The 107,835-nt window shown below is 46.2% G+C and carries 114 protein-coding genes and 3 pseudogenes; 90 read left to right on the top strand and 27 right to left on the bottom strand.

Features of this window, described 5'->3' with window-relative positions; all coding sequences use genetic code 11:
* Nucleotides 1-120 precede the first annotated feature (120 nt).
* From fdhF to VQ00_RS05385, 4 genes are all read left to right on the top strand, one after another.
* The gene (gene fdhF / locus VQ00_RS05400) at nt 121-3,078 is read left to right on the top strand and encodes a formate dehydrogenase subunit alpha (RefSeq protein ID WP_082091475.1); all 2,958 of its coding nucleotides are present in this window, start codon (nt 121-123) and stop codon (nt 3,076-3,078) included.
* Complete coding sequence (locus VQ00_RS05395) at nt 3,071-3,553, top strand: DUF1641 domain-containing protein (RefSeq protein WP_052728359.1); 483 nt, start codon at nt 3,071-3,073, stop codon at nt 3,551-3,553. The genes fdhF and VQ00_RS05395 overlap by 8 nt, the downstream gene beginning before the upstream one ends.
* A gap of 89 nt (nt 3,554-3,642) precedes the next feature.
* Nucleotides 3,643-4,908, top strand: a complete 1,266-nt coding sequence (locus VQ00_RS05390) for an L-lactate MFS transporter (RefSeq protein ID WP_046179119.1) — start codon at nt 3,643-3,645, stop codon at nt 4,906-4,908.
* A 213-nt stretch (nt 4,909-5,121) separates the two neighbouring features.
* Nucleotides 5,122-6,303 (top strand): YeeE/YedE family protein, encoded by a 1,182-nt coding sequence (locus tag VQ00_RS05385; protein ID WP_082091478.1) that lies wholly within the window; start codon nt 5,122-5,124, stop codon nt 6,301-6,303.
* Nucleotides 6,304-6,352: 49 nt separating this feature from the next.
* Here VQ00_RS05385 and VQ00_RS05380 read toward each other — a convergent pair whose 3' ends face one another.
* Nucleotides 6,353-7,132 (bottom strand): Cof-type HAD-IIB family hydrolase, encoded by a 780-nt coding sequence (locus VQ00_RS05380; RefSeq protein WP_046179117.1) that lies wholly within the window; start codon nt 7,130-7,132, stop codon nt 6,353-6,355.
* A gap of 279 nt (nt 7,133-7,411) precedes the next feature.
* On the opposite strand from VQ00_RS05380, the gene VQ00_RS17990 reads away from it, so the two are divergent.
* Nucleotides 7,412-7,669 carry a bh protein gene (locus VQ00_RS17990; RefSeq protein WP_245618037.1) on the top strand — a complete coding sequence of 86 codons (258 nt, stop codon included), beginning with the start codon at nt 7,412-7,414 and terminating at the stop codon, nt 7,667-7,669.
* 62 nt (nt 7,670-7,731) lie between these two features.
* Here VQ00_RS17990 and VQ00_RS05370 read toward each other — a convergent pair whose 3' ends face one another.
* On the bottom strand, nt 7,732-8,604 hold the full coding sequence (locus VQ00_RS05370; protein WP_046179116.1) for a cation diffusion facilitator family transporter: 873 nt from the start codon (nt 8,602-8,604) through the stop codon (nt 7,732-7,734).
* Nucleotides 8,605-8,778: 174 nt separating this feature from the next.
* Here VQ00_RS05370 and VQ00_RS05365 point away from each other — a divergent pair, with 174 nt between their 5' ends.
* Nucleotides 8,779-9,585, top strand: coding sequence for a ZIP family metal transporter (locus VQ00_RS05365; RefSeq protein ID WP_216595825.1), 807 nt, complete (start codon nt 8,779-8,781; stop codon nt 9,583-9,585).
* A 345-nt stretch (nt 9,586-9,930) separates the two neighbouring features.
* On the opposite strand, the gene VQ00_RS05360 is transcribed toward VQ00_RS05365, so the two are convergent.
* A complete protein-coding gene (locus VQ00_RS05360) occupies nt 9,931-10,398 on the bottom strand; it encodes a GyrI-like domain-containing protein (RefSeq protein ID WP_046179115.1) in 468 nt (155 codons plus the stop codon).
* Nucleotides 10,399-10,510: 112 nt separating this feature from the next.
* Between VQ00_RS05360 and VQ00_RS05355 the strand changes: the two genes are divergently transcribed.
* The 6 genes from VQ00_RS05355 to VQ00_RS05330 all read left to right on the top strand — a co-directional run bounded on the left by VQ00_RS05355 (nt 10,511) and on the right by VQ00_RS05330 (nt 15,934).
* Complete coding sequence (locus VQ00_RS05355; protein WP_046179114.1) at nt 10,511-11,806, top strand: FAD-dependent oxidoreductase; 1,296 nt, start codon at nt 10,511-10,513, stop codon at nt 11,804-11,806.
* 20 nt (nt 11,807-11,826) lie between these two features.
* Complete coding sequence (locus VQ00_RS05350; RefSeq protein ID WP_046179113.1) at nt 11,827-12,825, top strand: class I SAM-dependent methyltransferase; 999 nt, start codon at nt 11,827-11,829, stop codon at nt 12,823-12,825.
* 38 nt (nt 12,826-12,863) lie between these two features.
* On the top strand, nt 12,864-13,694 hold the full coding sequence (dat, locus tag VQ00_RS05345; protein ID WP_046179112.1) for a D-amino-acid transaminase: 831 nt from the start codon (nt 12,864-12,866) through the stop codon (nt 13,692-13,694).
* A gap of 71 nt (nt 13,695-13,765) precedes the next feature.
* Nucleotides 13,766-13,999: a hypothetical protein gene (locus VQ00_RS05340; RefSeq protein ID WP_046179111.1), complete on the top strand. Its 234-nt coding sequence runs from the start codon at nt 13,766-13,768 to the stop codon at nt 13,997-13,999.
* Nucleotides 13,986-14,552 (top strand): nucleotidyltransferase family protein, encoded by a 567-nt coding sequence (locus VQ00_RS05335; RefSeq protein ID WP_046179110.1) that lies wholly within the window; start codon nt 13,986-13,988, stop codon nt 14,550-14,552. Before VQ00_RS05340 ends, VQ00_RS05335 begins: the two co-directional genes overlap by 14 nt.
* A gap of 155 nt (nt 14,553-14,707) precedes the next feature.
* On the top strand, nt 14,708-15,934 hold the full coding sequence (locus VQ00_RS05330) for a Zn-dependent hydrolase (RefSeq protein WP_046179109.1): 1,227 nt from the start codon (nt 14,708-14,710) through the stop codon (nt 15,932-15,934).
* Between the two features lie 121 nt (nt 15,935-16,055).
* Here VQ00_RS05330 and VQ00_RS05325 read toward each other — a convergent pair whose 3' ends face one another.
* Both VQ00_RS05325 and VQ00_RS05320 read right to left on the bottom strand, forming a co-directional pair.
* A complete protein-coding gene (locus VQ00_RS05325) occupies nt 16,056-16,433 on the bottom strand; it encodes a hypothetical protein (protein ID WP_046179108.1) in 378 nt (125 codons plus the stop codon).
* Complete coding sequence (locus tag VQ00_RS05320; protein WP_052728354.1) at nt 16,417-16,926, bottom strand: hypothetical protein; 510 nt, start codon at nt 16,924-16,926, stop codon at nt 16,417-16,419. The genes VQ00_RS05325 and VQ00_RS05320 overlap by 17 nt, the downstream gene beginning before the upstream one ends.
* 174 nt (nt 16,927-17,100) lie before the next feature.
* Here VQ00_RS05320 and VQ00_RS05315 point away from each other — a divergent pair, with 174 nt between their 5' ends.
* From VQ00_RS05315 to VQ00_RS05275, 9 genes are all read left to right on the top strand, one after another.
* Nucleotides 17,101-18,477 (top strand): NAD(P)-dependent oxidoreductase, encoded by a 1,377-nt coding sequence (locus tag VQ00_RS05315; protein ID WP_046179133.1) that lies wholly within the window; start codon nt 17,101-17,103, stop codon nt 18,475-18,477.
* Nucleotides 18,478-18,492: 15 nt separating this feature from the next.
* Nucleotides 18,493-19,755, top strand: a complete 1,263-nt coding sequence (gene preA / locus VQ00_RS05310; RefSeq protein ID WP_046179107.1) for an NAD-dependent dihydropyrimidine dehydrogenase subunit PreA — start codon at nt 18,493-18,495, stop codon at nt 19,753-19,755.
* A gap of 19 nt (nt 19,756-19,774) precedes the next feature.
* Complete coding sequence (gene hydA / locus VQ00_RS05305; RefSeq protein WP_046179106.1) at nt 19,775-21,187, top strand: dihydropyrimidinase; 1,413 nt, start codon at nt 19,775-19,777, stop codon at nt 21,185-21,187.
* A 26-nt stretch (nt 21,188-21,213) separates the two neighbouring features.
* On the top strand, nt 21,214-22,692 hold the full coding sequence (locus VQ00_RS05300) for an NCS1 family transporter (RefSeq protein WP_046179105.1): 1,479 nt from the start codon (nt 21,214-21,216) through the stop codon (nt 22,690-22,692).
* A 16-nt stretch (nt 22,693-22,708) separates the two neighbouring features.
* Entirely contained in the window at nt 22,709-22,969 is a 261-nt protein-coding gene (locus VQ00_RS05295; protein WP_046179104.1) for a hypothetical protein, read from the top strand.
* Nucleotides 22,923-24,266: an aminotransferase gene (locus VQ00_RS05290; RefSeq protein WP_425388351.1), complete on the top strand. Its 1,344-nt coding sequence runs from the start codon at nt 22,923-22,925 to the stop codon at nt 24,264-24,266. The genes VQ00_RS05295 and VQ00_RS05290 overlap by 47 nt, the downstream gene beginning before the upstream one ends.
* A 278-nt stretch (nt 24,267-24,544) precedes the next feature.
* Nucleotides 24,545-25,504, top strand: a complete 960-nt coding sequence (locus tag VQ00_RS05285; RefSeq protein ID WP_046179103.1) for an aldolase catalytic domain-containing protein — start codon at nt 24,545-24,547, stop codon at nt 25,502-25,504.
* A gap of 264 nt (nt 25,505-25,768) precedes the next feature.
* Complete coding sequence (locus VQ00_RS05280) at nt 25,769-26,281, top strand: hypothetical protein (protein WP_046179102.1); 513 nt, start codon at nt 25,769-25,771, stop codon at nt 26,279-26,281.
* 74 nt (nt 26,282-26,355) lie between these two features.
* Nucleotides 26,356-27,219 carry an SGNH/GDSL hydrolase family protein gene (locus tag VQ00_RS05275; protein ID WP_052728352.1) on the top strand — a complete coding sequence of 288 codons (864 nt, stop codon included), beginning with the start codon at nt 26,356-26,358 and terminating at the stop codon, nt 27,217-27,219.
* Nucleotides 27,220-27,303: 84 nt separating this feature from the next.
* Here the strand turns inward: VQ00_RS05275 and gdhA are convergent, their stop codons facing one another.
* The gene (gdhA, locus tag VQ00_RS05270) at nt 27,304-28,683 is read right to left on the bottom strand and encodes an NADP-specific glutamate dehydrogenase (protein ID WP_046179101.1); all 1,380 of its coding nucleotides are present in this window, start codon (nt 28,681-28,683) and stop codon (nt 27,304-27,306) included.
* Nucleotides 28,684-28,964: 281 nt separating this feature from the next.
* Nucleotides 28,965-30,302 (bottom strand): sodium-dependent transporter, encoded by a 1,338-nt coding sequence (locus tag VQ00_RS05265; protein ID WP_046179100.1) that lies wholly within the window; start codon nt 30,300-30,302, stop codon nt 28,965-28,967.
* A gap of 137 nt (nt 30,303-30,439) precedes the next feature.
* Between VQ00_RS05265 and purU the strand changes: the two genes are divergently transcribed.
* Nucleotides 30,440-31,348, top strand: coding sequence for a formyltetrahydrofolate deformylase (purU, locus tag VQ00_RS05260; protein WP_046179099.1), 909 nt, complete (start codon nt 30,440-30,442; stop codon nt 31,346-31,348).
* Between the two features lie 129 nt (nt 31,349-31,477).
* On the opposite strand, the gene VQ00_RS05255 is transcribed toward purU, so the two are convergent.
* Nucleotides 31,478-33,103, bottom strand: coding sequence for an ABC1 kinase family protein (locus VQ00_RS05255; RefSeq protein ID WP_082091477.1), 1,626 nt, complete (start codon nt 33,101-33,103; stop codon nt 31,478-31,480).
* Nucleotides 33,104-33,413: 310 nt separating this feature from the next.
* Between VQ00_RS05255 and VQ00_RS05250 the strand changes: the two genes are divergently transcribed.
* A complete protein-coding gene (locus VQ00_RS05250) occupies nt 33,414-35,252 on the top strand; it encodes a cation:proton antiporter (RefSeq protein ID WP_046179098.1) in 1,839 nt (612 codons plus the stop codon).
* A gap of 404 nt (nt 35,253-35,656) precedes the next feature.
* On the opposite strand, the gene scpC is transcribed toward VQ00_RS05250, so the two are convergent.
* Both scpC and VQ00_RS05240 read right to left on the bottom strand, forming a co-directional pair.
* Nucleotides 35,657-37,165 (bottom strand): succinyl-CoA:acetate CoA-transferase ScpC, encoded by a 1,509-nt coding sequence (gene scpC, locus VQ00_RS05245; protein ID WP_046179097.1) that lies wholly within the window; start codon nt 37,163-37,165, stop codon nt 35,657-35,659.
* A gap of 126 nt (nt 37,166-37,291) precedes the next feature.
* The gene (locus VQ00_RS05240; RefSeq protein WP_046179096.1) at nt 37,292-37,942 is read right to left on the bottom strand and encodes a LytTR family DNA-binding domain-containing protein; all 651 of its coding nucleotides are present in this window, start codon (nt 37,940-37,942) and stop codon (nt 37,292-37,294) included.
* A 64-nt stretch (nt 37,943-38,006) separates the two neighbouring features.
* Here VQ00_RS05240 and ybaK point away from each other — a divergent pair, with 64 nt between their 5' ends.
* Nucleotides 38,007-38,486 carry a Cys-tRNA(Pro) deacylase gene (ybaK, locus tag VQ00_RS05235; RefSeq protein ID WP_046179095.1) on the top strand — a complete coding sequence of 160 codons (480 nt, stop codon included), beginning with the start codon at nt 38,007-38,009 and terminating at the stop codon, nt 38,484-38,486.
* A 114-nt stretch (nt 38,487-38,600) separates the two neighbouring features.
* Nucleotides 38,601-38,888, top strand: a complete 288-nt coding sequence (locus VQ00_RS05230) for a macro domain-containing protein (protein ID WP_046179094.1) — start codon at nt 38,601-38,603, stop codon at nt 38,886-38,888.
* 196 nt (nt 38,889-39,084) lie between these two features.
* Here VQ00_RS05230 and VQ00_RS05225 read toward each other — a convergent pair whose 3' ends face one another.
* The gene (locus VQ00_RS05225) at nt 39,085-39,888 is read right to left on the bottom strand and encodes an alpha/beta hydrolase (RefSeq protein WP_046179093.1); all 804 of its coding nucleotides are present in this window, start codon (nt 39,886-39,888) and stop codon (nt 39,085-39,087) included.
* Nucleotides 39,889-39,991: 103 nt separating this feature from the next.
* On the opposite strand from VQ00_RS05225, the gene VQ00_RS19330 reads away from it, so the two are divergent.
* Entirely contained in the window at nt 39,992-40,117 is a 126-nt protein-coding gene (locus VQ00_RS19330; protein ID WP_256519584.1) for a hypothetical protein, read from the top strand.
* Between the two features lie 35 nt (nt 40,118-40,152).
* On the opposite strand, the gene VQ00_RS05220 is transcribed toward VQ00_RS19330, so the two are convergent.
* The 5 genes from VQ00_RS05220 to VQ00_RS05205 all read right to left on the bottom strand — a co-directional run bounded on the left by VQ00_RS05220 (nt 40,153) and on the right by VQ00_RS05205 (nt 42,753).
* Entirely contained in the window at nt 40,153-40,617 is a 465-nt protein-coding gene (locus VQ00_RS05220) for a helix-turn-helix transcriptional regulator (protein WP_172645544.1), read from the bottom strand.
* Between the two features lie 45 nt (nt 40,618-40,662).
* Complete coding sequence (locus tag VQ00_RS05215; protein ID WP_046179091.1) at nt 40,663-40,887, bottom strand: hypothetical protein; 225 nt, start codon at nt 40,885-40,887, stop codon at nt 40,663-40,665.
* Nucleotides 40,888-40,905: 18 nt separating this feature from the next.
* On the bottom strand, nt 40,906-41,394 hold the full coding sequence (gene yknW / locus VQ00_RS05210; protein WP_245618041.1) for a YknW family membrane protein: 489 nt from the start codon (nt 41,392-41,394) through the stop codon (nt 40,906-40,908).
* Nucleotides 41,395-41,409: 15 nt separating this feature from the next.
* Nucleotides 41,410-41,553 (bottom strand): hypothetical protein, encoded by a 144-nt coding sequence (locus VQ00_RS18445; protein ID WP_156153974.1) that lies wholly within the window; start codon nt 41,551-41,553, stop codon nt 41,410-41,412.
* A gap of 105 nt (nt 41,554-41,658) precedes the next feature.
* Nucleotides 41,659-42,753, bottom strand: coding sequence for an AI-2E family transporter (locus VQ00_RS05205; RefSeq protein ID WP_046179090.1), 1,095 nt, complete (start codon nt 42,751-42,753; stop codon nt 41,659-41,661).
* A 360-nt stretch (nt 42,754-43,113) separates the two neighbouring features.
* Between VQ00_RS05205 and VQ00_RS05200 the strand changes: the two genes are divergently transcribed.
* Nucleotides 43,114-43,986: a Cof-type HAD-IIB family hydrolase gene (locus tag VQ00_RS05200; protein WP_046179089.1), complete on the top strand. Its 873-nt coding sequence runs from the start codon at nt 43,114-43,116 to the stop codon at nt 43,984-43,986.
* A 42-nt stretch (nt 43,987-44,028) separates the two neighbouring features.
* A complete protein-coding gene (ilvA, locus tag VQ00_RS05195) occupies nt 44,029-45,276 on the top strand; it encodes a threonine ammonia-lyase IlvA (protein WP_046179088.1) in 1,248 nt (415 codons plus the stop codon).
* A gap of 248 nt (nt 45,277-45,524) precedes the next feature.
* Here the strand turns inward: ilvA and bshB2 are convergent, their stop codons facing one another.
* Both bshB2 and VQ00_RS05185 read right to left on the bottom strand, forming a co-directional pair.
* Nucleotides 45,525-46,241 (bottom strand): bacillithiol biosynthesis deacetylase BshB2, encoded by a 717-nt coding sequence (gene bshB2, locus VQ00_RS05190; protein ID WP_245618035.1) that lies wholly within the window; start codon nt 46,239-46,241, stop codon nt 45,525-45,527.
* An 18-nt stretch (nt 46,242-46,259) separates the two neighbouring features.
* Nucleotides 46,260-46,607 carry a YojF family protein gene (locus VQ00_RS05185; protein WP_046179087.1) on the bottom strand — a complete coding sequence of 116 codons (348 nt, stop codon included), beginning with the start codon at nt 46,605-46,607 and terminating at the stop codon, nt 46,260-46,262.
* Between the two features lie 123 nt (nt 46,608-46,730).
* Between VQ00_RS05185 and VQ00_RS05180 the strand changes: the two genes are divergently transcribed.
* Nucleotides 46,731-47,282, top strand: a complete 552-nt coding sequence (locus VQ00_RS05180) for a nitroreductase family protein (protein ID WP_046179086.1) — start codon at nt 46,731-46,733, stop codon at nt 47,280-47,282.
* A 116-nt stretch (nt 47,283-47,398) separates the two neighbouring features.
* Here VQ00_RS05180 and pdxK read toward each other — a convergent pair whose 3' ends face one another.
* Nucleotides 47,399-48,196 (bottom strand): pyridoxine/pyridoxal/pyridoxamine kinase, encoded by a 798-nt coding sequence (pdxK, locus tag VQ00_RS05175; RefSeq protein ID WP_046179085.1) that lies wholly within the window; start codon nt 48,194-48,196, stop codon nt 47,399-47,401.
* A gap of 308 nt (nt 48,197-48,504) precedes the next feature.
* Between pdxK and VQ00_RS05170 the strand changes: the two genes are divergently transcribed.
* Genes VQ00_RS05170 through VQ00_RS05155 form a run of 4 tightly spaced genes read left to right on the top strand, consistent with a single transcriptional unit; the run spans nt 48,505 to nt 50,044 of the window.
* Nucleotides 48,505-49,200, top strand: coding sequence for a uracil-DNA glycosylase (locus tag VQ00_RS05170; protein WP_046179084.1), 696 nt, complete (start codon nt 48,505-48,507; stop codon nt 49,198-49,200).
* 35 nt (nt 49,201-49,235) lie between these two features.
* On the top strand, nt 49,236-49,394 hold the full coding sequence (locus tag VQ00_RS05165) for a hypothetical protein (RefSeq protein WP_046179083.1): 159 nt from the start codon (nt 49,236-49,238) through the stop codon (nt 49,392-49,394).
* Nucleotides 49,391-49,660 (top strand): YwdI family protein, encoded by a 270-nt coding sequence (locus VQ00_RS05160; RefSeq protein WP_046179082.1) that lies wholly within the window; start codon nt 49,391-49,393, stop codon nt 49,658-49,660. Before VQ00_RS05165 ends, VQ00_RS05160 begins: the two co-directional genes overlap by 4 nt.
* A gap of 12 nt (nt 49,661-49,672) precedes the next feature.
* Nucleotides 49,673-50,044: a DUF423 domain-containing protein gene (locus VQ00_RS05155; RefSeq protein WP_046179081.1), complete on the top strand. Its 372-nt coding sequence runs from the start codon at nt 49,673-49,675 to the stop codon at nt 50,042-50,044.
* A gap of 41 nt (nt 50,045-50,085) precedes the next feature.
* On the opposite strand, the gene gerQ is transcribed toward VQ00_RS05155, so the two are convergent.
* From gerQ to hemQ, 3 genes and pseudogenes are all read right to left on the bottom strand, one after another.
* The gene (gene gerQ, locus VQ00_RS05150; RefSeq protein ID WP_046179080.1) at nt 50,086-50,469 is read right to left on the bottom strand and encodes a spore coat protein GerQ; all 384 of its coding nucleotides are present in this window, start codon (nt 50,467-50,469) and stop codon (nt 50,086-50,088) included.
* 19 nt (nt 50,470-50,488) lie between these two features.
* A pseudogene (locus tag VQ00_RS05145) lies at nt 50,489-50,906 on the bottom strand (cell wall hydrolase).
* Nucleotides 50,907-51,016: 110 nt separating this feature from the next.
* The gene (hemQ, locus tag VQ00_RS05140) at nt 51,017-51,763 is read right to left on the bottom strand and encodes a hydrogen peroxide-dependent heme synthase (RefSeq protein WP_046179079.1); all 747 of its coding nucleotides are present in this window, start codon (nt 51,761-51,763) and stop codon (nt 51,017-51,019) included.
* Between the two features lie 240 nt (nt 51,764-52,003).
* On the opposite strand from hemQ, the gene lipL reads away from it, so the two are divergent.
* Entirely contained in the window at nt 52,004-52,834 is an 831-nt protein-coding gene (lipL, locus tag VQ00_RS05135) for an octanoyl-[GcvH]:protein N-octanoyltransferase (RefSeq protein ID WP_046179078.1), read from the top strand.
* Nucleotides 52,835-52,836: 2 nt separating this feature from the next.
* On the opposite strand, the gene VQ00_RS05130 is transcribed toward lipL, so the two are convergent.
* Nucleotides 52,837-53,382 (bottom strand): RsfA family transcriptional regulator, encoded by a 546-nt coding sequence (locus tag VQ00_RS05130; protein WP_046179077.1) that lies wholly within the window; start codon nt 53,380-53,382, stop codon nt 52,837-52,839.
* Between the two features lie 137 nt (nt 53,383-53,519).
* Between VQ00_RS05130 and VQ00_RS05125 the strand changes: the two genes are divergently transcribed.
* From VQ00_RS05125 to VQ00_RS05110, 4 genes are all read left to right on the top strand, one after another.
* Nucleotides 53,520-53,744, top strand: a complete 225-nt coding sequence (locus VQ00_RS05125) for a YuzB family protein (protein ID WP_046179076.1) — start codon at nt 53,520-53,522, stop codon at nt 53,742-53,744.
* Between the two features lie 138 nt (nt 53,745-53,882).
* On the top strand, nt 53,883-55,193 hold the full coding sequence (locus VQ00_RS05120) for an HD domain-containing protein (RefSeq protein ID WP_046179075.1): 1,311 nt from the start codon (nt 53,883-53,885) through the stop codon (nt 55,191-55,193).
* Nucleotides 55,194-55,206: 13 nt separating this feature from the next.
* Nucleotides 55,207-55,845, top strand: a complete 639-nt coding sequence (locus tag VQ00_RS05115) for a site-2 protease family protein (RefSeq protein ID WP_046179074.1) — start codon at nt 55,207-55,209, stop codon at nt 55,843-55,845.
* A 16-nt stretch (nt 55,846-55,861) separates the two neighbouring features.
* Entirely contained in the window at nt 55,862-56,374 is a 513-nt protein-coding gene (locus VQ00_RS05110) for a YwhD family protein (protein ID WP_046179073.1), read from the top strand.
* 129 nt (nt 56,375-56,503) lie between these two features.
* On the opposite strand, the gene VQ00_RS05105 is transcribed toward VQ00_RS05110, so the two are convergent.
* On the bottom strand, nt 56,504-58,426 hold the full coding sequence (locus VQ00_RS05105) for a transglycosylase domain-containing protein (RefSeq protein WP_052728345.1): 1,923 nt from the start codon (nt 58,424-58,426) through the stop codon (nt 56,504-56,506).
* Between the two features lie 688 nt (nt 58,427-59,114).
* Between VQ00_RS05105 and speE the strand changes: the two genes are divergently transcribed.
* The 9 genes from speE to VQ00_RS05060 all read left to right on the top strand — a co-directional run bounded on the left by speE (nt 59,115) and on the right by VQ00_RS05060 (nt 69,175).
* Nucleotides 59,115-59,942, top strand: coding sequence for a polyamine aminopropyltransferase (gene speE, locus VQ00_RS05100; RefSeq protein ID WP_046179072.1), 828 nt, complete (start codon nt 59,115-59,117; stop codon nt 59,940-59,942).
* 1 nt (nt 59,943) lies between these two features.
* A complete protein-coding gene (speB, locus tag VQ00_RS05095) occupies nt 59,944-60,813 on the top strand; it encodes an agmatinase (RefSeq protein WP_046179071.1) in 870 nt (289 codons plus the stop codon).
* 213 nt (nt 60,814-61,026) lie between these two features.
* Complete coding sequence (locus VQ00_RS05090; protein WP_245618033.1) at nt 61,027-61,461, top strand: YwiB family protein; 435 nt, start codon at nt 61,027-61,029, stop codon at nt 61,459-61,461.
* A complete protein-coding gene (gene argS, locus VQ00_RS05085; protein ID WP_046179070.1) occupies nt 61,458-63,128 on the top strand; it encodes an arginine--tRNA ligase in 1,671 nt (556 codons plus the stop codon). The genes VQ00_RS05090 and argS overlap by 4 nt, the downstream gene beginning before the upstream one ends.
* Before the next feature lie 176 nt (nt 63,129-63,304).
* On the top strand, nt 63,305-65,392 hold the full coding sequence (locus tag VQ00_RS05080; protein WP_046179126.1) for a (Fe-S)-binding protein: 2,088 nt from the start codon (nt 63,305-63,307) through the stop codon (nt 65,390-65,392).
* Nucleotides 65,393-65,453: 61 nt separating this feature from the next.
* A complete protein-coding gene (locus VQ00_RS05075; protein ID WP_046179069.1) occupies nt 65,454-66,305 on the top strand; it encodes a 3-hydroxybutyryl-CoA dehydrogenase in 852 nt (283 codons plus the stop codon).
* Between the two features lie 14 nt (nt 66,306-66,319).
* The gene (locus tag VQ00_RS05070) at nt 66,320-67,393 is read left to right on the top strand and encodes an acyl-CoA dehydrogenase family protein (RefSeq protein WP_046179068.1); all 1,074 of its coding nucleotides are present in this window, start codon (nt 66,320-66,322) and stop codon (nt 67,391-67,393) included.
* Nucleotides 67,390-68,514, top strand: a complete 1,125-nt coding sequence (locus VQ00_RS05065) for an acyl-CoA dehydrogenase (RefSeq protein ID WP_046179067.1) — start codon at nt 67,390-67,392, stop codon at nt 68,512-68,514. The genes VQ00_RS05070 and VQ00_RS05065 overlap by 4 nt, the downstream gene beginning before the upstream one ends.
* Nucleotides 68,515-68,527: 13 nt before the next feature.
* Nucleotides 68,528-69,175 (top strand): TetR/AcrR family transcriptional regulator, encoded by a 648-nt coding sequence (locus VQ00_RS05060; RefSeq protein ID WP_046179066.1) that lies wholly within the window; start codon nt 68,528-68,530, stop codon nt 69,173-69,175.
* Nucleotides 69,176-69,259: 84 nt separating this feature from the next.
* Here VQ00_RS05060 and VQ00_RS05055 read toward each other — a convergent pair whose 3' ends face one another.
* The gene (locus VQ00_RS05055) at nt 69,260-70,237 is read right to left on the bottom strand and encodes a YsnF/AvaK domain-containing protein (protein WP_046179065.1); all 978 of its coding nucleotides are present in this window, start codon (nt 70,235-70,237) and stop codon (nt 69,260-69,262) included.
* 293 nt (nt 70,238-70,530) lie between these two features.
* On the opposite strand from VQ00_RS05055, the gene VQ00_RS05050 reads away from it, so the two are divergent.
* From VQ00_RS05050 to VQ00_RS05040, 3 genes are all read left to right on the top strand, one after another.
* Complete coding sequence (locus VQ00_RS05050) at nt 70,531-70,752, top strand: hypothetical protein (RefSeq protein ID WP_156153973.1); 222 nt, start codon at nt 70,531-70,533, stop codon at nt 70,750-70,752.
* Between the two features lie 97 nt (nt 70,753-70,849).
* Nucleotides 70,850-71,407, top strand: coding sequence for a DNA-directed RNA polymerase subunit delta (gene rpoE / locus VQ00_RS05045; RefSeq protein ID WP_046179063.1), 558 nt, complete (start codon nt 70,850-70,852; stop codon nt 71,405-71,407).
* Nucleotides 71,408-71,570: 163 nt separating this feature from the next.
* Nucleotides 71,571-73,169, top strand: a complete 1,599-nt coding sequence (locus tag VQ00_RS05040; RefSeq protein ID WP_046179062.1) for a CTP synthase — start codon at nt 71,571-71,573, stop codon at nt 73,167-73,169.
* A 149-nt stretch (nt 73,170-73,318) separates the two neighbouring features.
* Here VQ00_RS05040 and VQ00_RS05035 read toward each other — a convergent pair whose 3' ends face one another.
* Complete coding sequence (locus tag VQ00_RS05035; protein WP_172645546.1) at nt 73,319-73,828, bottom strand: DUF2529 family protein; 510 nt, start codon at nt 73,826-73,828, stop codon at nt 73,319-73,321.
* Nucleotides 73,829-74,275: 447 nt separating this feature from the next.
* Here VQ00_RS05035 and VQ00_RS05030 point away from each other — a divergent pair, with 447 nt between their 5' ends.
* The 33 genes and pseudogenes from VQ00_RS05030 (at nt 74,276) to spoIID (ending at nt 102,029) form a co-directional block, all read left to right on the top strand.
* Nucleotides 74,276-74,638, top strand: a complete 363-nt coding sequence (locus tag VQ00_RS05030) for a response regulator (RefSeq protein WP_046179060.1) — start codon at nt 74,276-74,278, stop codon at nt 74,636-74,638.
* Nucleotides 74,639-74,740: 102 nt separating this feature from the next.
* Entirely contained in the window at nt 74,741-75,598 is an 858-nt protein-coding gene (locus tag VQ00_RS05025) for a class II fructose-bisphosphate aldolase (RefSeq protein ID WP_046179059.1), read from the top strand.
* Nucleotides 75,599-75,727: 129 nt separating this feature from the next.
* Nucleotides 75,728-76,375, top strand: a complete 648-nt coding sequence (fsa, locus tag VQ00_RS05020; RefSeq protein ID WP_046179058.1) for a fructose-6-phosphate aldolase — start codon at nt 75,728-75,730, stop codon at nt 76,373-76,375.
* 95 nt (nt 76,376-76,470) lie between these two features.
* A complete protein-coding gene (locus tag VQ00_RS05015) occupies nt 76,471-77,754 on the top strand; it encodes a UDP-N-acetylglucosamine 1-carboxyvinyltransferase (protein WP_046179125.1) in 1,284 nt (427 codons plus the stop codon).
* Nucleotides 77,755-77,849: 95 nt separating this feature from the next.
* A pseudogene (locus VQ00_RS05010) lies at nt 77,850-78,162 on the top strand (fructose-bisphosphatase class II); the annotation flags it as partial.
* A 226-nt stretch (nt 78,163-78,388) separates the two neighbouring features.
* The gene (gene rho, locus VQ00_RS05005) at nt 78,389-79,672 is read left to right on the top strand and encodes a transcription termination factor Rho (protein WP_046179056.1); all 1,284 of its coding nucleotides are present in this window, start codon (nt 78,389-78,391) and stop codon (nt 79,670-79,672) included.
* Between the two features lie 128 nt (nt 79,673-79,800).
* Nucleotides 79,801-80,013, top strand: coding sequence for a 50S ribosomal protein L31 (gene rpmE, locus VQ00_RS05000; protein ID WP_046179055.1), 213 nt, complete (start codon nt 79,801-79,803; stop codon nt 80,011-80,013).
* A 75-nt stretch (nt 80,014-80,088) separates the two neighbouring features.
* Entirely contained in the window at nt 80,089-80,661 is a 573-nt protein-coding gene (locus VQ00_RS04995; RefSeq protein ID WP_046179054.1) for a thymidine kinase, read from the top strand.
* Nucleotides 80,662-80,678: 17 nt separating this feature from the next.
* Nucleotides 80,679-81,749, top strand: coding sequence for a peptide chain release factor 1 (gene prfA, locus VQ00_RS04990; protein WP_046179053.1), 1,071 nt, complete (start codon nt 80,679-80,681; stop codon nt 81,747-81,749).
* A 3-nt stretch (nt 81,750-81,752) separates the two neighbouring features.
* Nucleotides 81,753-82,598 carry a peptide chain release factor N(5)-glutamine methyltransferase gene (prmC, locus tag VQ00_RS04985; protein WP_082091472.1) on the top strand — a complete coding sequence of 282 codons (846 nt, stop codon included), beginning with the start codon at nt 81,753-81,755 and terminating at the stop codon, nt 82,596-82,598.
* 45 nt (nt 82,599-82,643) lie between these two features.
* Nucleotides 82,644-83,306 carry a stage II sporulation protein R gene (locus tag VQ00_RS04980; protein WP_052728343.1) on the top strand — a complete coding sequence of 221 codons (663 nt, stop codon included), beginning with the start codon at nt 82,644-82,646 and terminating at the stop codon, nt 83,304-83,306.
* A gap of 91 nt (nt 83,307-83,397) precedes the next feature.
* Nucleotides 83,398-84,444: an L-threonylcarbamoyladenylate synthase gene (locus VQ00_RS04975; protein WP_046179052.1), complete on the top strand. Its 1,047-nt coding sequence runs from the start codon at nt 83,398-83,400 to the stop codon at nt 84,442-84,444.
* 126 nt (nt 84,445-84,570) lie between these two features.
* Nucleotides 84,571-85,092 carry a manganese efflux pump MntP gene (locus VQ00_RS04970; RefSeq protein WP_046179051.1) on the top strand — a complete coding sequence of 174 codons (522 nt, stop codon included), beginning with the start codon at nt 84,571-84,573 and terminating at the stop codon, nt 85,090-85,092.
* An 86-nt stretch (nt 85,093-85,178) separates the two neighbouring features.
* Nucleotides 85,179-85,601, top strand: coding sequence for a low molecular weight protein arginine phosphatase (locus VQ00_RS04965; RefSeq protein ID WP_046179050.1), 423 nt, complete (start codon nt 85,179-85,181; stop codon nt 85,599-85,601).
* Nucleotides 85,598-86,877: pseudogene (locus VQ00_RS04960) on the top strand (methyl-accepting chemotaxis protein). Before VQ00_RS04965 ends, VQ00_RS04960 begins: the two are co-directional and overlap by 4 nt.
* Before the next feature lie 57 nt (nt 86,878-86,934).
* Nucleotides 86,935-87,384, top strand: coding sequence for a ribose 5-phosphate isomerase B (rpiB, locus tag VQ00_RS04955; RefSeq protein ID WP_046179049.1), 450 nt, complete (start codon nt 86,935-86,937; stop codon nt 87,382-87,384).
* Complete coding sequence (locus tag VQ00_RS04950; RefSeq protein WP_046179048.1) at nt 87,384-87,962, top strand: TIGR01440 family protein; 579 nt, start codon at nt 87,384-87,386, stop codon at nt 87,960-87,962. The genes rpiB and VQ00_RS04950 overlap by 1 nt, the downstream gene beginning before the upstream one ends.
* Nucleotides 87,963-88,124: 162 nt before the next feature.
* Nucleotides 88,125-89,366 (top strand): serine hydroxymethyltransferase, encoded by a 1,242-nt coding sequence (gene glyA, locus VQ00_RS04945; RefSeq protein WP_046179047.1) that lies wholly within the window; start codon nt 88,125-88,127, stop codon nt 89,364-89,366.
* A 142-nt stretch (nt 89,367-89,508) separates the two neighbouring features.
* Complete coding sequence (upp, locus tag VQ00_RS04940; protein WP_046179046.1) at nt 89,509-90,138, top strand: uracil phosphoribosyltransferase; 630 nt, start codon at nt 89,509-89,511, stop codon at nt 90,136-90,138.
* A gap of 19 nt (nt 90,139-90,157) precedes the next feature.
* The gene (wecB, locus tag VQ00_RS04935) at nt 90,158-91,306 is read left to right on the top strand and encodes a non-hydrolyzing UDP-N-acetylglucosamine 2-epimerase (protein WP_046179045.1); all 1,149 of its coding nucleotides are present in this window, start codon (nt 90,158-90,160) and stop codon (nt 91,304-91,306) included.
* Nucleotides 91,307-91,561: 255 nt separating this feature from the next.
* A complete protein-coding gene (locus VQ00_RS04930; RefSeq protein WP_046179044.1) occupies nt 91,562-91,786 on the top strand; it encodes an AtpZ/AtpI family protein in 225 nt (74 codons plus the stop codon).
* A gap of 6 nt (nt 91,787-91,792) precedes the next feature.
* Entirely contained in the window at nt 91,793-92,185 is a 393-nt protein-coding gene (locus tag VQ00_RS04925; RefSeq protein WP_046179043.1) for an ATP synthase subunit I, read from the top strand.
* A gap of 1 nt (nt 92,186) precedes the next feature.
* Nucleotides 92,187-92,909: a F0F1 ATP synthase subunit A gene (gene atpB / locus VQ00_RS04920; protein ID WP_046179042.1), complete on the top strand. Its 723-nt coding sequence runs from the start codon at nt 92,187-92,189 to the stop codon at nt 92,907-92,909.
* 76 nt (nt 92,910-92,985) lie between these two features.
* The gene (atpE, locus tag VQ00_RS04915) at nt 92,986-93,198 is read left to right on the top strand and encodes a F0F1 ATP synthase subunit C (protein WP_045852010.1); all 213 of its coding nucleotides are present in this window, start codon (nt 92,986-92,988) and stop codon (nt 93,196-93,198) included.
* 261 nt (nt 93,199-93,459) lie between these two features.
* Complete coding sequence (gene atpF / locus VQ00_RS04910; RefSeq protein ID WP_046179122.1) at nt 93,460-93,978, top strand: F0F1 ATP synthase subunit B; 519 nt, start codon at nt 93,460-93,462, stop codon at nt 93,976-93,978.
* Nucleotides 93,975-94,517: a F0F1 ATP synthase subunit delta gene (locus tag VQ00_RS04905; protein ID WP_046179041.1), complete on the top strand. Its 543-nt coding sequence runs from the start codon at nt 93,975-93,977 to the stop codon at nt 94,515-94,517. The genes atpF and VQ00_RS04905 overlap by 4 nt, the downstream gene beginning before the upstream one ends.
* Before the next feature lie 49 nt (nt 94,518-94,566).
* A complete protein-coding gene (gene atpA / locus VQ00_RS04900; RefSeq protein ID WP_046179040.1) occupies nt 94,567-96,075 on the top strand; it encodes a F0F1 ATP synthase subunit alpha in 1,509 nt (502 codons plus the stop codon).
* Nucleotides 96,076-96,154: 79 nt separating this feature from the next.
* Entirely contained in the window at nt 96,155-97,015 is an 861-nt protein-coding gene (locus tag VQ00_RS04895; protein WP_046179039.1) for a F0F1 ATP synthase subunit gamma, read from the top strand.
* Nucleotides 97,016-97,148: 133 nt separating this feature from the next.
* A complete protein-coding gene (atpD, locus tag VQ00_RS04890) occupies nt 97,149-98,567 on the top strand; it encodes a F0F1 ATP synthase subunit beta (RefSeq protein ID WP_046179121.1) in 1,419 nt (472 codons plus the stop codon).
* A gap of 23 nt (nt 98,568-98,590) precedes the next feature.
* Nucleotides 98,591-99,001, top strand: a complete 411-nt coding sequence (locus tag VQ00_RS04885) for a F0F1 ATP synthase subunit epsilon (RefSeq protein WP_046179038.1) — start codon at nt 98,591-98,593, stop codon at nt 98,999-99,001.
* A gap of 144 nt (nt 99,002-99,145) precedes the next feature.
* Nucleotides 99,146-99,379 carry a DUF1146 family protein gene (locus VQ00_RS04880; RefSeq protein WP_046179037.1) on the top strand — a complete coding sequence of 78 codons (234 nt, stop codon included), beginning with the start codon at nt 99,146-99,148 and terminating at the stop codon, nt 99,377-99,379.
* A gap of 308 nt (nt 99,380-99,687) precedes the next feature.
* Complete coding sequence (murA, locus tag VQ00_RS04875; protein WP_046179036.1) at nt 99,688-100,977, top strand: UDP-N-acetylglucosamine 1-carboxyvinyltransferase; 1,290 nt, start codon at nt 99,688-99,690, stop codon at nt 100,975-100,977.
* Nucleotides 100,978-101,099: 122 nt separating this feature from the next.
* A complete protein-coding gene (gene spoIID / locus VQ00_RS04870) occupies nt 101,100-102,029 on the top strand; it encodes a stage II sporulation protein D (protein ID WP_245618039.1) in 930 nt (309 codons plus the stop codon).
* 26 nt (nt 102,030-102,055) lie between these two features.
* Here spoIID and VQ00_RS04865 read toward each other — a convergent pair whose 3' ends face one another.
* Nucleotides 102,056-102,490 (bottom strand): VanZ family protein, encoded by a 435-nt coding sequence (locus VQ00_RS04865; protein ID WP_052728339.1) that lies wholly within the window; start codon nt 102,488-102,490, stop codon nt 102,056-102,058.
* A 145-nt stretch (nt 102,491-102,635) separates the two neighbouring features.
* Here VQ00_RS04865 and VQ00_RS04860 point away from each other — a divergent pair, with 145 nt between their 5' ends.
* The 7 genes from VQ00_RS04860 to fabZ all read left to right on the top strand — a co-directional run bounded on the left by VQ00_RS04860 (nt 102,636) and on the right by fabZ (nt 107,807).
* The gene (locus VQ00_RS04860; RefSeq protein WP_172645543.1) at nt 102,636-103,298 is read left to right on the top strand and encodes a M23 family metallopeptidase; all 663 of its coding nucleotides are present in this window, start codon (nt 102,636-102,638) and stop codon (nt 103,296-103,298) included.
* A 121-nt stretch (nt 103,299-103,419) separates the two neighbouring features.
* On the top strand, nt 103,420-103,671 hold the full coding sequence (spoIIID, locus tag VQ00_RS04855; RefSeq protein ID WP_046179033.1) for a sporulation transcriptional regulator SpoIIID: 252 nt from the start codon (nt 103,420-103,422) through the stop codon (nt 103,669-103,671).
* Nucleotides 103,672-104,406: 735 nt separating this feature from the next.
* Entirely contained in the window at nt 104,407-105,411 is a 1,005-nt protein-coding gene (mreB, locus tag VQ00_RS04850; protein ID WP_046179032.1) for a rod shape-determining protein, read from the top strand.
* A 140-nt stretch (nt 105,412-105,551) separates the two neighbouring features.
* Nucleotides 105,552-106,352 (top strand): flagellar hook-basal body protein, encoded by an 801-nt coding sequence (locus VQ00_RS04845; RefSeq protein WP_046179031.1) that lies wholly within the window; start codon nt 105,552-105,554, stop codon nt 106,350-106,352.
* 13 nt (nt 106,353-106,365) lie between these two features.
* Nucleotides 106,366-107,154, top strand: coding sequence for a flagellar hook-basal body protein (locus VQ00_RS04840; RefSeq protein WP_046179030.1), 789 nt, complete (start codon nt 106,366-106,368; stop codon nt 107,152-107,154).
* Between the two features lie 15 nt (nt 107,155-107,169).
* The gene (locus VQ00_RS04835; protein WP_046179029.1) at nt 107,170-107,373 is read left to right on the top strand and encodes a DNA-directed RNA polymerase subunit beta; all 204 of its coding nucleotides are present in this window, start codon (nt 107,170-107,172) and stop codon (nt 107,371-107,373) included.
* Nucleotides 107,374-107,387: 14 nt separating this feature from the next.
* Nucleotides 107,388-107,807 carry a 3-hydroxyacyl-ACP dehydratase FabZ gene (gene fabZ, locus VQ00_RS04830; protein WP_046179028.1) on the top strand — a complete coding sequence of 140 codons (420 nt, stop codon included), beginning with the start codon at nt 107,388-107,390 and terminating at the stop codon, nt 107,805-107,807.
* Nucleotides 107,808-107,835: the final 28 nt, after the last annotated feature.

Below are 107,835 nucleotides of genomic sequence, written 5' to 3'. Positions count from 1 at the left end.
TAAGCTTTTTAAATGCTGTCCTTTTTTGTTTCCTAAAAGAAGGAAAAGGGTAATGTGAAAAGATATTTGCTAAAGTGTGAATATTCGACTTTTTATCCGAACAAGAAAGGGGTTTTTGCGTTGACGGAATACGTGGGGATTAAAGTGAATGGGCACAGCATGAGCATTCCTGGCGGCGTGTCAGTTATGCAGGCGTTGAAGGAGCAGGCGATTGATATTCCAAGCGTGTGCTATCATCCGGCGCTTGGAGCAATTGAAACGTGCGACACATGTATCGTACAGGTAAACGGGGAATTTGTCCGGTCGTGCTCAACGACGATTCAAGATGGGGATGTCATTGATGCTGCGTCACCGGATGTAAAGCAGGCGCAGGACATTGCGATGGACCGGATTTTATACAATCATGAGCTGTATTGTACGGTGTGTGATTACAATAATGGCCGCTGTGAAGTACATAACACGGTCAAACAAATGAAAATTGAGCATCAGAGCGAGCCGTTTACACCGAAGCCTCATGAAATTGACAATTCGAATCCGTTTTACCGGTATGATCCGGACCAGTGTATTTTATGCGGACGCTGCGTCGAAGCGTGCCAGGACGTGCAAGTAACAGAAACACTGTCGATTGACTGGAGCTTAAAACGTCCTCGCGTCATTTGGGACAAGCATTCACCAATTAATGAATCTTCATGCGTATCATGCGGCCATTGCTCAACAGTCTGCCCATGTAACGCGATGATGGAAAAAGGCATGGAAGGCGAAGCAGGCTTTTTAACAGGAATTAAGAAACCGACGCTTCGGCCAATGATTGAACTGACCAAAAATATTGAAACCGGTTACAGTTCGATTTTAGCCATTTCAGATGTGGAAGCAGCCATGCGGGAATCGCGCATTAAGAAAACAAAAACAGTCTGCACATATTGCGGCGTCGGCTGCAGCTTTGACGTTTGGACGAAAGACCGGAAAATTTTAAAAGTCGAACCGCAAATGGAAGCACCGGCAAACGGCATTTCCACGTGCATAAAAGGCAAGTTCGGCTGGGATTTCGTCAACAGCGAAGAGCGCCTGACGAAGCCGCTTATCCGGGAAGGCGATTCTTTCCGTGAAGCGGAATGGGAAGAAGCGCTCGCGTTGATTGAGGGGAAATTCAAAGAGGCGAAAGACACATATGGACCGGATTCAATGGCCTTTATTTCTTCGTCAAAATGTACAAATGAAGAATCCTATTTAATGCAAAAACTCGCCCGCGGCGTGATCGGCACGAATAATGTCGATAACTGCTCGCGTTATTGCCAGACACCGGCGACGGTAGGCTTATTCCGCACAGTCGGCTATGGCGGTGATTCCGGCTCGATTACGGATATTGAACAGGCAGGACTGATTATTGTAGTCGGATCAAATACATCGGAGTCCCATCCGGTACTAGCGACAAGAGTAAAACGGTCGCATAAATTAAATGGCCAAAAACTGATCGTGTCTGATTTGCGAAAGCATGAAATGGCGGACCGCGCTGATTTGTTTATTCAGCCAAAATCTGGAACCGACCTTGTCTGGCTGTCAGCAGTCACAAAATACATCATCGACCAAGGGTGGGCAGACGAGCAATTTTTAGCGAGCCGCGTGAATGGCGTCGATGATTACGCGAAAAGTCTCCAAAAGTACACGCTGGATTATGCTGAGCAAGTCACCGGGCTGCCGAAAGCAACGATGATTCGCGTGGCAGAAGCGGTACACGAATCACCGACTACGTGTGTTCTCTGGGCAATGGGTGTCACACAGCATTTAGGCGGCAGTGATACGAGTACAGCCATCTCCAACCTGCTGCTGGTTACCGGCAACTACGGGAAACCGGGGGCGGGCAGTTATCCGCTTCGTGGCCATAACAACGTACAGGGTGCGAGTGATTTTGGCAGCATGCCGGATCGGTTCCCAGGCTATGAAAAAGTGGCGGATGATGCGGTACGGGCTAAATATGAAAAGAGCTGGGGTGGGAAAATTCCGGCGGAACCAGGCTTAAACAACCACGAAATGGTATCCGGCATTCATGCGGGAGACGTGAAAGTGATGTACTTAAAAGGCGAAGATATGGGCTTAGTTGATTCGAACTTAAACTATGTTCAGGCTGCTTTTGAAAAACTTGATTTCTTTGTGGTTCAGGATATTTTCTTATCAAAAACAGCTCAATTTGCCGATGTGGTACTGCCGGCTTCCCCGTCGTTTGAAAAAGAAGGAACATTTACAAATACAGAGCGCCGCATTCAACGTTTGTATCAAGTGTTTGAGCCGCTTGGTGATTCAAAACCCGATTGGCAGATTATTATGGAAGTCGCCAACCGTCTTGGTGCCGGCTGGACATACAGTCATCCCGGCGAGATTATGGCAGAAGCGGCCAGCTTGATGCCATTGTACGCCGGTGTTACGTACGACCGTTTAGAAGGCTATAATAGCTTGCAATGGCCGGTTGCTCCGGATGGTACGGATTCACCGCTTCTGTTCTTGGATGAATTCCCGTTCCCGGACGGCAAAGCGCGCCTATTCCCGGTCGAATGGACAAAGCCGCTAGAATACGAGGAAGAATATGATCTTCACGTAAACAACGGACGTTTGCTCGAGCATTTCCATGAAGGCAACATGACATACAAATCAAAAGGTATTACTTCCAAAACACCAAGTGTCTTTTTGGAAGTCTCGCCGGAGCTTGCGGCAGAGCGCGGCTTAGAGGACGGCACTGTTGTACGGCTGACGTCACCATATGGAAGTGTCAAAGTGCCATGCCTTGTCACGGACCGGGTGAAAGGAAAAGAAGTATACTTGCCGATGAATGACTCGGATGAGGGTGCGATCAATTATTTGACGAGCAGCCATGCCGATAAAGATACGGATACACCGGCATACAAAGAAATCAGCGCCAAAATGGAAATTTTAAAAGCAAAAGGCGAAAGTCCACTGCCGCGTATTAACTCTCGTAACGGTGATCCGCAGCCGCAGATCGGCGTACAGGTCGAGAAAAAATGGGCGCGTCCTGACTACATTTTCCCTGGCGATCTTGTAAAGAAAGGGGCGGGTCAGCGTGGCTAAAGCGATAACAACGATCGATCGGCTGCAGTTGAGTGAAGAGGAACAGCATCTTCGTGATTTAGAAGAAATTAAAACACTTCTTGTCGAACATAAAGATACACTGAAAGAGTTTCTTCATATGTTAGGAGAAATAAACAAGCGGGGCGGCTTAGAAATGGCCGCCAGCTTGTTCAGTGAAGGCGATCGTGTGCTAGATGTACTTGTTAAAGCGGTGGACAAGCCGGAAGCAGCCTCGATTTTGAAAAATGGGCTGCTGATGCTTGGTACACTTGGAAAATTGAATGTTTCCGGGCTGGGTCCACTAATGCACAAATTAAACGGCGTCATTTCGATCGCAGCGAAAATCAGCCGGGCGGAATCATCTGCCGTTCAATTGATAAAAGGGAATGCAATGTCATCTAAAGGCTGGTTAATCGCCGCAGCGGGGGCGTCGCTGGCAGGTATGGCATATATGGCGAAGAAACCTGACCAGTAAAGCGGGGGATCTGACCGATAAAAGAATTTTATCGGTCAGATCCCCACAATGATCAGTTAGATCGTTTAAAAATGAAAGGGGTATAGCTGATGGGAAAAGTCAAAAATCGGTGGCTCATCGCGGCATCAGCCGTAGGTATTCACTTATCGATCGGGTCTGTTTATTCATGGAGCGTATTTACAAATCCACTCAATGAAGACCATGGATGGGGATTAACAGAAATTTCATTAACATTTAGTATCGCTATTTTTTTTCTCGGCTTATCCGCCGCATTTATGGGGCATTTTGTGGAAAAGCATGGTCCAAGAAAAGCGGGCATCATTGCCTCGATCTTTTTCGGAATCGGCTTAATTGGTGCAGGTTTTGCGAACAGCATTGGTTCCCTGTATTTGCTTTATTTCTTCTACGGGGCAATGGGCGGCATCGGTCTTGGGATCGGCTATATTACACCGGTATCATCACTTGTCAAATGGTTTCCGGACCGGCGCGGGCTCGCCACAGGTCTTGCGATCATGGGCTTTGGCTTCGCTTCATTGATTGCGAGTCCGATCATTGCCCGCTTAATTAACAGCATTGGCATCAGTAATACGTTTTATTTGCTTGGCACCGTTTACTTTTTTGTCATGATTCTGTCTTCTTTATACCTTGCACCGCCGCCAAAAGGCTGGCTGCCGGCCGGGATGAAGGAAGGTCACGGTGGGAAAGAAACGAAGAAAGCCGATTTGTCTGAACTGACAGCGAATGAAGCGGTCAAAACAGTCCGGTTTTGGGCGCTTTGGTCTATGTTATTTATTAACGTGACATGCGGCATTGCCATTATTTCCGTTGCCTCACCAATGGCACAGGATATTGCCGGATTATCAGCTGCCGCCGCTGCGACAATGGTTGGGATTATGGGCTTATTTAACGGCTTTGGCCGAATCGGCTGGGCATCGATTTCTGACTATATCGGACGCCCGAATGTATACACGGCTTTCTTTATTATTCAAATCGTTGCGTTTATGCTTTTGCCGAATTTAACAAATGCCATTTTATTTCAAATTACGGTTTTTATCATTTTATCCTGCTACGGAGGCGGATTTGCGTCAATTCCCGCGTACATTGGCGACTTGTTCGGAACGAAGCAGCTCGGTGCGATCCACGGCTATATTTTAACGGCCTGGGCCGCAGCCGGTCTTGTAGGTCCGATCGTTGCCTCTAATATTCGAGAAGCGACGAACAGCTACTCGCTTACGCTGTATATCTTTACCGCCGCCTTCGTTGTGGCGCTTGTCATCTCAATGCTTGTCCGTGTGAACATCCGTAAAGTACGGGAGGCGAATGAACTGACCGCCGGGAAGATGAGGAAAGCATAACTCCCAAAGACTCGCTGATACATGTCAGCGGGTTTTTTTGTGGACAGACAAAAGCCAAGCAAAATACTTTACTTTCAACTTGAAAATGACTATCATTTTTAAAGTTGATTAATTCAATCAGAAAGGAAGGTTTTTTTGTTGGCACAACATGTTATCACGTCATCCGACAACGTTCCGTATAAGCGGACAACGGTTGTTGCAGAACTAAGTCCAATGCAAAAACCATTGGTCGCAGCAGGTATTATAGCTGCTTTGGTGCTGTTTATTGCGATTGTCAGTACAACAAACTGGACACAGGGTGTTTTATATATCATTGGTCTTGCGCTCGGCATGACGCTTTTGTACGCGCGTTTTGGTTTTACATCCGCATTCCGCCGGCTTATGTCTGTCGGAAATGTACAGGGACTGCAGGCGCATATGCTTATGCTCGCGGTAGCGACGACGCTTTTTGCGATTATTTTAAGTACAGGATTTAGTTTTACGGGCGTCACGCCTGTTGGATATGTTTCGCCGGTGGGGGTCAGCGTCATTTTTGGAGCGTTTATTTTTGGGATTGGCATGCAGCTTGGAAATGGCTGTGCATCCGGTACACTTTATTCAATAGGCGGCGGTTCATCGTCTATGATTTTGACGCTGATTGCGTTCATTGCCGGCTCTTTGCTCGGAGCGTATCATTTTACGTTTTGGATGGAAGACACACCGTCCCTTCCGCCAATTTCATTGGCTGAATCAACGGGGCTTGGTTATTTTGGGGCATGGGTGCTGCAGCTTGCTCTCTTTGCTCTCATCTATTGGATCACGATTCAAATTGCGAAAAAGAAAAATCCTCCAATGATGAAGCCGCTTCCGACCACAGTTGGCTGGAGAAAAGTCATTCGCGGTTCTTGGCCGCTTTTTGCAGCAGCGATTGTTCTTGCATTGCTGAATGCCCTCACATTGACAGTGCGCGGGAACCCTTGGGGCATTACGTCCGCATTTGCGCTATGGGGCGGTAAAGCATTGACCGCTGTTGGGATTGATGTGTCTACTTGGGGTTATTTTTCAGGACCTGCCGGCGAAGCACTGACACAATCGGTGCTGGCCGATTCTACAAGTGTGATGAATTTCGGCATCATTCTCGGCGCCTTTATTTCCGCGGCGTTTCAAGGCACATTTAAGCCGGGCAAAATTAAGCCTGGCGTCGCTGGTGCAGCCATTGTCGGCGGATTAATGATGGGTTACGGCGCCCGCTTGGCTTTTGGGTGCAACATCGGTGCTTATTTTGGCGGTATTGCCTCTTTCAGCCTGCACGGCTGGGTATGGATGATCATGGCGATGCTCGGAACGTTCTTGGCGTTATGGATCCGGCCGCTGTTCGGCTTGAAAAACCCGAAATCGACCGATTCCGTCTGCTAAAAAACAAAAAAGGGAGTCTCAATATCGATTGAGGCTCCCTTTTTTCGTTTTAATCGAGCAAGCCGACCATTTTTAAGCCATTTAAAATGCCGTCTTCATGTACATTCGTTGTCACATGCTTGGCGGCATTTTTAGCATCTTCATGCCCGTCGCCCATTGCCACGCTGTTGGCCACAGTCTTCAGCATTTCCACATCATTTAAGCCGTCTCCAAACGCGTAAATATTTTCAGGTGAAATGCCAAGCTGATCGATAATTTTCTGAATTCCTTTTGCTTTAGAGCCGCCCGCTGGGACAATATCGACAGAAAAAGGGTGCCAGCGGACAAAATCAAATTCCGGAAACTGCTTTTCGTATTCTTTGTCTTCCGGGTCCTGGCAAAACAATAAGGATTGATATAAATCGCGCCCTTCATGGTACGTCGGGTCATGTTCCGGGAAGTAATTAATTTTTAATGAATTAATCCCGGCCGTTACATGCTCGTGGTCCGGTGTATTTGCTTTCATGTCCTCATGATCCATAAAAACGACCGGATGATTGTGCTCAACCGCAATATCGGTTAAGCGGAGCAGCGCTTCTTTATTAAGTGGATTTTGATACAGAGGTTCGCCTTTAAATACGACATATTGCCCGTTATAGCTGACAAATGTTTCAATGCCAAGCTCCGCGCGTAAGTCCTTAAACATAAACGGTGCGCGGCCTGTTGCGATCGCCACTTCATGTCCTCGTTCCTGAAGGTCACGAATGGCCTGACGAGTTGAATCAGGCAGCTGTTTATCATGATCGTACAATGTGCCGTCAATATCGAAAAAAATGATTTTTTGACTCATAAAAATCTCCTTCACGTTTTATTTCCCTTTATATACTAGCAAATGCCAGCTTATTGAACAAATGAATCAATGATTTGGAAGATGCGCACTCTTCGGGCGAAAAGCTTTTAAGAAAGCCGATAAGCAGGCGGGGGATGTCTGTAGACCAGCTGATTGGCATATAATAAAGAGGAAGCACGGAAATAGGTATGAGGGAGTGGGCTGAATGAAAATTTCCGAAATGGAAGCCGGCCTTTATTGCACGCGTTGTCACGATGAAGCCATTCACCGGGTGTGTACGTGAACAATAAAATTCAAAGTATTGAATGCGAAGAATGCCACCGATTGACCGGTGTGAAAATTAATGCTAAAAAAGAATTGTATGAAGAAGTATATGACCGAATTTCAACAAAACCGTCACGAATAACTCAGGAATACAAGCAGGATTTAAGCAAGTTTATTTCCGGTATGCCGCTGCGGGTCATCAGCAAGCCGTACAGACTTATAAAATACGTTAATGAAACAAGAAAAGTATTAAAACAATCAAAACTTTCCTAGTGTAAGCGGTATGCTTTTTTAAAAGGCAGCCACTTTTTTTTGTGAAAAAAACGGCGCACTTTTCAGTGGCCGTTTGGTTCGATATGAATGTGGGTAATATGGATGTCGTGTTCCTGCAGCAATGCTTCTTCTACATATTCGGTAATGTCGTGGCTTTCGATGACATTTAAATCAGGGTCCACCAGCAGAACGACATCTACAAAGGTGACGTTGCCGTGTGAGCGGGCTTTAATACTTGGCACGCCGCGGACACCCGGCACTTTTTCCACCGTTATTTGCATGCCTTTCAGCTTGCCGAGGTCAAACGCATCCGTTAAGGTGAGTGACGCTTCGGCGAAAATAGACCAGGCCGTTTTTAAAATAATGAGACCGACAACAAACGCCGTCAGCGTATCAAGCCAGTCCAGGCCAAACCGTGCTCCGATAATCCCGATAAACGCTCCGATACTGACTAAGGCGTCGGAACGGTTGTCTTGAGCCGCCGCCATAATGGATGGGCTTTTAATTTTTTTCGCGAGACGCGCATTGTACATATACACACCGTACATGATGAACGCAGCAGCTAGTGCGGTCCAGGCTGTGAACATGTCAGGGACTTCATGGTCTGCCTGAAAGAGAGAAGTTCCAGCTGAGATGAGTACCTGAATCCCGACAGATGCCATAATAAAAGCCGCTAGAAGAGAGGCGACCGTCTCCGCGCGAAAATGCCCGTAGCGATGGTTTTCGTCCGGCGGCTTGCGGGCAATCTTTAAGCCGATGAGAATCGCGATCGACGCGATAATGTCGGTTGAATTATTTAATCCGTCAGCTTTTAGTGCTTGTGACGCGCCGATCCAGCCAACGGTCAGTTTTAATGTGGAAAGGAACAGGTAGGCGATAATGCTGATCCATGCGCCGCGTTCTCCCTTTTTTAAATCTTCGTATGCTGTTTCCACCTATATTTCCTCCAAAAAGTTAATGTTTTTACTATACCAGTCCGCATTCGGGTGGGTCTATGGCAACATGATTGCCGTTGCCTTAACAAGTTGCCTGGGCGCTACAATTGTTCTTTTTGACAAAAAAGCCAGACAGGCGCAAAATAACCGAGTAGAGAAAGGGAGATGTTAGACATGATGAGTACATTTAGCAGTCTGCACCCTGCACTGCAAGCCCTGATTGGTGGCCTGATCAGCTGGGGAATGACAGCACTTGGTGCAGCAGTGGTATTTTTCTTTCGCGACATAAAAGAATCGGTCATGAAAATGGTGATGGGATTTGCGGCAGGTGTCATGATTGCTGCTTCGTTTTGGTCACTGTTGGCACCGGCGATTGAATTTAGTGAAGAAAATGGGCAGATTGCCTGGCTGCCGCCGGTCATCGGCTTTTTGCTTGGCGGCGTCTTTTTGCGCCTGCTTGACGTCGTTGTACCACACGTGCACGTCGGACGGACAAAAGGAGAAGGTCCTTCCACGCAGCTTAAAAAAACAACGCTCTTATTTTTAGCGATTACGCTTCATAATATTCCGGAAGGGCTGGCGATTGGAGTCGCATTTGGTGCGGCGGCGCTGGATATGAATGGGGCAACAGTAGCGGCGGCCCTGGCGCTTGCATTTGGAATTGGTATTCAAAATATGCCGGAAGGTGCAGCGGTGTCAGTACCGCTTCGTGGAGAAGGAATGTCGCGGACAAAAGCATTCAACTACGGGCAAATGTCTGCAATTGTCGAACCGATCGCTGCTGTAATCGGAGCGGCTGCCGTGCTGTTTATTCAGCCAATTTTGCCATATGCTCTCGCGTTTGCGGCAGGTGCGATGATTTTCGTTGTGGTCGAAGAACTCATTCCCGAATCACAGTCATCCCGTAATACGGACCTTGCCACGATGGGAGTCATGGTCGGTTTTGCACTTATGATGGTACTTGATGTTGCGCTCGGGTAAAGGATTAAAGGCTAAGAGCGCAGCGTCCTGCTGCAACGCCTTTGTGACCCACATCATGTGGGCCCAAGAGCGCAGCGTCCTGCTGCCGCGCTGACAGTATAGAAAAACAAAAAACAGCCTCAATGCACAATTGAGGCTGTTTTTTGTGCCATATAAACGGTTTGCAGCTGATAAAAGAAAATAAGGCTCAAGCCAGGTAAATAAATAGAAGGTTTTCGTTCCACGTGCTCATCCATCACTGGTTGTTCCTCCCTTATCCGTTCAAGTTCATACCTGTAGGTTCTTTTATTATGAAAGAATGAATTTGGCTTGTCATTTTTTATGATAGAAATTCTCACATATTTTTCACACTGCTTCTTCTATTGCTTCGCTGCGCTTATCGGCCAGACGCCAATACAAATCATGATGTCTGTCACTTACTGTTACATGAATCCGAAATTCGTTTGCATCGAGCCTTACTTTATGATCGCGAGCCCACGTCAAAATCGACCGAAAACCATATTTCACTTCTTCCGCTTCGCCGTGAAATTCAAGCAGTGCATATGAGCCTGCCGGAATCGTCAAGCTTGACATGCCAGCGGGAATAATATCGATATGGTTTACTTCCATGGCAATACAGTGCGTATAAAGCTGGCCGGCCCGCTTGAGGCAAATATCCATAAGATTGCCGTCGGTCTGTTCCGAAATCTGGCTGGCTGCCTCTAAAAAACGCTCTTTCCATTCAGGGCGCAGTGCTGCAATTTCTTCTTCTGTTCCGCTCATTTCATACCCAACAACTGTAACGGCACGAACGTCTACGAGTTTCGGATTCATGCTCTCAGCTCCTTTTCTCTTCTTTTCCCGCTTTTACGTGTTTTCACACCGGTTGAACAGGGAATAGTGATTGTAAAAAGCATAAACAAAAGTTATACAGGGAGGACTCCTTGTGAAAACAAATGTGTTTATCTCAGGCGGCGGTATTTCCGGTCTCATGCTTGGGCTGATGCTGGCACGCAATGGCATTGATGTAGTCGTGGCTGAAAAAGATGCAAAGCCGTCCATTAAATATAAAGGAGAATTACTTCAGCCAAAAAGCTTAGACATGATGAACCGTCTTGGCATTTATGAAGCCGTTCGGACAGCCGGTTTTCCGATTCATACAACGTCGATTACCGAGTATGACGGCAGCCGCGTGATGAAAAAAATTCAATATCATTACAACGTGATCGATCACCCATTTAATGAAGCGCTCATGGTGCCTCATGAAAAGCTGAAAGAAATCATCCGAAACCATGCGGAGCAGCATCCGTCTTTTCACTTTTTAAATCCGGCGAAATTTACTGAATTTCGTGAGCCGGGTGATATAAAAAAAACGGCGGTTGTTATGCATAAAGAGCGGGGTGAAATCGAGATTGCGGCCGACTTTCATATCGGAGCGGAAGGACGGGTGTCACCAATCCGTAAAAGCATCGGCATTGAATTAACAGAAACAGAGTACAATCATTATTTTTTAACGGTTACGTTTCCCCGTCCCTCGAATTTGACAGAAGGAGAAATGATTGTGCGCGGGCATTATTTTCTTGGCTTGTTTCCATTGCCAGATTTACAGGTGCGTACTGTCCTGCTTATTAAAAAAGAGGAATACAAGGAAATGAAGAATGAGGGACTTGGATCGTTTTACAGATGCTATACTCGTTTGAAGCCGGAGCTTGACGGGTACGTGCAAAACATCACAACATGGAAAGATATTCAACTGATGGTGCCCACGCGTCATAATGCGGACCGTTACATAAGCGGCAACTGCGCGCTCATGGGTGATGCGGTGCATACCGTTCATCCGATGGCGGGGGAAGGCATGAATTTAGCCATTCAAGATGCGTATACACTTGGAGAGCTGCTGAGCTCTATGTATGAAACCGGCAATCTTGATGTCGCACAATTAAAGCGATATGAGCGGGTGCGTAAGCCACGGGCAGAATTTTTGTCTTCGCTCTCGAATTTATCGGCCCTGGCGTATTCGTATTGGCAGGGGCCATGGCCGAATGTGAGGTCACACATACTGAAGCGAATTGAATGCGTTCCGGCACTTCACTATAAACATATGCTGAATATTTCGGGGCTTGGCATGTGGAAAGATACACTGCTTGACAGATTTGTGCAAATCGGGCTTTTGCCCGGCGGTATTTTGCCGAAAGTGAAAGGCACGGAGCATCAATATACGGAATATGATGATCATCCGTAGACAATGAAGGAGGAAAAGGAATGATTGCAGAATACCGGAAAATGTGGGAAGCCCGTAATTGGATGAAAAAAAATGAGCCGTTTTTGCCAACGTGGCAGGCGTATGTCGGCTACCGGCTTGATTTATTTGAAAAAATTTCCCGAGGGGCGACAATTGAGTCACTCGTTGATGAATATGGATACGAAGAAAACCTGCTTCGCTCTTGGGCGGACACAGGTGTTGTCCTTGGCCATTTAAAAAAAGAGGGGGACAAGCTCGTTCCATCGAAAAAAATGCTTAGATTTTTCTCGCAAAAAAGCGATGATACGGTTGGCGAGCTAGTAAAGGAATTATTTGAAATGCATATGCCGGCGCTTATGAATTATCCGGAGATGATCGAATCAAATCGAAAAGAGAGCTTTAACGGAGATGATTTCGGTAAAACGGTTGCAGCGACATCCGCCTTAATTGAAAAAAGAGCATTCGGGCACGTGGCAGCGGAGATTGATGCACAAAAGGCGAACTGGGTACTCGACATCGGCTGTGGAACAGGCGGTTATTTAATGAAGCTGGCGAAAAAAATGCATCAGGGCACTTTTGTCGGTGTAGACATCAGTAAGGATTGCATCGATGAAGCACGTGAAAACACAGTAAGACAAAGTTTAGATGAAAAAGTGAAATTTTATTATGCAGACATAAATACATGGGATGTACCGAATGGATTGTTTGACGTTGTCATGATGAACAATCTTCTTCATTATTATTCACCGGATGCACGGGAAGATTTATTCATGCGCGTTGCGGAACTAGTCAGTAAAAAAGGGACGGTCATTGTCATTACGCCTCTTTACTTGGAAAAAGGCGGCCGGCGCTTTTCGGCAGCCTTTAATTCTTTTATGGAGGCGCATGAGAATTTATATCCGTTGCCGCGCAAAGAGGAACTCATTCACGATGCGGCGGCGGCAGGCTTCAAGCTAAAGTCCGTTAAAACGGTTGTCCGCGAAGGAAGCTGGTACTGTATGAGTTTTGCAAAAAAATGAGTATAATGGAGGTAAACAACTGAAGCGAGGCGGATAAGATGGCAATTGGCTATTTAAATGGAAAAGTGATCAGTTCAAGCGATCCGGTGCTGCCGATTGACGAGCGCGGGCACCAGTTCGGGGATGGCGTCTATGAGTACATTCGCATTTATAACGGGCGTGCGTTTATGATGGATGAGCACATGGACCGCTTTTTTAAGAGTGCGGAAGCGATCAAGCTGAATCTCGGCCAGACGCGTGAAGAAATTATCGCGGTTGTGGATAATTTAATCGGGCGCAGCGGCTTATCCGATTGTGATGTGTATATGCAGGCGACCCGAGGTATTGCTCCGCGCAATCATTTGTTTCCGAACGTCCCGGCATCTATTTCCATGACTGTGAAGCCTTTTCGGGCGATGGATGAAACGCTGCGCGAAAATGGAGCGAAAGTGAAGCTGCTGCCGGATGAACGGTGGCAAAATTGCTGGATTAAAACGTTGAATCTTTTGCCGAATTTGCTTGCAAAGCAAGAAGCTTTCGAAGCTGGCGCGTTTGAAGCGGTGCTCGTCCGCGATGGCATCGTCACGGAAGGATCAAGCTCAAATATTTTCCTTGTGAAAGACGGAAAGCTGATCACGCCGCCGGCAACGAAACACATTTTGCATGGGATCACCCGCATCGCCGTGCTCTCCATTGCGGCGGAACTTGACATTCCCGTTGAAGAAAAAGAATTCGCACCTGACTTTATTTTCGAAGCGGATGAAGCCTTTTTAACAAGCACTGGAATCGAAATCGTACCAGTTACATCAGCCGATGATCGTGCAATCGGCGACAGCAAGCCGGGAGCCGTGACCACTAAAATTTACGAAGCCTTTATGAAACGTGTATGAGGAAGCACCTGTCCTGTGAAGGGGATGGGTGTTCTTGTGTATAATGAAAGAAAAAGCGCGGAGGTGCCTGCATGCGTGAAATGAATTTGACAGACGTAACGAAACGTATTGCTGATCGGCGTCCGGCGGTGGACCAACAGATTTTGAAAGACCGCGGCCAGGAGCGTTTAATTAAGCGGCGCCCAAGAGATCCGAATGAAGCGGCTGTGCTCGATCAGTTATGCATAGAGCGCTGGAAAAAGGCTGAGGCAGCTGGGAAAATCAAATATTTAAGCAAGCGGGAATGGTACTATGAGCTCGATTGAAAAAGCACGCCAGCGACTCGATTCTCTTGAAGATTGTTCTTCCTTTGAAAAAATGATTGAAACGACTGCTCTTTTAACAGAACTTCTAGAGCCTTACCGCATTCAGCCAACGGTAGTAGGCGGGCTTGCTGTAGAAATTTACACACGGAGTGATTATACGACTGTTGATATTGATGTAATCATTAGCGACAGGAAAACAGCTGGGAATATTCTTGAGCAGCTGGGTTTTTTAGTGAACGGAAAACATTGGTACCATCCTCGGTTATTGATTAGTATTGAAATTCCGAATGACATTTTAGAAGATGCGGATCTTGAGCGTGTCATCAAGATGAATATTGGAGAAGGAAAAAATATTTATGTAATAGGGATAGAGGATATTATTTTAGATCGTATGCGTGCCTGTGTACACTGGAAATCGACCTCCGATTGTGAGTGGGGAAGAAGGATGTTTTTGCTTCACTTTGACCACCTTGATTTGAAATATATGCAAGAAACAGCCACGACGGATGGAACTCTTTCTTTGTTAGAAAATTGGCTGAACACTTTTACGTGAGTACACTTGTCCGTGAATTGGGCGGGTGTTTTTTTGTTGTTTAAAAATTGAATTTTCAGAAAATAGACTGGTCAATTTTTAAAGTGTGTGCAATAATACTAAATATATTTTATTAATTGCTTTTATTTGAAAAATATTAAAAGGGGATTAGCAATATGAATGATCAAAAATTAAAAATTAATAGAGCGCGTTTGCAGGAATCACTGGAGGCCTTTGCCGACTTTGGGAGAACGGAGCGAAATGGTGTAACGCGCCTGGCTCTTTCGGAAGAAGACCGGCTGGCGCGTGATTATTTCCGTTCGTGCTGCGAAGACATTGGTCTGGATGTAAACGTGGATGACATGGGCAACATGTACGCGATGCTTGCCGGACGTGAAAAAAGGCCTCCGGTTGTCATGGGTTCGCATTTAGATTCGGTGAAAAAAGGCGGGCGTTTTGATGGAGTGCTTGGTGTAGCCGCAGGACTTGAAGTGATACGTACACTCGTTGAAAACAATGTCACACCTCCCATACCAGTTGTTGTCATGAACGTGACGAATGAAGAAGGGGCGCGGTTTGAACCGTCGATGATGGCATCCGGGGTCTTGTCTGGGAAATTCGACAAAGAAACGATGCTTGCGAAAAAAGATGTGGAGGGCGTGACGTTTCATGAAGCGCTGCGATCAATCGGTTATGCGGGATCGATTGAAAATAGGCTAAAAGAAGCATCGGCGTTTTTAGAGTTACATATTGAGCAAGGCCCCATTTTAGAAAAAGAACAGCTGGCAATTGGTGTCGTAGAATGTGTGCTTGGTATGGTGTGCTATGAGATCGAGGTAACCGGTGAATCCGATCACGCCGGCACGACGCCAATGTCAATGCGAAACGACGCGCTGTTTGCGGCGATGGATTTAATGAAAGAAGCACGAGAGAAGCTTTCGGTGATCGATGATGATCTTGTGTATACGATTGGCCGAGTCAATGTGCTGCCGAATATTCATACCGTGATTCCGAATAAAGTGATTTTTTCGCTGGAAGCGCGCCATACGTCGGCTGATGTGATCAGCGAAGTGGAAAAAGTCATTCATGGCATGACGGCTTCATCGCAAAAAGCTGAATGTGACGTATCGGCGAAAAAGCTATGGGAACGCGACACGGTCTGGTTTGAGCCGGCGCTTTGTGACGCGTTTGAACGGGCAGCGGTTTCACTTGGCTATTCCCAGAAGCGAATGGTAAGCGGAGCAGGGCATGATGCACAGTTTATTGCCTCCTACGTTCCGTCCGCTATGATTTTTGTGCCGAGTGTGAATGGAAAAAGCCATGATGAAGACGAATTGACGTTATGGGAAGACTGTGAAAAAGGCGTAAACTTGCTGCTTGAAACAGTGCTTTCGCTCACATAATCGCACCAGAAGCCAAGGTTTTCGCACCAATCGGGCAGGTGTCGCACGAGAAGCCGCGAAAATCGCACGAAACGAACAAAGTCGCACGCAAATAAATGAGATCGCACCAAAAAAGGCCCGATTATTTAAAGTGATCGAGCCCTTTTTTAAAGATTTCCAAAATAATATCGTGCTGTGTTTTACTCATGACGTGCTGGCGAATGTCGTTCAGTTCGGCAACGAGGCCGGCGTCCAGGTGAAGATTGACCGTTTTTCCTTTGTCAGCCGGCTGAATGTCATAACCGCCATCACGCATTTTGCTTTGGCCGTCTACTACGGCAATAATGTCAAATGGAACGCTGTCCGGAATCCGGATCAAGTCGCCTTCGAAACAGATTTCCGCTGCATCTTCAGAAAAAGAAATCGTAACTGGATAGCCGCTGCTGCGGTTTTCATTTCGGATGAGACGGGCTTTTTCCTGGTTATCCAACGTATTTTGAATGTTAATTTTCGCTTTCATTTCCCGCGTCTCCTTTCACCAATTGCGATTCTTTTACTCCTTTTTTCACCTTGAATGACGTTTCCATCTGTATTGTATAGTGAAACTCGCCTTTTTGGAGCGCCGCATCCATTACCATTGCACGCTCCGTTTCAAGCCAAACTTGATCGAGCACATCAAAAGCCGGTACCAAGTAGCCTTTTTCATATAAAAAGCTGTATACCTCTTTTTTCGGGTATAAAAACCGTTTTTTCCCCTGTTTTGTGCGAAGGGCCGGGAATGCCTGCTTTTCATCGATCACCTCACCAAGATATCCTTCATCCGCCCATCGTTTAATCGTTGACATATTTAGTTCACGGCCGGTGTGATGCCGGATAAGCTCAATGATTTCTTTGGACGACAAAAACTGTTTACGCGTTTCTTCCTGTTCAGCGACAACGGCCAGCTGGCCGCGCAGCTGCTCCAGTTCCATCTCATATTCGGTTATTCTCTGTTCCAATTCATTTTTTTTCACGCCTGTCACTTCTCCCGTTGTTAGTCTCTTCATCGTACAACAAATGAATATCGTTTGTCAGAAAATATACCAAAAATGATGTTAAGTATTTTTGTTTGCTGTATAAATATTTTAAGATGCAATCAATAAATAATCAATAGATATAAAAAATGCAAGGGGGAATGAACGATGCATATGAATCGAATGAAAGACCGTTCTGTTTCATTAACAGACCTGACAAAAAACTTTCTGGAAATGGAGCCGGATTTAACCGCCAAGGAAGCGATGGATGAAGCAAACCGCTGCTTGTATTGCTATGACGCACCGTGCATTACAGCGTGTCCGACTTCGATCAATATTCCATCGTTTATTAAAAAAATCGCGTCCGGAAATTTAAAAGGATCTGCCAAAGTAATCATGGACGCCAACCCAGTCGGTGCAAGCTGCGCGCGTGTATGTCCGACAGAAGAGTTGTGTGAAGGGGCGTGCGTCCTTAATGACGCATCCCAGCCGATCATGATTGGCAATCTACAGCGGCATGCAGCCAATTGGGCGATACATAACAATGCACAGCTGTTTAAAGCGGGAGCGAGAAATGGCAAATCGGTCGCCATTATCGGCGGCGGACCAGCGGGATTGTCATCGGCGCGTGAGCTGGCACGGCTTGGCTTTGATGTGACGATTTTTGAAGCGAAAGATAAAGCAGGCGGCCTTGATACACATGGCATCGTTTCATTTCGGCTTCCGCAGCGTGTTTCGATGTGGGAAGTGGAGCAGGTGGAAAGCCTGGGCGTCATGATCCGGACGAATACAATAGTTGGCCGCGACATTGGGCCGGAGGAAATTTTAACAGCGTACGATGCTGTTGTACTGGCGATTGGGATGGCGAGTGTTCCGCCGCTTGGCATTGAAGGAGAAACAGCCAGAGGTGTTTATGATGCGATTGAATTTGTGGAATCGACGAAAACGCCGCCGATGGATACACATTTGACCGGCAAAAAGGTGGTTGTGATTGGTGCCGGCAACACGGCGATTGACGCGGCGACGTGCTCAGTAAGACTGGGCGCCGCCGATGTGAAAATGCTGTATCGCCGGACGGAAGCGGAAATGACCGCCTACGAATTTGAATATGAATTTGCGAAGCAGGAAGGCGTGGAATTCCGCTGGCTGACACAGCCGATTGGTATTATCCAAGACGAAGAAGGGGCGGTAAAAGGCGTAAAGTGTCTTCAAATGGAGCTTGGAGCTGCGGACGAATCCGGCCGCCGCCGGCCGATTCCAGTCGAAGGATCGGAATTTACCATTGAAGCAGACGCTGTCATTCGGGCAATTGGCCAGGCACGTTATGTGAAATTGATTGAAGCATTTGGCTTAACGCATAAATGGGGGACGGTCAAAGTCGACTTAAACACGTATCAAACATCAAACGCAAAAGTGTATGCGGCGGGAGATGTCATTTTTGGAGACGGACAAGGCGATGCCATGGTTGTGACAGCGGCTGAGCAAGGAAAACAGACCGCGTATTCTATCTACAAGCAGCTTGTCGGTCTCGGCATGGTGCAAACATCTTAAAGGAGGAGATTGGCGATGGCAGATTTACGTGTGAATTTTGCGGGAATTAAAGCGCCGAATCCATTTTGGCTCGCATCCGCACCGCCAACCAATTCCGGCTATCAAGTGCAGCGGGCATTTGAAGCGGGATGGGGCGGAGCGGTTTGGAAAACGCTTGGCGATCCCGTTATTAATACCTCTTCCCGGTTTGCGGCCATGCATTTTAACGGCCAGCGGGTAGCAGGATTTAACAACATTGAATTAATTACGGATCGTCCGCTTGAAGTGAATTTAAAAGAAATTTATGAAACGAAAAAACGATTTCCGAATCACGCGGTGATCGCGTCACTTATGGTGGAGCCAAAGCAGGAAAAGTGGCATGAAATCGTGAAAAAAGTGGAGGCAGCCGGGGTAGATGGGCTTGAATTAAACTTTGGCTGCCCGCACGGCATGGCAGAACGCGGCATGGGTGCAGCATCCGGACAGGTGCCGGAACTTGTGGAAAAACAGACAAGATGGGCAAAAGAAGCAGCCAATACACCGGTGATTGTGAAACTGACGCCGAACATTACCGATATTACTGCAACGGCCTGGGCAGCGGTGCAGGGCGGCGCGGATGCGATCAGTATGATTAATACAATTAACAGTCTTGCCGGCGTGGATCTTGATTCGTGGAATACGGTGCCGCATGTGGCCGGAAAAGGAGCGCACGGCGGCTACTGCGGTCCAGCCGTCAAGCCGATTGCGTTAAACATGGTCGCGGAATGCGCGCGCAACCCGGAAATTAATATCCCAATTTCAGGTATTGGCGGTATTTCCAATTGGAAAGATGCTGCTGAGTTTATCTTAATGGGGGCCGGAAGCGTGCAGGTTTGTACAGCGGCGATGCACCATGGATTCAGCATCGTGGAAGACATGATCGACGGCTTAAACAACTATTTGGATGACAAGCAGCTGGCGTCCGTTAAAGAGTTAATTGGCCGTACCGTGCCGCGCTACTCAGACTGGGGCAATCTTGACTTAAATTATAAAATTGTCGCCGATATTAACACAGATACGTGCATTAACTGCAACAAATGCCATATCGCCTGTGAAGACACGGCGCATCAGTGCATCGATATGCTGACGTCGCCGGATGGCAATAAATACTTGCAGGTACGCACGGAAGACTGCGTTGGCTGCAACCTTTGCTCGATCGTCTGTCCGGTGGATGGTGCGATCGACATGATTGAAATTCCAAACGGCCCGCCGATGACATGGAACGAACGCCAGGCAGCTATTAAACAGCCAATCGCTTAATGAAAAGGAGCGGATCAACATGAAAAAGATGATTAAAAACGGTGTGATTGTGACAGCGGCGGATCAATATGAAGCGGACCTTTTAATTGAAAATGGAAAAATTACTAAAATCGGTGTTCATCTTGATGATGCGGCGGATGAAGTGATTGATGTGAAAGGCGCATATCTTTTCCCTGGCGGCATTGACCCGCACACGCACCTTGATATGCCATTTGGCGGCACAGTGACCGCAGACGATTTTGAAACGGGCACCATTGCAGCAGCGTTTGGCGGCACGACAACGGTCATCGACTTTTGCTTGACGAATAAAGGAGAGCCGCTTCAAAACGCGATAAATGCGTGGCACGACAAGTCAAAGAACAAAGCAGTCATTGACTATGGCTTTCATTTAATGATTGGGGAAGTGAACGACGCGGTGCTGGAGGAGATTCCAAATGTGATTGAAAAAGAGGGGATCACCTCGTTTAAAGTGTTTATGGCATATAAAAATGTGTTCCAGGCAGACGATGCGACGCTGTTTCGTACACTGTTAACGGCAAAAGAGCACGGCGCCCTCGTGATGGTTCATGCGGAAAACGGCGACGTCATTGATTACCTCGTCACCGATGCGCTCCAAAAAGGCCACACCGATCCAATTTATCACGCACTGACCCGGCCGCCGGAAGTGGAAGGAGAAGCAACCGGACGCGCTGCCGCCCTTACAGGTCTCGCTAATTCACAGCTGTACGTCGTTCACGTATCCTGTGCGGAAGCGGCTCATAAAATTGCCGAAGCGCGCCAGAAGGGTTTTCAAGTATGGGGTGAAACGTGCCCGCAATATTTGCTTTTGGATCAAAACGATTTAGAAAAACCGGATTTTGAAGGCGCAAAATACGTCTGGTCCCCGCCGCTGCGCGAAAAATGGAACCAGGACGTTTTATGGGATGCATTGAAAAACGGACAGCTGCAAACGATCGGCTCCGATCAATGCTCGTTTAATTTCAACGGCCAAAAAGACCTCGGAAAAGACGACTTTACGAAAATTCCAAACGGCGGGCCAATCATTGAAGACCGGTTCAGCCTGTTATTTTCCGAAGGTGTGAAAAAAGGGCGTATATCCATTCACCAGTTTGTAGATCTCGTGTCAACGCGTTCAGCCAAGTTATTCGGCTTGTTTCCGCAAAAAGGAACGATCGCCGTCGGCAGTGATGCAGACATCGTCATTTTTGATCCGGACAAAGAACGGACCATTTCCGCCGAAACGCATCATATGAATGTTGATTACAGCGCATTTGAAGGGGTGAGAGTGACAGGCGAACCGGTCTCCGTACTTTCACGCGGTGAATTTGTTATCCGGGACCGGAGATTTACCGGCAAGCCGGGCAGTGGACAGTATATAAAACGAAGCCGCTACAACAGCACGCAGACCCGCCAGGCGATCAGTGTTCAATAACAACTAAATACGAGGAGGAATGACAAGTGAAAAAGTCCAGCCGTTATTTAAAGTCTCCGGATTTATTGCCGATTGCTCATGGCGACCGTAAAATTGGCACCTTTGGTTTTGCGTTAATGTGGATCGGGATGGCGGTTGTTTTAGCTGCTTTTGCAATTGGGGGAGCAGCCGTCGAACAGATGCCGCTTTCCTGGGTGCTCGCCGCGTCCTTTATCGGCTGTGTGTTGATCGGCCTTTTCATCTCGGTTATTGCTGATATCGGCATCGAACATGGATTGTCATTCCCCGTATATATGCGGGCACCGTTTGGGACAGTTGGGACACATATCCCATCCGCTATCCGCGGCATTGCAGCGTCAATGTGGTTTGGTATCAACACGTATTTCGGCGCGATGGCCATTAACGGTATTTTAAATATTTTATTCGGCTTTGATAACTGGTTTGTCTGCTTCCTTGCCTTTGTCGCCGTGCAGGTCGCAAATACGATTATCGGAATTAAGTCGATTGAAAAATTCGCGGATTTAGCTGCGCCAGTCATTATTTTAATTTCGCTTTGGATGTACGTGACATTGGCCGATCAAGCGGCCGCAGCCGATAAAAACGTCTGGTCGTGGGTGGAAAATCCACTGACTGGCGGGTTGTTGTTTAACGCATTCATGGTCGTCATTCTTGGAAACATGGGTTATTGGTCCACTCTTGCAGCGGATATTGCCTCTATCTCACGCTTTATTAAAGCGCCGCAGTTTGAACGGAGCTGGGTGAAGCGTAATAAAAGTGTGCTTGTCGGCAGCTTGATTGCTATGCCGCTTACACAGACGTTTGTGGTCGCTATTGGCGGCGTTTCTTTTATTGCAGTTGGCAATTATGATCCGGTGGCGGCGCTCCAGGAAACATCGAGCGGCATTGTCCTCGCTGTGTTGCTTCTTATGATCGTGTTTGCCCAGTGGTCGACAAATACAGCAGCTAACCTTGTTCCGGCAGCAACGGTATTTTCAAACATTGGCGGGCCGAAAGTGCCGTTTTATGTGGGTGTGCTGGCAGCAGGTGTTATCGGTATGGTGACGCAGCCGTGGAATTTGTTCAACGTGCTCATGCCGTTTTTGCTCGTTGTTGGCGGTATACTTGCCTCCATTGTCGGCATTTTATTTGCTGATTACTATTTAATCCGCAAACGCCGTGTGAATGTACCAGATTTATACGAAATGGATGGACAGTACCGTTACCATTACGGCGTCAACTGGGCTGGCATTATTTCCTGGGTAATCGGCGGTGCGCTCGCCGTCACATTTTCAACATATTCCTTTTTTATCGGCTTTGCGGTCGGAGCCGCAGCATATTATGTACTGGCGAAGTTTTGGTGGTTTAACAAATACCCACAGGCTGAGCTTGAAGACCCAAGCGATGACAAATTCCTCGGTGTGACCATTGGGCGCGACTGGACCATTCCGTTAGAAGGCGAACCGGCTGCCGAAGAGCTTCCGGCTGCCGCAGGCGAAAAACTGTAAAAAGGGGGTTGTTTTCATGTCAGATTACAAAGGGTTTATGAAAGAAAAAACAGCTATTGATGCACTTATTCAAGATGGTTACCGCATCATTGCGGTGAAAGAAACGCTTGAAGGGGATTTCATCGAATTTGAACGTCATCTCGAACGAAAAGAGCTGCATTTGCTGACGGCGGATGCGCGCAAATACATCGGGACGATTCTTATTGAGGCGAAAAGAGGCGGACATATTGATTCATACGGCGGAGCATTTGAGCAAGCTGGCGCAGCAGGATCGTGATCATCTGTGGCATGCGATGGTCAAGTTTAATGAGCAGGCATCGCCTTTAATGGCGGTCAGCGGCGATGGTGCATGGTTTACCGCCGCAGATGGAAATCGGTATATGGACGGTGTTTCCGGCCTTTGGTGCTTAAATCTAGGCCATGGCCGAAAAGAAATTGCGCAGGCCGTGTACGATCAGCTGATGAATGTCTCCTATTTCCCGCTGACAATGAGTCATGAGCCAGCAATTGAACTATCGGCTAAATTAAGTGAGCTGCTAGGGGCGCCGTATACAACCTTTTTTACGTGCAGCGGCTCGGAAGCGAATGAAGCGGCATTTAAAATTGCTCGCCAGTATCATGCACAAACCGGCAAGCCGGAAAAAACAAAGATCATTTCCCGCTATCGTGCGTATCACGGCTCAACGCTTGGCGCATTAAGCGCCACGGCACAAGCGAACCGGAAGCTGAAATACGGAGCGGGTGCGCCGGGTTTTCTTCACGTGCCGCCTCCCTATCCCTACCGGTCTTCGTTTGAAGATGATCTTGCTGCCGCTAATCACATTGAAAACGTGATCGAATGGGAAGGAGCCGACACAATCGCCGCTGTTATTATCGAGCCGTTTATTTCCGGAGGCGGTGTGCTAATCCCATTTTCCTCTTATTTGCAGCGGGTATCAGAAATTTGCCAAAAACATGATGTACTGTTGATCACGGATGAAGTTGTGTCCGGCTTTGGCCGTACCGGAAAAATGTTTGGCTTTATGCATTCGGAAGGGGTGCAGCCGGACATTGTGACGATGGCGAAAGGCTTGACCGCCGGCTGTATGCCGCTCGGTGCGACAGCCGTTCAGACGTATATTTATGACGCATTTAAGCAAGCAGAAACGGGCTCCCATTTCCGTCACGTCTCTACATTCGGCGGCCATCCCGCTTCCTGCGCTGCTGCTTTAAAAACGATTGATATTTTGGAAGAAGAACAAATTTCGGATCGGGTGGCGCGGCTCAGCGAGAATATGATGAAAGAATTGCACGAACTCGAATCGTGCCCCATTGTTGGTGAAGTGCGCGGTGTCGGTTTCTTGTATGGTATTGAAGTAGTGACAGATAAAGAAACGAAAGAACCGGCCTCTGAAGACACGATGCTTGCAATTGTCGGCGCGTGTAAAGAAAAAGGATTGATTATCGGGCGCAACGGCGATACAGTCCCAGGCTATCAAAACATTCTGATCATCGCCCCGCCGCTTTCTTCCGCAGATGAGGATTTACGCTTTTTAATCGACACGTTGAAACAAGCTGTTACAGATATTTGTTAAAAAGGTTTGCTCCCTGCAAGCCTTTTTTTTGTGCGTTTTCATCCGGCTGTAAAGGGAGTATGGTAAAATACAACTATTAATCAGGAAGCGAAATAAGATTTTTCATTTTTTTCTGAAAATAGATTGACGATGCTTAGGGAATCATGATATAAACGTAATAAGATACTTTATTGCATAAAAGCATAAAAGCATAAAAGCATAAAAGCATAAAAGCATAAAAGCGCGAAAGTGAAAATAAATTGGCTGACAAGCAAAAGAAATGGGAGGAAGTGATTGTTATGGGAAATCGCAGCAAAATTATAGACTGTACGATCCGTGACGGGGGCTTAGTAAACAATTGGGATTTCAGCGTTGAATTTGTTCAGGACTTATACAACGGCTTAAGTGAAGCTGGTGTTGAATATATGGAAATTGGCTACAAAAATTCGGCGAAACTTTTAAACGCGACGGAGCCTAATCCGTGGAGATTTCTTGACGATAATTTCCTAAAAGAAATCATCCCGGAGAAAAAGTTCACAAAGCTGTCTGCGCTCGTCGATATCGGCCGTGTAGACCCGAATGACATTCTGCCGCGTGAGGAAAGTGTCCTTGATATGATCCGTGTGGCGTGTTACATCCGAGAAGTGGATAAGGGCCTGGAGCTTGTACAGATGTTCCATGACTTAGGCTACGAAACGTCTCTTAATATCATGGCTTTATCCAGCGTGCCGGAGCACCAGCTGATTGAAGCGTTTGAACTGGTGAAGGAAAGCCCTGTCGATGTTGTTTATATCGTGGACTCATTTGGAAGCTTAGACCCTGCGGATATCGAGCACCAGGTGAAGAAGTTCCAATCGATGATCCCAAACAAACAGCTTGGCATCCACACCCATAATAACATGCAGCTGGCATTTGCCAATACGCTAGCAGCGATGAAAAGCGGTGTCACATTCCTTGATTCCTCCGTTTACGGAATGGGCCGGGCAGCCGGCAACTGCAACACGGAGCTGCTCGTCAGCTACATTCAAAAACCAAGCTACGAAATGAAGCCGGTCCTTGGCATCATTGAAAAGCACATGATTGACATGCGCCAGAAGTGGGAGTGGGGCTATATCATTCCCTACATGATCTCTGGTGTACTGAATGAACATCCGCGTGTGGCGATGGCGTACCGCAACAGCGACGATCGTGACAAGTTTGTCAATTTCTACGACAAAGTTACATCACCCGAAGCTAATTTGGCCCCAGCGTCCAAGTAATATAAAAAGTTAACTCTTCATAAATGAAATGCCTGGAAGTAGTTTTCTTCCGGGCATTTTTATTTTTATCGCTGGCATTTGTTATGTGATTGATTTTTTCTTTTTAAATTACCGGGCGAGGAAAAGAGCAACAAACTATTTCAACGTGAGATTTTCTTCCAATATGATCAAAAGGCAAAAAGAAATGTGGTAAGCTGAAATCAATTTTCACAATATGGACGTTTGCCTGCCGGAGGAATCAATCGTGAAATGGAGGCTGGAACAATGAAAAGGACGGGGTATCGCGGTATTAGTTTTCAAGAAGCGGAACGGGTGGTCGCCAATCAGCGTTATGAGCGGATGGAACGGCGCCGGTTTCAGGATGGCGTTCAGGCGCGGTCTATTTTCGGGTCCGGCCTTTATTTAATTAGTGATGCGGTGCTCGCGGCTCAATACGCGTTTTGTCATGCGGAAGCAGAAGGAGGCGGACAGGCAGCGGTATTAAAGCAGGAAATTAAACTGGAGCGGCCGCTCGTCATCAATTGCCGGTATTCCGAAACACAGCTTCGTCAAGACGCACTCGATTGGAAATATAAAGGAAATACAATGCCGAATGTGCGGCCGGAGCATATTCACGCCTGGATTGGCCGGACAACGAAAGAATACGTTCTTGCCCATTCGTTTGACGGGCTTGTGTATCATCTGGATGATTCGGTTATTTATTATGTTGCATACTTCCAGGAAAAACAGGTCAGCGGGATCGATCTTAAATTTGTTTTTACAATGAATGGTGCATAAGGCAGTTCGTTCAAGCGTAAACGCCCCTTCTTTTGATACAATAAGAAGAAGACTCACTAAAGGAAGTGGCGTACATGATCAAACGAAGCCTATTGTTATGCTTTTTTCTTATAAGCAGTATTGTGCTGCCTGTGCAGGCATCTGCGATGAATTATGTGGCGATCGGGGATTCGCTTGCAGCGGGCCAAACACCGAATCGGGAAATTGGGGCGGGGTACGCGGATATGATCGCGCTGGCGCTGCAGCCGGAAGTCTTTTCAAAACAGCTTTCAGTGCCTGGGTACACAGTGGGGCAGGTGATCGGGCAGGTGGACAGCGAAGCTGGGAAAAAAGCGATTAAATCAGCGGATTTGATTACGGTTTCAGCTGGGGCGAACGATTTACTGCCGCTTATTCAAAACGATCCGAACCGTGGCATGTTGACATTTAATGCGGTGACAGCCGCGTTTGCGCTGAACGGTGTGCGAGAGGACTACGCACTTTTACTGGAGAAAATAAAGTCGCTGCAGCCGGGTGCGGACGTGTACGTGATGGGGTATTACTTCCCCTATCCTCATGCTTTTGACCAGCATAAGCCGGCTGTCAGTGAACAACTGGACGTACTGAATCAAATCATCAAACAAGAAGCGGACAAAGCAGGGGTTGTTTTTATACCGGTGGCGGACCGGTTCGGACTTGATGCAGTTGAGTATTTGCCGAATCCCGGTGATGTCCATCCAAATGAAGCCGGCTATTTAGAAATGGCTAACGCCTTTTTGGATGTCTCTGCGCCTGGCATGCAAATTCCGGCATCTATTCTGGAACAGCTGCCGGAACCGGTGTCGCTCTCTGAATTGATCAAGCAGCGGAAAGCGGCGGAAGATGAGCCGCAGGAAACCAAAGAAATAGAAGAAACAGCCGCGATTCAAGGCTGCACAAGAGAAGAAGTATACGCATAACCACGTGAGAGGACGCGTTTGAACCGAATTCAAGTCAACAGAAAAAGGTGTTCCCGAATTTCGGGAACACCTTTTTTGTTTTAATTAAACGACACCTTGTGAAATCATCGCATCCGCGACTTTTACGAAGCCGGCAATGTTCGCGCCAACAACAAGGTTGTCCTCGTAGCCAAATTCAGCGGCTGCTTCTTTCGACTGCTTGAAAATGTTTTTCATAATGCCATGAAGCTTGGCATCTACTTCTTCAAACGTCCAAGGCACACGCGCGCTGTTTTGCGCCATTTCAAGAGCGGAAACCGCTACGCCGCCTGCGTTGGCTGCTTTTGCCGGTGCAAAAAGAACGCCGTTTTTCAAGAAAATATCGATTGCTTCAAGCGTTGAAGGCATATTCGCACCTTCGCCGATAGCTTTTACGCCATTGTTCACAAGAAGCTGTGCTGATTCTGCATCGATTTCATTTTGTGTTGCACAAGGAAGAGCGATTTCACATGGAATGCTCCAAATGCCTGCGCAGCCTTCTGTGTAGGTTGCGTTCGGGTGGAAATTCACATATTCGCTGATACGCTTGCGTTCTACTTCTTTTAATTGCTTAACTGTGGCGATATCAATGCCGTTTTCATCGTAAATGTAGCCGCCTGAATCCGAGCATGCGACAACAGTTGCACCAAGTTCTGTAGCTTTTTCCATCGCATAAATGGATACATTTCCAGAACCAGATACAACTACAGTGTGTCCTTTAAATGTTTTCCCTTTGTCACGAAGCATTTCATCAACGAAATAAACCGTTCCAAATCCTGTCGCTTCTGTGCGTGCAAGGCTGCCGCCGTATGCGAGGCCTTTCCCTGTTAAGACGCCAGCTTCATAGCTGCCGCGAAGACGTTTGTACTGACCGAACAAGTAGCCGATTTCGCGTCCGCCGACACCGATGTCGCCAGCTGGTACGTCCACATCTGGACCGATATGGCGGTACAATTCTGTCATGAAGCTTTGTGTAAAACGCATCACTTCATTGTCGGATTTTCCTTTCGGATCAAAGTCAGATCCACCCTTACCGCCGCCGATCGGCTGGCCAGTCAATGAGTTTTTAAAGATTTGCTCGAATCCAAGGAATTTAATGATGCTTGCATTAACAGACGGGTGGAAGCGAAGACCGCCTTTATATGGTCCGATCGCGCTGCTGAACTGAACACGGAAGCCGCGGTTTACCTGCACGCTGCCGTTATCATCTGTCCAAGGCACACGGAAAGAAATCACGCGCTCCGGCTCAACCATGCGCTCTAAAATGTTATGCTGAATGTATTTTGGGTATTTTGCGAATACCGGTGTCAAAGATTCAAAGATTTCTTGAACCGCCTGATGAAATTCGTTTTCGCCGGGATTGCGTTTTTTAACAATTTCAAATACATGGTCTACATATTGTTTAGCAGCCTGCATTTCTTGTGTTAATTCATTTGTGGTTGTCATTTTTATAATCTCCTTTGTGCATAATAAACAATTTTCTGATAACATCATCATATTCTGAAAAAACGATGCCATCAATGCTTTAAAAAGATCAAAATCATCTCTTTTTGATATAGATTTTTTGATTTAAATAGATAACCCGCTTTTTTCACTAAAATCAGTCTTTTTTATACCTAATAGTTACCAAAAATAAAAAATATAAATATTTAATATCATTTTGAGATTAAATTAATAAAACATTCACGAAATAGTCATCATTCGTGAATGCTTTTCTGTTACTTTGCTTATAATTGAATCATTGTATACACAAATACGACAGCAATTGTCACGGGCACAATCCAGCGCATAAGGGGCAGCCAAATGGCATAAGCCGGACTAAGTCTCCCGGCGCTTAACTCAAATTGCTCTTTAACAAGCGCTTGGTCCATCCGCCATACAATAAACAGGGCGATCAGCAAGCTGCCGAGCGGAAGCAGGATGTTGCTGACAAGGTAGTCGGTTAAGTTAAAAATGGTACGGTCAAAGTATGAAATATCAGCCAAAACGCTGAATGACAGCGCAGCAGGAATACCAGCTAAGAAAACAATAATACCCGAGATAAGTGCCATTTTTTTACGTGATGATTCCTCGCCTTTTGTAAAAGCGGCCGTAATGATTTCAAGCAGGCTGAACGACGACGTAAGAGTCGCAAACAGAAACAGCAGCAAAAACATAAACAAAAATAGTTCCCCAAACGGCATTTGCGCAAAAACAGACGGCAGAACGATAAAAAGAAGACCGGGTCCTTCAGTCGGCTCCAGACCGAATGCGAAAACGGCCGGGAAGATGGCAAGTCCCGCTAATACCGAAACGAAAATGTTCATGATCGAAACCCAGCCTGCAGATGCCGGGATGCTGACATCTTTGCCCAAATAGGAGCTGTATGTGACCATACAGGAAAACCCGACAGCCAGTGAAAAAAACGAATGGCCGAGTGCATAAAGAACCGCTTCTCCGGTAATTTCTGAAAAGTCCGGCTGTAAAAAAAACGCAACACCTTCCATTGCGCCATCCAGGGTCAATGAGCGAATGACTAAAATAATAAAGAAAATAAACAAAATGGGCATCATATATTTGCTGGAACGCTCAATTCCATTTTGAATGCCTGCCGCAATAACAAGAATATTCAGCAGCATAAAAACAGCATGGCCGCCGATCGTTAATCCGGCATTAGCTGTGACGGCGTCAAAAAGCGCGACGGGGTCACCGCTATTAATGACGCCTCCGTATAAAGAGCGGACCGTGTAAATAAGCACCCAGCCGCCGACAACGCTGTAAAACGACAGCAGCAAGAAGCAGCCGGCAACACCGATTTTGCCGGTTACCGTCCAAAAGGAATCTGGTGCTAGTTTTTTATAAGCGCTCACTGCTTCACGCCCAGAGCCGCGTCCAATTATAAATTCCGAAATGAGCATTGGCAGCCCGATAAGCAGTGTAAAAAGGATAAATAAAAGCAAAAAAGCCCCGCCGCCGCTTTGCCCGGTCACATAAGGAAATTTCCAAATGGCTCCGAGTCCAATTGCTGCTCCGGCCGATGACAAAATAAAGCCAATTTTAGACGACCATTGTGGCTGTTTTTCCAAAAGATTTTCCTCCAATTGCAAGTGATTTTTTGTTATTTTACTATAACATAAATTGAAATGCATGGCTGAATATATGTTCAAAGCGGATCGAATCGTTTATAATGAGGAAATTAAATTGATAACTGGAGTGTACCCAAATGACTGTAAATATAAATGCGCTTGAAAACTTTCTGAATGGGCAAAGCCGCTATGTAAATCGCGGAAGGCTGCTTGTCAAGTGTCCAGATGGACCCGGTATCGTATCCGCGCTGTCGAAGTTTTTATTCGAACACGGCGCCAACATTATCGAATCGAGCCAATACACGAGCGATCCTGAAGGCGGCACGTTTTTTATCCGCCTTGAATTTGACTGCGACGACCTCATGGCAAAGCGCAGCGTAATGGAAGGGGATTTCACGCCGCTTGCAAAAGAGTTTGACATGGATTTCCGCTTTGCATACAGCAGCGACCGGAAAAAAACGGCGATTTTCGTATCAAAAGAGCCACATTGCTTATTAGAGCTTTTATGGGAATGGCAAAGCGGGGATTTACAGACGGATATCGCCTTTGTGGCCGGGAATCATGAAGATGCCCGTGGCATGGTTGAATCGCTCGGTATTCCATTCCATTACATTCCGGCAAACAAAGACATCCGCAATCAGGTCGAGGAAGAACAATCCCGCCTTATTGAACAATACAATATCGATGTCATTGTCCTGGCTCGTTACATGCAAATTTTAACGCCTGAATTTGTAGAGAAATATCCGAACAAAATTATTAACATCCATCACTCATTCTTGCCGGCGTTTATCGGCGCGCGTCCGTATGAGCGTGCGTATAACCGCGGTGTAAAGCTGATCGGTGCAACGTCTCACTACGTGACAAACGATTTGGATGAAGGTCCGATCATCGAGCAGGATATTGAACGCGTGGATCATCGTGATCATGTAGCGGATTTGAAAAAAATCGGCCGCTCGATTGAACGGCGCGTTTTAGCTCGAGCGGTGAAGTGGCATTTAGAAGACCGTGTCATCGTTCATGGAAATAAAACGATCGTGTTTCAATAAGAAAAAAAGGGATGTGCCCATGCTGGCACATCCCTTTTTTACGTCTTTAAATTTATCAGCATCTTGTGCGCTGCCTCCACTGAATTGGCACAGCCGGTTCATGCGTTTAAATAGTAAAAAAGAAAGAGCTTATTTTTGAAGAAACCGCTTATGCGCCCGGATCGACCGCCAGTAAAAAATGAGTGATACGGCTAAAAGAGCAGGGCCTCCGTATAGGAGCACAGCTTGTTCAGTCCAAAAAGCGGCTGGCACGGTCGGGAATGCAAGAGCGGTGAACAAAAGCGCGTCTCGACGGCTTTTCAGCAAGTAGCGCTCCATTTCGGCGCGTTCCCGATGTGCATCTTGCTGCTCCCGCAATCGGGCTGGTTCATCGAGCGCGGCCGACAGCTTTTGCGGGAGAGAAAGAAGCGGACGCAGCGACTGAAGTAAAATCGTCTGTGGATTTGTTTTGCCGGCATGTTTCCCGAGCCAGTCCAGCACCGGCTGCCGTCCAACCTCCATTAAATCGATATTTGGGTCTAAAATATGCAAAAGACCGATGAACGTAGAGGCAGCCCGTCCTAAAAAGGCAAAACCGGCAGGCATCTGTACTGGTTCCTGCTTAACGATTAGCTGTATTTCTTCAAGCAGCTGCTGAGCGGCAAGATCATCCATTCGCTTAAAAGACTGCGATGTGTACGCGTCGATCATCGCTCTAATCACACGCTTCATCCGTTCCTTGTCCGCACGCGGCAGTAGAAATTGCAGTCCTTCAAGCCCGTCCACCACCTTACTGTAATCTTCTGTTAAAATGCCTTCAATCATTGCGCGGATGTAGATGGCGTCAGTTGCCGGCAGCATGCCGATCATGCCGAAATCAATGAGTACAATCGTGCCATCTGCCTTGACTAATATATTGCCGGGGTGCGGGTCGGCATGAAATTTGCCTTCCTGTAAAAGCTGCTCCAAAAACATGTTAGTCAAACGTTCGGCTAATATATGGCGGTCAATGCCGTTTCGTTCAAGAAAGGCGAGATCCGTGATGCGCGCGCCTTCAATCCATTCCATCACAAGCACGCGTTTTGTTGAAATGTCGCTGTTGTAAGACGGAATATCCACCGCATTAAACGACTCATACCGCTGTTTAAAATAACGGCCGTTGGCAAGTTCGCTTTTAAAATCGAGCTCTGCTCCGATAATGGCAGTCATTTCACGATACAAAGCCGGCAAATCCGTCTGCTTGCCGAATGTCGTGAACCGGCCGGCAAGATTCATTACAATACGGACTGCTTTAAAATCAACGGCGATAATTCGATCAATATCCGGACGCTGTACTTTCACCGCAGCCTCTTCGCCAGAATGAAGCGTTGCTTTATATACTTGACCGATCGAAGCGGACGCCACTGACCGTTCATCGATATGAGAGAGAATCGTCTCAATCGGGCCATTCCACTCTGATTCCATAACCGCTTTGGCTGCTTCCCAGGGCACGGCTGGAACGCGGTCAATTAAATCTTCCAGCTCTTCTAAAAACGCTTTTGGCATGATATCCGCTCGTGTGCTTAAAAATTGCCCAAGCTTAATAAGCAGCCCTTCAAGACGAAGAGCCGTACGACGGTACTCTGCCGCCTGTTTTTTCACAAGCATTTCCCATTTGCGATTCGTTTCCTCTGTCCAGCTGCCACGGTGCCGTCGTTCAAATAACGTCAGCTGAATAAAAAAAACAGCGGCCATTTTAACAATCTTAAAAATACGGAAAAAGGCGATATTGTTCAAAAAATCCATCCTTTCCGAATACGTTTTTTTAAAAGATAAAAAAGTATATATTTTTGGAAACTGTCCAGCTCCAGGCGCCTTCGGCTTGGTCATAAGCCAAGCCCTTCTGGAGGCAAGAAGCGCCTCCTCCAATACTCGTCTTATGCTTGTCGCCAGTAAACGGTCGCCTTGCGCTTTTCTTATTTTACCGGACGGCTGCTGCCACTGTACAATTTCAGTTTGCGAAAGCGCTGTTAGTTTTCAAAACATAAAATGTGGGAACAAACACGGTAGTATGTATAAAAATGTGTGTAAGGGAAAGGGAGATGTGATGTTTGATTCTTTACTGTTTTGCTTAATGATCATGCTCGTGGTCGGAATTGCATCTCAGTGGATGGCTTGGCGTTTCCGGCTTCCTGCGATTGTTGTCATGTCAGTTGCGGGGCTGTTAATCGGTCCGCTGTTTGGCTGGTTTAATCCGAAAGATGTATTTGGGGACTTATTCGGTCCGATTATTTCAGCGGCTGTTGCTATTATTTTATTCGAAGGAAGCTTAAACCTTGATTTTCGTGAAATTAAAACGGTCCGGCAGCCGATCCGCCGTATTGTGACACTCGGCGCGTTTATCGCCTGGATTGCGGGGTCCCTCGCGGCGCATTATGTAGCAGGATTATCTCTTGCTGTAGCATTTGTCATCGGTGGATTGTTTATTGTGACAGGGCCGACTGTCATTTTGCCACTGCTGCGCCAGGCAAAATTAAAACCGCGTACGGCCGCTATTCTGAAATGGGAAGGGATTGTTGTTGACCCATTTGGTGCACTTCTCGCTTTATTCGCATTTGAATTAATTAAATTTTTTACAGGAGAAGTCACTGCGGCAACGTTTATTAACTTCTTGTTTGGCTCAGCTTTTGCCGTTGTGCTTGGCGTTGTTTTTGGAATTGGACTCGGCAAGGCACTTGAGAAAGGACGTGTCCCGGAGTATTTAAAATCACCTGCTGTTTTTATTGTTGTCATCGCCTGCTTTACGATTGCAGATGAAGCAATGCACGAGACAGGTCTTTTGGCCGTTACCGCAATGGGAATGGTCATGGCAAACATGCACATTTCTTCTATTAAAGACATGCGTCATTTTAAAGAGAACATCTCCATTCTCTTGATTTCAACGATTTTTATTATGCTAACCGCGTCTCTGACGAGAGAGACGCTTATGCAGATTTTTGACTTCCGTATTATTGCATTTGTATTGATCATGCTGTTTGTCGTCCGTCCGCTTTCGATTTGGCTGTCAACGGTTGGCACAGACATGACCAAACAGGAAAAAACGCTTGTCGGCTGGATTGCGCCGCGGGGAATTGTGGCGCTAACTGTATCCGGCTACTTTGCCCAATCCTTATTTGAAGCGGGTTATGAAGACGCGTCACTGCTCACGCCGCTTACATTTGCCCTTGTGTTTTCAACCGTTGTTGCCCACGGGTTTTCGATCGGCTGGCTGGCGAAAAAGCTAAATCTCGCCTCTACAGACAAGCCGGGTGTCCTCCTTATCGGCGGCAATACATTTACCGCAAAGCTCGGCAAAACGATGCAGGACTTAAATATTCCGGTTCTTGTCGCAGATGAATCGTGGCAAAGGCTCCATTCAGCACGCCAGGCGAATTTACCGGTGTATCACGGTGAAATTTTGTCAGAAAGCACAGAGTATCATTTGGAGCTGACTCGGTATGACTATATGATCGCTGCAACAAGCGATGAAGCATACAATGCACTCGTTTGCTCAACATTTGTGCCGGAAATGGGGCGTGTGAATTTGTACCAGATTGCAGCAGGGCCGGAGCGGACAGAAACGGCGAAAGAATTCGACAAAACGGTCGGCGGGAAAGTATTGTTTGATTCATCTGCCCACTACCAGGCGCTCACATCACGGGCAGCAGACTACGTTTTCCGAAAAACTGAATTAACAGACCGGTTCCGATACGACAAGTATTTAAAAGAGCTTGATGAAAATACGCTGCTTCTGTTTATTGTTAAGCAATCCGGCAAGCTGGAATTTTACACGCGCGACGTTTCGCCAAAAGGGGAGGCGGGTGACACGATTGTAAGCTTAATGCCGCCGGTGAAAGAGATGGCCAAAGCAAAAGAAAAAATCGCGGAACAGCGCCGCGGCGGGTAAAAAGAAAAAAGCGGCCTTCACCGGGGCCGCTTTTTTCTGACAGTAAATCAGAGAGAGTATGGAATGTATTTTGTAAGTTGAGCCGGTTGGATCGGCTTCTTGACTACAATTATAAATTTATTTGAAAGTGCTTTCATTAAAAAAAGCACAAAATATCATATAAACGACACGAAGCAGAAAAATTTTGACGTTAAGAACAAATTTTGAATGAGATAAATAAGTGGGCTGTTTTTTTCTTATGAAATTGTCGATTTTTCTCCCGCTTTTATACCAAAAAGAGCTGCTTCCGAAGCAGCTCTTGTGAAGGGAAGGTTCTATATATAAACGCCGTACCGTTTTTTTGCTGGAAGTCGGTTTGAGATCGAATTCTTGAGTTGGTTTGCCAAAAAGCGGCCGAACAGACGTCACGAAAGGGAAACAGGCTGTTCCTCACGCATCGTACCGGTTTCAGCGAGTCGTGTATGCCAGGACAATGCTTTTTCGAGTATATGCGGTGTTTGGCCACCACGTGTAAGCGCCTCTTCGTAATAGCTGCGCAGCTGGTCTATGTATGCCGGATGCGCACAATTTTCAATAATAACAAGGGCCCGTTCACGTGGTGCGAGTCCACGCAAGTCCGCAAAACCTTGCTCGGTCACGATGATGTCCACATCGTGCTCCGTATGGTCAACGTGTGAAGCGAACGGGACAATACTGGAGATGGCGCCATTTTTTGCAGTTGATTTTGTCACAAAAATCGCGGTCCGGCAGTTGCGGGCAAAGTCCCCTGATCCGCCGATGCCATTCATCATTTTTGTACCAGAGACGTGAGTGGAATTCACGTTTCCATAAATATCCACTTCAAGCGCCGTGTTAATGGACAATAAGCCAAGTCGACGGATGAGTTCTGGGTGGTTCGATATTTCCTGCGGCCTGAGCACCAGCTTGTCCCGGTACTTCGCTAAATTCGAATAAATGTCGGTCATTTTTTCTTCAGACAATGTAATGGAGCAGCCGGAAGCGAAACGGATTTTACCGTGATCAAACAAATCAAAAACGGCATCCTGCAGTACTTCAGAATACACTTCCAGGTTTTCAAATTCCGAGTCAATAAGTCCGTGCATCACTGCATTGGCAATCGAGCCGATGCCGGACTGCAGCGGCGCGAGTTCATTCGTGAGACGACCCGCTTTGACTTCTTCACGGAAAAAGGTGATTAAATGATTGGCCATTTGTGCCGTCTCTGCATCTGGCGGCACAATAGTGGACGGTGAATCCTGGGCATTCGTCAGTACAATGCCTTTTACTTTTGCGGGATCAACGCGAATGCCGATGTCCCCAATGCGTTCATCTACTGATGTCAGCATGATCGGCCCTCGTCTGCCTTGATCGTTCGGACTGTAAATGTCATGAAGGCCTTCGAGTTCCGCCGGCTGTGCGGTATTCAGTTCAACAATGACATTCTCTGCTTTTTCCACAAAAATTGATGAGTTGCCGACGGAGGTCGCCGGAATAATTAGCCCGTCTTCTGTAATGGCGACTGCTTCTACAATGGCATAATCAATCGGGCCGAGTACACCGCTGCGGATGGATTCCGCGGTGTGGGATAAATGCTGATCGACAAAAAACAGCTGGCCGTCGTTTATTTCTTTTCGCATCACTGGGTCCGCCTGAAATGGAAGGCGTTTATGAATAATTCCGGCTTCTGCCATCATTTTATCTAAATCAAAGCCGAGCGAAGCCCCCGTGAAAATGTTCACTTTAAACGATTCTGTTTTCGCCCGTTCCACAAGTGACATCGGCACCGCTTTTGCATCTCCAGCCCGTGTAAATCCGCTTAACCCCAATGTCATCCCGTCTTCAATCCAGGATGCAGCTTCATCCGCGCCCACTATCCTGCTTCTTAATTCCTCGATGCGAATACGTTCATTCATTGTGAATCGATCCCCCTGGTTCATTTTAACAAGTGTAGCAGTATTTGAAAGGGTTTTCATTTGCCTCGGAATGAAAAGCCGCAAAAAAGACGCGAAGGAGAAATTTCGCGTCATCAAGCAAGTTTGTTAATAATTGAGCGCTTTACGGAATGCGCTCGTGTACGTTTGAGTAACGGGGATTTTCGTCCGGTCCTTCATAATAAGCAAAAAAGTCGAATGGGAATCCGGCTGAATTTCCTGAATAAAGTTCACGTTGACGATGTAGGAGCGGTGTACGCGGATAAACGCGTCGTCCGGCAGCATAAATTCAAGTTCTGTTAAGTTCAGCTTATGGTAGCCGCTTCCTGTTTGCGCCAGCACGCGCGTTTTACGTCCTTCCGATTCCAGGTATAAAACATCAGAATACGGAATCGGATACCACCGGTCTTCTGCTTTGATTGTTAAAATATTACGTGAAATCGGCGAAGGTTTAGCCGGATAAATGGTCGTAATCGCGCCAGTCAGCACGTGGTCATCAAAAATCGGTACACTCATTGCATAGTAGGGGATGCCGTACACATCGCTGTCAATATACGTTGACACTTGATGCTTTTCCGTAATTGCCTGCTGTGTCACGCTGCCTTGTTTAATCGGATCGCCCGCCCGGATGTGCAAGTCAACTAGGCGGCTAGACTGGTAATAAATAAATTTTTCGTGATTCGACACGGCAACAGACGTATTAGGCGGAAAAAATTCTTTCATCACTTCCATCAATCCGGAAACGGTCAGTTGATCCATTTATTCCACCTCTTTATATGGGCTATAGTACAATAATTTTAACATATATATAGGGGGAAACACTGTGGCAAAAGGAAAAACAAATGCGATGCGGCTGCTTGACGCGGCAGGCATTTCGTATCAAATGCATGAATATGACAACAAGGATGGAAAAATTGATGGCGTGTCCGTTGCGGAGAAAATCGGTGTCGCTCCGCAGCGCGTCTTTAAAACACTGGTTGCACAAGGCACGGGTCGATTGTATGTGTTCGTTGTGCCGGTAGAATGTGAGCTTGATTTAAAAAAAGCGGCTCGCGCGGCAGGTGAAAAAAAGATCGAGATGATACCAGTGAAAGACATCCAAAAGCAGACCGGCTACATACGCGGCGGCTGTTCACCGGTTGGCATGAAAAAGCTGTACCCGACATTTATCGACGTTCAGGCGGAAAAATTAAAGACTATGGTTGTCAGTGCCGGCAAGATCGGAGCACAAATTGAACTCGCTCCGAAAAAGCTTGCTGACGTAGTAAACGCTTCTTTTTTTGAAGTTGTGAACAAAGTTTGAATGAAATGTTACTGAATTGTGGAAAATGTGGTTTTCGGGCGGCTGGCGGTTCTTTTTTGAAAAAAATGGGCGTATACTTAGGGCATCAAATTAAACAGGAGTTGACCCATAACCATGATGGTCGTTGAAAATCTTCTTGACGTGAAAAGCTATTTTGCCGGTGAAGTAAAAGAAAACTTTGTAGTGCAGTACGAAAAAATGGCGACATCAGGCGCATTTTTTAAAGCAGGCGGATGGCATGAACTCGAAGAAGAAACAGCGGAATGTGTAAAAGTGTTATGCCAGACAGGAGACGCATGCTCCGTCACACGAGTAAAAGAGTATCCCGTAAACGCTGAATCAACCGTAGATGCCGTTTTAGCCCGCATCCGCGAATCACATAGCGACATTTTTAAAGGATAATATATATGAAAGAGCCGGTTTCCCTTTTTGTGAGGGGAGCCGGCTTTTTTGTTGAAAATGGACGTCAATTCGGCTGAGTGGACATAACTGTGTGTGAATGGACGTAAATTTTTATTAAGTGGACAGAAAGAAGGCAGGGGGTGGACACAAAACTGGCCAAGTGGGCATAAAAAATGAAGCAGCACCGCACACTGCCTCATTTATAGTCAAAAAACGCACCAATTTTTTCATCAACAATCGCTGTTTCATGAAGGCCGCTATGAGTAATGTTTTTATCATACAGTACCTCAACGCGGTATTGGTCTTCCGGCACAAGCGCTTTGAAGCTGAGCGCGCTTTGAAGCCGGGTTACCTGATCACCAGTGCCTGCAATATTTAATACGTTCGTCCCTGACGGAAACCGGTTATGATTGGCGGCGATTTTTGCAAGTGCCGGGGACCCGGGCATTAAATCATATACGGCAGGACCTTGATTTTGTATGAACCAGCGGCTTCCGGAAACGCCATCAAATGGACTGCCGATCGTGACAAGCTGATCTGTCATCGGGTGGAGATCAGGGTTATACAGCTCCTGTAAAAATTTCACTGAAACAATTCCACCCATCGAATGGCTGACGATTTTTACACGCTCCACGCCATATTCTTTTTTCAGCACTTGCATGACAGCAGCAAGTGCACGTGATGTATCATCAAAAGAAGCCCGGTTATTTTCAAAAATCAAATGAATAAAGGCGGGGCGATCCGCGGAAAAAGGCTCTTCGCGAACAAGCAGCCGGCCGGTCCGGGTAACATTCATCGTCAGTGCTCGTTCTCCCCAGCCCCGCTTCTCAAATCGGCCAATCATCATATTAAACGACCGCGCTGTGCCTTTAAAGCCGTGAACGAACAAAACCGGATCTTTATATTGGTTGCCAGATACGGCATAATCACTTTTTTCGAGGGTTAAAAAACTCATATAAATCAAAAAAGCTGCTGCTAAAAATAAGCCGTATTTCCGCATGGCCGGTCGTTCCTCTCCGTTAAAAGTAGTGCTTTTTATTATACGAAACTTCGACAAAAAGATACAGACCGGAATATTATCGAATAAAAGGGAGGTGGTTTCAGTGAAGGAATTGATTGGTCAATGTGCTGCATGCGGGAAAGATGTGTATTGCCTGGACGGATTTTTAAACGGCGTGAAAGAAGAAGAGGAGTTACTTTGTTTTGATTGTGCGGATGGAGACCAATAAGAACAATCTCTTGCTGGTCTCCAGAAATTCTTTTCTTAAAATTGAACACGCCTGATGTACTCTTGAAAATGTTCTTCGGCCTCCGCCACATCGTACGTACTGAAGAGCCGGTAAGCGTCCGCGTCAAGCACACGGTAGTGGCCGCTGATCATGTTTTGCTGAAGACGGAAGCCGTTTTGGTGATCAAGCTCCCGCCACCAGACACGCCCGCCCATCGTTTTATCTCTTTGAGGACGTGTAATAGTATCGTGCGCAGCGAGCTCGGCGATTTCAACGGGATCACCGCCGAGCGCGGATTGGAGAATGTCACTGTCACGGAACAAAGCGCAGACAGCTGCGGTCGTCGTCCAGCCTGCTAATATGCGTTCTTTTTCAATTTGAACAAGTGTTTTTTTCGATAAGCCGATTACTTCTGCCATTTTATCCTGTGTATAGCCACGTTCTGTGCGGATTAATTTAAATTTAGACGAAACAACGTCGATTACGTTATCTTTCTTCATGAACATCACCTCTTTCGTGTAGTTTTACACCATGAATAAAATCCGTCAACCTTTTTTAACGTGAATCGTTTCTACATCGCCTTTTTCCAAATCACTATATACTTTTTGCTCATCCGCCAGTGAAAGGGTACCAGGAATCATGACAGTTGTTGTAAGCTCTTCTTCTTGAATAATTCCGGTTTTCACGATAACTTCATTTTTTGCCTGGGACTGGTATACACTTGCTCCGATAAAAGCAACAATAATAACAGCAACAAGTGGAACAAGCACTTTCTTTTTTTGAGCATCTTAATAACCTGTCCCCATTAAGAATCCGATTACAATGGTGACGATGGAAAGAACAGCTACAATAATCCATGCGGCCCGTTTTGAAATCGATGCTACAACTGGGAGGCCGGTTCCGGTAAGAATGACTGACCAAATTGTGAAGATTTCTACCATATTGAGAGCGCCGCCCATTTTCCCATCCAATCCCAGCAGGCCGTTTATACTCGTCACATTTGGATCTGTACCTGCTGCTAGAGCAACACCGTAGTTGATAATTTGCCCGATCGTAATAATGAAGACAAGAAAGATGGTAAAGCTGACTAAATGCTTAAACGTTGTGTCACCACCAGCTATTTTCACAATTAAATACATAATGCCGGCACTGATTGAAATAGTAAGTGGAAACATAATTACACCCGTGATCAAGCCGGTAATCAGTGAGATGTTTCGGGCTTGGTCTATAGACAAGCCACTTTCTGACATGAGTTGAAGTGATTCAGGAAGCAGCATAGCCAACAAAAGGGATCAGGTGAAAAGAATGAGGACGATGACACTGGGTCCCCAAATTACCGGTCTTTGTTTCATCCGTTTGAATTGCTCAACAGGGCTTGTGATCAAGCCAAAAAGGGAAGGTTTCGGATGCGTGGTCTTGCTTGTTTCTTCAATCATGTTCTCATACTCCTTTTTTTGATAAAATAGGTACGGGAATTCATACGTATCATGTCGAAAAAAATGGAAATAAAAAAGCTGTCCCATTTGAGACAGCTTTCCTTTTTAATCAATTTCTTTCCCAGCTGCTTCACGAATTTCGGTCCGCTTCTGGTACAAGTTCGATAAAATTGTTTTGACGACACCGTAAAACGGAATCGCAAGAATAATACCCCAAATACCAGCGATATTTCCAGCTGCTAAAATAACGGTAATGACCGTGAGCGGGTGAATATCGAGCGCTTTGCCCATAACGTTCGGTGAGATAAAGTTACTTTCAATCTGCTGGGCTACGAGCATAATGATCGCGACGTAAAGCGCCATTTGCGGCTCTTGCATCAACGCGATAATCAAAGCCGGCACAACGGCCAAATACGGGCCGAGAAATGGAATCACGTTAGTGAACATGCCGAACAGTGCCAACAATAGTGCATAATCAAGACCGATAATTAGGTAACCAATTAATAACATAACGCCGACAAGAAAGCTGACCAACAGCTGGCCTTGAATATAAGAACGGAGGGTTACGTCCAAATCGTGCAGCGTCTTACGAACCCATGTTCTTCGTTCACCATGGAAAAAGCCAGCCAAAAACGGGGCGAATTTTTCATGATCCTTCAGCATGTAGATGAGGAAAAATGGCGCTAATACAAGTAAAAATAGTCCTTGAATAAAGTTTTGCAGGAATGTCAGCAGCCATGAGCCAAAGCCGGCAGCCCAATCATTTACATTGTTTGTCACATTGCTGATCGCTTTTTCAACCGAATCCTGTGCCTGCGGCGGAAGATCATCGCGCTGGCTCAGCAAGTAATCAACCCATTTCTCGCCTTCGTTAATCATTTCAGGTGTACTTTTGGCGAGAGATGCTGATTGTTCCCCAATTACCGGGGCGATCATCGCATAAATAAGCCAAAAAGTAAAAATGACAACGGTAAGCACGAATGTAATCGATGCCCAGCGCGGGAGTTTTTTCGACTCAAGAAAGTGGAGCAGCGGCCGTGTTAAGTAAAAAAGTACACCACCAATTAAAAGCGGCAGGAAAATCGTTCTGGCAATAATAACGAATGGATTAAATACTTCTTGAATTTGCTGAAACATAAAGATAATCAGCATTGCCAGTAAGATACCGATCCCTGTTTGAAACCAAAGTTTATGTGTCAAAATAAACTACTTCCTTTCTATGTAACATCTTATCTTTACCCGATTATACGAAAAAAAAGTCGGGAAGTTGCGGCTTTTTAAAAATAAAGATGCGCAATGCCCGCAATAATAGGCAGTGAGATAAGTGTACGGATGATTAAGATAACAAATAGAAATTCTTCCTTTGTGTAAATATTCATCACTTGCACAATTTAATTCATTGTTCCCCGAAACTATATGCTTCAGTATATGTTCATAAAAAACAGAATTTTGATGGCGCTTACAATCCTTAAGCCGCAGTATTCCAGCATTTTTCCGGCTTCCGAACTATTTTCATGTTAAAATGGGAAGGGATTAAATATAAATGAGAAGGTGACACGAATGATTACAAGCATCGCAACGGATATGGACGGAACGTTACTGAACGGAAAAATGGAAGTAAGCGAAGCGAACCGCGCCGCCATTAAAAAAGCGCAGGAGCTTGGCATCGAAGTCGTTGTCGCAACAGGCCGATCTTATATGGAAGCTCGTTTTGCGCTCGACGGAACCGGCATTGAGTGCCCGATTATTGCCGCAAACGGGGCGGAAGTGCGCAATGCGAAAGGTGAAATCATTCAATTTACGGCGCTTGAAGATGATTTGGCATACGATTTGTATCACCGTTTGAAAGATGTCGGTGTTTACTTTGAAGTATATACCAATCAAGCGACTTATACAGACAACGCGGAAAAAGCAGTTGAGCTTTTGATTGATATCGTGCTGTCTGCGCATCCTGAAACAAAAGAGGAAGACATTCGTGAGCGGGCGAAACTCCGCATTGAACGCGGTCTCGTAAAGCAAGTGAACGATTATGAAGAAATCATTCGTGACACGAGTCAGCACATTTACAAATTTTTCGTTTTTTCAACAGATTATGATCTATTGCAAAAAGCGGCCGACCGGCTTGAAAATATAGACGGTGTAGCGGTCAGTTCTTCAGGAAATGAAAACTTGGAAGTGACGAACGACCAAGCGCAAAAAGGAATTACTTTGGAGAATTATTTGGCATCAAAAGGGCTGTCCATGAAAGATGCGCTTGCAGTCGGCGACAATTACAATGATTTGTCGATGCTCGAGCGTGTGGGCTATTCGTATGCGATGGGCAATGCGGATGCGAACATAAAAAAAGCCGCCCGATTTGAAACGGCGAAAAATGAAGACAGCGGCGTGGCCAAGGCGATTGAAGATGCACTGGAACGAAGCATGGTCAAATGATACAATAATTCTTAAAATTCGTAATTAGAAGGAGAATTCGCTTTGTCAAAAGTATCGGTAGAAGAAATCGTCGTGGCGAACCAGGTGCTCAAAGACGTGGTTATCAAGACACCGCTTCAAAAAAATGATATTTTATCCGCGCGTTACGGCTGTAACGTGTATTTAAAACGCGAAGATTTACAAATCGTCCGCTCATTTAAGCTGCGCGGGGCGTACAACTTTATCCGCAGCCTTACGGCGGAAGAACGTGCAAAAGGAGTGGTTTGCGCGAGCGCCGGCAATCATGCCCAGGGCGTCGCTTATTCGTGCTTTGCGATGGGCATTGAAGGGAAAATTTTTATGCCGTCAACAACACCGCGCCAAAAAGTATCACAGGTGAAGCGGTTTGGCGGCGATAAAGTGTCGGTTGTGTTAACAGGCGACACGTTTGATGATTCTTACATAGCGGCAATGGAATACTGCACGGCTGAAGAAAAAATGTTTGTCCATCCATTTGATGACTACCGGACGATTGCTGGACAGGGGACTGTGGCTGTGGAAATTTTAAACGACATGCAGGCACCGATTGACTACATGTTCTGTTCGATCGGCGGCGGGGGTCTGGCTGCAGGCGTTGGTTCCTATTTAAAAGGCATCAGCCCGGCAACAAAGCTGATCGGCGTGGAGCCAGAAGGAGCAGCCGGCATGAAAGCGTCACTGAATAATGGACAAGTAACCCGCCTCGATACGATCGATCCATTTGTAGACGGTGCAGCAGTGAAACAAGTCGGTGATGTCACGATGGACATTTGCATGGACGTGCTGGATGGCATTTCAGTCATTCCGGAAGGCAAAGTTTGTACAACGATCCTGCAGCTGTATAACGAAAATGCGATTGTCGCAGAGCCGGCAGGCGCATTATCTGTGGCGGCGCTTGATTTTTATAAGGAAGAAATTAAAGGGAAAAATGTTGTCTGCATTGTAAGCGGCGGCAACAATGATATTGAACGCATGCAGGAAATTAAAGAGCGTTCGCTTATTTATGAAGGACTGAAGCATTACTTTATTGTCACATTCCCTCAGCGCGCTGGTGCACTGCGCAAATTTATGGATCAGGTGCTGGGCGAGCAGGATGACATTACCCGTTTTGAATACACGAAACGGACGAATCGTGATGAAGGCCCGGTGCTTGTTGGCATTGAGCTGAAGTATAAAGAAGACTACGAACCGCTCGTGAAGCGCATGAAAGAAAATGGATTCCCATATATGGAAATTAATAATGATCCGTTGTTATTTAACTTGTTAATCTAAAAGAAAAGCGCAAGACGGCCGTTCAGGCCCGGCAGGCGTAAGACGGACCAGCAGAGTGGCGCTCTTTGCCACACGGCTGTGACGGCTTATGACCGAGGGCCTGGCCGTCTGGAGCTAGACATCACCTTAGAATAAAAGGCTAAGAGCGCAGCGTCCTGTGGCGTTCGCCCGACAGATCATCCGGATCGTCGCAACGCCTTTGTGACCCGCATCCTGCGGGCCTAAAAAAGCTGATCTGCGGCCGCAGATCAGCTTTTTATATCTGTTACTTTATCTTTTTCATCAAATGTATACGTCCAAAAATGTTCGTAGTTGAAGCGATCGTGCAGCTCGCTTCCTTCAGCAGCCACGCTTGTTTCAAGTTCTTTCAGCATCCAGATTGTCTGGGAGATATGTGCTTTCATCGCTTCCATTTTTTTATCATACACGTGCCGGATGTCGTAGCGAATATCCGCCGCACCAATTTCTTCAAGCGTATTGTTCGCAAACGCGACGCAGTGCAGCTTCGGCCGTTTTTCTGCATCCATCGCGCGTACCGCCCGGACAACCGCGCGTGCTGTCGCTTCATGGTCTGGGTGGACGGAGTATTCCGGATAAAAGGAAATTACAAGTGAAGGATCAAGCTCGTTAATTAAATTCGTTACGAGGTCCATCATTTTTTGATCATCTTCAAACTCAAGCGTTTTATCACGAAGCCCCATCATGCGCAAATCTTGAATGCCAATTGCGTCCGCTGCTTTTTGCAGCTCCGCTTTCCGGATATCCGGCAGCGACTCACGCGTCGCAAACGGGGGATTGCCAAGGTTCCGTCCCATTTCGCCAAGTGTTAAACACGCATATGTGACCGGCGTTTTACGCTCTGTATGAATGGCAATCGTGCCAGAGACACCAAACGCTTCATCATCGGGATGCGGGAAAATGACGAGTACGTGGCGCTCCTGTTCAATTTCCATTGTTTCTGTCATCGTCTTCATTCCTTTCGTTTACTTAAATGGTGTTGTGCCCATTTGCAGTGCGACCGCCAGTTTTCCGTCAAAATCGTGCCCCGCCATCAGCAGATGCCCGTCTTCATCAAATCCGTAATGTGTCAGTCCTTCTGCATACACCCAGCCGATAGTAAGCTTCAGCCCGACACGAAACGGTCCGTCGCCGACAATTTTGCCATGTTCATATGTAAGTTTCGCATTGCGGATATACGCCCCCGCTGAGAAAAACTTTTCATTAAAGTGCGATGCATACGCGCCGTTTGTCGTTTCCATGTGAAGGTATACTTCATCACCGGCAAACTTGTTAATGAGTTCCTGCACCTTTTCAGGTAAAATCGGTTCCATGCCCGTTGCCCTCCCGTCAAAATAAGTTCTGGTTTTATTGTACTAAAAAATGATTCGGATAGCGAAAATCCTGCTTTTTCAGTATGATGAATGGAGAAATAATTTTGAGATAGAGGTGTTAATGTGCTGAAAACGATTATTCGAGAACGACGATCCATTAAAAAATTTAACGGGAAGGCCGTAGCCCTGTCAGACGTAACCGCTGTTTTAAAAGATGCGGCCTGGGCGCCAAATCATGGAAACCGCGAGCCGTGGCGTTTTGTGGTCGCAGCTGATAAAGGCCTTGACGCGATCCGAAATACGATGAAAGAATGCACGATTCCGAAATGGAACATGATGACTGAGGAAGAACTAGAACAAAAAACCGCTGGCTTTAAGCTGCCGGGCGCCTTTGTTTTTGTCATCATTCCGGAAGACTCACGCCAAAAAGAACGGTTTGAAGACTTTTCTGCTGCGTGTGCCTTAATTCAAAATGCGCAGCTGCTCGCCTGGGAAAAGGGAATCGGCACATGCTGGAAAACACCCGTCTGGATCGATGCGCCAAAATTCCGACAGGCGCTCGATGTGAAGCCAGGGGAGCGCATTTTAGCGATGCTGCAATTCGGCTACTACGACGAACTGCCAAAAGCAAAAGAACGGACACCAATCGAAAAGAAAATAACGTATTTTGGTTGAATGGACATAAAAGGGATTGAGTGGACACAAATCCCGTTAACTGGACACCAATTCGAATAAGTAACAGAACTACAATAAAGCACCCGCCTGACACATTGTCTGGCGGGTGCTCCTGTTTAGTTTTTATTATAAGCGCCGTGCATAACCGGTCCAACGTATTCGTTTAGTTTCCAGCCGTGTTTAATAGCTGCATTAACGAAGTTTTTCGCGTTATTGACCGCTTCTTTTACGTCCTGTCCATTTGCTAAATTAGCTGTAATCGCCGCCGCAAACGTACAGCCGGCGCCATGATTGTAAGTCGTGTTATGTTTTTCGCCTTCAAGCAAAATAAATTCTTCTCCGTCGTAGAAAAGATCGATCGCTTTGTCGCTTTCAAGCTGCTTGCCGCCTTTAACAACGACGTTTTTCGCACCGCGCTCATGAATTTTTTTCGCCGCTTCTTTCATATCGTCAATCGTACGGATCGGACCGACACCGGACAATTGCCAAGCTTCAAACAAGTTTGGTGTTACAACAGTGGCGAGTGGCAAAAGCAAATCACGCGTTGCTTCAGCTGCTTCAGGGTTTAATACTTCATCTTCGCCCTTACATACCATGACCGGGTCGATGACGACTTTTTGGACGTCGTTCGCTTTAATCGATGCTGCTGCAGTTTCGATAATTTCCGGTGTCGCAAGCATCCCTGTTTTTAGTGCGTCAATGCCGGTCGACATCGCCGTTTTTAATTGTGCTTCGAGCGCATCAATCGCTAATGGGAAAACACCGTGGCTCCAGCCGTTATCGGGATCCATCGTTACAATCGTCGTCAACGCTGTCATGCCGTAAGTGCCGTGCTCCTGGAACGTTTTTAAATCAGCTTGAATGCCCGCACCACCGCTCGTATCTGATCCTGCAATGGTTAATGTCTTTTTCATGAATGAAATTCCTCCTCTTTATACACTTCCTCCAGTGTAAAAAACTATTCCAAAATGCACAAGAAAAAACGCCCCTTTTTTTCTCAGAGTGTTATTTTGTATCATCGGCTGTTTCTTTTGCTATAACGACAAAAAGCAGGCCGGGTGCGAGCTGTTCTTCATAGTCCGCCGCTTCAGTTTGATTTGTTACGATTTTTGCAGTATACACACAAAAATCTCCCCGTTTTTCAACTTTGTACTGATTTAACCGTCCGCTTTGTTTTTAAACAGCGCTTTATTCCTTTATAATGAGAAGGGAGGTGAGCCGCATGACAAAAAAAATAGTAACGAACGACTGGGCGCCGCTGCTTGAAGACGAATTTGAAAAGCCATATTATCAGGAGCTCCGGTCTTTTTTAAAAGAAGAATATAAAACGCAGACGATCCATCCAAATATGAATGATATTTTTAATGCGCTTCATTTTACATCTTATAAAAACGTAAAAGTCGTTATCCTTGGACAAGACCCGTACCATGGTCCAAATCAGGCACACGGTCTTAGCTTTTCGGTTCAGCCGGGAATCGTGCCGCCGCCATCGCTGAAAAACATGTACAAGGAATTAAAAGAAGACCTCGGCTGTCCAATACCGAATCATGGTTATTTAAAGCAATGGGCGGATGAAGGTGTGCTGCTGTTAAATACGGTTTTAACCGTTCGGGAAGGAAAGGCTCATTCGCATCGGGGCAAAGGATGGGAAACGTTTACGGACCAAGTCATTCAATTGATCAGCAACCGGGAAAAGCCTGTTGTTTTTTTACTATGGGGGAGGCCTGCCCAAAGCAAGAAAGCATTGATTGATACAAAAAAACACGTCATTTTTGAATCGCCGCATCCAAGTCCATTGTCTGCATCACGTGGCTTTTTTGGCAGCCGTCCTTTTTCACAGGCAAATGATGCGCTGGCTTCAATGGGTGAAAAGCCAATTAACTGGTGTTTAGAAAATAATGTTTCACGTGAAACGTAATAAAAAGGAGGGGGCTTAAAACGGAACCAAATTGTATGAAATGCCAACATTTTCACGTAACGTGGGACCCCCAAGCACCGCGTGGCTGCCGTGCTTACGGATTTAAAACAAAGCAGGTGCCGTCTGTTGTCGTCAAGCGGTCATCAGGCCATCCATGTTTTCAATTTTCGCCGAAAGCGGGTGAGAAAAAATGAAGGTATCACTTGAAAAAGTGCTGCAGAAGATGGAGCAGGAGATTACTGCTGCTAAAAATGCAAATCCAAATGATATGGAGAAGCATGTTTATGCGATCAAATCAATGTGCGATTTGTTGATGGGAATAGAAACACCAGTGCCAAAACCGATGGCGGCACCGGCTGTTATTCCGCAGCCGGTACAGCAGCCGGTGCAGGTCGTAGGTCAGCCAGGACGGATTGCAACAGGGGATGGATCAAACGGAGAGTCTATTTTTGATTTTTAAAGGAGAAAAACAATGAAATTATTTATTATTTTAGGAGCGGTTAACGCTTTTTTAGCGGTGGCACTTGGTGCATTTGGCGCCCACGGACTGGAAGGGAAAGTGGAAGCGAAGTATTTAGAGATTTGGAAAACGGCTGTTCAATATCAGATGTTTCACGCGATCGGCTTAATGATCGTCGGCTTTTTAATGGGGCAATTCCCGGGTAGCTCAGCGCTTAACTGGTCGGGCTGGCTTATGATGGCCGGGATCGTTTTATTCTCAGGGAGCCTGTTTGTCCTTGCAGTCACAGCCATTAGTAAACTCGGTGCGATCACGCCGCTCGGCGGGCTCGCATTCTTGGCAGCGTGGATTTTGGTTATTATTGCTACTGTGAAAAATATGTAACAAAAAAGGTGATCCCAACACGCGGGTCACCTTTTTTGTTATCAGTGATACGGATATTCGTAAACAACTTCACCTTCAAATGTGGCATAATCCAGATAAAGAAGCGGGATAAGATAGCGCCGGCCGTTAGGCTCACTTAAAATTAAATGGTCACGTCCGGCTGCTTCGATTTGTCCACGGAACACTTTAGCGTTCCACTCTTTATTGTTTTCAAATGTAGTATATACCGTCACCATTTTGCCTCGGTTCAAGCGGAAAATGTTCTCGATATAAGACTCTTCCATTGTAGGCTGAGCGGGAGCCGCACCCGGCCCTTGACCCTGCCCCATGCCTGGTGGATATTGCCCTTGCCCTTGTCTTGGACCACCAGGCATCGGCATCGGTACCTGCTGAACGGGCATCGCCATGTAACCGTAAGGATTCATCTTTACTATTCCCCCTTAATTAATATACACGTGGACAGACGGATGCAAGTGGACTGTAAAAACAGTGTGATTTGTATCGGCTGGTATTGTACTGACCATACCATTGAGCAGGGCACGGTCCTTCAGGCTCAAAAAACCAGAGTGCATTGGATGCCGGGGTGATAGCGGCCGCCGTTAACGACTTTTCATGCCAAATCAATGTCTACCTGACGTGCTCTTTGACAAAAATATCCCTTTTGTGTTGCCTCAAAACCGCCTGGAGACTGAAAGACCATGTCTTGTAAATTACGAATTTGGTTGAAGTCAAGACAGTCTGCACGTGTTCGGTTAACGCCTACATTTCCAACCATCAGCATACCAAGTGGACCTTCTCCTCCGGCTTCCGACCGCATCAGCCGGGCTAAAAGCTTTTCTTCTGTGTAAGCAATAACAGGCAAATGAACACCTCCCTTTGTAAAGTATGCAGATTCGTATTCAAAGGTGCTTTTGTCTACGGCCCTTGCATAAAAAAAAACGCGCCCGGTGAGGGCGCGTTTTCATTCAACAGTTAATTAACATGCATCATTTGTGCGAATTTTTCGTCTGTCAGCAAGCTGCCGACAAAAAAGGAGCCAAATTCGCCGTAGCGTGCACTCACTTCATCGAAACGCATTTCATAAATTAATTTTTTAAATTGAAGTACGTCATCTGCGTAAAGCGTGACGCCCCATTCATAATCATCAAATCCGACAGAACCGGTAATAATCTGCTTAACGAGGCCGGCATACTGGCGTCCGATCATGCCATGGCTGCGCATGAGGGAACCACGTTCTTTCATTGGAAGCATATACCAGTTATCTTCTCCCTGGCGGCGTTTGTCCATCGGATAGAAGCAGACATATTCTGATTTCGGCAGTTCCGGATACAGACGTGCACGAATTTGTGGATTTTGATAGGGATCTTCGTCAGAAGAAAGGTAGTTGCTAAGTTCGACTACCGATACGTAAGAATAGGCCGGAGTCGTAAACTCGGCAATTTTCAGCTTATTAAATTCGGTTTCAATCACATTCAATTCTGCCATCGTCGGGCGCAAAATCATCAGCATGAAATCGGCTTTTTGTCCAACGACGCTGTAAAATGAATGACTGCCTTCTTTCGACTCCTGTGTGGCTTCCAATTTATAAAGAAACTTGCGGAATTCGCTGATTGCACTTTCCCGCTCGTCACTCGACAGCATTTTCCATGATGCCCAGTCAATTGAACGGAAATCATGCAAACAGTACCAGCCCTCAAGCGTTTTTGCTGCTTCACTCATTTTCATTCATCTCCTATGTATTGTATTCTGACTCTACTATAGCATAAAATGATCAAAAGCTAACTTCGCGGTGTCCTCCCGCTGCGCTTCAAAGCTGCCATGTCCTGTGGCATTCACGCGACTAGACCATCCGGGTCGTCGCAACGCTTTTGTGCCCTGCTCAGCAGGCCTAAAGCTTGAACCGCTCCCGTCAGAAAGCTACAGTTGAAAGAGAACATTTTGTGAAGGGGAATAACAATTATGGATCAATCAGAATCGCTCATACGCCGTCCGGTTTGGCGATTTATCGACCAATCCGCCTATGGACCTGGCTTTAACCCGCTTCATTCATTTGCAACCGACGATGCGCTGGCAACAGCAATCGGTGCCGGATACAGCCCGGCAACTGCACGTGCGTGGGTGCATCATGATACGGTCGTGCTGGGCATTCAAGATACGAAGCTTCCGTATTTAAAAGACGGCGTGAAAGTCCTGGAAGACGCCGGCTACCGGGTCATTGTCCGAAATTCGGGAGGCTTGGCGGTACTCCTTGATGATGGCGTGCTAAATTTGTCGCTTATTATACCAGATACGGAAAAAGGCATCGACATTGACCGCGGCTACGAAGCGATGTACACGCTTATGTGCCATATGTTTCCAGAGGCCAATATCGATGCCTATGAAATTGTCGGTTCCTACTGTCCTGGAAGCTATGATCTTAGTATTGGCGGACAGAAATTCGCTGGTATTTCACAGCGCCGCTTGAAAAAAGGCGTTGCTGTTCAAATCTATTTATGTGTGAATGGCAGTGGATCAGAAAGAGCGGCAGAGATTCGTACGTTTTACGAAGCGGCCAAACGAAACAATGAGACGAAATGGGTTTATCCGAATATCGAGCCGGATGTGATGGCGTCTCTTGCCGAACTAACCGGAGAGCCGTTGACAATCCAGAGCGTGATGATCCGTTTCCTTCAATCGCTAAAAGAACTCGGTGGTCCGCTTGAAGGCGGCTCCATGACTTCGTTTGAAGCAGACATCTTTGACGGCTATTTGCAGCGGATCATCGAACGAAACGACAAAGCACTCGCATAGGGTTATTCGGCTACTTTTTCGAGGTTGCCGTTTCGTTCCATTTTAAATGTTACAGCAGGTGTCTCATCATCATCTAGAGCGACAAATTTACGGGCACGATTCATAATTTTCATCAATGTTTCATAGTCTTCCTGCATAATTTCAGAAGATTGCTCGATTTTATCCAACCTGTGCTGCAGCTGTTCGTTTTCGACGCGCAGCCGCTCGTTTTCTGCTTTGACAGTGTCAACTGACTCAATGCTTTGCAAATAGCCGATGACATCCGCCATTGTTAAGACTCCTTCAACAGGAGGGGCATACAGCACTTTTTTCTCAATCATTCGGTTTCGTTGTTTTCGCTGTTTTTTGGCGAGACCGAGCGCTTTTTCATATTGTGTGCGGACGACGGCATTCCAGCGAAATCCGCAAGCGGCGGACGTTCTGTTTAACAAATCGCCTACTTCTTCAAATGCGTTCAACTGTGTGCTGCCTTCGCGCACATGGCGAAGAACCGTTTCAGCTAGCAGCAAATCATTTTCTTCTGACCAAGCATCTTGACGAACTTTCATCTTAGCATCTCTCCTTATGAAAATAGTCTCTATGGACAGGATAGCCGGACATTTGCCGTTTTATACATGGTAAGCTTGCAAACACGCTTTTTTCCATGTAAAATATCGTGATGAATGAACGGAAAGGAATGTTTGACATGGCGAATGAATTTCGCGTATGCGATGATTGCCAAGCAGTAAATCTGAAAACATTGATTCCAAAGCTCGAAAAATTAGATTCGGACGCATCGATTGATATAAAGTGCCAATCATATTGTGGTCCTGGCCGCAAAAAAACGTTTGCGTTTGTCAATAACCGACCCGTTGCGGCGTTAACAGAAGACGAGCTCATGGAAAAAATCGTGAAAAAGCTAAAGTCATAATCCAAATCACCTTTTCTTTTGAAAAAAGGTGATTTTTTTTCTGTTTGCTAGCAGTATATGCATCCATCAGTGCGAATTTTCCCATAATGATTGATTTTTCCGTTATAATGGACAAAAAAAGAGACTGGGGGCGCATATGTGAGCTACGCGAAGCAGAAGTTGAAAGAAGAGAAAGTGTTTAAAGATCCGGTTCATCGCTACGTTCATGTGCGGGATGTGGTGATTTGGGATTTAATCGGCACGAAAGAGTTTCAGCGGCTGCGTCGAATTCGTCAGCTCGGTACAACGTACTTCACTTTTCATGGGGCAGAGCACAGCCGGTTCAACCATTCTCTCGGTGTCTATGAAATTGTCCGCCGGATTGTCGATGATATTTTTCGCGGCAGACCGGAATGGAATGCGGAAGAACGTCTTGTCAGTCTTTGTGCGGCACTATTGCACGACGTTGGCCATGGCCCGTTTTCCCATTCATTTGAAAAAGTATTTGGGCTTGATCACGAAGAATACACGAAGCGGATCGTACTTGGTGATACAGACATTAACCGGGTACTGTCCAAAGTGAGTGACGACTTTCCAGAAAAAGTAGCCGCGGTCATTAATAAGACGTATCCGAATAAACTGGTTGTAAGTTTGATTTCGAGCCAGATTGACGCGGATCGGATGGATTATTTACAGCGCGACGCGTATTACACGGGCGTAAGCTACGGCCACTTTGATATGGAGCGCATTTTGCGGGTCATCCGTCCGCGCGAGGAACAGGCTGTCTTTAAATTGAGCGGCATGCATGCGGTAGAGGACTACATTATGAGCCGCTACCAAATGTACTGGCAAATTTATTTTCACCCGGTTACGCGCAGTGCCGAAGTACTGCTGTCCAAAACATTGCACCGGGCAAAAGTGCTGTATGAACAGGGATATTCATTCCGGCAGGAGCCCGTTCATTTTATCTCTTTGTTTGGCGGGGATTGTACGCTTGAAGAATATGTGAATCTTGACGAGTCGGTTATCATGTTTTATTTTCATGTCTGGCAGGAAGAAGATGATGAGATTTTACGGGATTTGTGCAGCCGGTTTATGAACCGGAATTTGTTTAAATACGTTGAATTTGATCCAGCGGCGGAGCAGGAAAAGTATGCAGAGCTGGAAGAATTATTCCGAAAAGCAGATATTGATCCCGAGTACTACCTCGTCCATGATTCATCGTCTGACCTGCCGTACGATTTTTACCGGCCGGGTATTGAATCAGAGCGGCAGCCTATTTATTTATTGATGAAAGACGATGAAACACTGCAGGAATTGTCCAGCCGCTCGGACATTGTTGAAGCGATTTCCGGCAAACGGCGGACGGATCACAAATTATATTTCCCGGTTGATCTGCTGCGGGATGAATCATCGAATCGGACGGTGAAACGGAAAATAAGAAATATATTAGAAATATATCGAAAGTAAAGGAGATTACTTTTTGGAACAATTTTTAGCATTTCGACTGGAGCAACTGCCGTTTGTTATTATTGCGCTGCTTGTCGCATTTACGGTGCATGAGTTCGCACACGCATATACAGCGTATAAATTCGGGGATGATACGGCAAAAAATCAGGGAAGACTAACGTTAAACCCGGTTCACCATCTTGACCCGATCGGAACGATTTTCATTTTAATTGCCGGGTTTGGCTGGGCGCGCCCGGTGCCGGTTAACCGCCGTAACTTTAAAAACCCGAAACTTGCCGGTGTGCTCGTGTCGCTTGCGGGGCCGCTCAGCAACTTTCTAATTGCATTTATCGCATTGGGCATTTTATATTTGATCGGCGGCAACGCGAATGAATTTGTTTTCAAGCTATTTGAAACGATGGTCTGGCTGAACGTTCTCCTGTTTGTGTTTAACCTGCTGCCGTTCCCGCCGCTCGACGGTTACCGGATTTTAGAAGATTTGGCGCCGTCGCACTTGCGGGTAAAAATGACGCGGTACGAACAATACGGCGTGCTGCTGTTTTTAATTCTGGTTATTACACCGCTTGGCGATTATACGATCAGGCCATTTTTGGACACGATGACAAACGCAGTACTCGCTGGATTCAATACGATTTTTGGCGCATTTTTGTAAGGAGGGCTAAACAACGATGGAACAAAAAAAGAAAGTCGGCTTTAACATTATTAAAAACGACCCTACAGATGGACATAAAGGATTCGGGAAGAGTGCACTCAGCCTTGAGCAGATGTCACCGGTTATTATTGACGTGGAGGATGGGTCCGCACATATTGATATCGGTGCGATGCATGCGCGCAGTGCGGTTGAAAAAGGCATTAAGTTTTTAAAAACAAAAGAAGAAGTGCCGGATGCAAAACTATATTGGCTCGTTTGGGTGACAGTGGATCGAAACGAAGAAGGACCGTATTATGCGGGCGTGACAGCGTGTGAAATGACGGTGAACCGCGAAATCCGACGCGGTTATAAGTCGCTGCCGGAACACGTGAACCGGATGGATAAATCGTTAAAACGCCACATTATCGTTGATGTGATGGATGATCGTTCAAAAACAATTTTGCGTGATTTTCTCGTCAGCCATAACGCGGATATGTGGGGACGTTCGTCAAACGAATTGAAAAATGGGTTAAATGTGACGAAAATGTGAAAAATCCAAAATTTAGCTTTCTTCTGTTGCCGGATACTGCAAAAAAAGAGTAAACTGAAAGCAATGCATAAATGCATACGCTAGGACATGCAAATCGCCCGGGGGACAGCACCCCCGGGCTTTTGCATGTCATCGGAACCATTCGGGCAGCTCCGGAAATAGCATATCTTCTGTATGATCATTTGTTTGCTGACATTCTTCCTTCGGTTCGGTCCCGCGCTCAAACAGCAATTTATGCCCGCCGTTGCACGCTTTTCCGCTTATGATATCCACTTCCACTTCTATTAATCCGCGCGGCTGCGTGAATTCTTCCGGCTGCCGTCCCGCGTGGACCTTTTCCATATACTGTGACCAAATGACCTTCGCACGTGAACGGTCTTCTATTTTTGTAATTTTTGATCCATCATCGTAGCCGGTCCAGACGACAGAGGTAAGAGAAGGAGTAAATCCGGCCATCCAGTAGTCGTACGGGGTTGACCCGGATTTCCCGGCATATGGACGCGTCAGGGCACCCACCATCGCCGCGCCGGTCGGCGTTGCATAATCACTCATTGTTTCGTCAAACATACCGGTCATTAACCGCGTCAGCACAGCGATTTTTTTTTCGTCAAACCGCTGTTCATGACGTTTTTTGTATCGGTAAAGCACGGTTCCGTCTGTGCTTTCCACTTTTGTAATAAAAACCGGCTTCCCATACGTGCCGCCTGAGGCGATCGTGGCATATGCGTTGGCTGTTTCAAGAGCCGTCATACCTGATGTGCCGAGTGCGAGGGATGGGACAGCTTCCAGCTCGGATGTAACACCAAATTGCTTCATCGTTTTGACAAGTGTTTCCGGCTCCAGCAGCATATTTGTTTTCACCGCGTAAATATTATCGGATACGGCAAGCGCCTCTGCCATCGTCACGCCCCGCTCCGCGTATTGGCTGTTAAAATTTTTCGGTGAGTACGCCGCATTAAACGTTGTCGGTTCGCTTTTTCGTTTTGTCACGGGTGTGAACCCATTTTCAAGCGCTTCGTAGTACAAAAAAGGTTTCATTAAAGAGCCAGGCTGCCTGAAGGCTTGAACGGCTCGGTTAAACGGACTTTCGGTGTAATCCCGCCCGCCGGACAGGGCTGTTACATAATGGGTGTCAGGATCAATTGAAACAAGTGCCGCCTGAACGGATGAACCATCTGCAATGCCTTCCGCTACTGCTTCATTAGCTGTTTTCTGATGTGACGGATTAAGTGTCGTGTACACTTTCAGCCCGCTTTGCTCCCGAAACCCGAGCGATTCCAGCTCGCTCCTCACAGCGTCGATAAAATAGGACGCTTCATTTTCGCTGTTCGCAAACGCCCCTGTCACATCCGGAATTTCGGCTATTGCTTCTTCGTACTCGTTTTTTGGCAAGTTCATTTCGGACAAAATAAGCCGGCGCCGGTCTTCTGATTTTTCACGTGAGGCGAGCGGTGAATAAATAGACGGACCTTTCGGAATGCCGGCAAGCAGTGCCGATTCCGAAGTTGTTAAGGCATCAGCGGACTTGTCAAAGTAAAATTGGGACGCCGCTTCAATGCCATACGCGCCATGGCCGAAATATACGGTATTTAAATAGCCTTCCAAAATCTCGTCTTTTGAATAAAAGGCTTCAATCCGCAGCGCCTGCCACGCTTCTTTCAGCTTGCGTGTCCACGTTTTATCATGTGTTAAAAAGACATTCCGCGCATATTGCTGCGTAATCGTGCTTGCCCCCTGCACTTTTGCCATCGCTTTTATGTCTGCCAGTGCGGCTCCGGCAATCCGTTTCGGATCGAGACCAAAATGGTGATAAAACTGCTTATCTTCGATGGAAATGACGGCATCGATCGCAGACGGGGCAATGTGATCAAGCTTCACCCAATAGCGTTTTTCACCTGTATGCGTTTCGGCTGTTTTCGTTCCATCTGCCGCATAAAACAAAGTGGAGCGCGGCACCGTTACATCCGGCGGTCCAGCGGCATATAACGCGTAAAAAAAGACAAGAATAACACTGGTGACCAAAACGAGTATCGCGATGATCCACTTTTTCATGCGGCATATCCTCCTTTTTCTAAAAATGAGAAAGTGTATATTTCTGAGCATTGTCCAGCTCCAGGCGGCCAGTCCTTCGGTCATAAGCCGTCACAGCTGTGTGGCAAAGAGCGCCACCCTGCTGGTCTGTCTTACGTCTGCCAGGCCTGAACGGCCGCCTTGCGCTTTTCTTTTGTTGTCCAGCTCCAGGCGGCCAGTCCTTCGGTCATAAGCCGTCACAGCTGTGTGGCAAAGAGCGCCACCCTGCTGGTCCGTCTTACGTCTGCCAGGCCTGAACGGCCGCCTTGCGCTTTTCTTTGGTTGTCCAGCTCCAGGCGGCCAGTCCTTCGGTCATAAGCCGTCACAGCTGTGTGGCAAAGAGCGCCACCCTGCTGGTCCGTCTTACGTCTGTCAGGCCTGAACGGCCGCCTTGCGCTTTTCTTTGGTTGTCCAGCTCCAGGCGGCCAGTCCTTCGGTCATAAGCCGTCACAGCTGTGTGGCAAAGAGCGCCACCCTGCTGGTCCGTCTTACGTCTGCCAGGCCTGAACGGCCGCCTTGCGCTTTTCTTGTTAGTATGAAAAAAATGGTGGGTTTTTAAACGTCTTATCACAAAATCACTATGCTTTTTCATCAAATTGTTCTATACTTTTTTTTTAGAGTCGCACGAAGCGGCATTTGTAATCCTTAAAGAAACAAGGAGGCAGTAAAAATGAGTGAATTATGGTACACGGAAAAGCAGACAGGCAGCTACGGCATCACGATGAAAGTGAAGCGTACTTTGCATACAGAGCAAACCGATTTTCAATATTTAGAAATGGTCGAAACAGAAGAGTGGGGCAACATGCTGTTTTTAGACGGCATGGTAATGACAAGCAAGCGCGATGAATTTGTCTATCATGAAATGGTTGCACATGTGCCATTGTTCACGCACCCGAACCCGGAAAACGTTCTTGTTGTAGGGGGTGGTGACGGCGGCGTTATTCGCGAAGTGCTCAAGCATCCGTCTGTGAAAAAAGCGACACTTGCCGAAATCGATGGGAAAGTCATCGAATATTCAAAAGTATACTTGCCGGAAATCGCAGGCGATCTTGAGGATCCGCGTGTAGAAGTAAAAGTCGGTGATGGATTTATGCATATCGCAGAATCTGAAAATGAATATGACGTGATCATGGTGGATTCAACAGAACCGGTCGGACCGGCGGTTAATTTGTTTACAAAAGGCTTCTATGCCGGCATTTCAAAAGCATTAAAACAAGATGGCATTTTTGTCGCTCAATGTGATAATCCTTGGTTTAAAGCAGATCTAATCCGTCAGGTGCAGTCAGACGTGAAAGAAATTTTTCCGATTACGCGTCTTTACACAGCAAATATCCCAACGTACCCGAGCGGCCTTTGGTGCTTTACAATCGGCTCGAAAAAATATGATCCGCTTGCAGTAGAAGACGCCCGTTTCCATGAAATTGAAACGAAATACTACACAAAAGAGCTGCACAAAGCGTCATTCGCGCTGCCAAAATTCGTGCAGGATTTAACATAAGATGAGATTTGACGAAGCGTATTCAGGAAATGTATTTATCGGAACACAAACTTCATTTGAAGATAGCGATGTTGTGCTGTACGGCATGCCGATGGACTGGACGGTCAGCTACCGTCCGGGCTCGCGTTTCGGCCCTGCCCGTATTCGTGAAGTATCAATCGGGCTTGAAGAGTACAGCGCGTATTTAGACCGCGAGCTGCATGAAGTGGCGTATTTTGACGCCGGTGATATTCCATTGCCGTTTGGCAATGCGCAGAAAAGCCTTGATATCATTGAAGACTACATTGACAGCTTGCTTGAGGCTGGGAAAAAACCGCTTGGCATGGGCGGTGAGCACTTAGTATCATGGCCAGTTATGAAAGCAGCGGCTAAAAAGTATGATGATCTCGCCATCATTCATTTTGATGCACACACGGATTTACGTGAGGAGTATGAAGGCGAGCCATTGTCGCACTCTACACCTATCCGTAAAATCGCTGGGCATATCGGACCGAAAAATGTTTACTCGTTCGGCATTCGCTCCGGCATGAAGGAAGAATTCCAGTGGGCAAAAGAAAACGGCATGCACATTTCGAAGTTTGAAGTGCTCGAGCCGCTGAAAGAAATCCTGCCAACACTTGCGGGACGTTCTGTATACGTCACAATTGACATCGATGTGCTTGACCCGGCGCACGCGCCTGGTACAGGGACCGTGGACTGCGGCGGGATTACGTCAAAAGAGCTTTTGGCATCGATTCATGCGATCGCCGGTTCTGACGTAAACGTGATCGGTGCCGATCTCGTTGAAGTCGCGCCAATTTATGATAACTCTGAGCAAACAGCTAACACAGCATCAAAGCTGATTCGTGAAATGCTGCTTGGTTTCTTTTAATGAATGAAGTGTCCGGTTTTCAGCCGGACGCTTTTTTCTCGCGTCCGCAGCGGATTGGTCACGAAAAGCGGGAATTGCTGACGATCACAGTAGATTAGTCATAGAAAATAGGAATTGTCCACGATCAAATTCGGTGCTGACGAAAAACTGAGTTCAGCCTTTGTCGTTTCTGTGTTAAAATATACACACATTAAAACAAGGAAGTGATTCGGCGTGACAGATGAGCAGATGCCGGTGAAAATCTGGGTGAAGACGGATGTGGCGCACGAAGGGGAACGTGAGACATTTGAATTATCGCTGTTCGGACGGCTGTTTAAAAAAGATGGCTCGACCTTTTTAAAATACGATGAAGTGCAGGATGAAGGCGTTGTGCATACGATTGTAAAGCTGGCAGATGAAAATGCGCTTATCTTGCGGAGCGGTGCGCTGAAAATGCGGATGATTTTTGAAAGAGGCCAGCAATTAAACGGCTCATACGAAAGTCAGTACGGCACCCTGCTTGTTACAACGGATACGCAAGCCTTTACGCATAACACGAGCGATGCGGGCACCGGGCAGGCAGAATTAGTTTACAAGCTGCTCATGCAGGGCGACGCAGTCGGCACATATACGATGAACATTCATTATGAACTGGAGGAAAACTTGTGAACATTGCAGAACAAATGCAGGCACAGCTGAAAGAAGAAATTAAAGCAGCTGTCCTGAAAGCGGGGCTTGCCGCAGAAAGCGAAATTCCCGCCGTCCTACTCGAAACACCGAAAGACAAATCACATGGCGATTATTCAACGAACATGGCGATGCAGCTTGCGCGTATCGCGAAAAAAGCGCCGCGTCAAATTGCCGAAGCGATTCAAAAAAACATGGATTTGTCAAAAGGCTCGGTTGAAAAAATCGACATTGCCGGTCCGGGTTTTATTAACTTTTACATGAACAACAGCTATTTAACAGACCTCATCCCGGCAGTATTGAAAGCAGGCGATGAGTACGGGAAGTCGAATGCCGGACAAAATCAAAAAATTCAGGTCGAGTTTGTTTCTGCCAACCCAACCGGCGACTTGCACCTTGGCCATGCCCGCGGCGCATCTGTCGGTGATTCATTGTGTAATGTGCTTGATGCAGCCGGCTATGACGTCACACGTGAATATTACATTAATGACGCCGGTAATCAGATTCATAATTTGGCGCTGTCCGTTGAAGCGCGTTACTTCCAGGCGCTTGGCGAGGAAAAAGCGATGCCGGAAGCCGGCTATCACGGAAAAGACATTATTAACATCGGGAAAGAGCTCGTCGATGAATTTGGCGATGAATTTGCGAAAATGCCAGAAGAAGAGCGCTATAAAACATTCCGCGCGCATGGCTTAAAGCTCGAATTTGCCAAGCTGCAAAAAGATTTAGCGGATTTCCGCGTGAACTTTGACGTCTGGTTCTCTGAAACATCCCTTTATGAAAACGGTAAAATTGACGAAGCACTCAAAGCACTCGATGAAAAGGGTCATTCATTTGAAGAAGATGGTGCACTTTGGTTCCGTTCAACAACGTTCGGTGACGACAAAGATCGCGTTCTTCGCAAGCAGGATGGATCTTACACATACTTAACACCAGATATCGCTTATCACCGCGATAAATTCGAACGCGGCTTCCAAAAAGTCATCAATATTTGGGGTGCTGACCATCACGGCTACATCCCTCGTATGAAAGCGGCGGTCGAAGCACTTGGTATGAAGCCGGATCAGCTGGAAGTGGAAATTATCCAGATGGTGCAGCTGTATAAAGACGGAGAAAAAATGAAGATGAGTAAACGGACAGGGAAAGCTGTAACGATGCGTGAGCTTGTCGAAGAAGTCGGTTTAGACGCCGTTCGTTATTTTTTCGCGATGCGCAGCGGCGACACACATATGGACTTTGACTTAGATCTTGCTGTATCGCAATCAAATGAAAACCCTGTTTATTATTCACAATATGCTTATACCCGTATTTCAAGTATTTTGCGCCAGGCGGCCGAGCAAGGCTTAAAGGCATCTCCAGAAGCAAATGTTGCATTATTAACATCTGAAAAAGAAATTGATTTGCTGAAAAAAATCGGAGACTTCCCGCAAGTCGTAGCTGAAGCAGCAGACAAGCGCATTCCGCACCGAATTACAAACTACGTTCATGAGCTTGCGGCTGGGTTCCACAGCTTCTACGGCGTGCACAAAGTCGTTGATAAAGAAAATGAAGACGTATCAAACGCACGTCTTGCACTCGTTCAGGCGGTGCAGATTACATTGAAAAACGCATTGAAATTGATTGGTGTTTCCGCACCTGAAACAATGTAATAAATTTTTTTAGCTGCCCGGCGAAAGCCCGGCAGCTTTTTTATGCATCAAATATATGAACGATATGACTGCATATACATTTTTCGAGAATGCCATAAAAAATATTGACTGAATGCTCATTCATATATTACGATAGAAGAAATCAAAGGGGATTAATGGGAAAGGATGTGCACGGTATGAATGGGTTGTTATGGATAAATTTAATTGCTGCACTTTTTGTAATCGCTTACGCAGGTTGCTTATTCGTATATCTATTAAAAACACGCTATGAATTCATTAAGCTTGGCAAAAAAGAAGAGTTTGATCGGAAAAAGGATGAGCGAATCCGAAATATTATAGTCAACGTTTTCGGTCAGAAAAAACTATTAAAAGACAAAAAAAGCGGTGCGATTCACGTCATGTTTTTCTATGGCTTTTTGCTTGTTCAGCTTGGGGCGCTAGACTTTATTATAAAAGGGATCGTACCGGGAGCGCATTTGCCGCTCGGCCCGCTTTATGGACCCTTCACCTTTTTCCAGGAACTTGTGACGCTGATGATTCTCATTGCGGTCATATGGGCGTTTTACCGCCGTTATATTGAAAAGCTTGTCCGCCTGAAGCGCGGCTGGAAAAGCGGACTTGTTCTCATTTTTATCGGCTCGCTTATGGTGTCAGTGTTAGTCGGCAATGGGATGTCGCTCATCTGGCACGAGGAAACGGTTCATTTGAGCTGGTCAGAACCGATCGCATCTGTTATTGCGCTTATTTTCGCCGGCCTCTCAAAGCCAGTTGTCATTGGATTGTTTTATGTGATGTGGTGGATTCATTTATTCGTCCTGCTCACATTCCTTGTATATGTGCCGCAGTCGAAGCACGCACACTTGATCGCAGGGCCGGTGAACACGTATTTTCATCGGTTGAACAAAGCGGGTACACTCCGCAAAATTGATTTTGAAGACGAAACGCAGGAATCGTTTGGCGCGGGAAAAATTGAAGACTTTACGCAGACACAGATGATTGATTTTTATGCATGTGTGGAATGTGGACGCTGCACGAATATGTGTCCGGCAACCGGAACAGGAAAAATGCTGTCACCGATGGATTTGATCGTGAAGCTGCGCGATCATTTAACGTTTACCGGTGCAGCGGTCACCTCCCAGCAGCCGTGGGTGCCGGCTTTTGCGTTTGCGGAGACGCAGGGAAACAAAATTGCCAGAGGGATTGATCCATACAGTCCGCAAATGATCGGCGACGTCATTACAGAAGAAGAGATTTGGGCATGTACGACGTGCCGTAACTGTGAAGACCAGTGCCCGGTCATGAATGAGCACGTGGACAAAATTATTGACATGCGCCGCTACCTCGTGCTGACAGAAGGGAAAATGAATCCGGATGCGCAGCGCGCGATGCAAAATATAGAGCGGCAGGGCAATCCATGGGGATTAAATCGGAAAGATAAAGAAAAATGGCGCGAACTGCGCGATGATGTCCATATTCTGACTATGAAGGAAGCGCAAAAAGCGGGCGAAGAGCCGGAATACTTATTCTGGGTCGGTTCTATGGGGGCGTTTGACAGCCGCAGTCAAAAAATTGCTCTGTCATTTGCAAGGCTGATGAATGAAGCCGGCGTCTCCTTTGCGATTCTCGGCAACAAAGAAAAAAACTCTGGCGACACACCGCGCCGGCTGGGCAACGAATTTTTATTTCAGGAGCTGGCGGCTGCGAACATCGCGGAATTCGAAAAAAACGATGTGAAAAAAATCGTCACAATCGATCCGCATGCGTACAATATTTTCAAAAAGGAATATCCGGACTTTGGTTTTACAGCAGACGTGTACCATCATACCGAATTATTAGATACACTAGTGAAAGAAGGAAAACTGAAGCCGGTGCATGCTGTAAACGAAACGATCACGTTTCACGACTCGTGCTATCTCGGCCGCTACAACGACGTGTACGATCCGCCGCGTGAAATCCTAAAAGCCATTCCAGGGGTCGAACTGGTAGAGATGAAACGTAACCGCCAGGACGCCATGTGCTGCGGCGCAGGCGGCGGCATGATGTGGATGGAAGAAGATACGGGCCATCGGATAAATGTTGCACGTACCGAGCAGGCACTTGCCGTTGCGCCGTCAGTGATCAGCTCCGGCTGCCCGTTCTGCCTAACAATGCTCAGTGACGGAACGAAAGCAAAAGAAGTAGAAGAGTCCGTCGCTACATATGATGTGGCAGAAATTTTAGAGAAATCAATTTTAGGCACGCAGCAAGAATTAAGTGCATCATAAAAAGTAACGGGAAGCGGCATCATGTTTCCCAGTTTCCTGTTCCAAAAGGAGGACGGCACGTTTGAAAGTAAAAAAAATAATGGTTATCGGCGCCGGACAGATGGGTACGGGCATTGCACAAGTATGCGCGCAGGCCGGCTATGATGTGCTTCTTTATGACATTGACGAAGCTAATCTTGATAAAGGCATAAACAAGATTGAAAAAAACCTTGCCCGCCAAGTGGAAAAACAGCGTATAAATGAAAATGAAAAAAAAGATGTGTTCACAAAAATTCGGCGATCGGCCACATTGTACGATGCATCGGGCGTCGATATCGTCATCGAAGCAGTCGTTGAAAAAATGAATGTAAAACGGGAGATTTTTGCCCAGCTGGACGAAATTACGCCGGATCATACGATTCTCGCTTCGAACACATCATCGATGCCTATTACAGAAATTGCGGCGGCAACCGATCGTCCGGAAAAAGTAATCGGCATGCATTTTATGAACCCGGTGCCGGTGATGAAGCTTGTTGAAATTATTCGCGGACTTGCTACATCAGATGAAGTATATAAAAAAATAGAGGAAGTCACCAGAGCGATCGGCAAGGTGCCGGTTGAAGTAAATGACTTTCCTGGTTTTGTTTCAAACCGCATTTTAATGCCAATGATTAACGAAGCCATCTATACGCTATATGAAGGTGTGGCGACGAAAGAAGCAATTGATGACGTCATGAAGCTTGGCATGAATCATCCGATGGGACCGATTCAGCTCGCTGATTTTATCGGGCTCGACACATGCTTGTCGGTTATGGAAATTTTGCACGAAGGCTTTGGCGATGACAAATACCGGCCGTGCCCGTTGCTCCGGAAATATGTAAAAGCCGGCTGGGTTGGCAAAAAAGCGGGACGCGGATTTTACACCTACGATTAAACGGGGGGATCGGGATGAACTTCGGGCTTACCGCTTCACAGCAGCAAATGCGTGACGCCGTTCGTCATTTTGCGGAAAACGTTGCAGCGTCATTTATTCCGCAAATGGAAGCGGGTGAATTTCCGTATGCACTCGTGCAAAAAATGGCAGATCACCAGTTGATGGGCATCATCATTCCTGAAACATACGGCGGGACCGGGTGCGATTTCATCTCGTACATCATCGCCATTCATGAACTGTCAAAAGTTAGCGCGGCTGCCGGCGTTATTTTGTCCGTCCATACATCAGTCGGCACAATCCCGATTTTATCCTTCGGGACAGAAGCACAAAAACAAGCGTACATTCCAAAGCTTGCCTCCGGTGAGTGGCTCGGCGCTTTTTGCTTAACCGAGCCGTCGTCGGGTTCTGATGCGGCGTCTTTGAAAACATCCGCGCACCGCGATGGAAACATGTACAGGGTAAACGGATCAAAACTGTTCGTTACGAACGGCGGCGCGGCGGATACATATATCGTGTTTGCCAAAGCTGAACAAGGCATCACTGCTTTTATTGCAGAAAAAAATATGCCGGGCCTCGTTATTGGCAAGGATGAGAAAAAGATGGGGCTGCACGGATCAAAGACGGTCTCTATTACATTTGACGATGTGTGTATTCCGGTTGTGAACAGGATCGGGGAAGAAGGGGACGGTTTTAAAATCGCGATGGCAAACCTCGATGGGGGGCGAATTGGCATCGCCGCACAAGCGCTGGGCATTGCAGAAGCAGCATTTCAGTATGCGAAAGAACATCATCCAGGTATACAGCTGGCTAACATAGCTGCGTCCGTTGAAGCAGCCAGACTGCTCGTCTACCAGTCGGCTTTTCTACGGTCGGCCGGGCGGCAATGCGGAAAAGAAGCGTCGATGGCAAAGCTTTTTGCTTCAAAAACGGCTGTGGCGGCAGCTGGTGAATGTGTGCAGCAAATGGGACGGAACGGCGCGGCAGAACGATATTTTCGCGATGCAAAAGTGACAGAAATATACGAAGGTACATCAGAAATTCAACGGATCGTCATCAGCAAGCATTTAGCAAGGGGGATGAAGAGATGAACTTTACACTATCAGAAGAACATACCATGATTCGCAAAATGGTACGGGACTTTGCCGAAAATGAAGTCGCGCCGACCGCAGCAGAGCGGGACGAGGAAGAACGATTTGATATGGATATTTTCCGAAAAATGGCGGAGCTTGGCTTAACCGGTATCCCGTGGCCGGAAAAATACGGCGGCATCGGCAGCGATTATCTTGCGTATTGTATTACGGTCGAAGAATTATCCCGTGTCTGCGCATCCACAGGCGTAACGTTATCTGCGCATACATCGCTTGCTGGCTGGCCGATTTATACATTTGGCACAGAAGAGCAAAAAATGCGTTATTTAAAACCGATGGCACAAGGGGAGAAAATCGGTGCATATGGCCTGACAGAATCCGGAAGTGGTTCAGATGCGGGTAGTATGAAAACGACCGCCCGCCGTGACGGAGATGATTTTATTTTAAACGGATCTAAAATTTTTATTACAAACGGCGGTGTTGCGGACATTTACATCGTTTTTGCGATGGCAGAAGAAGGCGTCACAGCGTTTATTGTTGAAAAAGAACTCGACGGGTTTTCCGTCGGCAAAAAAGAACAGAAAATGGGTATCCGTTCTTCTCCAACGACGGAGATTATCTTTGACAATTGCCGTGTTCCGATAGAAAATATACTTGGTGAAATTGGAAGCGGTTTTAAAATCGCGATGATGACGCTTGACGGCGGCCGCAATGGGATCGCCGCGCAGGCAGTCGGCATTGCGCAAGGTGCACTTGATGCGGCACTCCTCTATGCACAGGGACGAAAACAATTTGGCAAGCCCATTATCGCCAATCAGGGCATTTCGTTTAAGCTCGCGGATATGGCCACGTCGATTGAAGCGTCAAGACTGCTTACTTATCAAGCAGCATGGCTGGAAACAGTAGGGCTGCCGTACGGAAAAGCGTCAGCCATGTCAAAGCTGATGGCTGGTGATACGGCGATGATGGTCACGACAGAAGCAGTACAGATTTTCGGCGGCTACGGCTACACAAAAGACTATCCGGTTGAGCGGTTTATGCGTGATGCGAAAATTACGCAAATTTATGAAGGGACGCAGGAAATTCAGCGTCTCGTTATTTCCAGAATGCTGACAAAGTAAGGCGGTGTTATGAATGGAACAAACGAAACGGCCAGTGCATACGTCGGTTAAAGATGAACAGCTCATTGAAAAGCGCCGGGCAGAAATGATTCGCGGCTCTGTGCAGCTTTTCAAGCAAAAAGGATTTCACCGGACGACGACCCGTGAAATTGCTAAAGCGGCCGGTTTTAGCATTGGCACGTTATATGAGTATATTCGGACAAAAGAGGATGTCCTTTATCTTGTCTGTGACAGTATTTACGATCAAGTGAAAAGCCGGCTGCAGCAAATTGACCTTGAACAAGGAACATTAGAAAGTCTAAAGCTTGGGATCAGTTATTATTTCCACGTAATCGATGAAATGCAGGATGAAGTGCTTGTCATGTATCAGGAAGCAAAGTCGCTCTCAAAAGATGCGCTTCCATACGTGCTGCAAAAAGAAGTGGATATGACGGGCATGTTTGAGACACTTATTCAGCGCTGCGTCGACCGCGGTGTGCTGGAAATGAGCGAAGCACACGTTCATTTGCTGGCGCAAAATATCTTTGTACAAGGGCAAATGTGGGGTTTCCGACGCTGGATGCTGCAAAAAAGCTTTGCACTAGAAGAATACATTGACCTGCAGACAGATCTTTTGTTTGACGGTCTCACAGGATATCAAAAAAAATCCGCCCTCAGCTGAGAGCGGATTTTCTTGGGCCTGCGTGATGCAGGTCACGCAGGCGTTGCCGCAGGACGCGGCGAAGTTAGCCTTGGATCCTTAATGTTAAAGCAAATCACGGCCTGTGCGTATTTTGCCGTCTTCTTCAATGTGTGCTTCCTCACGACGAACTGTATCGCGGACTGTTTCTGTCTCTTCCACTTTTCGTTTGCCAATGACAATTTCTTCTGTTACAACCGGTTTTTTCGTTACTTCAACGCGTTCCTCCGTAATTGGGACACGAATCGTTTCTCCATCATCTTTAAATGCACGATCACGATCGTCAAATGCGGTTAAATCATCGTCTGTTGCTGTAAGGTCGCCGTCTGTCACCGGGCGGCGTTCAACGAATACTTCTTCGCGCTCAACCGGCACGTCAATGACCTGCTCTTCTTCAATGACTTCTTTTTCAACATAAACCTCGCCCGTTTGAACGCGTTCTTTATTTACATTTAAGCGTTCTTCATGCAAACGAAGCGTTTCTTTTTCGCTTAACGTGTCATCTGTCCGCAGTCTGTCCCGCTCGGTATGCATATTGCCGCCTAGATTCGTATCTGTCAGACCAGTATCTATCGAAGAACGTTCCTGGTTCCGGTTCATGTTATCAAGAGCGTCATAATCAATCGGCTCTAAACGTTCTCCAGCTAAATCCGCTGTATTTCCATTAGCGATGCCGACTGTGCTGCTTGGATCATAATCGCTGCCGTAGCGGCTGCCATAATCACGGTCTACATACAAAAGCATGCCGCCGTTTTCAACTTCTGTATAGTAACGATCTGCTTCTTCATCCGAAACGCCCATATTACTGAATGCACCTCGGATCGGATCAACGCCTGATAAGAAAGACATAAAACGGTCTCCCCATGAGCCGCCTGCCGTTTCAATCTCAGCGTTTGTCCGGCCGCGAACCATTGAAACCGCCTCTTTATCTTTCACAGTAATATACATATCTTCTTCTGCATAGCCATTTGCTTTTAATTCATCCATTTTCGCCAGTAAATCCGTTTCATTGTGGTATACACCAATAAATTTTTTGTTATCCATGTTATTTGTACCCTCCTAAAAGGTTTTTATTTGTGGGTGCTTCTGCTCTTTCATTTACCCGGTTAACGCAGCCTAAAACTAATTGGATTGAAAATGGTTATAAGGATGCATGTCTATATTGAAAGTTTCTTTTTTGGTTAAAATACGGGTGAAATCGAGTTATTTTTTGAAAAAGTGGGAATACTTATAATTAAATTTACATTTCATACATATTCTTATTATAGTAAGAAGGTATAATTAGGAATGTGAATATAAAATTGAGTGAAAAATGTCGAAAGAAAGGACGTGAAAGCGTGAGGCAGTTTCTTACCTATTTAACAATTGCAGTTGTCTCAATTGGATCTTCTTGGCTTTATATGAAACAATTTGGGGCTGTTCCGTTCCTGCTTCTTTCGATTTTTTTCTTTTATAAAACGTATGATGAAGTGACAGGAAGGGCAAAAAAGCGCCGAGAAACGAAGCAAATGAGCCATTCCAGTGCTCCCGCAGGAAAAAAAGCAGAAATCATCACATAAATATGGCGTAGAGCCATATTTTTTGTTTATAATGGAGAATATGCCAAAAACGTTTTTGCTCTTTTTTTGGGCGTGCAAATAGAGAAGGGAAGTGCGGATGGTGAGCTTGCAACATTCGAAAGAAGAATTAAAAGAAATGTCATTCCTTGAACTGGCACATTTGATCCTTGCCGACAAACGTGAACCAATTTTGTTTAAAGACCTGCTGGCTGAAATTAAAAAGCATTTGGAGATTTCAGAACAGGAATTAAAATCCCGTATGGTCCAGTTTTATACAGATCTAAATATTGACGGGAGCTTTTTATCGCTTGGTGAAAACCGCTGGGGGCTTCGTGCCTGGTATCCAGTTGAAAAACTGGAAGAAGAAACGACAAACGCACCAGTGAAAACACGTAAGAAAAAAGCGAAGAAGGCCGTTGTGGATGACTTTGAAGAAGAAGTCCTAGAAGAAGAAGAGGTCCTCATTGATTTTGAAGAAGAAGAAGATTTTGATGAGGTGGAGGAAGATCTTGACGTCGAGGAAGAGGATCTGGATGAAGATCTTGAAGACGGCCTGGATGTTGTCGAAATTGATGAAGATGATGAAGATGATGAAGATGATGACTTTGAGAAAGAAGAGGGTGCCGAGGACGAGTACAATCTCGGCGATAAATAAACAAGAATCTTCCCTTGACTATTTCAGTCGCGAATTGTAGTATTTTATTTGGGCTCTTTATGAGACGAAGAATTTAGTCGATAACGCTCCTCTTACTGAGAAGTAAGCGGGGCGTTTTTTGTATTTTTTGGAGAATTAGAACCATTTAAGGAGGATTTTCACTTTGACGAAATATATTTTCGTAACAGGCGGCGTTGTTTCATCTCTTGGAAAAGGCATCACTGCTGCATCTCTCGGCCGCTTGCTGAAGAATCGCGGATTAAAGGTATTCATTCAAAAATTTGATCCGTACATTAACGTAGATCCGGGAACGATGAGTCCGTATCAGCATGGAGAAGTATTCGTAACGGATGACGGTGCAGAAACGGATCTTGACCTTGGTCATTATGAGCGCTTTATTGATATTAACTTAACGAAGCTGAGCAATATTACAACAGGTAAAGTATACTCTACGGTTCTTCGCAAAGAGCGCCGCGGTGAATATTTGGGCGGCACGGTGCAGGTTATTCCGCACATTACAAATGAAATTAAAGAGCGCGTCTTCCGTGCGGGCAAAGAGTCAGGTGCAGACGTCGTCATTACAGAAATCGGCGGCACGGTCGGTGACATTGAGTCCCTTCCGTTTTTAGAAGCGATCCGCCAAATTAAAAGTGATGTTGGCCAAGATAACGTTTTGTACATTCACTGTACGCTTATTCCGTATTTAAAAGCAGCTGGCGAAATGAAAACAAAGCCGACACAGCATAGCGTAAAAGAATTGCGCAGCTTAGGCATTCAGCCAAACATTATTGTTGTCCGGACGGAAATGCCGATTTCACAGGACATGAAAGATAAGCTGGCTCTTTTTTGCGACATCGCGAAAGAAGCGGTTATTGAAGCCACAGATGCTGACACGTTGTATGCTGTTCCGCTTATGCTTCAAAAACAAAATATGGACGAACTTGTTTGCCGCTTGCTAAAAATGCAGTGCCATGAAGCCGACATGACAGAGTGGAACGCGCTCGTAGACAAAGTGCGCAACCTGCCGAATAAAACACGCATTGCCCTTGTCGGGAAATACGTTGAATTGCAGGATGCCTACATTTCTGTTGCGGAATCATTAAAACATGCGGGCTATCAGTTTGATACAGATATTGAAATCGACTGGGTTAACTCAGCGGAATTGTCCCAGGAAAATGCAGCAGAACGCTTAAAGGATGCAGCGGGCATTCTCGTGCCGGGCGGATTCGGCGATCGCGGCATTGACGGAAAACTGGCTGCGATTCAATATGCGCGTGAAAATAATGTTCCGTTTTTTGGTATTTGTCTGGGCATGCAGCTCGCATCAATCGAATACGCACGCAACGTGCTGAACTTAGAAGGTGCCCATTCTGCAGAAATTATGCCGAAAACGCCATATCCGATTATCGATCTTCTGCCGGAACAAAAAGACATTGAAGACCTTGGCGGCACGCTTCGCCTTGGCTTGTATGCATGTAAATTAAAGCCGGAAACGCGGGCGCGCGCAGCCTACAATGAAGAAATTGTATACGAACGCCATCGCCACCGGTACGAATTCAATAACGAATTCCGCGAGCAAATGGAGAAAAATGGCTTTATTTTCTCTGGTACAAGTCCGGATGGTCGTCTCGTTGAAATCGTTGAGCTTGCGGATCACCCGTGGTTTGTCGCCGCGCAGTTCCACCCAGAATTCACATCGCGTCCGACACGTCCACAGCCCCTATTCAGAGAATTTGTTCAAGCATCAATTGAAAATAATTAAAAAAAACGGAACCGGATTTCAATCGGGTTCCGTTTTTTTAGGTAATTTTTTTGACTGACAGCTGAAATAAACAAGAGGGAGGTGGGAGAAATCGAAAAGACGGTCGGGGAAAATTTTTTCAACCGTTCAGCTTATTATCTCGACCGTTATCACTCTCCATATTCAGCTGCAATTTCTTCAATCGTCATTTTAAGCAAGAAGTAGGCGTACAGCCCCGCAATAGAAGAGGGAAACCCAGTTCTTCCGCCTTCATCATCCGGTAAAAGTCCTTTTGTCAAATGCAGATCGATAAACACATCGGCTAACTCGTCGATACCGGATTCATCTTTTTTTGATGCCAGTGCCACAAATGGAATGCCGTCTTCATGAAGCTTTTCAGCCAGCCGCAATGCATCAGGATCGTCTGAAAAGCGCGTTGCCACGAGCAGGCGATCTGCTTCAGTCAACCGGGCATCTGTTGTCCAGCTCTTTACACCGTCAAGCACTTCGGCACCGTGAACCGCTTCGATCTCAATCGCGGCCATTTCATCAAATCCTTTTATATATATAGATCCTTCGCTCATTAAGCTTTGAGCTAGTAAACGTCCCGCATCTTCAAGCGGGAATTCTTCTTTTTCACTAATCTTTTTTAATAAACCGCTCAGCTGCGTCATAAACATTTTCGACAAATCGAATCACTCTTTCTGTTTTTCTTCATTATAAGGAAATTCTCCTAAAAACGCACACGTCCTGTGTGCAACGGAGAATCCAGAACATCCTGTTCAAGTGAAATTCTCCTAAAAACGCACACGTCCTGTGTGCAACGGAGAATCCAGAACATCCTGTTCAAGTGAAATTCTCCTAAAAACGCACACGTCCTGTGTGCAACGGAGAATCCAGAACATCCTGTTCAAGTGAAATTCTCCTAAAAACGCACGCGTCCTGTGTGCAACGGAGAATCCAGAACATCCTGTTCAAGTGAAATTCTCCTAAAACGCACACGTCCTGTGCGCAACGGAGAATCCAGAACATCCTGTTTAAGTAAATTGAAAAAAGGAATTTGAATGATTTCGTCGAATGTAAGTAAAAAGACAAAAACGGCAAGCGACACATAGGAGGAATATCGAATGGCGGCAAAGATACTCATTGTGGATGACCAATACGGCATCCGGATTTTATTAAACGAAGTGCTGAAAAAAGAAGGATATGAAACATTGCAGGCGGCGAACGGCCCGGAAGCGATTCAATTGGCGAAAGAACAAAACCCCGATCTTGTTTTGCTCGACATGAAAATTCCGGGTATGGATGGGATCGAGATCTTAAAAAGAATGAAAGCGGAAAACCCGAATATCCGGGCGATTATTATGACCGCCTATGGGGAGCTGGATATGATTCAAGAAGCCAAAAACATCGGCGCCATTATGCACGTTCCGAAGCCTTTTGACATTGATGATATTCGCAAAACCGTTAAAGAGCATTTAACTCATTAATGGAATAGGGTAGATTCTGTTGGTAATAAAAAGATGAATTTGATATGATACAAATGTGGTTTTTTTCATGAAGCAAACATTTCCCTTAGAGGAGGAACCAAAATGCCATTAGTATCAATGAAAGAAATGTTAGACACTGCGAAAGAGAAAAAATACGCAGTAGGCCAATTCAACTTAAACAACCTTGAGTTCACTCAAGCGATCCTTCAGGCAGCTGAAGAAGAAAAGTCACCAGTAATCCTTGGTGTATCTGAAGGCGCGGCTCGTTACATGGGCGGCTTTAAAACAGTTGTAAAAATGGTGGAAGGTTTGATGGAAGACTATGGTACAACTGTACCTGTTGCCATTCACCTTGACCACGGTTCAAGCTTTGAAAAATGTAAAGAAGCGATCGATGCAGGCTTCACGTCTGTCATGATTGACGCATCGCACCATCCATTTGAAGAAAACATTGCGACAACTTCTCAAGTTGTGGAATATGCACATTCAAAAGGCGTTTCAGTTGAAGCGGAACTTGGCACAGTAGGCGGGCAAGAAGACGACGTTATTGCTGACGGCGTTATTTACGCAGATCCAAAAGAATGCGAAGAGCTTGTTAAACGCACAAACATCGACTGCCTGGCGCCAGCGCTTGGTTCTGTTCACGGTCCTTACAGCGGTGAGCCTAACTTAGGTTTCAAAGAAATGGAAGAGATCGGAAAAGCAACTGGTCTTCCGCTTGTTCTTCACGGTGGTACAGGCATCCCAACAAAAGACATTGAGAGATCAGTTTCTCTTGGAACTGCTAAAATTAACGTAAACACAGAAAACCAAATCGCTTCTGCAAAAGCAGTGCGTGAAACACTTGCAGCAAAACCGAACGAGTACGATCCACGTAAATACCTTGGACCGGCACGTGATGCGATTAAAGCAACAGTAATCGGCAAAATGCGTGAATTCGGTTCTTCTGGCCAAGCATAAGACGGCGTTCTTAGCTTTTGACCATGTTAACTGAAACTTAATGATAAGATCACAACAAGAACCGCCTTTTTTAACGAATAGGCGGTTGTTGTCTATATAATAAAATGAACTGAAAAGAGGGAATATTTAATGAAATTCTTTATCGACACGGCTAACATCGACGAAATCCGCGAAGCACATTCTTGGGGCATCCTCTCTGGTGTTACGACAAACCCATCATTGGTGGCGAAAGAAACCATCCCATTCCACGACCGTCTTCGTGAAATTACCGAGCTTGTTTCGGATTCAGTGAGTGCGGAAGTCATCGCGCTTGATGCGGAAGGCATGATTGAAGAAGGCCGCGAACTGGCGAAAATCGCGCCAAACATTACGGTGAAAGTACCAATGACGCCGGAAGGTTTGAAAGCGGTCGCAGTATTCGCTAAAGAAGGCATTAAAACGAATGTCACTCTTATTTTTAGTGCGAACCAAGCATTAATGGCAGCTCGTGCAGGTGCTTCATACGTCTCGCCATTCCTTGGCCGTTTGGACGATATTGGACAAGACGGACTTGAAGTGATCGAAACAATTGCCGACATTTTTGTGATTCATGGGATTGAAACAGAAATCATTGCAGCATCTATCCGTCATCCGCAGCATATTACAGCGGCAGCATTAAAAGGCGCACACATTGCGACAACACCTTACAAAGTGCTTGAGCAATTATTCAAACACCCGTTAACGGATAAAGGCATCGAAGGATTCCTGGCTGACTGGGAAAAACGCAAAGCGAAGTAAGAATCGTACATGAGACGATTGTTATCGGTTAAACTACGACTACCAAGAAAGCTTTCCCGCTTTCCGTTTACACAGGAAGAAGGGAGTACAACATGATGGAAAAGTTAAAAGTTGAAGGCGGTCATCCGTTAAAAGGAACGATCAAGGTAGACGGGGCTAAAAATAGCGCCGTTGCCCTTGTGCCGGCTGCCATTTTGGCGGAATCTCCGATCACTATCGAAGGACTGCCGGATATTTCTGATATTCATATGCTGAAAGGTCTTTTGGAGGAAATCGGTGGAAACGTGACGTTTAAAGACGGTGAGATGAAGATCGATCCGACGAACATGACGGCCATGCCGCTCCCGAACGGAAAAGTCAAAAAGCTGCGCGCATCTTATTATTTGATGGGTGCGATGCTTGGCCGTTTCAACAAAGCGGTTATCGGCTTACCGGGGGGCTGCCACCTTGGTCCTCGTCCAATCGACCAGCATATTAAAGGATTTGAAGCGCTCGGTGCAGAAATAACCAATGAGCAGGGCGCGATTTATTTGCGTGCCAAGGAGCTGCGCGGTGCGCGAATTTATTTAGATGTTGTCAGCGTCGGGGCCACAATTAATATTATGCTGGCGGCTGTCAAGGCAAAAGGACAGACGATTATTGAAAATGCTGCAAAAGAGCCGGAAATCATTGATGTTGCAACACTTTTATCAAATATGGGTGCCAACATTAAAGGGGCCGGCACGGATATAATCCGCATCGACGGTGTTGAACGGCTTCAAGGCTGCCGCCACTCCATTATTCCGGATCGTATTGAAGCAGGAACATTTATGATTATGGCAGCTGCCGCTGGCGAAGGCGTTATTATTGATAATGTCATTCCGCTTCATATGGAATCATTAACAGCTAAGCTGCGTGAAATGAACGTGCCGATTGAACTCGGGGAAGACCGCATTTTTGTTGGGAAGGCGGAAAGCCTTAAAACTGTCGACATTAAAACGCTTGTATATCCAGGGTTTGCGACGGACTTGCAGCAGCCATTTACATCGCTTTTAACGAAAGCGTCTGGTTCGGCCATTGTGACCGATACGATCTATCCAGCACGTTTCAAACATATTGATGAACTGCGCCGTATGGGAGCAAATGTGAAAACAGAAGGTCGTTCTGCAATCATTAATGGACCGGTTCAGCTGCAGGGTGCGAAAGTGAAAGCGAGTGATTTGCGTGCGGGTGCAGCGCTTGTGCTGGCCGGATTAATGGCAGATGGCGTAACAGAAGTAACCGGACTTGAGCACATTGACCGCGGCTACAGCAATCTCGCGGAAAAACTCACAGCGCTCGGCGCCAATATTTGGCGGGAAGAAATGACGGCAGAAGAATATAGCGAAATAAAAAGTTGATAAGGTTATGATGAACAAATGGTAAATGTGTTACAATATATAGAGAATATGTGGCATAAGGCCGCTGTTTGTTCGTCGTATGGGGGTAGGGAGCAATGGAGAGAAGTTTATCGATGGAACTGGTTCGTGTAACCGAAGCAGCGGCGCAAGCGTCAGCACGCTGGATTGGGCGGCGGCCTGAAAGACGAAGCGGACGGTGCAGCAACATCAGCCATGCGTGATGTATTTGATACGATTCCGATGAAAGGCACGGTTGTAATCGGCGAAGGGGAAATGGATGAAGCCCCTATGCTTTATATCGGTGAAAAGCTTGGAAACGGATACGGTCCACGTGTTGATGTTGCAGTTGATCCACTTGAGGGAACAAACATTGTCGCAGCGGGCGGCTGGAATGCATTGGCTGTTCTTGACGGTCCGTTTTGTCGATGGACGCCATAGCTTAAATAAAAAACCTAACCTTGTCATTAAACCATAAACCATAAACCATAAACCATAAAACATACTAACAGCGGTGCAGCCGGTCCGGTTCTCCGCTGTTTTGCTTCATCTGCCCACTCGTCTAGAATGCTTCAAGATTGCCGGCTATCGACCTCCCTCCCTCTTAAAAATCAATTTAATAAAGTGTGGTGCCATAATGGAAGAACTTACAATCAATTATCTTGAAAACTTAAAGCTGAAGGAACTATATGAACTTGCCAAAACGTACAAAATCTCCTACTATAGCAAGCTCACCAAAAAAGAACTTATTTTTGCCATTTTAAAAGCACGTGCTGAACAGCAAGGCTTCTTTTTCATGGAAGGTGTATTGGAAATTATTCAATCAGAAGGCTTCGGTTTTCTTCGTCCGATCAACTATTCAGCCAGCTCAGAAGATATTTACATTTCCGCTTCCCAAATCCGCCGCTTTGATCTTCGGAACGGTGATAAAGTATCCGGAAAAGTTCGTCCTCCAAAAGAAAATGAACGGTATTACGGCCTTTTGCATGTAGAAGCCGTTAATGGAGAGGACCCGGAAACAGCGAAAGAACGTGTTCACTTTCCGGCTCTTACGCCGCTTTATCCGGACCGGCACATTATGCTTGAGCTCGAATCAAAGCATTTATCAACCCGTATCATGGACCTTGTGTCCCCGGTCGGTTTTGGCCAGCGCGGATTGATCGTAGCGCCGCCAAAAGCAGGGAAAACGATGCTGTTAAAAGAAATTGCCAACTCGATCTCGGCGAATCATCCGGAAGCGGAGCTGATCGTTCTGCTGATAGATGAACGTCCAGAAGAAGTAACCGACATTGAAAGGTCGGTTGAGGCCGAAGTCGTCAGCTCAACGTTTGATGAAGTGCCGGAAAATCATATTAAAGTGGCGGAACTTGTGCTTGAGCGTGCAATGCGCCTCGTTGAGCATAAGCGTGATGTTGTTATTTTAATGGATTCGATTACACGTCTTGCCCGTGCATATAACCTTGTCATTCCACCGAGCGGCCGAACGCTTTCCGGCGGGATTGACCCGGCAGCATTTCATCGTCCGAAGCGCTTTTTCGGAGCCGCGCGTAATATTGAAGAAGGTGGCAGCTTGACGATTTTAGCAACCGCACTCGTCGATACAGGGTCACGGATGGATGATGTCATTTATGAAGAATTTAAAGGAACCGGCAATATGGAGCTTCATCTCGACCGTTCACTGGCCGAGCGCCGTATTTTCCCGGCAATCGATATTCGCCGCTCAGGCACACGAAAAGAAGAGCTCCTGATTGGGAAAGAACAGCTTGATATGGTATGGGCAATTCGGAAAACGATGTCGGATGCGCCAGACTTGGCCGATAAAGTACTCCGTCGTCTCCGTCAGACGAAAAACAATGAAGACTTTATTGCCCAGCTGCTTGCGGAAACGAAGAAAAACGGTGCATCGAAAAAAATGCTGTAACACATTTGCAATTTTTAATGGTGCCTGCTATAATAGAATTTGTATGAATGAAATAAATAATTAGGACTAGCGCCTGGTTATATTTAACTCTGTTTCGGAATGACTCAGGGCGGAAGGAGAGAAAAGACATGCAAGCAGGACTTCATCCTAACTACAAAACAGCACTTGTTAAATGTGCATGCGGAAATGAGTTTAACACTGGTTCCGTAAAAGAAGAAATTCGCGTAGAGGTTTGCTCTGAATGCCATCCATTTTACACTGGTCGTCAGAAATTTGCTGACGCAGGCGGACGTGTGGATCGCTTCAACAAAAAATACGGTATTAAAGATCAAGCAAGATAATGATAAAAAGGGACAGGCAAGGAGTGAAAACTGCTTGCCTGTTTTTTTGTATGTAAAAACGGAGGGACTACCAGCATGGCCCAGCTTTTTTTCAAATATGGCGCAATGAACAGCGGCAAGTCGATTGAAATTTTAAAAGTTGCGAATAACTATGAAGAACAAAATAAATGTGTGCTTTTGTTTACATCCGGACTCGACACGCGGGATGAAGTCGGCTACATTTCCAGTCGTATTGGTCTTCGCCGCCCGGCTCGTCCAGTATTTGCAGATACGAACGTATTCGATGAAGTGAAAAGCGATCCGTCTAATCCATCATGTATTTTACTGGATGAAGTGCAGTTTCTATCAAAAGAACACGTGTTGCAACTGGCGAGAATTGTAGATGAACTAAACATTCCGGTTATGGGATTCGGCTTGAAAAATGACTTTCAAAACGAATTATTTGAAGGAAGCCAATATATGCTCATTTACGCGGATAAAGTAGAGGAAATGAAAACAATCTGCTGGTTCTGTGAGCGGAAAGCAACGATGAATTTACGCGTAGATGAGGCGGGTAAGCCGGTTTATACAGGTGAACAAATTCAAATTGGCGGCAATGATTCCTATTATCCGGTTTGTCGGAAATGCCATCAAAATCCGCCGCTTTAATAAATGAGGTGAACTGAATGTTTGATCGATTACAGGCGGTGGAAGACCGCTATGACAAGCTAAATGAACTGCTCAGTGACCCGGCAATCGTCAACGATTCGACGAAGCTGCGCGATTATTCTAAAGAGCAATCTGACATACAAGAAACAGTGGAAGTCTATCGGCAATACAAAGAGGCAAAAGCGCAATATGCGGACGCGAAAGCGATGCTTGACGATAAGCTGGATGCGGACATGCGTGAGATGGTCAAAGAAGAAATGAGCGAGCTCGAAGAAACATTGGTGGATCTTGAAGCGCGGATGAAAATTTTGTTGGTTCCAAAAGACCCGAATGACGATAAAAATGTCATTATGGAAATTCGTGGCGCAGCCGGGGGCGATGAAGCCGCCCTTTTTGCCAGTGACTTGTACCGGATGTATTCGCGCTATGCAGAAGCGAATAACTGGAAAATCGATGTCATTGAAGCGAGTACAACGGGTGTCGGCGGCTATAAAGAAATCATTTTTATGATCAACGGCCGCGGTGCGTATTCCAAGCTGAAATATGAAAACGGGGCACATCGTGTGCAGCGCGTGCCGGAAACGGAGTCAGGCGGCCGGATTCACACATCAACCGCGACGGTCGCTGTTTTGCCTGAAACAGAAGAAGTTGAAATTGACATTCACGACAAAGATATCCGGGTTGATACGTTCACGTCAAGCGGCCCAGGCGGCCAATCGGTTAATACGACGATGTCTGCCGTCCGCCTGACTCATATGCCTACAGGAATTGTTGTATCGTGCCAAGATGAAAAATCGCAAATTAAAAATAAAGAAAAAGCGATGAAAGTATTGCGTGCGCGCATTTATGACAAATTTCAAAAAGAAGCGCAGGCTGAATACGATGCAGTGCGTAAATCAGCGGTTGGTACAGGCGATCGTTCCGAGCGGATCCGTACGTACAATTTTCCGCAAAACCGTCTCACGGATCACCGGATTGGGTTGACGATCCAAAAGCTGGATCAAATTCTTGAGGGCAAGGTTGGCGAAGTGATCGACGCGCTTATTGTGGAAGATCAATCAAGCCGCCTTGAAAACCTGGAGGATTAACCTGTGGAACAAAAAGTATACGAAGCCCTAAAGTGGGCTTCTTCTTATTTAATGGAGCATGGCCGCGACGCGAATGCAGGCGAACTTGTCATGAAGCATGTGTTAAAGACGAGCCGTTCTGATCTCCTGGCGCGTCTGCATGACCGATTGACAGATGAGCAGTCGGCTGAATTTCAACAAATGGTTACAGATCATGCAAAAGGAGTGCCGGTGCAGCATTTGATAGGCACAGAAGACTTTTACGGGCGGTCGTTTATCGTCAACGGCGATGTACTCATTCCGCGCCCAGAAACGGAAGAACTCGTCTATCAAGCACTCCAAAAAATAAAAACGAGGATAAATCCTGTTATTGCTGACATTGGTACCGGCAGCGGGGCCATTGCGGTCACGATGAAGGCGGAAAGACCGGATGCAGATGTCTACGCAGTTGATTTATCAGCGGAAGCAATCAAAACAGCCGCTCAAAATGCCGCAGTGCTTGGAGCGGAGATCATTTTTTTACATGGCGACTTGGCGGCGCCATTAATAGAGCGGGAATTGTTTGTAGATGTTTTGCTATCTAATCCGCCATATATTCCTGTGAATGAACGAGAAACATTGTCCACAGTGGTTGTGGATTACGAGCCGCATATGGCCTTATTTGGCGGAAAAGATGGGCTTGATTTGTACCGGAAATTAGCCGAACAGCTGCCACTTTTAGTGAAAAAAGGCGGGCTGGTGGGCGTAGAGACAGGCGCCGGCCAAACAAAAGACGTGGCCGCGATATTTCAAGCGTCTTTTCCAGACAGGGAAACAGAGATTGTGTATGATATTAACGGAAAAGATAGAATGGTATTTTTGTACGTTTAAGATTGTTCTGTTCCGGTGATACTGATTGCCGGGAGGGATGACAAAATGAAAACAAAAATTCTTATTTTATATGTATATGGACTTACAGCAGCTGCCTGCTTTATGATGTACTTTGCCCCGGCGGATCCGGCAGCAGGCGGTATTCCGGATGAGGCGATCCGTATAAGGGTAGTAGCGCATGATAATAGCAAAGCAGAGCAAGAAAGAAAAGAGCGCGTTCATTTAGCGGTGGCGGCTCAAATCGGAGAGTGGGCTGCTAAAGCGCAGTCACGCGAAGAAGCGCGAGTACTGATCGCAGAAAATGTACAAGATGTGACAAGCAATGCGTCAAAAGCGGCCGGCGAAAACGTACAAGTTTCTTTCGGTACAGAAGCATTTCCTGCTAAGCAGTATGGCCGCTATGTGTATCCGCCAGGTGAATACGAATCACTTGTTATCACCATTGGGGATGGACAGGGGGATAACTGGTGGTGCCTGCTGTATCCATCGTTTTGTTTTCCAGAAGAAGAAGAGGAAAAACCGGAATACAAGTGGGCGGTCATCGAATTATGGGAAGAGCTGCAGAGTGAAGATCCTATAAAGGTGAATGATAAAGCCATTGTCACAAAAAATGATATCAAGTCACTTTGTACAACAATTGCAAAAAATCCACAATCATCCACACAGTTATACACAAAAGCGGATGAGTTATACACATATTGTGAATAACTTTGTTTGTAAATGAATTAGAAAGTGGATTTATATATAAAAAAATAGGATTATATTAGATTTTGTGAATAAAAAAGTAAAGGTGACGAATATGGAGACGAAACACTGGGTTGTGGATAAGTCGGTTATAACTCATCAACATTATCCACATATAAAAGAAGCAGCCGACCTTATTCGAAATGGTGACGTGGTTGCTTTTCCGACAGAGACGGTTTATGGACTGGGTGGACAAGCGAAATTAGACAATGCTGTGGAAAAAATTTTTCAAGCGAAAGGCCGTCCGTCCGATAATCCGCTAATTGTCCACATTGCGGATCAGGCGGACGTGGACAAATTGGCACATTCGATTCCGACATACGCATATCTGTTGATGAATGCGTTTTGGCCGGGACCACTGACTGTCGTTGTGCCGAAAAAAGAAGGAGTCTTGTCCGAGCGTGTAACGGCTGGTCTCCAAACAGTCGCGATTCGCATGCCGGATCATCCTGCGGCGCTGGCGCTTATTAAAGAATCGGGCGTTCCGGTCGCGGCGCCAAGCGCGAACCGCTCCGGCAAGCCAAGCCCAACAGCTGCAAAGCACGTGCTGGATGATTTAAACGGGCGTATCGCCGGTGTATTGGATGCCGGGGAAACAGGAGTCGGACTTGAGTCCACCGTTGTCGACTGCACAGGAGACTATCCTGTTGTACTGCGCCCGGGCGGTATTACGCAGGCCGATATTGAAGCGATAGCCGGAAAAACAGATACAGATACGACACTAAAACAAAAAGAAGAGACTCCGAAAGCACCAGGCATGAAATATGCGCATTATGCGCCTGAAGCGCCTCTTTACATAATGGAAGGACTGCCCGCCGTGATTCAGGAAAAAGTCGATGAGTGGCGTGCGGAAGGAAAAAAAGTCGGTGTGCTTGCGGCAGCAGAAAGCGCTGCAATGTACAAAGCCGAAGCGGTTATAACATGCGGTTGCCGAAGCGATTTAGCTTCTGTCGCAAAAGAATTATATGGAGCGCTCCGGTCGTTTAATGAACAGCCGGTTGATGTTATTGTTGCGGAAGCTTTTCCGACAGAAGGAGTCGGAGCTGCCATTATGAACAGATTGGAAAAAGCGGCAGGGGATAAATGGATTAAAACGAAGTAAGCAGGCTGCATGAGCAGCCTGCTTTATTTTTTTCTTATCTGAAAAGCGAAAGCCGAAAACATCACTCATATTCATTGTTCCTCCCCATTACGTGTATAGAAAAAATCAAAAAGCATATAAATAAGCATGGATATTTTTATTTTATCATTGGCGCTGTCGGCAGATGCATTTGGTGCAGCACTGGCTGTTGGAATGAGGCGCATGGGGCTTTTGGACAAGCTGATGTTAAGTGCAGCGGTCGGCATTATGCATATTTTACTGCCATTGATCAGCATGACAGCAGGCAGTGAATTGCACGGACTATTTGGTGATATCCTCTATTCGGCGGGCGGTATAGTGCTCGCGCTTACCGGGCTGCAAATGGTATTGTCTTTTTTCAAAAAAGAGGAACGAAAAAAGCCGGCAGGACTTGGGATGGTGCTTTTTGCGTTTGGGGTAAGCATGGACAGCTTTTCAACCGGGCTGTCACTCGGTGTGCTTGGGATGGACAAGTCGATAGCGGTCATAAGCTTTGGTGTATGTGCCGCTTGTATGACAATGGCCGGTCTTATGTTCAGCAGCCGGATCAGTACAGCCGCAGGGAAAGCGGGTGAAGCGGCAGGGGGAGTGCTTCTATTGTTAATTGGTTTAAAATGGATATTTGTTTAGCGGAAGTCCTTTTCTTCACGAAAAGGACTATTTTCCTGTAAACCGTTCCTTTATAATGAAAGAAAACGGATGCAAAGGTGGTTTTTATGAATATTTTGTTTGTGTGTACAGGCAATACATGCCGAAGTCCGATGGCGGAAGCGATTTTGCGTCAAAAGAAACCGGAGTGGCAAGTAAAATCGGCAGGTTTATATGCACATCCAGGTGAGCCGGCTTCGAAAGGAACCACCACAGTGTTAGCCGAAAAAGGCATTCCGCATCATCATACTTCTTCTCAAGTAACGGAAGAATTACTTGACTGGGCAGATTCGGTTTTGACGATGACATCGTCACATAAACAATTGATTGACATTCACTTTCCCCATTTTCGGGATAAAGTAACGTTGCTAAAAGAAATAGACGGTGACGTGGCAGACCCATTTGGTGGTCCCGATTCCGCATACAGAAAGACATTTGAAGAATTAGACCATTACATAAGCAGATGGCTTGAAAAGGAGGCACGGAAATGAGAGAGAAAAAATCATATTCATTTGGCATTCGAAAAAAACTCGTCGTGCTCGTTACATTGCTTGCACTCATAACGTATACGTTTAGTGCGTTATTTATGTATTACGTATATCCGGCTTATTTTTCACATATAAACGAAATGGTTTTTACCATTGGGACGATGGCACTTGGCATTCTTTGGTCAGCGATTTTGGCTTATTTTGCTGCTTCCTATTTTGTAAACCCAATCGTCCGGCTCGAATCAGCGGCTCACGCGGCGGCTTCAGGGCGGATTGAACATGAAGTGGAACTTCCGAAAAGTGACGATGAAATCAGGGCGCTCGGCGTCACATTTAATGATATGCTGACCAATTTGCGGACGATGGTGCAAAGCATTGAAAGCAATTTTTCTGTCACAAATGAAAGTGTCGGGCATATCGCAGAGATTAGCGGTCAGGCGGCACAGCAGGCGCTCGGCATGGCGCAGACGGCTGAGGAGATCGGGAAAGTTCGGCGCACGCTGTCCAGGCGACAGCCGAAGCAATGGAGGAAGTAGCGGACATTGCAGGATCAGTACAGAAAAAAGCAAAGGAATCCGCTCACAAAGCAGGCAGTATGGTACAGGAACTGGACATAAGCCGGCAAGCATTTCAATCCCTTATTTCCGGCATGGATACACTTGCTGCGGACAATATAGAATCACTCGAAGCGGTAAGGGCACTTGAAGAAAATGCGCGCAAGGTGGGCAATGTCATCAGCCTTGTCGGCGACATTGCCGCGCAGACAAATTTACTGGCGCTTAATGCCTCAATTGAAGCAGCACGCGCTGGAGAGCATGGAAAAGGATTTGCAGTTGTGGCAGAGGAAGTAAGGAAGCTGGCAGATGAAAGTGCCACGGCGGTAAAAAGCATTTCCGCTCTCGTTAAGCAAATTCAGCTTGAAGTTGATCATGTCGTCCGTAAAATTACCGATCAGGCGAAAGCGGCTGGAGAAGGCGTTAAAAAAGGAGCATCCGCCCAAGAAGCGGTTGGCCACATTAGCGGAAAAATTAACAGTATGGCAGCAGAAGTCGAAGAAATTTCGCGTCTCGTTGACAAGCAGATGGGCAAAATCGAACAAACAACACGCCAATCTCAAGAAGTGGCGGCGATCGCAGAAGAAGCCTCCGCCGGTGCAAATGAAGTCACACATGCGGCTCATACACAATCGGATGTTATTCACGAAATCGGCGGAATCAGCCAAAAATTGCAGGAGCATGCGGCCGAGTTAAAGTCGGTTATTACCCGTTTCAAATTGTAGTTTTCGCGTAAAATATGAGAAAATAAAAACAGAAAAGCTTGAAAGGAGCGTTTTAACATGAAGGTGGCAATTGCATCAGATCACGGCGGCATGAACATTCGCGAAGAGATTAAAACATTAATGCAAGAACTCGGTATTGAATATGAAGATTTCGGCTGTGAATGTGCCACGTCTGTTGATTATCCGGATTATGCCATCCCAGTAGCAGAAAAAGTAGCGGCAGGCGAATTTGACCGGGGAATTTTAATTTGTGGGACAGGCATTGGCATGTCGATTACGGCAAACAAAGTGAAAGGCATTCGCTGCGCACTTGTTCACGATGTGTACAGCGCCAAACTGACCCGCCAGCATAACGATACAAACATCATTGCGATGGGCGAGCGGGTTATCGGAGCCGGGCTTGCACGGGAAATTGCCCAAACATGGCTGACAACGAACTTTGAAGCAGGCCGCCATGCCACACGGATTGGAAAAATTGCGGAATATGAAGAAAAGAGTGAGCTGTGATGGACGCGTCCGCTGCGTTCCAGCAAGCGTTAGAGACACTTCTTTTGGAGCTGCAGGAGCAAGCGCAGTTTAAGAAAGGACAGTTATTTATCGTTGGCTGTTCTACTTCTGAAGTCGCCGGAGGCCGGATCGGTACAGCCGGCACGGATGAAACAGCTGCTGCTCTTTATGAAGTACTGGATTCATTTGCAAAGAAAACAGGTGTTCATCTGGCTTTTCAATGCTGTGAGCATTTAAACCGGGCGGTTGTGCTTGAGCGCCAAACTGCTGAGAAATTCGGCTATGATGAAGTGGCCGCTGTGCCTGTTCGGACAGCTGGCGGTGCCATGGCAGCATATGCATTCGGGCAAAAAGATTGCGTGCTCGTTGAATTTGTCAAAGCAGACGGCGGGATTGACATTGGCGATACGTTTATTGGCATGCATTTAAAACACGTGGCAGTGCCGGTTCGTACGTCCGGTAACTCGGTGGGTGCGGCACATGTAACAATGGCGAGAACGCGTCCGAAATTAATCGGCGGTCCGCGTGCTGTTTACGAAAAAACGAATGTAAGCGATTTGAATGGGCCTGAATGTTAAGGAATTGCTGTCTTTTTTGTGGGAGACAGCCCTTTTTTTACGGAAAAGACGTAAAAAAGCATAAAATGCAGTTGAAAGATTCGGAAAACATGTTATTATGAAAGAGGATTTTTTAACAACTATTCGTATACATTATTTTATAGATCGGGAAGGGGAACAACGATGAGTAAAATTCAAGCGCAAGACCCGGCTGTATTTGCAGCAATTGAAGATGAACTAAAGCGCCAGCAAACGAAGATTGAGCTGATTGCGTCAGAAAACTTCGTATCGGAAGCGGTAATGGAAGCACAAGGTTCGGTTTTAACGAATAAATATGCAGAAGGCTATCCAGGCAAACGCTACTACGGCGGCTGCGAGCACGTTGACGTTGTGGAAGATTTGGCGCGCGATCGTGCAAAAGAACTTTTCGGTGCAGAATATGTAAACGTTCAGCCGCATTCAGGTGCACAGGCAAACATGGGTGTTTACTTTGCTGTTTTAGAAACAGGCGACACGGTTCTTGGCATGAATTTATCTCACGGCGGCCACTTAACACACGGAAGCCCCGTTAACTTCAGCGGTGTTCAATATAATTTTGTTGAATATGGTGTCACAAAAGACGAGCAATTAATCGATTATGAAGATGTTCGTCAAAAAGCGCTTGAGCACAAGCCGAAATTAATCGTTGCAGGTGCTAGTGCATACCCGCGTGCAATCGACTTCGCAAAGTTCCGTGAAATTGCGGATGAAGTCGGCGCTTACTTGATGGTGGACATGGCGCATATTGCTGGTTTAGTTGCTGCAGGTCTTCACCAAAGCCCAATTCCATACGCGCACTTTGTGACAACAACAACACACAAAACGCTTCGCGGTCCACGCGGCGGAATGATTCTGTCAACTGAAGAGTTTGGCAAAAAATTCGATAAATCCATTTTTCCTGGTATTCAGGGCGGTCCGCTTATGCACGTTATTGCTGCAAAAGCGATTGCATTTGGCGAAGCGCTTCAGGATGATTTTAAAGTATACGCGCAAAACGTGATCGATAATGCAAGCCGTTTGGCTGAAGGCTTGAAAAACGAAGGCATCGACATCGTGTCAGGCGGAACAGACAATCACCTTCTATTGATCGACCTTCGTTCACTTGGCCTGACAGGTAAAGTGGCGGAAGCTGTATTGGACGAAGTCGGCATCACTGTAAACAAAAATACGATTCCATATGATCCGGAAAGCCCATTTGTAACAAGTGGTGTCCGTATCGGTACAGCAGCGGTTACATCACGTGGATTCGATCTTGCGGCAATGGATGAAGTAGCGTCAATCATTGCGAAAACATTGAAAAACCATGAAGATGAAGCGGTGTTGAAAGAAGCGGCTGAACGTGTGGCTTCTTTAACATCAAATTATGCGCTTTACCAGGAAGCATAAAAAAACAAACTGCCGGCCGTGCGCCGGCAGTTTTTTTCACGATGCTGCAGAATATTCCAATTCTCATTCGGTTGCCCGCATTGTGCTTTTCAAGTAAAATAGGATTGGCTTTGCATGAGCGTATAAATGAGGAGTGAAAATGATGGGAAAAGTTTATGTATTTGATCATCCGTTAATTCAGCACAAATTGACGATGATCCGTGATAAAAACACTGGCACAAAAGATTTCCGTGATCTGACAGACGAAGTAGCCACATTAATGGCGTTTGAAATTACACGCGATTTGCCGCTTGAAGAAGTAACGGTTCAAACACCGGTTTGTGATGCAAAAGCAAAAGTGCTGGCCGGCAAAAAGTTAGGAATTGTGCCAATTTTGCGCGCGGGTATTGGTATGGTGGACGGAGTGCTTAAACTCATTCCTGCTGCAAAAGTGGGTCATGTCGGGTTATACCGTGATCCGGAAACGCTTCAGCCGGTTGAATACTATGTGAAGCTTCCTACGGATGTGGAAGATCGTGATTTCATCGTTGTCGATCCAATGCTTGCAACAGGCGGTTCTGCGATTGAAGCGATTAATTCCCTGAAAAAACGCGGCGCGAAAAATATTAAATTTATGTGTCTGATTGCAGCTCCTGAAGGCGTGGATTTATTAAAAGAAGCACATCCGGATGTGGACATTTATATTGCTTCACTGGATGAAAAGCTAAACGAAAAAGGCTACATCGTTCCGGGTCTTGGTGATGCCGGCGACCGGTTATTCGGAACCAAATAAAGAAAAGCAGGTGGAGAGAATGGATCGCCCGATTAAAGTAATGACGATTTTCGGCACGCGGCCGGAAGCGATTAAAATGGCACCGCTCGTTTTAGAATTAAAAAAACGTCCGGAAGAATTTGAAGCCATCGTAACCGTAACAGCACAGCACCGCCAAATGCTTGACCAGGTGCTCAACATTTTCAATATTACACCGGATTATGATTTGAATATTATGAAAGACCGTCAGACGTTGATCGATGTAACAACGCGTGGACTTGAAGGGCTCGACCAGATAATGAAAGACGTCAAGCCGGATATAGTGCTTGTTCACGGTGACACAACAACGACATTTGTTGCAGGTCTTGCTGCATTTTACAACCAGATTGCGGTTGGCCATGTGGAAGCGGGTCTTCGTACGTGGAATAAATACTCACCGTTCCCTGAAGAAATGAACCGCCAGCTGACAGGTGTGATGGCAGATCTTCATTTTTCACCGACAGCACAATCTGAGCAAAACCTGTTGAATGAAAATAAAAATCAGGAAGCGATTTTTGTTACAGGAAACACGGCGATTGACGCATTAAAAACGACAGTGAAAGACGAGTATACACATGAAGTGCTGCAAAAGCTCGGCGCCGACCGTCTCGTATTAATGACCGCACACCGCCGTGAAAATCTCGGCGAGCCGATGAAAAATATGTTCCGCGCGATCAAGCGTCTTGTCGAAGATCATGATGACATTCAAGTTGTCTACCCGGTTCATTTAAATCCAGTCGTTCGTGAAACGGCCGATTCGATTCTGGGCAACGATCCACGCATTCATTTAATTGAGCCGCTCGATGTTATTGATTTTCATAACTTTGCAGAGCGTGCCCACATTATCTTGACGGATTCAGGGGGCGTGCAGGAAGAAGCACCGTCACTTGGTGTACCGGTTCTCGTTTTGCGCGATACTACAGAACGTCCTGAGGGGATTGACGCCGGAACATTGAAACTTGCCGGTACTGATGAAGAAACAATTTATTCACTTGCTTCCGAGCTTCTGACAGATAAGACTGCTTACGAAAAAATGTCGAAAGCATCGAATCCATATGGTGATGGGGAAGCGTCACGCCGCATTTGTGACGCGATTCGCTATTACTTTAAAGCGGCAAAGAACAAGCCAGAGCGATTTGAAGTGAAATAAAAATAGAAGAAGGTCGTCTAAAATAGCGGACGACCTTCTTCTATTTTGAAATGAACGTTCGGAAAAAATGGAAAAAGTATGAGCATTTTGTGAAATATCCGTGTTGGCTGCTGAGGTTTTCGTTCACAACACATTGACATTGAAAAAGGGCTATTGTATGCTAACAAAGGGTAAGGAGAATGGGTTTTATACATAGTGTAACCGTTTTTTTGCCGCTGTTTTTTTATGTCGTCAAGCATACGATTGAGGTGTGTGATGAACCGGAATCAGAAAAACCGACCTTTTAGGGCGATGGCGCTTTATAGTGCTGTACTTGCTCAGCTCGCCGGCTCGATGATTGCCGGTATTTTTGCAGGTCTGGCGCTTGACAACCATTTCAATACAGTGCCTCTTTTTTTAATCATCGGACTGCTGGGAGGCCTCTCGGCAGGAATTTACGCCATGCTGCGGACAATTCAACATTTCAATTCAGGAGACTAGCAATCAATGCCCGAACTCCAGCATTCCATTAAACGACAGCGAAAATATTTGCTTTATCTGCTTGCCATCTTCGTCATCGGCTGGGGATTTACGTCCGCTCAAGCTGTTTATGCAGGACTGATCTTAGGGACTGCGCTCAGTCTTTACAACCACTGGATTATCGCAAGAAGAATTGAACGCTTCAGCAAAGCAGTGGAAGATGGACGGAAGATTCCATCTCTTGGCACCATTCTGAGGATGGGATCTGCAGCACTTGCAGCAATGATCGCTCTCCAAAACCCGGATCAATTCAATTTGATCAGCACCGTTATTGGATTAATGACTGCTTATGCAGTGATTATGATAGATTTTGGAATCCAACATATTATAAAACGCACGAACGGGAAAGAGGTGAAATAATTTGGATCATAAGTCTCCATTAATTCATCCTGAAATATTTGGGGTGACATTGACGTTCAATCTGGCAAACATGCTGATGATTACAGTAGCCAGTGTCATTGTATTTCTGATCGCGGTGCTCGCTACACGAAAGCTGGCATTGAAACCGACCGGAATACAGAACTTCTTTGAATGGGTCATGGACTTTGTCAAAGGGATTGTTAAAAGCAATATGGACTGGAAGACAGGCGGGCGATTCCATGTTCTTGGAATCACACTGATTATGTACATTTTCGTATCCAATATGCTCGGACTTCCGTTCGCGATTGTTTATAACGATTATTTATGGTGGAAATCACCGACAGCCGATCCGGTTGTCACACTCACGCTGGCCGTAATGGTAGTGGGCTTGTCTCATTATTATGCGATCCGCATGAAAGGTTTTTCCGAATACGGAAAGGATTTCTTCCGCCCGATGTGGTTTATGTTCCCGCTGAAAATTATCGAGGAATTTGCCAACACGCTTACACTTGGTCTCCGGCTTTATGGTAACATCTTTGCCGGTGAGATTCTGCTTACACTACTTGCAGGATCGCTTGCTACAGGCGTTGGCGGACATCTAGCAGCTGTCATTCCGACACTTGCATGGATGGGCTTCTCTGTTTTCGTTGGTGCCATTCAGGCATTCATCTTTGTTATGTTAACGATGGTTTATATCTCACATAAAGTGAGCGATGACCATTAATATAATTACCTGTTCAGCCATTGGACAAACAAATTTTAGTAAATCAGGTTTTCAAAAATAAGGAGGAAAAATTAACATGGGTCTTTTAGCAGCAGCAATTGCAATTGGTTTAGCGGCCGTTGGTGCCGGTGTAGGTAACGGTCTGATCGTATCGAAAACAGTCGAAGGTATGGCTCGTCAGCCAGAAGCACGTGGTATGCTCCAAACAACAATGTTCATCGGGGTAGCACTAGTAGAGGCGATTCCTATCATCGCCGTAGTAATCGCGTTCATGGTACAAGGACAATAAGAAATGCGGAGACGGCCTGATCAGACTCGACAGGCATAAGGGGCATTGGATGTGTGGCGCTTTTTGCCACATGGCCGGTGACACTTATGACCCCGAGAGTCTGGCCGTCATAGCTGGACATAGTACAAATTTATGGCGAAGATCACATTCTTATGGGAGCCTTCGCCATTCCTTTATGTGTAAATCGCAATAACCGTTTATTGGAATGTTTTTTCTATTAATAGGAAAGAACACGAACCTCTTGAAGGGAGTGAAATGATCGTGACGACAAACGCATACGTACTTGGAGCGGGCGCCGGCTTTAATGGCGGCGACATCATCTTCCAATTACTCATGTTTATCATCTTGCTCGCATTGCTGAAAAAGTTTGCTTGGGCGCCATTAATGGGCATCATGACTCAGCGTGAAGAGCATATTGCATCGGAAATCGAAGCGGCTGAAAAAAGCCGTGTCGAAGCGAATCAATTATTAGAACAAACACGTGTGGAAGTAAAAACAGCCCGCCTTGAAGCACAGAATACAATTGAAAACGCCAAGAAAATCGGCGAAGAGCAAAAAACAGAAATTCTTGCGGCTGCTCGTGCAGAATCAGAACGCTTGAAAGAATCTGCGAAGCTTGAAATTGCGCAAGAGCGTGATAACGCAATGAACTCATTGCGTGAGCAAGTGGCTGCATTATCTGTGATGATCGCCTCGAAAGTGATTGAAAAAGATCTTTCAGCTGCAGACCAGGAACAGTTAATTAATGAGTACATTAAAGAGGCAGGGGAAGAGCGATGAGTAAATCCGGAGCGGCAAAACGCTACGCGATCGCGCTTTTCGAACTGGCAAAAGAAAAAAACGAAGTAGCGAAGTATGACCAGGAACTGCGCGTCATAAAACAGGTCATCGATGAAAATAGCGAAATTTCCAAACTGTTGGAATCGCCGAACTTATCAGTGGCAGACAAGCAGGCCCTAGTTAATACACTGGCTGCCCACGCATCAGTAACCGTTTTAAATACGCTAAAGCTGCTTGTTGAGCGCCGGCGTGCCAATGAAATCGTAGCTGTATGTGAGGAATTTATTAAGCTTTCTAATGAAGAACGCGGCATAGCTGATGCCACTGTTTTTTCCACGCGTCCACTGACAGAAGCAGAAAAAGTGAGCGTATCTCATACTTTTTCCCGTAAAGTCGGCAAGCAGACGTTAAACATTGAAAACATTGTGGACCCGAATCTTCTGGGCGGCTTAAAAGTCCGGATCGGCAACCGCATTTTTGACGGCACTTTGCGTGGCAAATTAAACCGTCTTGAAAAACAATTAACGACAAATTTATAATTTAGATAGAAGCATTTAAGCTTCTTGAAGAAACTGAGGGGTGACATGCATGAGCATCAAAGCTGAAGAAATCAGTGCGCTGATAAAAAAGCAAATTGAAAACTTCCAGTCCGACATTACAGTTAGCGACGTCGGTACTGTCATCCAGGTTGGGGACGGTATCGCACGTGCTCATGGCCTCGACAACGTCATGGCGGGAGAGCTTCTTGAATTCTCTAACGGCATCATGGGGATGGCTCAAAACCTGGAAGAAAACAACGTAGGTATTATCATTCTTGGTCCTTATACTGGGATCAAAGAAGGCGATGAAGTGCGCCGCACAGGCCGCATCATGGAAGTACCGGTTGGCGAAGAGCTAATCGGCCGCGTTGTAAACTCACTTGGTCAGCCAGTCGATGGTCTTGGTCCAGTCAATACAACGAAAACACGTCCAATCGAAAGCCCGGCAACAGGCGTTATGGCCCGTAAATCGGTTCATGAGCCGTTGCAAACTGGGATTAAAGCAATTGACGCCCTCGTGCCAATCGGCCGCGGACAGCGTGAATTAATCATTGGTGACCGTCAAACAGGTAAAACGACAGTTGCAATTGATACAATCTTGAACCAGCGTGACCAGGATATGGTATGTATCTATGTTGCGATTGGCCAAAAAGAATCAACAGTCCGTAATGCGGTGGAAACACTTCGCAAACACGGTGCGCTTGATTACACAATCGTTGTAACAGCGTCGGCGTCTTCACCAGCTCCATTGTTGTTCCTTGCGCCTTATACAGGCGTATCAATGGCAGAAGAATTCATGTTTAACGGCAAACACGTTTTGATCGTATATGATGATCTTTCAAAACAAGCAGCTGCATATCGTGAACTTTCCCTTCTTCTTCGCCGTCCTCCAGGTCGTGAAGCGTATCCTGGTGACGTATTCTACTTGCATTCACGCCTTCTTGAGCGTGCAGCGAAATTGAATGATACACTTGGTGCAGGTTCGATTACAGCACTTCCATTCGTTGAAACACAAGCAGGGGATATCTCCGCCTACATTCCAACGAATGTTATCTCAATTACAGACGGACAAATCTTCTTGCAGTCTGACTTGTTCTTCTCCGGTGTACGTCCGGCGATCAATGCGGGTCTTTCTGTATCACGTGTTGGTGGTTCCGCACAAATTAAAGCGATGAAAAAGGTAGCAGGTACACTGCGTCTTGACCTTGCCGCTTATCGTGAGCTTGAAGCATTTTCACAGTTCGGTTCAGATCTTGATGCGATTACGCAGTCGAAGCTAAACCGTGGTGCCCGTACAGTTGAAGTATTGAAACAGGATTTAAACAAACCGCTTAAAGTTGAGCGCCAGGTTGTCATTCTTTATGCATTGACACGCGGCCACCTTGACGATATTGCGGTTTCAGATATCACTCGTTTCGAAGATGAACTGTTACACTGGCTCGATAAAAACCACACAAATGTGTACGATCATATTCGCACAACGAAAGAACTTCCGTCTGATGATGAATTGAAAGCAGCAATCAGCGAGTTTAAAAAGTCGTTTGTGAAATCCGAATAAGAGCAGCATGAGGGCGGTACCGTCTACCGGACGTCCGCCCTGTCTGCGTCATCAAACACAAAAAGGGTGGTGAGAGAAAGTGGCATCGTTACGCGATATACAAACACGTATTACATCGACGAAAAAGACGAGTCAGATTACGAAAGCCATGCAAATGGTATCCGCTTCTAAATTGAGCCGTGCGGAATCAAATGCAAAATCATTTGTTCCTTATATGGATAAAATTCAGGAAGTTGTTGCGTCAATCGCGCTCGGCAGTAAAGATGTAACACATCCGATGCTTGTCTCCCGCCCCGTTAAAAAAACCGGGTACCTTGTTATTACATCGGACCGCGGTTTGGCGGGAGCTTATAACAGCAGCATTTTACGTTCTGTTTACAAACAAATTCAAGAGCGTCATACGTCAAAAGACGAGTATGTTGTCATTGCGCTTGGACGCGTTGGCCGGGATTTTTTCCGCATGCGCGGCATTGAAGCCATTGAAAGCGTCACAGGTCTTCCAGATCAACCGTCTTTCGCTGATGTAAAAGAGATCGTTCGTAAAACCGTCGATCTTTTCTCAGAAGGCGCATATGATGAACTTTATATGTACTACAGTCATTTCGTCAATGCCATTCAGCAAGACGTTACCATGAAAAAAGTATTGCCTTTGACGGATATCGAATCGTCAGGCGGCCGCCTTTCTTCATATGAATTCGAACCTTCCGCAGAAGAAATTCTTGAAGTATTGCTTCCTCAATATGCAGAAAGCTTAATTTATGGAGCACTTCTTGACGGAAAAGCGAGTGAGCACGCGGCGCGTATGACGGCTATGCAAAGTGCAACCGACAATGCCAAAGAGCTCATCCGTGCATTAACACTTCAGTACAATCGTGCGCGTCAGGCAGCAATTACCCAGGAAATTACGGAAATTGTCGGCGGGGCAGCCGCACTCGAATAGTAACATAAAGCGGGCGGTTTTTGTCCATGACCTACAAGAAGCAGGTCGCAAATACGTGGCGATTGACGCCGCGAAATTAGCATTTGATCATTATACAATTCAAATGCAATTGAACAAAACAGGAGGGAAAATGATGAACAAAGGACGCGTTCTTCAAGTCATGGGTCCGGTCGTTGACGTTAAGTTTGAAAACGGTCAGCTTCCTGCCATTTACAACGCCTTGAAAGTTCAAATCGGCTCAGAAGCCGGCAGCAAAGCTTCTGAACTTACGCTCGAAGTCGCTACGCATCTTGGCGATGATTCTGTACGTGCGATTGCAATGGCATCAACGGATGGCCTTCAGCGTAACCAGGAAGTAGTGGATACAGGAAGCGCGATTTCAGTACCAGTTGGAGATCTCACACTTGGTCGTGTATTTAACGTACTTGGTGAACCAATTGATCTTGCAGCACCAATCGAAGCAGGAGCCCGCCGTGATGCGATTCACCGCCTGGCGCCTACATTCGACCAGCTTTCAACTGAAGTTGAAATTTTGGAAACAGGGATCAAAGTTGTTGACCTTCTTGCCCCGTACATTAAAGGTGGTAAAATCGGTCTCTTCGGCGGTGCCGGTGTAGGGAAAACAGTACTTATTCAGGAATTGATCAACAACATTGCGCAGGAACACGGTGGTATTTCTGTATTTGCCGGTGTTGGAGAGCGTACTCGTGAAGGGAATGACCTTTTCCACGAGATGAGTGATTCCGGTGTTATCGCGAAAACAGCGATGGTATTCGGACAAATGAATGAGCCGCCGGGTGCACGTATGCGTGTTGCCTTAACTGGTTTGACAATGGCTGAATATTTCCGTGATGATCAAGGGCAGGATGTACTGTTCTTTATCGATAATATCTTCCGTTTCACGCAAGCGGGTTCTGAAGTATCAGCCCTTCTTGGACGTCTTCCGTCAGCGGTAGGTTACCAGCCGACATTGGCAACAGAAATGGGTCAGCTTCAGGAACGTATCACATCAACTAACGTAGGTTCTGTTACATCAATCCAGGCAATTTATGTCCCAGCCGATGATTATACAGATCCGGCTCCAGCGACAACATTTGCTCACTTGGATGCAACAACGAATCTTGAGCGTAAACTTTCTGAGATGGGTATCTACCCTGCGGTAGATCCACTTGCATCAACGTCACGTGCCCTTTCACCGGCAATTGTTGGAGAAGAGCATTACAACGTCGCACGTTCTGTACAGCAGACATTGCAGCGTTACAGAGAATTGCAGGATATTATTGCAATCCTTGGTATGGATGAATTGTCAGAGGATGATAAATTGACGGTTTCGCGCGCGCGCCGCATTCAGTTCTTCCTTTCACAAAACTTCCACGTGGCGGAGCAGTTTACAGGCCAAAAAGGATCTTACGTACAAGTACAAGATACAGTACGCGGATTCCGCGAAATTTTGGACGGCAAACACGACAATCTTCCTGAAGATGCATTCCGTTTGGTCGGCAGCATTGAAGAAGTTGTGGCAAAAGCACAAGAAATGGGTGCGAACGCCTAATATAGGGACCAGGAGGTTTAGCTATGAAGACATTTAACGTCAATATCGTCACTCCTGACGGTCCGGTCGTAGATACGAACGTGGAACTTGTTAGTGCGAAAGCACAAAGCGGTGAGCTCGGCATTATGGCCGGCCACGTCCCGATGGTCGCTCCCTTGCAGATCGGCGCTGTCCGGTTGGTTACGGACGGCAAGCAATCCGAATTGGTCGCTATCAGCGGCGGCTTTCTCGAAGTTCGTCCGGATCAGGTAACGATATTAGCGCAAGCTGCTGAAAAAGCGGAGAACATCGATGTTGCCCGTGCAAAAGAAGCTCAGCAGCGTGCTGAGCAGCTATTGCAAAGCAAACAACAAGAAAACATCGATTTTAAACGTGCCGAACTAGCTTTGAAACGTGCGATTAACCGCGTTAATGTATACGAAGGCAAACTATAAAAAATGCTGCCCATCGGTTGTGACGATCGGGCAGCTTTTTTCTTTTTTAATGAATAACTAGACTTCGTTTCGCGATCAAAGTCTACGCGCGTGAACGAATTTACATGTTCGTGACCAACCACAACATAAAAAAGGAGAAATGACGTGATTGAATCATTTGGACAAGAAGCATTGATCAGCATGATTCTCAGCCTTTTTTGCATTGGCTTATCGTTTTGGGCATTACAATCGCTCCGGCTCGACCAGCTTTTTCGCAAAAATCAAGTTGCACAGGCGCGTATGCTTTATCTGCTGCTTTCGATTGCCATCGGGTCAGCGGTCAGCAGCTTCTTTTTAAACTATTTGCAATGGGCTCGTCAGCTTCCCTTACTGTTTTAATTCAAGTCGTGCACTGACGTACTTGCCTTTTCTGGGAAAATCATTTAAATTTGATGGAGACACTTTGTGAAAAAACATTCATTGTGGGTTTGTTACCTGATAAGACGGGAAAACAAAAAAAGGTGGTTTTTTGAATAATTTCACAAATTCTCTACAAAATGTGCTAAATTTCACTTGTGAAACGCGCGATTAGGATGGTAAACTTTAATAAGTTTTGTCGAAGTTATGAAAAAGACATTGGACAGGGCTGGAACGTCAGTCCACTGATTTGAATATGTATAATAGAAAAGGACGCGGAGGGGAACAGTTTGGACAAAATTATCGTCCGCGGCGGCCGTCAGTTGAACGGTACCGTCAAAGTTGAAGGTGCAAAAAACTCGGTGCTGCCAGTTATTGCAGCAACCATGCTTGCAGGAGAAGGAAAGTGTGTCATTCGTGATGTACCTACTTTATCCGATGTATATACGATTAATGAAGTATTACGCCACTTAAATTGTGAAGTAACGTTTGAAAACAATACGGTAACAGTTGATGCAACACAAGAACTTTTAATTGAAGCTCCATTTGAATACGTTCGCAAAATGCGCGCCTCTGTTTTAGTTATGGGTGCACTTTTGGCACGGAACGGAAAAGCACGTGTGGCATTGCCGGGTGGATGCGCGATCGGTTCACGTCCCATTGATCAGCATTTAAAAGGATTTGAAGCAATGGGTGCCCATGTACGTGTTGAAAATGGCTTTATTGAGGCGGAAACGAATGGCCGCTTAAAAGGCGCAAAAATTTACTTCGATTTCCCAAGTGTAGGGGCAACGGAAAACATTATGACAGCAGCTGCTCTTGCAGAAGGCACAACCATCCTTGAAAATGCGGCAAAAGAGCCGGAAATCGTTGATCTTGCAAACCTCATTAACAAAATGGGCGGCAGAGTAATCGGTGCCGGAACAGAAACGATTCGTATTGAAGGTGTTGAAGTCTTAAGAGGTGCAGAACATGCCATCATTCCTGACCGTATTGAAGCAGGCACATTCATGACGGCCGCAGCGATTACAGGCGGAAACGTTCTCGTCGAAGGCGCTGTTGCAGAACATATGTCATCTTTGATCGCTAAAATGCGTGAAATGGGTGTTGAAATTATTGAAGAAGATAATGGCGTTCGTGTCATCGGCCCTGAAAAGATGAAATCGGTCGATATTAAAACAATGCCTCACCCTGGTTTTCCAACAGATATGCAGTCACAAATGATGGCACTTATGCTGAAAGCTGAAGGAACAGGTGTCATTACGGAAACTGTTTTTGAAAATCGTTTTATGCACGTGGAAGAATTCCGCCGTATGAACGCAAATGCAAAAATTGAAGGCCGTTCGGTTATTATTGACGGTCCAGCTGACCTGCAGGGTGCAGAAGTTGCAGCAACTGATTTACGGGCTGCAGCAGCTCTTATCGTAGCCGGTCTTGTTGCAGATGGCTACACACGTGTCACAGAATTAAAGCATCTTGACCGCGGATATGTAAACTTCCACGGCAAGCTTGCAGCGCTTGGTGCAGATATTGAGCGTGTAACGGAAACAGCAGATACACCAGTCGCGGTGAAGAGCTGAATTCATTCTTAATTCTTTATTTTATTTTTTTACAAAAACCGTCTGTAGGTGCAGGCGGTTTTTTTACGTTCAGTCATAATCAGTATAGTCGGGCATATCCCTTTTTATACAGCAAGGAGGGAATTTTGTTGAAAAAGCCGTTATACACATTTTTATTTATTGTCATCGCTGCGATTGCTATCCCTGCCGCAGGTCTATTACTCACAGAAAATAAAACAACACCGGACGTGCAGGAGCCGACAGTCGATGTTGTCCGATCGGATACGCAAAAAACAGAATCCTTTCCGCTTGAAGAGTACGTTGCAGGCGTGGTGGCGGCGGAAATGCCTGCTTCTTTTGAAAAAGAAGCGTTAAAAGCACAAGCGGTTGCCGCACGGACATTTATTTTAACACAAACGCTAAAAGGGCTGGATGTGACAGATACGGTGGACGACCAAGTGTTTAAAGACGAAGAAGACCAGAAGGAGATGTGGGGAGAAGATTTCGAGACAAACAAAACCAAGATCGAAGCGGCCGCACGTGAAACAGAAGGTGAAGTGCTCGTATATAACGGCAAGCCGATTACAGCTGCTTTTTTTTCATCCGGCAACGGGCAAACAGAAAATGCGGAAGAATACTGGCAGTCAGCTGAGCCGTATTTAGTGAGCGTCGCCAGTCCGTGGGATACAGCTGCGCCAAACTTTGAGCAAGAAGTGGTTTTGACAAAACAAGAAGTCGAAGAAAAGCTGGGTGTTTCACTTCCAGAATCAGGTAGTGTAGGTGCTATCACTAAAAAAACAACGGGAGGCCGCATTGGAGCCATTACCATTGATGGGAAGTCATTTACCGGCCGCAGCATACGAGAAACACTCGGACTTCCTTCTGCGGATTTTCAGATGACGGTAAGCGATGGAGATGTTGTCGTCACGACAAAAGGATATGGACACGGCATCGGCATGAGCCAATATGGAGCAAATGGAATGGCAAAAGAAGGAAAGAAATATGGAGACATTACCGCCCATTACTACCCGGGAGCCGTGATTGGTGATGTCCAGACGTTTCTGAAGCGCTGAAAACAGAATGAAAAGCACGTCCGCTCTTATTGCGGACGTGTCCATTCGCTAAAGCCATCCATCCAGCGGCCAACTCGTGATTTTTGTTCAAAATACATATATTTAACAGCCAGAAAAGCAATAATTACACCGGTTACATCTTTAATCGCATCAATTAACGTCGCAGACCGGTATGGAACGAAAGCCTGATGAATTTCATCAGCCAGCCCATAAAAAGACGCAAAAACCGCTGCAGCAAGACTGACAAAGGGCGTTAATTTGTCATTGGCCAAAAATGCAAGCGCAATGAGTCCATACAAAATCGCAAATTCAACGAGGTGAAGCGATTCTTTCACAAATAAATCCACTGTATTATTCGGCAAATCCATAATTGTATCGTGCGGAAGCCCTGACATGATCCAAATCGCAATCATATATAAAACAGGCAGCGCCATCAATAAGAACCGAATCCCTTTTTTCACTACCACACCTCCACATCCTCTTTGATTTTACCACCTCCTTACAATACGAACGGGCACGTTTGTGGCGTTTTTTTTACGATTTGGGGAATTTTATGGCACATATGTATAAAAAATCATCTGCCTGTCCAAAATGGTTTTTGAGGTGATGACCATGAAAGAGGGCGGCAAAAAAACACTCCCCCCAAAACTGAAAGACTTTTTTATGAAGCGGCGGGCTTTGCCTGCGATTTATCTTGCTTGTGCTATTTTATTGATTTCGAGTCTCATGTTTTATGAAGTGATGAAGCCGGATGAGCAGGAAGATGCGACTGTATTTAATGAACAGGCAGAAAGCGTCAATGGCAGCGGAGCGCCGGAAAAAATGATTATGCCAGCCGTTGAAGAAGCAGTCGCGAAAACCGCTTTTTATGATGAAAAAGCGGAATCAGGAGATCAGGAAGATGCGCTTGTTGTATTTAACGACACGTATTACGAAAGCACGGGCGTCGATTATGTTCTTGAAAACGGAAAAACGTTTGCTGTCTCAGCACCGCTTTCGGGAACGGTTACGGATGTCCGCGAAGACGCATTTCTCGGCAATTACATCGAGATTGATCACGGAAACGGCGCGATCAGCACATTTCAATCGATCACGGACATTCAAGTGAAAAAAAATGACACTGTCAGCCAAGGACAAGAAATTGGAGAAGCCGGACGAAGCATTTTAAATGAGTCAGCCGGCGTTCATGTTCATTATGAAATGACCAAAGACGGCGAATTATTAAATCCATCTGCGCTCTATGGAAAAGCTATAAGTGAATGGAAATGAATATTTCCCAGGCTATACGCATATTGTTAATAAAAAGAAATGGGTCTACTTTCATTCGATGAAACCTGTGGCCGCACCATTCGACACCGCTCATCCCGTTTCCGTTGAAGGAGGCGTGTGCGTGCGCGAATACATCAAAGAAAGAGCGCTGAAGGCCGGCAAGCATATCGTCGAAACAAATAAAACCGTCCGGGACATTGCCAAAGAATTTGGTATCTCAAAAAGCACCGTCCACAAAGACTTAACCGAGCGGCTGCCGAACGTAAACCCAGAATTATCTGCCCGCGTGGAACATATTTTACACTACCATAAATCCATCCGGCACCTGCGTGGAGGAGAAGCGACCAGACAAAAGTGGAAGAGGCCGGTCTAAGGACTGGCGCACTTCCACTTTTGTAAGAATGAATACTAAAAACGCCGCTTCCTGCGGCAACGTATTCATGATTCACATCCTGTGAACCCGAGGACTGTTTAGGCTCGACAAGCACAAGAGGCATCGGCGAAGTGGCGTTCTTTGCCGCATAGCCGTTGACACTTGTGACCTCGAGAGCCTGGCCTCTGGAACTGGATGAAGCAAAGTGGAAGAGGCCTGTTTAGGCTCGACAAGCACAAGAGGCATCGGCGAAGTGGCGTTCTTTGCCGCATAGCCGTTGACACTTGTGACCTCAAGAGCCTGGCCTCTGGAACTGGATGAAGCAAAAGTGGAAGAGGCCTGTTTAGGCTCGACAAGCACAAGAGGCATCGGCGAAGTGGCGTTCTTTGCCGCATAGCCGTTGACACTTGTGACCTCAAGAGCCTGGCCTCTGAACTGGATGAAGCAAAAGTGGAAGAGGCCGGTCTAAGGACCAGCACACTGTAATGATCGAATGCTAAGAACGCCGCTTCCTGCGGCAACGCATTCGTGACCCATATCTTGTGAGCTCGTGGCTTGTTTATGCTCGATAAGCACAAAAGGACGTCTCAAGTTTCCAATGAGCGTCCTTTTGCATGGTTAAAAACGAATATTCACCGTCCATTCTCCCCTGAATATATGGTAAAATAAGTAGTTGGAACATAAAACCTAACATTATATGAAAAATAGATGAAGAAAATTCAGGGGGAATTGAATATGCTATCTAGAGATATCGGGATTGACCTTGGCACGGCCAACGTTTTGATTCATGTAAAAGGACAGGGAATCGTTTTAAATGAACCTTCAGTTGTGGCGCTGGACCGCAGCACGAATAAAGTATTAGCAGTTGGAGAAGAAGCGTATCAAATGGTTGGCCGGACACCGGGAAATATTGTCGCAATCCGGCCGCTTCGTGACGGTGTTATTGCTGATTTTGATGTAACGGAATCGATGCTGAAGCATTTTATTAATAAATTGAATGTAAAAGGATTTTTGTCTAAGCCGCGTATTTTAATTTGCTGCCCGACGCAAATTACAGCGGTAGAACAAAAAGCGATCCGTGAAGCAGCGGAAAAAAGCGGTGGGAAAACCGTTTATCTTGAAGAAGAGCCGAAAGTGGCAGCGGTTGGCGCCGGCATGGACATTTTTGAGCCAAGCGGCAACATGGTGATAGACATTGGCGGTGGAACAACGGATGTAGCCGTTTTGTCACTGGGCGCGATTGTTACGGCTGAATCGATTAAAGTGGCCGGAAATACATTTGATGCGGATATCATGAACTACGTGAAAAAGCAGTACAAATTGTTAATTGGCGAACGGACAGCGGAAGCAATCAAACTGAATGCCGGCACAGTGTATCCGAATGCGCGGAATGAAGAAATGGAAATTCGCGGGCGTGACATCATGACCGGCTTGCCGCGTATCTTAACGATTACTTCAACAGAAATCGAAGGAGCGCTGCGCGAATCTGTTGCGCAAATTGTACAGGCATCCAAAAAGGTGCTGGAACAAACGCCGCCGGAATTGTCAGCGGATATTATTGACCGCGGTGTTATGCTGACAGGAGGCGGGGCGTTATTACACGGTATTGATCAGTTGCTGGCGGACGAACTGAAAGTACCGGTTTTCGTTGCGGAGAACCCGATGGATTGTGTGGCGATTGGTACAGGTATTATGCTCGATAGCATGGACCGAATTTCTTCCAGAAAAAGAAAGATATAATACAACAGAGCTGCTTAGCAAAAGCAGCTCTATTTATATCGTCTCATTCTGTGTAATTTTCTTATTATTTTCTGTTAATACATATAGTGCCTATTGTATAATGAAGACGGCGTCTACTGCTTGAAAATGAGGTGAATAAGTTGTTTAAAGGTTTTTACACAGCTGCTTCGGGCATGATTGCGCAGCAGCGGCGCACTGAAATTTTAACAAATAATATGTCAAATGCGAATACACCGGGCTATAAAGCAGACCAAACGAGCGTAAGAGCTTTTCCGGAAATGCTGCTGCAGCGAATCGATGAAACGTCTATACCGGTCGAAAATAAATTAAATTTGCCTTTTGAACCGCAAATTGGTTCTTTAAATACTGGCGTATATTTACAGGAAACAGTTCCTAATTTCCGGCAAGGTGATCTAAGAGAAACGGGTTTGACGACGGATTTAGCACTTCAGGGAGAATCTGTTTTTTTCGCGGTTCAAAATGCGGCTGGTGAACCGCGCTATACGCGGAACGGCAACTTTACACTAGATCTTGAAGGGTATTTGACGACGGCTTCTGGTTTTTATATTCAGGATACAGATGGAGAACGCATTCAATTAACGTCCGATCAATTTGAAGTAGATGGATCGGGCCGAATTACAGAAAATGGTCAGGCTATCGCTCAAATCGGCGTAGCATATGCCCAAAACTCGAATGATTTAATCAAAGAAGGTGACGGACTGTACCGGATCGATGGGGCGGCGCTTCCAAGCGCGTTCGACGCAGATGAAGCCGTCTTTTCAATCCAGCAGTCATTTTTAGAAGGATCAACAACTGATATGGCGCGGACGATGACTGATATGCTTTCGGCGTACCGTTCGTTTGAAGCGAACCAAAAAGTGCTGACAGCATACGATCGAAGCATGGAAAAAGCAGCAAATGAAATCGGACGTGTCACATAAAGGAGAGCGCAGCATGAATAGAACAATGATTAATGCGGTCAATACGCTGTCACAGCTTCAGAAAAAGATGGACGTCACCAGCAACAACGTCGCGAATATAAACACAACTGGATATAAACGAAGTCACGCGACTTTTGCGGATCTCATTCATCAGCAAACTGTCAACATGTACCGTGAAAACGAAGACATGGGAAGGCTGACACCGTATGGTATTCGGCTTGGTACTGGTGCAATGATGGCGCAGGCGCAAACGGTCGGCACACAAGGAAATCTTGAGCAGACAGGCCGGTCACTCGATTTTGGTTTAACGAAGCCAAATCAGTTTTTTAAAGTGCTCGTGCAGGACGAACAAGGCAATAATCGTGTGCATTATACGCGTGATGGCTCTTTTTCCGTTACATCAGCAGGCGGGGGAAATGTTATGCTTGTTACATCAGAAGGTCATACAGTGCTTGATGAAAACAACAATCCGATCGTTATGGCAGAGGATGATATGGAAAAGCAGGCAGCAGGTCTTCTCGGTCTTGTCGAAGTCGACAAACCGCAATTTTTAGAACGTGCTTCTGCAAGTATGTTTGTACTGCCGGAAAATCCGGCGACAGCCCAAAATCAAATTTTGCGAAATTTAAATGCGGCAGAGCGGCAGGAAGCTGGCATTCAAGCCGGAACGCTTGAAATGTCCAATGTCGATTTTTCAAAAGAAATGAGTGATCTGATGGTCACGCAGCGTTCTTACCAATTTCAATCTAAAGCGATTTCCATCGCAGATCAAATGCTGGGCTTAATTAATGGGGTTAGATAGAGGGGAAGGATACTAGTGGCACATGAACTGAAGCGGAGGAAAGAAACCCGCCTCACCCCCCTCGGCAGATTTATGATCTCATTATTTTTCATTGTCCTGACAGCCATTATTGGCGCGCTGATTGGATACAGCATTATCGGTCAAGGAGACCCGATAGAAGTATTTAAAGCGGACACATGGATTCAATTGTATGATGTAGTCGTAAACAGTCTTTTTTAAAGGTGGGTGTCAACATGGATATTCGTGAAATTAAAGAAATAATCCCACATCGCTATCCGTTTTTGCTTGTGGACCGGATCCTCGAAGCAGAAGATGGCAAGCGTGCGGTCGGAATCAAAAATGTGACTGCTAATGAAGAATTTTTTAACGGTCACTTTCCAGAGTACCCGGTAATGCCGGGGGTTTTAATCGTTGAAGCACTGGCGCAAGTCGGCGCAGTCGCAATGCTTAAAAAAGAAGAAAACAAAGGCCGTCTCGCTTTTTTTGCGGGAATTGACAACTGCCGCTTTAAACGTCAGGTCGTCCCGGGTGATCAGCTTCGCCTTGAAGTCGAAATGACCCGTTTGCGCGGTTCAATCGGGAAAGCAAAAGCAAAGGCAACAGTGGAAGGCGAGCTTGTATGCGAAGCAGAGTTAATGTTTGCGCTGGAATAAAACGAAATAAAAAAGCGGTGCTTAAAAT

The sequence above is a fragment of the Domibacillus tundrae genome (assembly GCF_000970675.1).
Taxonomy (GTDB): Bacteria; Bacillota; Bacilli; order Bacillales; family Domibacillaceae; genus Domibacillus; species Domibacillus tundrae.
This window is presented reverse-complemented; position numbering and strand designations above follow the sequence as displayed.

Bases quoted from the DNA above. Each gene is read 5' to 3' on its own strand.
- VQ00_RS05390 (WP_046179119.1), top strand. From the start codon at position 3,643: ATGGGAAAAGTCAAAAATCGGTGGCTCATCGCGGCATCAGCCGTAGGT.
- VQ00_RS05385 (WP_082091478.1), top strand. From the start codon at position 5,122: ATGCAAAAACCATTGGTCGCAGCAGGTATTATAGCTGCTTTGGTGCTG.
- VQ00_RS05380 (WP_046179117.1), bottom strand. From the start codon at position 7,132: ATGAGTCAAAAAATCATTTTTTTCGATATTGACGGCACATTGTACGAT.
- VQ00_RS05365 (WP_216595825.1), top strand. From the start codon at position 8,779: ATGATGAGTACATTTAGCAGTCTGCACCCTGCACTGCAAGCCCTGATT.
- VQ00_RS05360 (WP_046179115.1), bottom strand. From the start codon at position 10,398: ATGAATCCGAAACTCGTAGACGTTCGTGCCGTTACAGTTGTTGGGTAT.
- VQ00_RS05350 (WP_046179113.1), top strand. From the start codon at position 11,827: ATGATTGCAGAATACCGGAAAATGTGGGAAGCCCGTAATTGGATGAAA.
- dat (WP_046179112.1), top strand. From the start codon at position 12,864: ATGGCAATTGGCTATTTAAATGGAAAAGTGATCAGTTCAAGCGATCCG.
- VQ00_RS05340 (WP_046179111.1), top strand. From the start codon at position 13,766: ATGCGTGAAATGAATTTGACAGACGTAACGAAACGTATTGCTGATCGG.
- VQ00_RS05335 (WP_046179110.1), top strand. From the start codon at position 13,986: ATGAGCTCGATTGAAAAAGCACGCCAGCGACTCGATTCTCTTGAAGAT.
- VQ00_RS05330 (WP_046179109.1), top strand. From the start codon at position 14,708: ATGAATGATCAAAAATTAAAAATTAATAGAGCGCGTTTGCAGGAATCA.
- VQ00_RS05325 (WP_046179108.1), bottom strand. From the start codon at position 16,433: ATGAAAGCGAAAATTAACATTCAAAATACGTTGGATAACCAGGAAAAA.
- VQ00_RS05315 (WP_046179133.1), top strand. From the start codon at position 17,101: ATGAATCGAATGAAAGACCGTTCTGTTTCATTAACAGACCTGACAAAA.
- preA (WP_046179107.1), top strand. From the start codon at position 18,493: ATGGCAGATTTACGTGTGAATTTTGCGGGAATTAAAGCGCCGAATCCA.
- hydA (WP_046179106.1), top strand. From the start codon at position 19,775: ATGAAAAAGATGATTAAAAACGGTGTGATTGTGACAGCGGCGGATCAA.
- VQ00_RS05295 (WP_046179104.1), top strand. From the start codon at position 22,709: ATGTCAGATTACAAAGGGTTTATGAAAGAAAAAACAGCTATTGATGCA.
- VQ00_RS05285 (WP_046179103.1), top strand. From the start codon at position 24,545: ATGGGAAATCGCAGCAAAATTATAGACTGTACGATCCGTGACGGGGGC.
- VQ00_RS05280 (WP_046179102.1), top strand. From the start codon at position 25,769: ATGAAAAGGACGGGGTATCGCGGTATTAGTTTTCAAGAAGCGGAACGG.
- VQ00_RS05275 (WP_052728352.1), top strand. From the start codon at position 26,356: ATGATCAAACGAAGCCTATTGTTATGCTTTTTTCTTATAAGCAGTATT.
- gdhA (WP_046179101.1), bottom strand. From the start codon at position 28,683: ATGACAACCACAAATGAATTAACACAAGAAATGCAGGCTGCTAAACAA.
- purU (WP_046179099.1), top strand. From the start codon at position 30,440: ATGACTGTAAATATAAATGCGCTTGAAAACTTTCTGAATGGGCAAAGC.
- VQ00_RS05250 (WP_046179098.1), top strand. From the start codon at position 33,414: ATGTTTGATTCTTTACTGTTTTGCTTAATGATCATGCTCGTGGTCGGA.
- scpC (WP_046179097.1), bottom strand. From the start codon at position 37,165: ATGAATGAACGTATTCGCATCGAGGAATTAAGAAGCAGGATAGTGGGC.
- VQ00_RS05240 (WP_046179096.1), bottom strand. From the start codon at position 37,942: ATGGATCAACTGACCGTTTCCGGATTGATGGAAGTGATGAAAGAATTT.
- VQ00_RS05230 (WP_046179094.1), top strand. From the start codon at position 38,601: ATGATGGTCGTTGAAAATCTTCTTGACGTGAAAAGCTATTTTGCCGGT.
- VQ00_RS05225 (WP_046179093.1), bottom strand. From the start codon at position 39,888: ATGCGGAAATACGGCTTATTTTTAGCAGCAGCTTTTTTGATTTATATG.
- VQ00_RS05220 (WP_172645544.1), bottom strand. From the start codon at position 40,617: ATGAAGAAAGATAACGTAATCGACGTTGTTTCGTCTAAATTTAAATTA.
- yknW (WP_245618041.1), bottom strand. From the start codon at position 41,394: ATGCTGCTTCCTGAATCACTTCAACTCATGTCAGAAAGTGGCTTGTCT.
- VQ00_RS18445 (WP_156153974.1), bottom strand. From the start codon at position 41,553: ATGATTGAAGAAACAAGCAAGACCACGCATCCGAAACCTTCCCTTTTT.
- VQ00_RS05200 (WP_046179089.1), top strand. From the start codon at position 43,114: ATGATTACAAGCATCGCAACGGATATGGACGGAACGTTACTGAACGGA.
- bshB2 (WP_245618035.1), bottom strand. From the start codon at position 46,241: ATGACAGAAACAATGGAAATTGAACAGGAGCGCCACGTACTCGTCATT.
- VQ00_RS05185 (WP_046179087.1), bottom strand. From the start codon at position 46,607: ATGGAACCGATTTTACCTGAAAAGGTGCAGGAACTCATTAACAAGTTT.
- pdxK (WP_046179085.1), bottom strand. From the start codon at position 48,196: ATGAAAAAGACATTAACCATTGCAGGATCAGATACGAGCGGTGGTGCG.
- VQ00_RS05170 (WP_046179084.1), top strand. From the start codon at position 48,505: ATGACAAAAAAAATAGTAACGAACGACTGGGCGCCGCTGCTTGAAGAC.
- VQ00_RS05165 (WP_046179083.1), top strand. From the start codon at position 49,236: ATGAAATGCCAACATTTTCACGTAACGTGGGACCCCCAAGCACCGCGT.
- VQ00_RS05160 (WP_046179082.1), top strand. From the start codon at position 49,391: ATGAAGGTATCACTTGAAAAAGTGCTGCAGAAGATGGAGCAGGAGATT.
- VQ00_RS05155 (WP_046179081.1), top strand. From the start codon at position 49,673: ATGAAATTATTTATTATTTTAGGAGCGGTTAACGCTTTTTTAGCGGTG.
- gerQ (WP_046179080.1), bottom strand. From the start codon at position 50,469: ATGAATCCTTACGGTTACATGGCGATGCCCGTTCAGCAGGTACCGATG.
- hemQ (WP_046179079.1), bottom strand. From the start codon at position 51,763: ATGAGTGAAGCAGCAAAAACGCTTGAGGGCTGGTACTGTTTGCATGAT.
- lipL (WP_046179078.1), top strand. From the start codon at position 52,004: ATGGATCAATCAGAATCGCTCATACGCCGTCCGGTTTGGCGATTTATC.
- VQ00_RS05130 (WP_046179077.1), bottom strand. From the start codon at position 53,382: ATGAAAGTTCGTCAAGATGCTTGGTCAGAAGAAAATGATTTGCTGCTA.
- VQ00_RS05125 (WP_046179076.1), top strand. From the start codon at position 53,520: ATGGCGAATGAATTTCGCGTATGCGATGATTGCCAAGCAGTAAATCTG.
- VQ00_RS05110 (WP_046179073.1), top strand. From the start codon at position 55,862: ATGGAACAAAAAAAGAAAGTCGGCTTTAACATTATTAAAAACGACCCT.
- VQ00_RS05105 (WP_052728345.1), bottom strand. From the start codon at position 58,426: ATGAAAAAGTGGATCATCGCGATACTCGTTTTGGTCACCAGTGTTATT.
- speE (WP_046179072.1), top strand. From the start codon at position 59,115: ATGAGTGAATTATGGTACACGGAAAAGCAGACAGGCAGCTACGGCATC.
- speB (WP_046179071.1), top strand. From the start codon at position 59,944: ATGAGATTTGACGAAGCGTATTCAGGAAATGTATTTATCGGAACACAA.
- VQ00_RS05080 (WP_046179126.1), top strand. From the start codon at position 63,305: ATGAATGGGTTGTTATGGATAAATTTAATTGCTGCACTTTTTGTAATC.
- VQ00_RS05070 (WP_046179068.1), top strand. From the start codon at position 66,320: ATGAACTTCGGGCTTACCGCTTCACAGCAGCAAATGCGTGACGCCGTT.
- VQ00_RS05065 (WP_046179067.1), top strand. From the start codon at position 67,390: ATGAACTTTACACTATCAGAAGAACATACCATGATTCGCAAAATGGTA.
- VQ00_RS05060 (WP_046179066.1), top strand. From the start codon at position 68,528: ATGGAACAAACGAAACGGCCAGTGCATACGTCGGTTAAAGATGAACAG.
- VQ00_RS05055 (WP_046179065.1), bottom strand. From the start codon at position 70,237: ATGGATAACAAAAAATTTATTGGTGTATACCACAATGAAACGGATTTA.
- rpoE (WP_046179063.1), top strand. From the start codon at position 70,850: ATGGTGAGCTTGCAACATTCGAAAGAAGAATTAAAAGAAATGTCATTC.
- VQ00_RS05035 (WP_172645546.1), bottom strand. From the start codon at position 73,828: ATGTTTATGACGCAGCTGAGCGGTTTATTAAAAAAGATTAGTGAAAAA.
- VQ00_RS05030 (WP_046179060.1), top strand. From the start codon at position 74,276: ATGGCGGCAAAGATACTCATTGTGGATGACCAATACGGCATCCGGATT.
- VQ00_RS05025 (WP_046179059.1), top strand. From the start codon at position 74,741: ATGCCATTAGTATCAATGAAAGAAATGTTAGACACTGCGAAAGAGAAA.
- fsa (WP_046179058.1), top strand. From the start codon at position 75,728: ATGAAATTCTTTATCGACACGGCTAACATCGACGAAATCCGCGAAGCA.
- VQ00_RS05015 (WP_046179125.1), top strand. From the start codon at position 76,471: ATGGAAAAGTTAAAAGTTGAAGGCGGTCATCCGTTAAAAGGAACGATC.
- rho (WP_046179056.1), top strand. From the start codon at position 78,389: ATGGAAGAACTTACAATCAATTATCTTGAAAACTTAAAGCTGAAGGAA.
- rpmE (WP_046179055.1), top strand. From the start codon at position 79,801: ATGCAAGCAGGACTTCATCCTAACTACAAAACAGCACTTGTTAAATGT.
- VQ00_RS04995 (WP_046179054.1), top strand. From the start codon at position 80,089: ATGGCCCAGCTTTTTTTCAAATATGGCGCAATGAACAGCGGCAAGTCG.
- prfA (WP_046179053.1), top strand. From the start codon at position 80,679: ATGTTTGATCGATTACAGGCGGTGGAAGACCGCTATGACAAGCTAAAT.
- VQ00_RS04980 (WP_052728343.1), top strand. From the start codon at position 82,644: ATGAAAACAAAAATTCTTATTTTATATGTATATGGACTTACAGCAGCT.
- VQ00_RS04975 (WP_046179052.1), top strand. From the start codon at position 83,398: ATGGAGACGAAACACTGGGTTGTGGATAAGTCGGTTATAACTCATCAA.
- VQ00_RS04970 (WP_046179051.1), top strand. From the start codon at position 84,571: ATGGATATTTTTATTTTATCATTGGCGCTGTCGGCAGATGCATTTGGT.
- VQ00_RS04965 (WP_046179050.1), top strand. From the start codon at position 85,179: ATGAATATTTTGTTTGTGTGTACAGGCAATACATGCCGAAGTCCGATG.
- rpiB (WP_046179049.1), top strand. From the start codon at position 86,935: ATGAAGGTGGCAATTGCATCAGATCACGGCGGCATGAACATTCGCGAA.
- VQ00_RS04950 (WP_046179048.1), top strand. From the start codon at position 87,384: ATGGACGCGTCCGCTGCGTTCCAGCAAGCGTTAGAGACACTTCTTTTG.
- glyA (WP_046179047.1), top strand. From the start codon at position 88,125: ATGAGTAAAATTCAAGCGCAAGACCCGGCTGTATTTGCAGCAATTGAA.
- upp (WP_046179046.1), top strand. From the start codon at position 89,509: ATGGGAAAAGTTTATGTATTTGATCATCCGTTAATTCAGCACAAATTG.
- wecB (WP_046179045.1), top strand. From the start codon at position 90,158: ATGGATCGCCCGATTAAAGTAATGACGATTTTCGGCACGCGGCCGGAA.
- VQ00_RS04930 (WP_046179044.1), top strand. From the start codon at position 91,562: ATGAACCGGAATCAGAAAAACCGACCTTTTAGGGCGATGGCGCTTTAT.
- VQ00_RS04925 (WP_046179043.1), top strand. From the start codon at position 91,793: ATGCCCGAACTCCAGCATTCCATTAAACGACAGCGAAAATATTTGCTT.
- atpE (WP_045852010.1), top strand. From the start codon at position 92,986: ATGGGTCTTTTAGCAGCAGCAATTGCAATTGGTTTAGCGGCCGTTGGT.
- VQ00_RS04905 (WP_046179041.1), top strand. From the start codon at position 93,975: ATGAGTAAATCCGGAGCGGCAAAACGCTACGCGATCGCGCTTTTCGAA.
- atpA (WP_046179040.1), top strand. From the start codon at position 94,567: ATGAGCATCAAAGCTGAAGAAATCAGTGCGCTGATAAAAAAGCAAATT.
- atpD (WP_046179121.1), top strand. From the start codon at position 97,149: ATGAACAAAGGACGCGTTCTTCAAGTCATGGGTCCGGTCGTTGACGTT.
- VQ00_RS04885 (WP_046179038.1), top strand. From the start codon at position 98,591: ATGAAGACATTTAACGTCAATATCGTCACTCCTGACGGTCCGGTCGTA.
- VQ00_RS04860 (WP_172645543.1), top strand. From the start codon at position 102,636: ATGACCATGAAAGAGGGCGGCAAAAAAACACTCCCCCCAAAACTGAAA.
- mreB (WP_046179032.1), top strand. From the start codon at position 104,407: ATGCTATCTAGAGATATCGGGATTGACCTTGGCACGGCCAACGTTTTG.
- VQ00_RS04840 (WP_046179030.1), top strand. From the start codon at position 106,366: ATGAATAGAACAATGATTAATGCGGTCAATACGCTGTCACAGCTTCAG.
- fabZ (WP_046179028.1), top strand. From the start codon at position 107,388: ATGGATATTCGTGAAATTAAAGAAATAATCCCACATCGCTATCCGTTT.